Below are 82,044 nucleotides of genomic sequence, written 5' to 3'. Positions count from 1 at the left end.
TGCTCCCCAGGAGTCGGAACCGAATTCCACAGTCCAACTTCTGGGGACCAGTTCAACGGTGGGTTGGCCCCTGAGAATCTCGGGGCCAAACCCACCAGCTCAGGGGTCAACCCCGGATCAGCGGGAAGCTTCGACCATCTGCTTCATGAGCTCGACCGGGTTCTTTTCCGGTTCGGGCTGGGCCAGGCGGGTGGACGGGACTCGCGCTTGCGGGACCTCGGCTGTTTGCAGGGCTGTGGTGTAGCCCGTCAGCGGGAGGGTGAGGGACGAGCGGGACGGGTCCAGGGTGATCGTCGCGCCGGTGAACGGGATGGACGGGTTGTCGGGCTCGACCGTCAGCACCAGGCCGAGACGGTGGCCGGGGGCAAACACCACGTCATCGGCGTTGAGCTCAAACGATAGGTCGTACCAACGATCGGATCGCAGGGATTCCTTGGTGTACAGGGATTTGTAGTGACCGACGTCGGCCAGACTGCGGACGACGACCGAGGTGTCCGATACCGCGGTGTTGATTTGGGTTTGCGCGTAGCAGCCAGTGTCGAGGGCGTTGCCCCCGCCCCAGCACACGCGCGTGTTCGGTACGTTCGTGACGTTCACGTACCGGTTCGCCGTACCGTAGTCGACCAGCCGGGCTTTGATGCCTGCGGCAACTTTGTTCACCTTGACCCGGACCGAGACCTTCCCGGTACCGCTGACCCGGACCGCCTTCTCCAGCGCGTCACTGAGGAACACGGCGCGATCCGCCCGCTGAGTCGTCGGGTCGAGTACGACGGTGTCCGCGGACTCCTTGTCCGTACCGGTGAAGCTGATCGGGTCGCTCGACGCGGCCGCGATCGACAGCCCACCGGCCTTCGCACCGGCCGCCTTGCTCAGCTTCAGCGTGGTTTGCCGGGCACCGGTCGCCGGCCAGCGCGCCTCGTCGACGAACGAACCGTCCTCACGCTGGATCGTCGCCTGCGGGGTCTGCATGACGCCGTTGTTCAGACCCTGCAGCCAGTAGTCGAACCACGGGTGCAGCTTGTCGACCCACTCGTCCCGGAAGCTGAACCCGTCCAGGTGCACGCCCTGGTGCAGGAAGATCTTCCGCGGCACGTTCCGCTTCGCGAGCTCGTCCCACCATTCGCCGAACTGGCGGGTCTTCACGTTCTCGTCGCCGAGCCCGTGCACGACGTACACACTCGCCTTCACCTTCGAGGCGTCGAGGCGGTAGTTCCGCGGATCCCACCATTTGCTGTACGAACCGGTGCGGGTGTCCGAGTCCTGCTCGATCTCGTTCGTCATCGCGGCGCACCGCGGGGACGCGTCATTGCTGACGTAGTCGTGCAGGAAGCCCATGTACTCGTCGTAGAACGGTACGCCGAAGCCGCGGGTGTAGTCGTACCAGCTGGAGATCGCCGCGATCGGGACAATCGTCTGCAATCCGCGTACGCCCGTGCTGGCGACCGAATTCGCGATGGTGCCATTCCAGGACACGCCGATCATGCCTGCTTTGCCGGTCGACCAGTCCGCCTTCGCGACGCTGCCGTCCGGTTTGTGGGCGGTGGTGCGGTTGTTCAGCCAGTCGATGACGGACTTCGTCCCCAGTACCTCCAGGTCCGCGCCGACATCACTGCATCCGGTCGAGCGGAACGTACCGGGCATGTCGACGAAGGCGACGGCATAACCGCGCGGTACGAAATAGTTGTCCAGCCAGCTGCCGTACACCTGACGTACGCCGACGCCGTCGAAGTAGCCGGCCGGGTCGCTCGCGTAGTACGGCGAGGCCTGGATGATGACCGGTACGTCGATCCCGGCGTCGGCGGCTTCGCTCGGACGGATGATGTCGACGGTGACTTGATCGGTGATCCCGTTCGCGTCACCGTCGAGTTTGGGTACGTCGACCTGTACGCGTTCGTGGATCGCCTTTCCGTAGTCGTACACCGGCACCGTCGCGGTTCCTCGTACGAACGGCCGCTCCGCGCTGGTCTTTTGTACGAGCGGCTGCTCCGGTGCCGCGACCGCCTGCAACGACGCGGCCGGCACCACCACAGCCGCAACAACCAGGGCCAACCCGGCCCGAATCCGATTCCTGCGCATACGAGCATCTCCCCCTATGGGCGGTAGGTGAAGCCTCAATCTGAACACAATCCCCACCCACCCGCTCACCTCCCGTAAACAACACGGGAAAACCGTCACCCAGGAAGGACACACCTCCGGCGCGACAGCTCATCAGGCGGCGCGAACTGTGGTGGCCTGAGCTGCACTTGGCGAGCAACTGCGGTTGGGGCAGCGGCAGTGCCCCGCGCGAGCAACCGGCATTCGAGCAGGGTGCTGTGGTGGTTGTGGAGGGTGTGGTTTACGGCGGGGTTCACCTCTGAAACTGCTGGTTCACGGCCTGCATCCGGGCAGTAACCGCCCAGCTAAGAGGCGAACCTCTCGACTGCACCTTCTACTGGCGGGTTGTTTCGCCGCTGGCCTGTTGTAGGCCGTCAGCGGTGAGATAAGGCGGCAGTGGAGGGGGAGGGGGTGGTGGTGCGGAGGTTTAGCCAGGCGGCGGTGGAGGGGGTGGTGGGGGTGTAGGTGAGGACGTGCTGGTCGGGGTCGCCGGGGAGTTGGAGGGACTCGAGGGTGAAAGTCAGTTGGCCGGCGGTGGGGTGGTTGAGGGTTTTGGGGCAGTGGGAGCGGTTTTGTACGTCCTGGGAGGTCCAGAAGCGGTCGAAGTCCGGGCTGGCGGTGCGGAGTTCGGTGACCAGGGCGTGCAGTTCGGTGTCGTCGGCGTACTCGGCGGATGCGCGGCGCAGCAGAGCGACGGCGTCCTGCGCGACTGTGTTCCAGTCGGCGTAGTACGTGCGTGAGTCCTCGTCCAGGAAGTACAACCTGGCGAGGTTCCGCCGCGTCGGGTCCTCGAAGTCGGCGATGACGGCGGTGGCGGCGTCGTTCCAGGCGAGGACGTTGCTCAGGCGGTCGACGACGATCGCGGGGAGTTCGCGCATCGCGTGGATCATCGCCTGGAGTTGCGGCCGGACAGTCGGCTTCGGCGGTACGGCGGGCGGCGCGGAGCAGGCGAGCGTACGCAGATGGTCACGCTCCGCCTGGTTCAGCCGCAACGCGTCGGCGACCGCGGTCAGTACGGCAACCGACGGATTGCCGGCACGACCTTGCTCGAGCCGCACGTAGTAGTCCACGCTCACACTGGCCAGCAGCGCGACCTCCTCCCGCCGCAACCCGGCGACCCGCCGGTCATGCCCCGGCCGAAGCCCGACGTCCTCGGGGCGCACCCGGGCCCGTCGCGTCTGCAGGAACTCGCCCAACTCCGGTCGCGCACTCACCCGCCCAGTATCCCCGCCCGCCCAACCGCCTGGGTGGTACTGCCAGACCTACGGTCGAACCGGCTCTTCTGCGCCCAACATCCAATGACGACGGTTGAAGCATGAACACTTCACGCACCGCACTCATCACCGGCGCCGCCAGCGGAATCGGTGCCGCTATCGCCACCCGCCTTGCCGCCGACGGCGCTTCGGTCGCCTTGCTCGCCCGGCGCCGCGACCGCCTGGAGAAGGTCGCCGCGGAAGTCACGGCAGCGGGCGGTACAGCGCTCGTCGTACCCGCCGACGTCACCGAGCCGGACTCCGTGGCCGAGGCCGCTGCATTGGTACAGAACCGCCTTGGCGACCTCGACCTGCTGGTCAACAACGCGGGCCTGATGCGGGTGGTCCCGTTCGCCGACGGCCCGCTGGACGACTGGCGGCGCATCGTCGATGTCAACGTCACCGGCGTCATCACCGTCACACACGCCTTCCTCCCGGCCCTGCGAAGGTCGGCGGCGACGCGTACGACCGACCTGATCAACGTCTCGTCGCTCGCCGGTGAGCGCATCAATCCAGGCATGGCCGTGTACGGCGCGTCCAAGTCCGCGGTCAGCCACCTGACCCGCACGCTCCGCGCCGAACTGGCCCCCGAAGGCATCCGCGTGACCGACCTCGAACCCGGCATGATCGGCGACACCGAACTCGCCGACACCTTCCCGCCCGAACTCCAGGCGATGGTCGACGATCTCCGCAAGACCCTCCCCGCGGTCCCGGTCAGCGAGGTCGCGGACCTGGTCGCGTACGTGATCAACCGCCCGCGCCACGTCAACCTCCCACACTTGCTCATCCAGCCGTCGAAGGAGATCTAGCACTTGTTCACCCAGCCTTCGTAGCCTCGCGGGCATGATCACGACGCGACGTACGCTGTTGAAGGCCGGCGCTCTTGGAATCGGACTGGCCGCGACGCCGGGGTTGTCGCCGGCCGCGCGGCCACGGCGGACTCGGGTGCTGTTGGCAACTAACGAGCCGTGGGGGACGTACCACGCGCAGCCGTTGCTGGCGGAGGCGAAACGGCGTGGTTGGGAACTGATCCAGGTCGTACCGGACCTGACCCAGCTCAAGCCCGGTGACCCGGTGCGGGTCGCGACGCTGAATGACGTACCGCAGGCTGATCTGCTGGTTATGAATGGCGCCGAGGCCTGGCCGGCGGATGTCGCGAAAGCGCTGAAGCGGCTGCCGATGGCGGCGAGTTCGCTGGCGTACCTGAAGCCGGTGGAGGCGCCGCGGGCCAAGGAGTTCCGATCGCGCTTGGAGCTGGTCACGGCTGCTTCGCCGGCCGAGTCCGAGGTGTTCGGGGCGTACTTGGGCTGGCGCCGGCGCGTACGCATGGTGGGCTCGGCGCAGACGGACACGCTGCCGAAGTACGCCCCGCGGAAGGACCGCGTACTTGTGCTGACGAGCGTCACGCACCCGGATCAGACCGGCAACGCGGCACCCGGTACTCAGCTGTTGCTCGATGCCGCGGCGAAGTTGGAGGCGGCGGGGAAGCACATCGTCGTGGGGCTGCATCCGCGCGAGGACCGTACGCTGTGGGATCGCTACGAGCTCAGCTCGCTCGGCTCGGTGCCGGAGTCGGCGACCGTGGAGTGCGCGGTCGGTATCCCGGGCACGGTGTTCCCGATCGTCGCCGCGGTCGGCGTACCGCTGGTCGGCTGCGTCGACCCGAAGCTGCAGGTGCCGGACTACATCCTCAGCGTCTGCTCGTCGACAATCGACAGCCCCGAAGCGGCGGTTGGCGCGATCGAGAACGCCAAGCCGGCCAGTCGCGGCGCGGTGTTCAACGCGGTCGGTCCGATCGGCGGCTCGGCCCGTCGGCTGTACTCGGCGTGGCACGCGACCATTCAGAGCACCAAGTGCAACTTGACCGGCGCCACGCCGATCTTGACGCGCTGACCCCAGCCGATGCTCAAGGTGTCGGACTCCATCCCGTCGCCGAACACGACCAGATCGGACTCGGCCGTGATCGTCAGCGAGTCCGGTGCCTTGAGCAACCCTTCGGTGTGGTCGGTGCCGGTCGCGGGCGACGGCCACGCTTCGCGTACGAACCAGCACAGTACTGGCGCGGTCGGGCCGGGCAGGGCGAGTGGACTGCGCCGTTCCTGCCAGGCCGATCGGCACCAACCGGTCGCCCCGGTGCCGGTGCCGATCAGGACTCCCGATGACGACTGTCGCTCGGGCAGCCCGTCCGGGGAGCTCAGCCGGTACCGGGCGGATTGGTGCGTACGGTGCCCGAGGTACACCTCGTTCAATGCGACGAGTTGCTGACCATCATCGGTGCGTGCGGCAACCATCGTCCGCTCGGCCACATCGCGGCTGCGCAGTACGTCGGCGATCGCGGCCGGCTCATGCGGTACCAGTACGCCGGGGTTCCGGTCCGGTTCAGGGTTGATGCCGATCACCGGCTGGCCGTTCAGGTACTTGGCGACGTTCGCGACCAGACCGTCCTGGCCGACCGCGATCACCACATCCTCCGGGGCGAACCCGAACCGGTCCAGGTCGTTGCGTTCAGCAACAGCTCGGCGCCAGTCCAGCGGGATCGCCGCCGAAACCGCTGCCAGTGCGTCCTGCTGGGCCTGGTGCCGTACGTCCAGCTCGGCGAGGTCGCGGCCGCGTCCGGCCAGGAAGAACCCGGCCTGCTGCCGTGTCCCGTGCCGGGCGACGAGCTCGGTCAGCTCGGTCGCCCGGTGCACGATCACGGCCCTGGGTGGCAGCGTCATTGCGCGACCAGCTTGGCCATCAGCGGGGTGATCAGGTCGGGTGTCAGGTTGAGCGAGCCGATCTCCGGCAGGCCGGTTTGCTTGATCGCGAGGGCAAGGACGGTCGCCGCGTCGAGTTGTCCGTACGCCTCCAGGATCGCCTGTTCGGTGGCTGCTTCGGCTGCACCCAGCGCGCGCTTCGCGTCGGCCTCGGCCGCACCCAGTACGCGCTTGGCGTCCGCCTCCGCTTGGCTCAGCGCGCGCTGACGGCCGGCGGCTGCCTCGGTCTCGATCTGCCCGGCCGCGGCGGCTTCGGTCGCGCGCATCCGCTCGTTCTGGCCGCGCTGGTTGACCAGCTGCTCTTCGCGGCGGGCGAGCTCGATCTGGTTCTGCAGCTCGTTCTCCGCGATGGAGCGTTCGCGTTCGACGGCCATCGCGCGCCGTTCGTACGTCGCCTTGTCCGCGGCCTGCTGCACCGACTCGCGCGCGGGGGTCTGCAGCGCCTTCTCGACGTCGCGCTCGGCCCGGAGCGCGACCACGCGGACGTCCTCGACGCCGATGCCGAGTCCGCTCAGCCGTCCGTCCGCACGCAGCCCGGTGCCGACGGCTTGACGGACGGCGGTCAGGCCCTCGGACAACGCCTGGGTCAGGGTCATCCGAGCGAGCAGGTCGAGCGCGGTCTGCTGGGCCAGCTCGGTCAGCAGGCCGCCGATCTGTTCGAGCGGGGTCGACCGCCAGAGTCCAGTGTCCGGGTCGATGCCGAAGTCCAGCCGGGACGCGGCCAGCTCCGGGTCGGTGACGCGGTACGTGACCGACGCCTGGACCGCGACGTCCTGGAAGTCGGCGGTCCGGCCGTGGAACAGCAGCGGCTGCTCGCGGTCGTCGATCGGTACCTCGCTCAGCGACGAGTTCAGCGCCCGGAACCAGAACGCCTGGCCGGGTCCTTCGTGCGCGAGTTTGCCGTTGCGGAGGTGCCGTACGTGGGTGGTGGGGTTCGCCCGCAGGTGACTGACGAGGCGGAACCGGGTGATGTCTGCCATTGCTGCTGTCTCCTTGTCGTCACTATGACGATAAGAGGGTTCGTGGCTTTTCGTCAAGGTGACGATTAGAGTGTGGGGATGGGGTGTGACGGAGATGGGCGGCGGAGTGTTCCTGGCGCATCCGGTAGCCGCGGTGGAGTGCCGGCCCGGCCTGCCTTGGCGGCGCGCGGGCCGGCGGCCGGGGCTGATTTCGTGCCGGTGGGGGTGGCTGCGGATCTGGTCATCCTGACGGTGCGGGACGGGCGGCTGCAGGTGCTGCTGATCCGGCGGGGCATCGAGCCGTACCTGGGGCGGTGGGCGCTGCCTGGTGGTTTCGTGCGGCCGGACGAGGATCTGGAGTCGGCCGCGCGGCGTGAGCTGGCTGAGGAGACCGGGCTGTCGTCGGAGCGGATCCACCTCGAGCAGGTGGCGACGTACGGCGCGCCGGACCGCGATCCGCGCGGGCGCGTGGTCAGCGTGGCGTACTTGGCGCTGGTCCCCGATCCACCCGCGCCTGTCGCCGGCTCGGACGCCTCGTCGGCTTCATGGGTCGAGGTCGCCAGCCTCCTCCAAGACGGCGCCGCAGGGCCTGAGGCTGTAGCTGATGGTTTGGCGTTTGATCATCGCCGGATTCTGGGTGACGGGGTCGAGCGGGCGCGGGCGAAGCTCGAGTACTCGCCGCTGGCGACCGCGTTCTGCCCGGCGGAGTTCACGATCTCCGAACTGCGCGGGATCTACGAAGCGGTCTGGGGTACGCCGCTGGACCCGCGCAACTTCCACCGCAAAGTCACGAAGACAACGGGCTTCGTCGAACCATCCGGCGCGACCACGACCCGCGACGGCGGCCGCCCCGCCCAGCTCTTCCACCGCGGCACCGCCCCAACCCTGCACCCACCGATGACCCGCGGCTGAACCTGACCGCCAACCGGCTGGCACGGAGGACCTTGACCTTCGGTCAGCTGGAGTGGCCGTCTGGCGTGGATCGGCTTGACCTCCAGTCGGCTGGAGGTGTTTGCCTGGGGCCCATGACCTTCACCGGACGACACGTACTCGTCACCGGCGCCGGCCGTGACACCGGGCGGAAACTCGCCCTGGCGTTCGCCAATCGCGGCGCGCACGTTCTTGCCACCGCGCGAACCATCGCCGCCGCCGAGCAAACAGCCGAGCTCATCCGGGCCGCGGGCGGTGCCGCGACCGCCGCCGTACTCGACCTTTCCGACCCAGCCTCGATCGAACAACTCCCCGTCGACCAGCTCGATGTACTCGTGAACAGCGGCGCGCGCTACCTCGACGGCACCGCAACCGCCGCGGAGATCGGTGACACGATCGCCGGCGCGGCCACCGGTACCGTCCTGCTCACCGAGCGCCTGCTCCCGCTCCTCCGCGCCTCGGACCGTCCCGACATCGTCAACCTGATCTCCGCCGCGGGCGAGCCGGGCCACCATCGATCAGAAGCGCACCCCGCGTTCTACGCCGCCAAGCACGCGCAGGCCGGGTACGCCGAAATCCTTTCCGCACGGCTGCGGCCGGAAGGAATCCGGGTGATCTCGCTCTTCCCGCCCGACTTCGTCCAGGACGGCCCGCGAGCGGCGGAAGCCGAGCTGACCGCTGACTCGGTGGTCGACTGCGTCCTGTTCGCGGTCGGTCAGCCTCGCGACTGCTTCATCCGTGCGTTCTACTTCGAACAGCGAGCTCCTCAGCCGTGATCAGGTTCGTGTGGGTGCCCGCAGAGCCGCACGCCCAGGAACCGGCGAGCGTGCCCGCGAGGGCGGCTTCGGGCCAGGTGGCTCCGTCGAGGTAGCGCGCCAGGAACGCGGCGACGTACGCGTCGCCGGCGCCGTTGGTGTCGACGACCGGGCGGTCCTTGAACTCGATGGCGGGGAAGTGCTGGACGGATTCGCCGCGGACGTGCAGGTAGCTGCCGTCCGCGCCGGCCATCGCGATCACCACCTCGGCGCGGCCGTTCGCGAGAATCCACTCCACGCCGTCGGCCGGCAGCGAGCTCGCGGAGACGAAGACGATGTCCGAGGCGGTGGCGAAGTCCTTGTGATGGTCGTTCTGGCCGTCCCAGTCGTGCAGGTCGGTCGAGATCGAGCGGTCGGCGGCGATCGCGTCCCCGAGGGCGTCCCGGGCGAAGTCCATGATCGAGACGTGGACGTGCTCGGCGCGCCGGATCAATGGTCGCCACAAGTTCGGGTCGACGCGCAGTCCGTACGGGTGGCGGCCGTCGTACAGCGAGAGCCGGCGCCCGTCCGGCGACACCAGGTTCACCGAACGCCGGGTGCCGCTCGGGTGCAGCGCGAAGCGCAGCGGCAGCCCAAGCTCCTGGTACGTCCGCCGAATCCGCTCGCCCTCCGGATCGTCACCGATCACATCCACCAGGCCCGCCCGCAAACCCAGCAGGTGGCACCCGAGCGCGACACCGTGCCCGGTATGCGCCAGGTACGACTCGATCGGCTCGACCGAGACCGAGTCCACGTCCGCCAATGGCAGCGCAGGCACCCGCACGATCGTGTCGATCCCAACCCCACCGATCACCAACACATCCAACTCCACCCCACCCGTAATACCCGACTTCCACCTCCTAACCCAGCCCTCTTCCGGCAACTGATCTCCGATACTCCGCCTGAGCTCCCGTCGCTCACTCCAATCAACCGCTCGGCTACGAGGAGTCACCGGATTTCGAGGAGATCGCCTGGCTGGCAGTCGAGGGCGTCACAGATCGCGGTCAGGGTGGAGAAGCGGATCGCCTTGGCGCGGCCGTTCTTCAGGACCGACAGGTTCACGACGGTCACATCGATGCGCCGGGCCAGCTCCGCCAAGGTCAGGTCGCGCTCGGCCAGCAGCCGGGCGAGATTGACCTGGATGCGGTGGTCGTCCTCCGGTGGCATCACACCAGCCCTTCGGTGTCCTCGCGGAGCCGTACGCCGACGCGGAACGCCTGCGCCAGTGCGGCGACGACGGCTGCGACACCGAGCGGCAGGAAAGAGATGTGCCAGGAGAACGGCACATGCTCCTCGAGCGGTGTACCGACCACGAGGAAGTGGTTGGTGAGGGCGGTCAGCAGGCCGTCGCCGAGCGAGCCGATCACGATCAGGATCGAGATCCCGAAGATTCGGCGCGGGTTGCGGGGCTCGAACGGGTCGCCGGTGCTCAGCGTGCGCGCGACCAGGAACAGCAGGTAGAGGCCGAGCAGGATCGGCACCGCGTTGAAGAGGGCCGGCAGGTCGAGCAGGACCCGCTGACCAAGGCTCGGGTCGGCAACGGTGAGGGTCGCGGATTCGGCGGCGGACAGCGTCATGACGCCGCCTCCCGTCATGCCGCCGCTTCCGGTCAGGCCTCCGCTCGCGGCGAGCGGTTGCGCCAGGTCGGTCACGCCGACCTCCCGGGTGGCGCGGGCGCCGATCAGGCCGGCGATGTGCAGCGCCGGGATCAGCACCCCGAGCAGCCCTTCGATCGCGAAGGCGAGACCGAGCAGACCGGTCAAGGCGTTGCTGTCAGTACGGCTCCAGCCAAGTTTCATTCCAAGTACCCCCATATCGTTTCTCGATACTAACGATAAACGATATGGGGGTACACCGGATCGGCTACTGCTTGATCGGGGCTCCGGTTTTCGCCTGCAGCTCGTCGAAGGTGATGCCGTCGGCGAGCTCGACCAGGCGCAGGCCGTCGTCGGTCACGTCCAGGACGGCGAGGTCGGTGATGATCCGGTCGACCACGCCGCGGCCCGTGTACGGGAGGGTGCACTCCTCGAGGATCTTGTGCGACCCGTCCTTGGCGACATGCTCCATCAGCACGATCACCTGCTTGGCGCCATGCACCAGGTCCATCGCGCCGCCCATGCCCTTGACCATCTTGCCGGGAATCATCCAGTTCGACAGGTCGCCCTTGGCCGAGACCTGCATGGCACCGAGGATGGCCGCGTCGATCGCGCCGCCGCGGATCATCCCGAAGGACAGCGCGGAGTCGAAGAAGCTTGCCCCCGGCAACGTGGTGACGGTTTCCTTGCCGGCGTTGATCAGATCCGGGTCCTCGTCCCCGTCGACCGGGTACGGGCCGACGCCGAGGATGCCGTTCTCGGACTGCAGCACGACCGTGACGCCGTCGGGAATGTAGTTCGGCACCAGGGTCGGCAGGCCGATGCCGAGGTTCACGTACGAACCGTCCTCGAGCTCCGCCGCGGCCCGGGCGGCCATCTGCTCACGGGTGAGTGGCATCTCAGGCCTCCAGCTTCTCGCGCTGGGCCTCATAGGCTTCGCGGGGTTGCACCGTTCGCTTTTCGATCCGCTTCTCGATGTCCTTGCCGACAGCAACGACCCGCTGGACGTACACGCCGGGCAGGTGGATCTCGTCCGGGTTCAGCTCACCAGGCTGGACCAGCTCCTCGACGGTGGCGATCGTGACCCGGCCGGCCATCGCCGCGAGCGGGTTGAAGTTGCGCGCGCTGCGGTCGAAGACCAGGTTTCCGTGCGTGTCGCCCTTGAGTGCGTGCACCAGCCCGAAGTCGGTGGTGATCGACTCCTCCAGCACATACGTCGTGCCGTTGATCTCCCGGGTCTCCTTCGGCTCCGACGCCTTCGCCACCGAACCGTCCGGGTTGTACTTCTGCGGCAGCCCGCCGTCGGCGACCTGGGTGCCGACCCCGGCGAGCGTGAAGAACGCGGCGATCCCGCAACCGCCGGCCCGCAGCTTCTCGGCCAGCGTGCCCTGCGGGGTCAGCTCGACCTCCAGCTCACCGGACAGGAACTGCCGGGCGAACTCCTTGTTCTCCCCGACGTACGACGAGGTCATCTTGGCGATCCGCTTGTCCGCGAGCAGGATGCCGAGTCCCCAGTCGTCGACGCCGCAGTTGTTCGACACGACGCTGAGCCCGGTCACCCCCTTGTCGTGCAGCGCGCTGATCAGCTGCATCGGGTTGCCGCACAACCCGAACCCGCCGACGGCGAGGCTCGCCCCGTCCCCGATGTCCGCCACCGCTTCCCGCGGTGACCCGTACGTCTTGTCCATCAGCTGCTCCGTTGCAGTCGGTGCCGATTAGCTCCCGACTCTAACCAGCCGCGCCGCGCGCCGCGATGTGGCTGACCCCACAATCCGCCGGGGGATATCCCCCCGGGGTTAACCCGAGCAGGCTAGGCGGAGGCCTCGGACGCGTTCAGCACGCCGAGCTCGTGCAGCGCCTCGAAATGCGCGTCTTCTAGGTTCGGCAGTGTCAGCACCGCCGACAGGTGGGTACGGGCACTCGGCAGGTTGCCTGAGTGCCGCGCCGTACGGGCCAGACCGATCCGGGCGGCCGCCACGGTCTCCAGCAGGTCGGAGTGCTCCCCGATGGACAGGGCACGGCTGTAGTCCGCGTGCGCGTCCTCCAGCTTCCCCAGCGACCGGTAGAGGTCCGCGCGCTCGCAGAGCAGTAGTGCGGTCTGTTCGACGAGACACAGCTGCTCAGCGAGCTCCAGTGCCTCAGTAGTGACATCCAGTGGATCGTCGACAACCTGCCGCAGGGCGCTGAGTACGAGGAACAGGCCCCACGGGTCATCCAGCATGCGAAAGCGGCCCAGCGCCGTACGCAGCGACTGCGCCGCGTCATCCGGGCTAGCAGCTGTCAGACCGGGGTAACCGCGACAGAGCTCCACCGCCGCTCGTGTCCACGCGTCACCGGCCTCGTTGCGGTTCAGTACGTCCTCAACCACGTCAGCCGGCTCGAACGGGCCGAACACCAGCGACCAGAGCAGCACGGTGATGGAGTACCGGAACGGGCCGGTAGCGGTCAGTACGACCTGCTGCGCCAGCTCCACCTGCTCCTGCTCGGCTGACGCGGCTCCGTGGATCACCGCGAGCAGGTACTCCTCGTCCAGCCCTACCGGAACAGTGCGGCCGAGCATGCTCAGTACGCGCTCAGCCGCCGCGGCGGCCTCGTCCTGGAGCCCGTTCGACCACCAGTACGCCGAGTAACGCGCGACCAGCCGGAGGGCGGTCCGCAGGTCGCTCTCACAGGCGCGTTCTATCGCGCTGACGACCTGGTCCGCCTCCAGACTGTGTGCGTCGCCGGAGTCCCCCAAGTTCACGTGCCTCATTGTCTCGTGCTCGTGTTAACGCCGTGTCACGGGGGTCACTGGGCTGCCGGGCGGAGCTACCGGGCGGATCAGAACCGCAGGACGCCCCAGTGTTCCGGCAGGTGCATGTCCTCGACGCCCTGTGGCGACCAGACCCAGAACTCGCTCTCCGCACCCTTCACGTACGCCCCGTCGACCACCTCGTGCGGCCACTGGCAGCGCATCAGGTTCATCCGCCACTCGTCACCTGGGTTCGGCGGGGTCGCCCGGCCCTTGTTGTACGCGGCCAGGTCCGCCCACGGCACCGCCAGCTCCACTGACCAGCCGGTGTCCGTGTCGGACGGGTCGTTGACCGTACCGTCGATGTGGATCGCGGTCCGCAGACCCGGCAGGTTCGACGGGTCGATCGGTACGCCACCGTCGAAGTACGGCTTCGGCAGCGTCAACTCCCAGATGGTGCCGAGCGGGTTGATCTCGAACTCGTAGTAGTTCAGCTGGTCGCCGTCCGGGTCCAGGAGCAGCTCGAAGTTGTTCTCGAAGTACAGCCTGCTGTTGTGCTCGGTCATGGTCGACCAGACGTGCGGTTCCTCGAGCAGACCGCCGACATACAGGTACTGGTCGTCGTACATCAGCTTCGCCCGGGTCCGGAACCGCGGCGCCGGGCCGTCGGCGATCGGGACGAAGTCGGTGGTCCAGGGCGCGATCGCCCAGGCCGGATCGGTCAGCGTGCCGTCCAGATTCGGTGTGGTGGTGGTCCGCGGGCACTCGTAGACGGGCAGGTCAGGCATCGGCGCGCTCCAGCAGTCGGGCGATGAGATTGGCGAGCAGGAAAGTGATGGCGGTCAGCGCCGGTACGACGGCGATGATCCAGGGCGAGTCCAGGTGACCGGTCAGGAACGCGACCACCAGCGCCACCATGAACGCCACCCCGAGGAACGGGATCAGCCGCGGGTGCGGCATCGCGAGCCGGCTCAGCGCCAGCCCACCGAGCACCACCGTGACCACCACGATCAGCACCAGCAGCGGGAGCCCGAGGGCACCGCAGTTGGTGGTGTCCCGGAACCGTTCGCAGCCGCGCTCACTCAGCCACACCAGCGCGATGGTCGCGAACCCGCAGAGCAGGCCGACAACGGCCAAGATCAGCAACGGCGGCAGCGGTGGGGCGTCGTACCGTCCCTTGCGCTCCCGCTTGGCCGCTTCAGCCTCCTCGGCGGCCTCCAGAACGGCTTCCAGATCATCCGGCATCCGGTCGTCGTCGTCCTCCTGGCTCATTGCGGCAGGCTATCGGGCTCCCAGCCCGTACGGGGCGCGGTGCAGGATGTCGTACAGCACGCGGCGGTCCAGGAGGTTGCCCTCCGCCTGGAGCCAGTGGAGCAGTTCACCGGCTGCTGTCTGCGCCGGGAGGAGCGTCACGGCGGCGTCCGGGGCCGACTGGGTGGTGATGCCGCTCTGGCCGTCCACGAATGGGTGGATGATCAGGAAGCCGCGTACGTCCAGTTCTGGGTGCCGTGTACGCCACGCTGTGAGCGCACTGTCGAGCTGGGGGCCTGCTACTGGGCGGCCGTTGCACACCAGCGAGCCATACGCGTCCAGGGCGTACGAGGCGGGCGGTCCGATGACTGAACTGACCAGCGCCATGCGGTGGCCGTTGAGGAGCAGGTGGCTGACGGCCAGGTCGCCGATGCGCGCGCCGTGTACCAGCTTGGCGGCTCGCAGCATGGAGACAACCGCGTCCAGGACGTTGGCGGTGCGGCGGTGCCGGAGGACGTCGTCCGGGGCGAGCGGGGCGGTGCGGCCGTCGTCGATGAGCGGTTCGCCGGGGCGTCCCCAGAGGTTGAAGTCGTACGCGGCGGGCGGGTCGATGGTGGTGTCGAGCGCATGTACCTTCGACCAGCGCCTGGTGAGGAAGCTGACGATGATCAGGCCGGCCAGAAGGGTAGCTAGCAACGTACGGTCGAGTGCGCCGATGTTGTTCGTGAAGAACAGGGTCCAGGTGCAGCCGAGGGCGGTTACTACGCCGTACGCCTTGAAGAGGCGGTGCAGGGGGATGCGGCGGCTCCAGTGCGGTGGTGCGGCCAGGACGATCGTGGAGGCGAGTCCGATGCCGATGGCGATGTACCAACCGCCGTCCAGACCGCTGTCCAGGAAGCTGAGCCCGACACCGACGGCGTACACCGCCAACGCCCCCAACGCGACCCCCCGCCACCGCCCAAACCCCGGCCGAACCACCACCGGCCCCTGCTCTGGCTCCGCACTCCAACCCGCACCGAACGCCTCACCAGCTCCAGCCCCACCACCCGCGCTCGGTCCACCAGCACTGTCCGATCCACCACCTGCCCCGGCGCTAGCGCCCGCACCTGTCGTGCCGCCCCCACCACCAGCCGGGCCGGTCGCACCGCCAGAGCTGGTGCCCGTGAGATGGCGGTCGTAGGCGGCTCGTTTGGCTGGGTCGCCGAGGGTGGTCCACGCCTCCTGCACGACCCGGAACAGCGCCGCGCTCCCACCCTGGTCCGGATGTACCTGCCGAACCAGCTTCCGGTAAGCCGTCTTGATCTCGGCTGTCGTAGCGGTCCGCTCGACGTTCAGGACCTCGTAGTGATCGGACCCGCTCACCCCAGCACCTCCACGCCGTGCCCGGTAACGCACTCAGGGCCAGCCACCGTAGTGACTGGCCCTGAATGTTGGTCGGGCTGACAGGATTTGAACCTGCGACCTCTTCGTCCCGAACGAAGCGCGCTACCAAGCTGCGCCACAGCCCGAAGTCGCGAGTAGCTTACATGGGCTCAGCGTCCGAGCGAAATCGGGTTTACCCGCGGCACCAAAGTGAGCAACGTCGCCTCCGGCCGGCACGCGAACCGGACCGGCGCGTACGGCGACGTACCGAGCCCGGCCGACACGTGCAAAGCCGCCTGCCGGCCCGCGTACCCCCAGGTCGAGAGCCCCTTCACCCGCGACGTGTCGAGGTCGCAGTTGGTCACCAGCGCCCCGTAGAACGGCACCGCCAGCTGCCCGCCGTGCGTGTGCCCGGCAAGCACCAGCGGGTACCCGTCTCCGACGAACGCGTTCAGGATCCGCTGGTACGGCGCGTGCGTGACGCCGATCGACAGATCAGCCCCCGGATCGACCTCACCCGCCACCTCCGCGTACCGGTCGCGCCGGATGTGCGGATCATCGGTCCCGGCGAAGTCCAGTCGCAGGCCGTTCACCTTCAGCGTCGCCTTGAGATTGTTCAGGTCGATCCAGCCGGCGCCGCTGAAGGCGGAGCGCATCTCCTCGTACGGCAGGTCCGGCCCGTGCGGCTTGTGCCGCTGCTTCGTCGCGGGCAGCAGGTACTTGCCCGGGTTCTTGAAGTGCGGTTTCCAGTAGTCGTTGGAGCCGAACACGAACACGCCGGGAAGATCGAGCAGATCCCCGTACGCACGGAGCAGCGGGCGGACCGAGTCCTCGTGCGCGATGTTGTCGCCGGTGGTAACGACCAGATCCGGATCGAGCGCGGCCAACTCGCTCACCCAGCGGATCTTCCGCTCCTGCGTGGGCATCAGGTGCAGGTCGGACAGATGCAGCACCTTCAGCGGCGCCGTACCCTCCGGGAGCACCGGCACGGTGAAGCGGCGCACGGTGAACCAGCGGACCTCGATCCCGGCTGCGTACGCGACGCAGGCGGCACCGACGGCACCGGCGACGGCCGTGGTCTTCAACGTGGCACTGGCGATCCCGCGCAAGCTCATTGCTCCAGCCTGCCACAATCATGGTCATGTCCAACTCCGGAATGAAACAGCGCCTGCACGACGACATGACCGCCGCCCTGAAGGCGCGCGACGAAATCCGCAAATCGACCCTGCGGATGGCGCTGACCGCGATCACCAAAGCCGAGGTGTCCGGCAAGGAGGCCCGCGAACTCACCGACGCCGAGGTCGTCGACGTACTCAGTTCCGAGGCGAAGAAACGCCGCGAGTCCGTCACCGCCTACCGCGACGCCGGCCGCGCCGAACTCGCCGACAAGGAACAGGCCGAGGCGGACATCCTGGCCGAGTACCTGCCCGAACAACTCACCGAGGACGAAATCAAGGCCCTCGTCACCGAGGCCATCGCCACCACCGGCGCCGCCGAACTCGGCCCCCGCGGCATCGGCAAGGTCATGGGCGCCCTCCAGCCCAAGGTCAAAGGCAAAGCCGACGGCGCCATCGTCTCCGCCGAAGTAAAACGCCAACTAGGCGCCTGACCCCAGCACCACCCCACCGGCCACATTGCACAAACCTGCAATGTGGCCGGTAGTCATTTACCACCGACCATCCCGCCGGTAGCCTTCTCCGCACACTTCGTGTCCACTCAATCCGCCCAATCGTTCGCGTTACACAGCCGCGCCCGATGCGCGTTGTGCAGCGCTGCGCCGAATGGAGACGCACGGTGCGGGATCAATTCATCACTAATCTATCCAGGAGAAATCTACTCCGATTGTTCGGTGTCACCGCGGGCGCCGGAAGTGCCGCAATTCTCGTACCGGAAGCAGCCACGGCGCAGCTGGCGCCGGTACCGCCCGCACCGGGCGACGGTCCGCTGGCCGACTCGGCGATCGGTACGCCACCGACCGCGGCCCCGCTGAGCCGGCTGACCGGCGACCAGCGTCTGTTCCAGGCCAACTTCAGCAGCCGGGGCTTGCTCTCGACGCAGGTCGACGAATGGGTACTCGAGGCGCAGCGCTGGGTCAACCGTGCGTACGCCGGGCGCCCCGGTTTCGTACCGGCACCGGAATCCGGCCGGACCGGGTGGCCGACCATGTTCGCCCTCACCCGCGCGCTTCAGCTTGAGCTGGGCCTGTCCGGGAGCCAACTGTCCGACACCTTCGGCCCGACCACGCTGTCCCTGCTCGCCAGTAAGTTCGGCGAAATCAAGGCCGGTACGCCCGAAAACGTGGTCCGGATCGTGCAGTGCGGCCTGTACTGCAAGGGCTACTGGGGTGAGTCGATCAGCGGCTCGTACGGCCAGGCGACCGAGGCATCGGTGGCGGAGATGCGCTCGAACATGGGCTTCACCGACGGCCGCAGAACCGTTGCGCCCAAGGAGTTCAAGGCCCTGTTGACCATGGACGCGTACGTGGTGGTCGAGAACGGTTCCGGGCTGGTGCGATCCGTCCAGCAGTGGATGAACCGCAAGTACGTCGACCAGTCGTGGTTCTTCATCATCCCGTGTGACGGGCACTCGTCGCGGGATGTGGCCAAAGCGCTGATCTATGCGTTGCAGATGGAGCTTGGAGTGGCCGGCGCCAATGGGACGTATGGACCGGGGACCAGGTCCGCGGTGAAGGCGCGTGCCCCGATCACGGTCGGGATGTCGGACAGCGCGATGGCTTCGTACGTCCGGTTGTTCCAGGCGGCGATGATCTTCAACAAGTACGAGGTCGCGTTCGACGGACTGTACGCGCAGCCGGTAGCCGACCAGGTACGCACCTTTCAGCTGTTCGTCGGCCTTCCGCTGAACGGCACGGGTGACTACCAGACCTGGTCATCGCTGCTGGTCAGCAACGGTGATCCCGAGCGGCGCGGTGATGCGTGCGACTGCGTCACCGAAGTCACGGCGGCGCGGGCCGCGGCCCTGGCGCAGGCGGGATATCGGGTCGTCGGCCGCTATCTGTCCAACGTCCCCGGCAGCACGCTCGACAAGAAAATCAAGCCGACCGAGCTGGCAACGATCTTCGCCGCCGGGATGCGGGTCTTTCCGATCTATCAGACGTACGGCGGCGCGGCCTCGTACTTCAACGAACAGCAGGGTGCGCGCGACGCGAGCCTGGCTTTGGAAGCAGCCAGCGACTACGGTTTCGAGCGGGGTACGACGATCTATTTCGCTGTCGATTTCGATGCCCTCGACAACGACATCACCGCGGCGATCATTCCGCATTTCCGTGGTATCGGCAAGGCAATGGAGTTGTACGGCAACCCGTACCGGATCGGCGTGTACGGGGCGCGCAACGTCTGCAGCCGGCTCTTCGGTCAAGGGCTGACGGTGACCAGTTTCGTCTCCGACATGTCGACCGGGTTCAGCGGCAATCTCGGCTTCCCGATGCCGCTGAACTGGGCGTTCGACCAGATCTCGACGGTGACCGTCGGCTCGGGTGCGGCGGCGATTCAGATCGACAACAACATCTACTCGGGCCGCGACTACGGTCAGGCCAAGGTCACCACGCGGGACAAGCTCGACACGTACTTCAATCCGGCGCACCGGCCGGCGATCGACGATCGGTTCACCGAGTACATCGACCAGGTCGAGTCGAACACGGCGAACCTGGTACACACGGTGAGCGAATCGCTGGACGTGATCGTTGCCTACGACGAGCAGATCACGAACCTCAGTCGCTCGTACGGCGTACGCAAGGCGCTGGTGCAGTCCGAGATCTACTGGGAGTACTGGAAACGCGACGTACTGGATGCCGGCGTCGATGCGCTGGTGCAGTCCTGGTACGTGTACCGGCACCAGCGTGAGGCGTGGGAGCAGGTGCCGGTCGGACCCGCGCCGACTCCGCCGCTCGTAGTCCGAGAGGACTGCAGTACCGGTATCGCGCAGATCTTCGCCGCAACCGCGATCCGAGCCCGGAACTGGGCGATGCAGCGTGGACTGATCCCCGGGAACCAGCTCGACGCCGAGGACTGGCACGTGGTGGAGAATGTCTGGAACTCTTTGCACGACGACGGGACGTACAACATCGCGACGGTACCGTTGGTGCTGTTCCAAGGGGCAGACGAGGTCGGCGTCACCGGGTTGCGGCTGAACTACACCGAAACCGAACTGAAGGCGATCTTCGCCCGCTACAACGGCACCGGCGCCGGCGCCGAACTGCACGGGCGGGAGGTCTTCGGTGTCTATCAGATCTTCGAGTCGTTCAACGCCACCACGCGTTAATGTGATGACCGTTGGGGCGGGTTACCTGGCGCTGGTTGTGGTGGGTTTGTTGCTTGGCTATCCGGTGGTGATCGGGGATCTGCTTGTGCGCCAAGTCGTCGGCCGAATCCTGGACGCCCCTTGGGCACCATTCGGTGCCGACCCCGAAGGAAAAACGGGGATGAGCGTGATCATTGTGTTCGTCATCGGCCTACCGCTGGTGGTTGGCGCAGTTGCGATCGGCAAGGCGATCCGACGGCGGATCAGCGCCGGACGAGCGATTACGGTGATCCATTTACTGGCGTCGACAGCGCTTCTTCTGCTGGGTGTCTTCGCGTTTCGCCCGCTGGTCTTTTCCTGATTGCAAGAAGCTGCAATTTTCATTCCAGCCGGCGAACTGTTGGTGATTTCAAAATCTGCTTCGCTCATGAGACTTACCAGAATATTTCTCGCCGGTATGGCGATCATTACGGGAGTCTTCGCGTGGGGCGTTCCGAGCGCGTACGCGGTCGGGTGCTACGGCGAGACGTGCTACAACAAAGGCCCCGTAGCCATGGGTTGTACGAAAGATCAGCGCCTGATCTCCGATCCCGCCTGGCGGGGCAATCTGCAGGTCCTGTACTCGCCGGCTTGCCGCGCGGCCTGGGCGGACTCCAACTGGGAGCCGCTGCACAGCTGCTGGTATTTGGAGCTGGAGCGCGCCCGCAGCAACCTGATCGTCCAGTCCCGGCTCCGGGTCGAGCACTGCCCCGGCGAAGCCCGCGAATGGACCAACATGTTCCCCGGCGGCTGGTACTACCGAGCCGTCCGCAACGACACAGCCAGCGGTGGCACCGCCGACTACACCGCCTGGGTCTTCCGCTGACCCGACGACGATCCACAGCATCTCTCCCGGGTAGTCATCCAACGGCGACAAGGAGGATTTGATGAAGAAACACCTCGTTGCACTTCTGGCGATGGCCTTTGCGGCCGTCGGTCTGACAGTAGTCACAGCACCGGCAGCCAACGCAGTCGGCTGCGTCGGTGAATCGTGCTACAACAAGGGCCCGGTCTCGATGGGCTGCACCAAGGATCAGCGGGCCATCGCTATTGATCCGCAAACCAACTACACCTATGTCTACTATTCGCCGGCCTGTCAGGCGGTTTGGGCGATTTCGTTCGCTGCACCCACCATCGGCTATCCCTGCCACACCGTGTCGCTTGAGCGGGCGCGCAGCAACCTGATCGTGCAGGGAAGGCTGACGCAGCAGTTCTGTCCGGGAGAGAAGTCCGAATGGACGAACATGTTCCCGAAAGGTTGGTACTTCCGGGCGATCGATGACGAAGGGCCTGGGTACAACACCTGGTACACCCCTTGGGTCTTCCGCTGACGAAACGACAGTGGGCCTCATCCTCGTCGGATGAGGCCCACCGCGTTTAGCCGTGGCCGCGGCCACGGCCGTTGCCGTTGCCGTTACCGCCAGGGGGTTTGGTGGAGTTTTGCGGCTGACCCTGTTTGTTGCCGTTGGAGATGTAGATGGTGACGAGCGAACCGTCGGGGGCGCCGTCGCGCTGACGGGGATCGGTGTACGCGACGGTGCCGGCCGCCTCTTCGGAGTTCACTGTGCCGGAGGCGACTGTCACCTGGAAGCCGGCCTGCTTGAGCTTGTTCGACGCGTCGTCGGGGTTCATGCCGTTCACGAACGGCAGGTCCTTCACATTGCCGCGGGAGACGGTCGAGCTCGGTGCGGTGAAGCGCGTGGTCGGGTACCCCTTGAGGGCGCCCTGCATAGCGGTCTCCCAGATCGGTCCGGCGGTCCCGGAACCCGACGCGTCCCGCATCTTCTCGCCGTTCAGCGTCTGCCCGATCAGTGGCGCGTACGGCGGAGAGGCGTCGGCCACGACCGCCGCGGCAGCAAGCTTCGACGAGTAGCCGGCGTACCAGACAGCCTTGGCCTTCTGGATGGTTCCGGTCTTGCCGGCCAAATCGCTGTTACCGAACTTCAGGTGCTGGCCGGTTCCGCCCGGCTCCATCACCTGGTGCAGCACGGCGTTGACGCCATCGGCGACCTCTGGAGCCATTGCCTGCTTGCAGTCCGCGCCGCGGGTCGGCATCGACTTGCCGGCCGAGTCCTTGACGGAGGTGATCAGCCACGGCGTGCAGTACATGCCCCGCGCTGCGAAGGCTGCGTATGCCGCGCTCAACTGCACGGGGGTCACGTAGTCGATGCCGAGGGTCATCGACGCGACCTGCTGTAGCGGCTCGCCCGATTGGGCGTTGTACAGGCCGAGCTTGGCGGCGAGCTTGGCGATCGGGCACAAGCCGGTCTGCTGCGACAGCAGCAGGAAGTAGGTGTTGGTCGACTTCTGCGCCGCCTGGATCATGGTCGGCTCGGGCACGTTCTTGGTCGAGTTGCTCGGCTGGTACGACGGGTCGCGGGTCGTCCCGTTGCAGGTCTGGAACTTGGTGTCCCGCAGGTCGATGGTGTCGGGCGCTTTGATCTTGTAGTTCAGCGGGAAGCCTTTCTCGATCGCTGCTGCGATCGTGAAGGCCTTCATCGTCGAGCCGATCTGGTAGCCGCCGTAACCACCGGCGTAGCTCTTGCCCACGTTGTAGTTGTAGGCGGTCTGCCCGCGCTTGTTGCCGTACTGGCGGCTTTGTGCCATCGCCTTCACGATGCCGGTGCCCGGTTCGACGATCGTCACCGCGGCGACGGCTTGGTCGGTCGGCTTCGAGTGAGTGTCGATCGAGCGCTGGGCGGCAGCCTGGATCTTGGGATCCAGGGACGTACGGATCGTCAGGCCGGCGGTCTTCAGGTAGTTCGAGCGTTCGGTCTTGCTTTTGCCGAAGGCCGGGTTGTTCTCGAGCTCCGAAACCACGTACTCGCAGTAGAAGGGGTATGGGCCGTTGGCGCAGCCTAGTTTGTTGGGGCGGACCTTGGCTGGGTCGATGACCGGGGTCTTGAGGGCCGAGTTGGCCTGGGAGAGGGAGATGACCTTGAGTTCGAGCATGCGGCGGATGACTACGTCGCGGCGGTCCTTGGCGCGTTTGGCGTTGTTGGTGGGGTCGTAGCCGGTGGGGTTCTTCACCAGGCCGGCCAGCATCGCGGCCTGGGCGAGGGTGAGCTGGGAGGCGTTCACCGAGAAGTAGTGCTGCGCGGCCTGCTGGATGCCCCAGGCGCCGTCGCCGAAGTTGGCGAGGTTGAGGTACTTCTCCAGGATCTCGTTCTTCGAGTACTGCTTCTCGACCGCCACCGCGTACCGCAGCTCGGCGACCTTGCGCTGGTACGTGTCGGCGGTCGCCGCGGCGACTTCTTCGGGCGTCTTCGCCTTCTCGACCAGGCTGATCTTCACGTACTGCTGGGTGATGCTCGAACCACCCTGCTGCACCGACCCCGACGACTGGTTCTGCAGCAGCGCGCGGAGCGTGCCCTTCATGTCCAGCGCGCCGTGCTCGTAGAACCGGTCGTCCTCGATCGCGACGATCGCCTTCTGCATGATCGGCGCGACCTGGCTGAGCTTGACCGGGACCCGGTTCTGCTCGGCCAGCGTCGCGATCAGCGTGCCGTCGGCGGCGAAGATCTGACTCTTCTGCTTCAGCGGGACCTCGTCGAACTGCTGCGGCAGATCCTGCAGCGTCTCGGAGGTTTTCTGGGTGGTGAAGCCGGCGAGGCCGGCGAACGGGATGGCGAGACCGGCGGCCAGAGCCCCCGACAGCACGCTCACCCCAAGGAACAGAACCACCGATTGGACGACTCCCCGGTCGCCTTTCTCCCGCACGCGCATGGTTATAGAGACTACGGGATGCGCCGTTTGGGTTACGGCGACGACTATGAGTTCAGTCACACTAGCTGGACAGGATTCATCCGAAAGGACGATAAGCCCGCGCGTGTCGCGCGGGCTTGTCGTCCAGCTACCTCAGGCGGCGTACTGGTGTGCCGCGAGCTCGGCCGGTTCGAGTGCCAGATCGAGCACTTCGCGGACGTCGCTCACCGGATGCACGGTCAGCTCGGCCAGTACGGAGGCGGGTACGTCCTCCAGGTCCGGCTCGTTCCGCTTCGGGATCAGGATCGTGGTCAGGCCGGCCCGGTGCGCCGCGAGCAGCTTCTGCTTCACGCCACCGATCGGGAGCACCCGGCCGGTCAGCGACACCTCACCGGTCATCGCGACCTCCGAACGGACCGGCCGCCCGGACAGCAGCGACGCCAGCGCCGTTGTCATCGTCACACCGGCCGATGGTCCATCCTTCGGGACAGCTCCGGCCGGTACGTGGATGTGGGCGTTCCGTTCGGCCAGATCACCGACCGGCAGACCCAGCTCCGCGCCGTGCGAACGCAGGTACGACAGGGCGATCTGCGCCGACTCCTTCATCACGTCACCGAGCTGTCCGGTCAACGTGACTCCGGTCGGGCCGGTCTCCTTGTCCGCCAGCGATGCCTCGACGAAGAGCACGTCACCACCAGCACCCGTGACGGCAAGACCGGTCGCCACGCCCGGTAGCGCCGTACGCTCCGCTGACTCCGGTGTGAACTTCGGCGACCCCAGGTACTTCTTCAGCTCACCAGAGCCGACCGTCAGGGCACCCAGCTCTTCACCCAGCGCCAGCTGAGCGGTGACCTTCCGCAGTACGCGGGCGATCGAGCGCTCGAGCTGCCGGACACCGGCCTCCCGGGTGTACTCACCCGCGAGCACCCGCAGCGCCGAATCCTGGATGGTTACTTCGTCCGCCGTCAGGCCCGCCCGCTCCAGCTGACGCGGGAGCAGGTGGTCACGGGCGATGGTGACCTTCTCGTCCTCGGTGTACCCGTCCAGCTGCACCAGCTCCATCCGGTCCAGCAACGGCCCCGGGATGGAATCCAGAACGTTCGCCGTGGCCAGGAAGACCACGTCGGACAGGTCCAGCTCGACCTCCAGGTAGTGGTCCCGGAAGGTGTGGTTCTGCGCCGGGTCGAGCACCTCCAGCAGCGCCGCGGTCGGGTCGCCCCGGTAGTCCGCGCCGACCTTGTCGATCTCGTCCAGCAGCACGACCGGGTTCATCGAACCGGCCTCCGTGATGGCCCGGACGATCCGGCCCGGAAGCGCGCCGACGTACGTACGCCGGTGACCGCGGATCTCGGCCTCGTCCCGGACTCCACCGAGCGCGACCCGGACGAACTTCCGTCCCATCGCCCGCGCCACGGATTCACCCAGCGACGTCTTGCCGACCCCAGGCGGGCCGACCAGCGCGAGTACGGCCCCACTGCGGCGACCGCCGACGACCCCCAGGCCACGGGCCGCACGACGACGCCGAACGGCCAAGTACTCGGTGATGCGCTGTTTCACATCGTCCAGCCCGGCGTGATCCGCGTCCAGTACGGCCCGCGCCTCGCGGATGTCGTAGCTGTCCTCGGTGCGATCGTTCCAGGGCAGTTCGAGCACGGTGTCCAGCCAGGTCCGGATCCAGCCGACCTCGGGGGACTGCTCGGCGGTCCGCTCCAGCTTGTCGACCTCCGCCAGCGCCGCCTTCGCGACGTGCTCCGGCAGATCGGCCGCCTCGACGCGGGCCCGGTAGTCCTCTTCCTCGGACTCGGCCTTGCCGTCCAGCTCGGCCAGCTCCTTGCGGATCGCCGCCATCTGCTGGCGCAGCAGGAACTCGCGCTGCTGCTTCTCCATGCCCTCCTGGACGTCCTTCTGGATCGTCTCGGAGACCTCGAGCTCGGCGAGGTGGTCCTTCACCCAGCCGATCAGCTTCTCCAGCCGCTCGGACACATTGGCGTTCTCGGCCAGCCAGGACTTCTGCTCGTTGGTCAGGTACGACGCGTAGCCGGCCAGGTCGGACAGCTCCGCCGGGTCGTCGACCTGCTTGATCGAATCGATCACCTGGTACGCGCCGCGACGTTGCAGCACGGAGGTGGTCAGAGTCTTGTACTCACGGGCCAGCTCGGCGGAGCGGTCGTCGGTGATCTCGTGCATCACCGTCGCGCCCACCCAGAGCGCTGCCCCCGGTCCGGTGGTCCCGGCGCCGATCCGGACCCGCTGGGTACCCCGGATCACGGCCGCCTGGGCACCGCCCGGCAGCCGGCCGATCTGCTCGATCTCGCCGAGCGTTCCGGCCTTCGCATATTTTCCGTCCAGCCGCGGCACCAGGAGGACCTGGTCGTGACCCGCGGCCTGCGCGGCATCGATCGCCGCCCGGGCCTCGCTGTCAGCGAGCCGGACCGGCACGACCATCCCCGGCAGGACCACCGCGTCGTCCAACGGCAGGACAGGAAGATTCAACGTATCGGTCACGCTGTCACACCCTTTTCAAGATTGAGTCTGACAGGCTCAACCACAGGTGTAAGCAAGTAATTCCCAGGCCCCGGAGCGTTCGCTCACGGTGAACGGAACCTGAGGGATGCCTCGGCTTCAGGTCATCGCGACGGGCACATGGGAGGCTCCTGCAATGATTGACATACGAGCTGTCCGCCCAGCGGAGCTGCAGTGGGTGGCAGAGCAGCTTGAAGATTGGAAGAGCGGATTGCTTACGCGGTTAGACCGCCTCAAACCGGACAAGTACCTCGTCGCCGCGGAGGGAGAGCAGTTGCTCGGATTCCTGGAAGGGCACCACGAATTTTCTAACTGGGGGCTCATGGCTCGGTACGCCGAGTTGCCTACCGAAGCGTTGGGATCCTACGTGCCGTTCATTTACGTTGTGCCGGAGCGACGTGGAAATGGAGTTGGTGCAGCGCTACTTCGAGAGTTCGCTCGGGAGGCGGCAGCTCGTTCGAGTGCGGCAATCGTTCTTCAGCCTGATGAGGCGGACAACGGGCGTAGTAGCCGAATCGAATTCTTCAAACAGAACGGATTTACGTGGGAGGAGCCTTCGGTCGAGTACTCCGCTCATGAACCGTGGCTCATGAGTGCGGTACCCATCGCGATCACTCAATTGAGCGACGCCTGAGACTCGGCTCCGGGCTCTCAATCACACAGTGAGCAGGGCGCCGATTTCGCGGAGGCCGGTGAGGTCGTGGACGTCGTCGGCGAGGGCGGGGACCTCGACCGTCTTGATCGAGCGGTGGCCGCGGCGGAACCGTTCGGCTCGCTTGTGGTCGCCGACGACCTGCTGCATCTTGTCCGCGTGCAACCGCAGCACCGCGGCCGTCAACGGAGACTTGTCCGCTTCCTCGAGCTTCTCGGCCGCGGCGAGTGACCGCTCCGCCGACAGCTCGGGAGCCTGCGTGTTCGTCACCCGGTTCAGCACGACGCCGGCCAGCGGCATTCCCTCCGCGCGCAGCCGCTCGGCGAAGTACGACGCCTCGCGCAACGCGTCGTTCTGCGGCGCGGCCACGACGAGGAACGCGGTATGCGGTTCCCGAAGCAGCGCCACAGTCTGCTCGGCCCGCTGCCTGAACCCGCCGAAGAGCGTGTCGAACGCCGCCACAAAGGTCTGTACGTCGGTCAGTACCTGCGCGCCGAGCACCTTGTTCAGTACGGACATCGCCATGTTCACCCCGGCCGACATCAGCTTGAACGGACCGCGCGCCGGCGCCAGCAGCAACCGGAGGAAACGGCCCTCCAGCAGCGACGCGAGCCGCTCCGGCGCATCCAGGAAGTCCAGCGCGGAGCGGGACGGGGGAGTGTCGACGATGATCAGATCCCAGTCGCCGGTCTGCTCGGCCTGCTTGTGCAGTTGCCCGAGCTTCTCCATCGCCATGTACTCCTGCGTGCCCGCGAACGACGACGACAGCGCCTGGTAGAACGGATTCGCCAGGATCTGTTCGGCCTTCTCCGGCGTCGCATGCTGCAGTACGACGTCGTCGAACGTCCGCTTCATGTCGAGCATCATCGCGTCCAGCCGGCCGCCGTTCGCCGCGTTCACCTCGGCCACCGCCCGCGGGGTGTTGTCCAGCTCGGTCAGCCCCAGCGACTGCGCCAGCCGGCGCGCCGGGTCGATCGTGAGCACGACGACCTTCCGCCCCCGCTCCGCCGCCCGCAATCCCAGCGCCGCCGCCGTCGTCGTCTTACCGACGCCACCAGCACCACAGGTGATCACAATCCGGGTGGACGGGTCGTCGATCAACGCGTCCAGATCGAGCCCGCTCACCACCCGAGCTCCCCGCCTGCTCGACTCCGTCCGTTCGCCCAGTCGGTTCCACGGGGGTGCGTGCTCATGCCCGGAACTCCTCTGCCAGGTCGATCAGTGCGCCGTGGTCGATGCCTTCGGGCTGGAGTTCCAGCTCGGTGACTTTCTTGCCCAGGGCATCGATTCGGTCGCGGTTCTCGCGTTCCAGCCCGACCCGGATCGCGTGGTCGTGTGCTTCGGTGGCAAGCGTCCGTACCAGGTCGTCGCCGATCGTCAGCCCGGCCGCCTTCAGTCCCCGGGTCAGCTCCGCGGCGGGCAGTTTTTCCTTCACCGCAAGGGCGAGCGCGTCGTCGTCGAGCGGACTGTTCCGGACCATGTTCACCACGATCGACCCGATCCGCAGGTCCAGCGTCTCCAGTTGCTCGACCGCGTCCAGCGTCTCCTGCACCGGCATCTCCTCGAGCAGCGTGACCAGGTGAATCCGGGTCACGTCCGAGCGGAGCATGCCCATGATCGCGTCCGCCTGATTGCGGATCGGTCCGACCTTCGCGAGGCCGGCCACTTCGTGGTTCACGTTCAAGAACGGTGCGATCCGGCCGGTCGGCGGCGCATCGAGCACCACCGCGTCGTACGCGAGTTTGCCGTGTGCTTTGCGGCGCGTCGCCTCGTACACCTTGCCGGTGAGCAGTACGTCGCGCAGGCCCGGTGCGATCGTGGTGACGAAGTCGATCGCACCGACTTTCTCCAGTGCCTTCCCGGCGCGGCCGAGGTGGTAGTACATGTCGAGATACTCCAGCAGGGCCGCCTCGGCGTCCACCGCCAGCGCGTACACCTCGCCGCCGCCGGGGCCTTGCGCGATCCGGCGCTCGACGTACGGGAGGGGCGGAACGTCGAACAACTGGGCCAGCCCCTGGCGCCCTTCGACCTCGCAGAGCAGCACCCGCTTGCCCTGCTCCGCCAGTGCGAGCGCCATCGCCGCCGCGACAGTGGTCTTCCCGGTGCCACCCTTACCGGTGACCACGTGCAGTCGCGCCATACGTCCCAGGGTAGGACGTGGCCTGCAACACAGCGTTCCTGACCGGGGCGGTGGGGTGGGGGAGGAATCGGTACAGTCCCCTGTTATGAAGAAGTTCGAGTACTTCACCGCGCCGTTGCTGGTCCACTCGACCAAGGAGATCCTGGACAACTTCGGCCAGGACGGCTGGGAGCTGGTCCAGATCGTCCCGGGCATGAACCCGGAGAACCTGGTCGCCTACTTCAAGCGAGAGATCGAGGACAAGTGAGCCACCCGGAAGAGAAGCTGGCCGAGCTCGGCCTGAAGCTGCCCGAGGTGGCCAAGCCGGTCGCCGCGTACGTCCCGGCGGTCCGCACCGGTGACCTGGTGTACACGTCCGGTCAGCTGCCGCTGCGTGAGGGCGCGCTGATCGCCAGCGGCAAGGTCGGCGACGCCGTCACCGCCGAGGTCGCGAGCGAATGCGCCCAGCAGTGCGCGCTGAACGCACTGGCCGCGGTCAAGGCCGAAATCGGCGACCTGGCGAAGGTGAAGCGGATCGTGAAGGCGGTCGCGTTCATCGCGTCCACCGCCGACTTCACCGGTCAGCCGCAGGTCGCCAACGGTGCGTCCGAACTGTTCGGGCAGGTCTTCGGCGACGCGGGGCAGCACGCGCGCAGCGCGGTCGGCGTACCGGTGCTGCCGCTGGACGCCCCCGTAGAGATTGAACTGATCGTCGAGGTCGGCTGACCGCCCACCCGGGTGGCGGCGCGGAAGGTGTGACACGGTGCGGGATCTGACGTCCGAGCTGATGACCGGCCGCATGGCCGAAGTAGCCCTCGAGTACGCCCAAGGCTCCCGCACCCCCACACCACCCCACCCCGCCGCAACCGTCATCCTCCTCCGCAACCCGCCGACCACGCCGACCACGCCGACCACGCCGACCACGCCGACCGCGCCCACGCCACCGCCCGCGCCCACCCCACCGCCCGGGGCGGCGACCCCGCCTGCCCCGGTTGATCCGGCGGGTGTGCACTCGGGGCTGGAGGTTTATCTGCTTCGGCGCCAGCGGACGATGGCTTTTGCTGCAGGGATGACTGTCTTCCCCGGCGGCCGGGTCGACCCGACCGACTCGACGGTCGCCGACTCCTGGTCCGGCCCCTCGCCGGAGTGGTTCGCCGGCCGGCTCGGTTGCTCCGCCGCGACCGCCGCCGCGTACGTCGCTGCCGCCGTCCGCGAAACCTTCGAGGAATCCGGCGTCCTCCTGGCCGGCCCGTCGCCCGACTCGATCGTCGACGACACCACCGGCGACGACTGGGAAGCGGACCGAGTCGCCCTGGAGTCCCGCGAACTCGGCTTCTCGGAATTCCTGCACCGCCGCGGCCTGGTCCTGCGCGCCGACCTGCTCGGCCCGTGGGCGCACTGGATCACCCCGGAATTCGAGCCCAAGCGGTACGACACAGCGTTCTTCGTCGCCGCGCTCCCGGCCGGCCAGATCACCCGCGACGTGACGAGCGAATCCGACCAGGTCACCTGGATTCGCCCGGCGGAAGCAGTCGCGGCCGTCGACGCGGGCGAAGTACTCATGCTGCCGCCGACGTACATCTGCTGTCACGACCTCTCGCAGTACGCCGACGTGGCCGCCGTACTGGATGCAGTCGGCGAGCGGACGATCCGGGCGATCATGCCGACTGTGCGTGTCGACGGCGACCAGGCCTATCTGGAGACCACATGAAAGTCACCGACTACGCCACCCTGGTCCTCGCCGCCAACCCCGGCCCGATGACCCTGGACGGAACCAACACCTGGATTCTGCGCGCACCCGGTGCGGAGCAGTCGGTGGTCGTCGATCCCGGCCCGATGCTGGAGGACCACCTGCGCGCGGTCCTCGGCGAAGCCGGCCAGGTCGCGGTCGTCCTGCTGACCCACAATCACCCGGATCACTCCGAGGGCGCCGCCTGGTTCGCCAACCAGGCCGGTTGTGGCGTACGCGCCGTCGATCCTGCTTTTCGCATCCCGACCGACCACGCGCACGGCCTGTCCGAAGGTGACGTGATCACCGTCGAGGGCCTCCGGGTCGAAGTACTGCCCACGCCCGGTCACACCCTCGACTCGGTCTGCTTCTGGCTGCCCCAGGACGGTTCGCTGCTGACCGGCGACACGGTCCTCGGCCGCGGTACGTCGGTGGTCGCGTACCCAGATGGTGCCCTGGGCCCGTACCTGAATTCCCTGGAGCACCTCCGCGCCTTCGCCGACTCCCCAGCCGGTGTCGCCCGCCTACTCCCCGGCCATGGCCCCGTGATCGACGACCCCAGCGCCGTCCTCACCTACTACCTGAACCACCGCCAGGAACGCCTGACCCAGGTCCGCGACGCCCTGGCCGCCGGCCACACCACCCCCGAGGCAATCGTCGCCCACGTCTACGCCGACGTAGACAAATCCCTCTGGCCCGCCGCCGAACGCTCAGTCCGAGCCCAACTGGACCACCTGAACCACTGAACCCCGCCCGTTGGATGGCCCGTCACGACTGTGCCGCGGGCGTGGTTCGAACTGGCGTCGCCCTTCGAAACCGCGGTCGTCACCGCTGATGCCGTACTGCGTGATCATCCAGTCGACGACGCTGACCTGAGGTCCTGATGCACACCCACGGTCTGATCGGGATGCGCTCAGGCCTTCGCCGCGCCTGATTCCCAGGTGCTTGCCCCCTGAGGTGGAGGGTTGGCCCCTCAAATTCTCGGGGGGCAACCCTCCCGTTGAGGGGCTGGCCCCTGAGATGGAGGGTTTGCCCCGGGGGAGGGGTCCGGGGGAGGGGTCCGCGAGGTGGGCGGGGTCCGCTGGGTCGGCGTGCTAGGCCGGGCCGGAGCGGGGACGCCGGGGTCGGCGTGGTGCGCCGGGCGGAGCGGGTCCGCCGGGGTCGGCGTGGTACGGCGCGGTGCGGCGCGTGCTGGGTCCGCGGGGCAGCCGGCTTGGGCGGAGGGAGGGGTGCGGGTTCGCCGGGGTCGGCGCGGTGCCGCGCGTACGGCGCGGTGCGGCGTGGTGCGGCGCGTGCTGGGTCCGCGGGGTAGCCGGCTTGGGCAGAGGGGGGCGGGTGGTCAGCGGGCTCGGCGTTGGAGGCGGTCTACGTCGAGGAGGACGACCGAGCGGGGTTCGAGGCGGACCCAGCCGCGGGAGGCGAAGTCGGCGAGGGCCTTGTTGACGGTTTCGCGGGAGGCGCCGACGAGTTGGGCGAGCTCCTCCTGGGTCAGGTCGTGGTGGACGTGGACGCCGTCGTCGGCGGTGCGGCCGAAGCGGCTGGCGAGGTCCAGGAGGGCCTTGGCGACCCGGCCGGGTACGTCGGAGAAGACCAGGTCGGCGACCACGTCGGAGACCTTGCGGAGCCGGGACGCGAGCTGCAGGAGCAGGCCGCGGGCGACCGCGGGGCGGCCCTCGAGCCAGCGGAGCAGCTCGTCGTGGGTGAGCGACATCATCGACGCGTCGGTGACGGCGGTGACGGTCGCGGAGCGCGGTCCGGGGTCGAACAGGGACAGCTCGCCGAACATCTGGCCCGGGCCGAGCACGGCGATCAGGTTCTCCCGGCCGTCGGCGGAGGTGCGGCCGAGCTTGACCTTGCCCTCGGTGACGATGAACAGCCGGTCGCCCGAGTCGCCCTCGTGGAACAGCACCTGGCCGCGGCGCAGCCGGCTCTCGGTCATCGACGCGGCCAGCGCGTCGGCCGCCTCGTCGTCGAGCTGACTGAACAGCGGTGCCTGTCGGAGCACTGCGGCATCCACGTTGGGCCTCCTAGGACCTTCGACCACGACTCCGGACGTGGGATCAGCCACGTCCGTCGACCGATATGTGTACACCCGGTCGCCACAAAACCGTAGCCCCTCAGGTGTCGGCACCGCCACGTAGGCTTGCCTCCATGCCATCCCCGCGTGTCGCGGACCCCCTCCCCGTGGTCCCGCTCAAGCTCCCCCGCAAGGCCCCGGTGTACGTCGACGAGACCCACACCCAGCTGGTCCGCCGGGCCCGGAAAATGCACAAGGTGCTCACCGAGACCTACCCGGACGCGCACTGCGAGCTGGATTTCCGGACGCCGCTGGAGCTGCTGGTGGCGACCATTCTGTCCGCCCAGACCACCGATGTCACGGTCAACAAGGTCACACCGACGCTCTTCGCCAAGTACCCGACCGCGAGCGCGTACGCGGAGGCCGACCGGGACGAGATGGAGACGATCCTGAAGCCGACCGGCTTCTTCCGCGCGAAGACGAACAGCGTGATCAAGCTGGGCCAGGCGCTGGTGGACGAGTACGACGGGGTCGTGCCGAACAAGCTGGAGGCGCTGGTCAAGCTGCCTGGTACCGGGCGGAAGACGGCCAATGTCGTACTCGGGAACGCCTTCGATGTGCCCGGGATCACGGTCGACACGCACTTCGGGCGGCTGGTCCGGCGGTTCGGGTGGACCGCCGAGGAGGACCCGGTAAAGGTCGAGCACCTCATCGGCGACCTGTTCCCGAAGAAGGACTGGACGATGCTGTCGCACCGGCTGATCTTCCACGGCCGCCGCCGCTGCCACGCGAAGAAGCCGGCCTGCGGCGCCTGCCCGATCGCCCAGTGGTGCCCGTCATACGGCGCCGGCCCCACCGACCCGGAAGCAGCCGCAAAGCTGGTGAAGGCCCCCGCATGAGCCCACACCCCCGATCCGGTACGCCGAGCCGCCTGCCCTTTGCAGCAGCTGGTGTGGGCGTGCGCTCGGTCCGGGAGGTCCGGTGACCCTTCCACGCCGATCCGGTACCAGCCGCGGCCGACTGCTCTTCGCGGCAGTGGGTGTGGTGGTGTTGACGCTGTGCTTGGCGGCGTGTGGGTCGGAGGAAGCTGATGGTCGGGCCAGCGCGCACGGCCAGTCAAGCCAATCAGCCGGGCAGCCGTCGGCTGGGCAGCCGTCGTCCGGGCGGAGTGTGGTTCCCGGGGCGGACAAGTTGGCTGGCTGTCCGGCGACCCCCTCGAAGCCGCCGGTCGGGAACGGGCTGCCGGACATCTCTCTCCCGTGTCTCGGCGCCGGCCCCGACATCCGCCTCGCGGACCTCCGCGGCCCCCTCGTCATCAACGTCTGGGCGCAATGGTGCGGCCCCTGCCGCGACGAAGCGCCCTACCTGGCGACCCTCGCGAAGTCCGCCAAGGTGACCATGCTCGGCATCGACTACGACGACCCGCGCCCGGAGCTCGCCGTGAAGTTCGCCGCCGACGAGGGCCTCACGTACCCGCATGTCGCCGACCAGGACAAGGCGATCCAGAAGGCGCTCAAGGTAGGCGGCCCACCCCTGACCGCCTTCGTCGACTCCAGCGGCGCGATCGCGTACGTACACCGCGGCGTACTCACCTCCCAAAACCAGCTGAACCAACTGGTCGAGGACAAACTCGGGATCACGCCATGATCTTCGGAGACGTCGGCATCCCCGACTGGTTGCGCCCGCTGGCCAAGGCTTCGGACGATGTGGATCCGCGCGAGCTGTCCAGATTCCTCCCGCCGGACGACCCCTCCGTCCGCAAATCAGCCGTCCTGATCCTGCTTGCTGACGGCAACGACGGCCCGGAGGTACTGCTCACCGAGCGGTCCTGGACGCTGCGCAAGCACGCCGGGCAGATGGCCTTTCCCGGCGGCGGCGTGGACCCGGAGGACGGGACCGGCGACGACGGCCTGGTCCGGACCGCGCTCCGGGAGGCCGAGGAGGAGACCGGGCTGGACCCGCGCGGCGTGGTCCCGTTCGGGATCTGGCCGGCGCTCTGGGTGCCGGTGAGCAACTTCGGCGTGTCGCCGGTGCTGGCCTGGTGGCGGGAGCCGTCGCCGGTCGCGGTGGTCGACCCGGCCGAGGTCGCCTCGGTGCACGAGGTGCCGATCAGCGCGCTGGCCGACCCGGCGAACCGGATCAGCTGCCTGCACCCGTCCGGCTTCACCGGCCCGGCGTTCACCATCGGTGACCTCTACATCTGGGGGTTCACCGCCGGGCTGCTCGACAAATTGCTGCTGCTCGGCGGATGGCACCGAGACTGGAGCCCCTCGAACGTCGTACCGTTGCCCGACCGGCTGGTCGAGGCGGCCTGGCGAAGCGAGGGCCGCCGGCCGGAGGACGTGCGGCGGATGACCGCCATCGAGCACGATCTCGGCCGGTCAACAGGGATAGCGTCGGAAGGTGCCGAGTGAACTGGCTCGACTGGGTGGTGCTGAGCGCGGCAGTGCTGGTGGCGATCTCCGGGTACGTCGAGGGCTTCGTGGTCGGCGCCTGCGCCACCATCGGTCTGCTCGCCGGTGCCGCGGTCGGCGTCTGGGGTGCCCCCAAGGGGCTTGAACACTTCTCACCGAGCGTGACGGTGTCCTTCGTCGCGCTGGTGGCGGTGGTGCTGCTGGCCGCCGGCGGTCGGGCGCTGGGCGCCGTCATCGGGGCCCGCATCCGGGACAAGCTGTCCTGGCGGCCGCTGCGCTTCCTGGACGCGCTCGGTGGCGCCGCGCTGGCGGCCGCGTCGGTGCTGATCGTCGCCTGGGTGCTCGGTGTCGCGGTGAGCGGTGCCCGGATCCCGAACGTGACGGCAGCGGTCCGCGGCTCCGAGGTGCTGGCGAAGGTCGATCAGGTGCTGCCGAGCAGTGCCGACCGGGCGCTGCAGTCGTTCAACGACGTGGTCAACACCGATCTGTTCCCCCGGTTCCTGGACCCGTTCGTCCCGGAGCGCATCCGCGAGACCCAGCCGCCGGACAGTGCGATCGCGCGGCAGGCGTCGGTCCGGGAGGCGTACACCCGGATCGCGAAGGTGACCGGCATCGCCAGCTGCTCCCGCGGTCTCGAGGGCAGCGGGTTCGTGTACGCACCGCAGCGCGTGATGACGAACGCGCATGTCGTCGCCGGCGTGAGTTCGCCGCAGGTCGAGGTGAACGGGCGGAAGTACGACGCGAAGGTGGTCGTCTTCGATCCGGAAACGGACATCGCGGTGCTGTACGTGAAAAACCTGAACGAGAAGCCACTGAACTTCGACCTGACCGGTAAGGCGGACGACCCGGCGGTCGTGCTCGGCTACCCGGAGAACGGCCCGTTCGACGCCGAGGCGGCCCGGATTCGCTCCGAGGAACGTCTCCGCGGCCCCGACATCTACGGCGACAAGACGGTCACCCGCGAGGCGTTCTCGATCTGGGCGTCGGTCCGCCCCGGCAACTCCGGCGGCCCGTTGCTGTCGGCCAAGGGCGCTGTGTACGGGGTTGTCTTCGCCGCCTCTGTCGAAGACAACCGCACCGGGTACGTACTGACCGCGCAACAGGTCGCCGCCGACGCAAAGGCCGGCACGACCGCGACCCAGGACGTCTCCACCCAATCCTGCACCTGAGCGAACCACCTGAGCGAACCACCTGCGAGAAACCTGAGAAACACTGCCCGCGGATGCAGCAGATCGCGCCCGTCGCCGCATTGGAGGTACGTGGTGGTGGCGACGGAACCGGTCTCGTTCGAGGAGGTGGTGCGGGCGTACGAGCGACGCCTGATCCGCCTCGGAGTGATGCTCTCCGGGAGCCTGCACACGGCCGAGGACCTGGTGCAGAGCGTGCTGGCCCGGGCTCACCGGAAGTGGGACCGGATCGGCGCACTGGAGCACCCTGAGGCGTACCTGCGGACCATGGTGGTGAACGAGTTCCTCGGTTGGCGCCGCCTGCTGAAGAACAGCGAGGTACCCCTTGCCGAGCCGGTCGACGCCCCGGCTGACGAGGACATCGGTGCCCGCCAGGCCCAGCGCGACGCCACCTGGCGGCTGCTCGCCCGGCTCCCGAACAAGCAGCGCGCCGTCCTGGTGCTGCGCTACTACGAGGACCTGCCGGACGACGAGATCGCGAAGGTACTCGGCGTCGCGCCGGGCACGGTCCGTTCGAACGCCGCCCGCGCTCTGGCAACGCTTCGCGACAACCTGGCAGAGGAGGATTGAGATGCCCAAGCTGACCGACGAAGAGCTCGGCGAGCTGCTCCGCGAAACCTTTGCGGACAAGGAGGATCTGGCCGACAGCTTGCCAATGGCAACCAAGCGGCGGCATCGGGTGTTACCGGCCCTGCTGGCCGCGGCCGCCGTCCTCGCGGTCATCGCCGGCGTCCTGGTCGCAGCCGACGGTACGCGCCGGCACGACCCGGCCGCCCGGCCGGATACCGCCGGGCCGGACACCGCGCAAACGCCGTTCGACGAGAACGGCCTCATCTGGGGCGCGGCGATCGCGACAGTGGCCCGAAACATCCAAACCCGCCCGGGTGGCTGGGAGGCGGTGCAGGTGCTGGCCGAGGGGGCAGTGTTCAGCGCGCAGGCCACGATCCGCTACTCCAGCCCAGGCCCCGGACAACGGGTCTGGCCGCCACCCAGGACGGTTTTCAGCACGGACGACCGGGCGCTGATCGAGCGAGCCTTGCGCCCGATCGGAGCGGGGGTTCGCTGGGACGACTCACCCGCACCGCGCTGCGCCGCGGGCGAAGTCGCCACAGTGACGGTCGGTGCGGTGATCACGCGGGGTAGCCGCCGGGACGTCCGCGTCACGTTGCGCAACAACTGCGGCGTCTCCGTGTCCGGGACGTACACCCTGCAGCGGATCGACGGTACCTGGCAGGTGGTCGGTGGTATCGGGTCACTGCCCTGTCTCACGCCGCCAACGAGCGGACCCAGGCCACGAGCAAAGTGTTGAACAGGTCCGGCGCCTCCTCGTGCGGGAAGTGGCCGGCCGGCCTGATCAGCTCGTGCCGCAGCGGCGCCGCGACCAGCTCCGGGGGCGTGGTCGCGGTGGGGGAGATGGCCGGGTCCTGGGCGCCTTGCAGTTGCAGAACAGGCACGGCGACCGGCGTACGCAGTTGAGCGGTGAACTTCCGTCCGTCCGGCCGGAATCGGGACCGCGCGAACCAGCGGTGGTACTCAAGCGCGCAATGCGGCGCCGGCCAGACCTGCAACGCGGCCCGGTACCGGCGGGATGCCTCCGCATCAGGGAAGCTGCCGCCCGGCGCGGCCCAGGCCCGGAGCAGGCGCTCGATGTGGATGCCGTCGTGTGCGAGCAACCGCCGCTCCGGGAGGATCGGCAGCTGAAACCAGGCGGTCCGCGTCACCGCCTTCCGCTGACCCGACCGCGTCAGCAGCAGCGGATGCGGCGCGGACACCGCCGCCAGGGCGCGGACCTGCCGCGGCGCCAGTACGGCGGCCGACCACCCGATGAAGCCGCCCCACCCATGCCCGACCACCACCGCGTCGGAGGCGCCGAGTGACCGGATCACGCCGGATACGTCAGCGGCGGCGGTGTACGGGTCGTACCCGCGCGGGGTCTTGTCGCTCGCACCGTACCCCCGCAGATCCATCGCGACCGCGCGGTACCCGGCCGCGGCGACGACCGGCAACTGATGCCGCCAGGCCCACCAGAATTCCGGGAAACCGTGCAGGAACAGGACGAGCGGATCGTCCGCCGCACCGCACTCCGCGACGTGGAACCGGGCCCCGTTGGCCGCGACCAGCGAATGCGACCAGGGGCCGTCGACCAGCAGGTCGACGACTCCCGCCGGGCTCAGCTCCGGACGCCTGAGTCCGGCAGGGCGGCGTGCTCCTCGTTGCCCTTGCCAATCGATTTCAGCGCCTCGACGGACTCCTTCGAGGTCTCGATCGTCCGCTCCGGGCCCTTCGCGCTCTTCAGCATCCGGATCCCGATCAGGACCAGGATCGCGCCGATCAGCAGGAAGGCACCGGCCACGATCAGGAAGGCGATCGCCGGGTGCAGACCGGCCGCGACCAGGCCGTACGCCGCGGCGATGCAGAGCAGGATGACCGCGAGCAGCGCCAGGAAGGCGGCTGCCGCGAACATTCCGGCGCCGGTTCCGGCCGCGACGGCAGTCTTCTTCAGCTCGGTCTTGGCGAGTTCGACCTCGCTGCGGACCAGGCTGGACAGGTCCTTGCTGGCGTTCGCGACCAGCTGGCCGACCGTGGGCTCGTCCCCGTGCTGCCCCATCGACATCGCAACTCCTTCCCACACGTCCGTGACCCGACACTACCGTCCGTACCCGCAGGTCAATCGGCGTACGCGCGGTTTCGGCGAGCCAGGAGCAATGCGGCGATCACCGCGGCCAGGACGGACGCGATCAGAACCGCCGCTTTGGCGCGCTCGATCTGGGCCGTGTCCGACCCGAAAGCGAGCTGCGTGATCAGCAAAGCGACGGTGAACCCGATGCCGGCCAGTACGGAGACCGCGCCGACGTCCCGCCAGGCGAGATCCGAGTTCAGCTCGGCCCGGGTGAAGCGCGCGGTCAGCCACGACCCACCGAACACGCCGATCGCCTTCCCGAACAGCAGTCCGGCCGCGATCCCGATCGCGACCGGATCGGTGAGCATCTGGCGTACGGCGCCACCGCTCAACGTCACGCCCGCGGCGAACAAGGCGAACACCGGTACCGCGACGGCTGCCGACCACGGGCGCAACCGGTGCTCGATCCGCTCGGCCGGCGGGTGCTCTTCGCCAGGGTCGGCGACCACGCGCGTGACCAGACCGAGCGCGACACCGGCGATGGTCGCGTGAATCCCGGACTCGTGCATGAACCACCAGGCGCCGATGGCGATCGGGATGTACAGGAAGGGCGTGCGGATGCGGCGCCGCTGCAACACGTACCAAAGCGCGATCAACGCGACCGCGGCGAGCAACGAGAACAGGTGGAACCCGTGTGAGAAGAACACAGCGATCACCAGGATCGCGCCGAAGTCGTCGACCACCGCCAGCGTCAGCAGGAACGCCCGCAGCGCACTCGGCAGCGACGAGCCGACAATCGCGAGCACGGCGAGCGCGAACGCGATGTCGGTCGCGGTCGGCACCGCCCAGCCCTGTGATTTGCCGTTGCTCGCGGTCAGGTTGACGACCAGATAGATGATTGCCGGGAGCACCATTCCGGAGATCGCCGCGACCACCGGTACGACTGCCTCGCTGGCCTTCGACAGCGAACCGACGACCAACTCGCGCTTCAGCTCCACCCCGGCCAGGTAGAAGAACAGGGTCAACGCGCCGTCCGAGGCCCACGCCTCGACGGTCAACGGCCCGAGCTGAGCGTCCCGCACATGGTGATAGGCGTCCTGCCAGGGCGAATTCGCCCAGATCAGCGCGATCACCGCCGCGGCCATCAGCAGCAGGCCGCCGGTGGTCTCGGTGCGCAGAACTTCGGCCAGGAAGGCTCGCTCCCGGCCCAGGACTCGGGGGAACGCGCGCCGGCGCGGCCGGATTCGAGGGTGCTGGCTCATGAACGGCCCTTCGTTTTCGGGGTCGGTCGGACGGAGCCGACCAGACTTCCCGGCGCACCAGCCCCGATTCTACCGGGTCTGTTTGCCCGGGTGAGTGGTTTGCGGCAAGGTGGGGCCTGGTGTGCCGGGAAGCCTGGTCGGCGAACTCGTCCCTCGTTCCGGGGTACGAGCCTGTCGTGCTGACCTGGGAGGCCGCGTGCACCGTCAGAGTCGTGTGAGCGATGTCACCGGCCCGGCCGCGCGCGGCGTACGCTGCGACTGTGCACGGAGAGCAGATCGCCGAGGACTTCCCGGTCGTGAGCCTGGACGACGATGCGCTGGCGGCCGTCCAGTTGCTCGCCGGTCATCGGTTGCCGGGGCTGATCGTGACCCGGCCGGACGGCTCGCCGTACGCCGTGTTGCCGGCTTCGCAGGTGGTCCGGTTCCTGGTGCCGAGCTATGTGCAGGACGATCCGTCGCTGGCGCGGGTGATCGACGAACCGCTCGCGGACCGGCTGGCCGACAAGCTCAGTGGTCTGACCGTACGCAAGCTGCTTCCGGACGAGCCGCGGGAGATCCCGGTGGTTGCCCACGACGACACGCTGCTGGAGATCGCCGCCACGATGGCGCGGCTGCGGTGCCCGCTGGTCGCGGTGGTGCGCGACCGGCGGATTGTCGGTGCGATCACCGCGTCCAGACTGCTCGAGCTGGCGGTCGGAGCGCACTGACCCTCGCCGCCGCCACCAGAGCGGCGGGAGCGTTCGGAGCGGTCGGAGCGGTCGCCGGCGGGGTCGGAGCGGCCGGATGACCGTCGTCGCGGTGGTGGTGTTCGTGGCCGCGTACGTGCTGATCGCGACCGAGTGGACGCACAAGCTGCTCGCCGCGCTCGGTGGCGCCGGCATCCTGCTCGCGCTGGGCGTGACCGACGCCGAGCACGCGTTCTACTCCGCCGACACCGGAATCGACTGGGACGTCGTGTTCCTGCTGTTCGGGATGATGGTGATCGTCGGAGTGCTGCGCCGCACCGGCGTCTTCGAGTACGTCGCGATCTGGGCCGCCAAACGGGCCAAGGGATCGCCGTTGCGGGTGATGATCCTGCTCACGCTGATCACCGCGATCGCCTCGGCCTTCCTCGACAACGTCACCACCGTGCTGCTGATCGCGCCGGTCACGCTGCTGGTCTGCGACCGGCTCGGCATCAACCCGGTGCCGTTCCTGATCGCCGAGGTGATGGCGTCCAACATCGGCGGCGCCGCGACCCTGATCGGTGATCCGCCGAACATCATCATCGCCAGCCGCTCCGGCCTCACCTTCAACGACTTCCTGATCCACCTGTCGCCACTGATCGCCCTCGAACTGGTCGTGTTCACGCTGGTCCTGCCCAGGGTGTTCAAGGGTTCGTTCGCGGTGGACCCGGCGCGGGTGGACGACGTACTCCGGCTGAACGAGCGAGAGGCGATCGAGGACCGCGGCCTGCTGATCAAGAGCGGCATCGTCCTGCTGCTGGTGTTCACCGGCTTCGTCGGCCACGCGTTCTTCCAGATCGCGCCGTCGGTGGTCGCCCTGCTCGGCGCCGGTGTCCTGGTACTGATCTCGAAGGTCCCGACCCGCGACTACATGGCCGGGGTGGAGTGGCAGACGTTGCTGTTCTTCGCCGGGCTGTTCGTGATGGTCGGCGCCCTGGTCAAGACCGGGGTGATCGCGGAGCTGGCCGGCTGGGTCGGATCGGTGACCGGCGGGCACACCCTGTTCGCCACGATGCTGGTGCTGACCGTGTCCGCGGTGCTGTCCGGGGTCGTCGACAACATTCCGTACGTCGCCACGATGAGCCCGGTGGTCCACGACCTGACCCAGAGCGTCGCCGATCCCGCGCAGGCACACGCGCTCTGGTGGGCGCTCGCGATCGGCGCCGACCTGGGCGGCAACGCCACCGCGGTCGGCGCGAGCGCGAACGTCGTGGTGATCGGGCTCGCCCTCCGGGCCGGGCATCCGATCAGCTTCTGGGAGTTCACCCGCAAGGGCCTCGTGATGACCGCGATCACGATCCTGGTGGCCGCGCCGTACCTGTGGCTGCGCTACTTCGCCTTCTCCTGAAGGAGTACGGCCAGCGCCTCGAAGTCCGGCGCGATCAGGTCCGGCGGAAGAAAAGCCTTCGGGTACGGGGTGTTCCGCCGGTCGACGTAGAAACCCTGCAGACCGGCCCGCCGGGCGCCGTCGATGTCCCACGGATGCACCGCGGCCAGGCCCATCCGTTCCACCGGTACTCCGCAGACCTCGGCGGCGTAGCGGTACGCGTCCGGGTGCGGTTTCCAGCGCTGCGGCACCGAGACGTCGAGACGGTGCTCGAGCAGCGGCATGATCCCGCCGGCCGTGAAGACGCCTTCGGACATCGCCGCCCGGCCGTTGGTGAGGGTGACAATGCGCACACCGGCGTCGTGGATTTTGCCCAGACCCGGTGCCACGTCGGGGTGCAGTGGCACGCGGGTGAATCCGGACAGTACGCCGGTCACTCGTTCCTCGGTCGGCTCGAGGTCCGCGGCGATCAGTTGCGCCTCCAGGAGTTCGCGGGCCAGTGCGGGGAAGTCGGCGTACGCCCCGGCCGCGGTCAGCGCCAGCCCGTCCCGGAGGGTGGCCGCGAACCAGGCGTCGAGGGTGTGCCGGGGCAGTCCGGCCGCCGCGAAGTCGTCCCGGAGCGGTTCCAGGTCGGTGAGCGTTTCGTTCACGTCGAGCAGCAGTACGTCGAGCATCGAGGCTCCTCGGATGGGCTTATCTTGGATCGACCGTTCCAAGATATGATGCTGGGTATGCCCGATGTCAAACACTTCGACCAGGATGCGGCGCTGGCCACGGTCGAGCAGCTGTTCTGGCGGCGCGGAAGCGCGGCGACCGGAATCCAGGACGTGGTCGCGGCGACCGGGCTGAGCCGGTCCAGCCTGTACAACGCATTTGGCGGCAAGGACGACCTGTACGCAGCGGCGACCCGGCGGTACCTCGAGCACCGGTCCCGGCCGATGTTCGCCCAACTCGCCGCGGACGGTCGCGGGCTGGTCGCGGTGGCGGCGTTCTTCGACCGGTTGCTGCGGCTGCGGCTGTCGGGGGAGTACGCCGGGTGGGGCTGCATGATGTCGAACGCGAACGCGGAGAACCCGCCGGACGCGGTGCGGGCGGTTCTCGCGGAGCATCACGCCGTACTGCGGGACGCGCTGATGGGGGCGTTGACAGTTGCCGAGGGCAACGGGGAGTTGCGGGACGGTACGGAGGTGGAGGGGGCTGCCGAGATGCTGACGTTGCTGGCGTACGCGATCAATCTGCGGTCGCGGTCCGGGGCGACGCGGGCGCAGCTGCGGTCCGCGGTGAACGCTGCCTTGGCCGCTCTTGCGGCTTGATCGGTGCGCTTAGCTGAGTTTCTTTCAGCTGAGCCAGACTCGGGGGTCGGGGCCTTTGGGGACGATGCCGGTCGGGTTGATGTTGTCGTGGGTGACGTAGTAGTGCCGCTTGATCTGATCGAAGTCGACCGTGTCACCGAAGCCGGGCAGTTGATACAGGCGGCGCGCGTACGCCCAGAGGTTCGGGTACTCGGTCAGCTTCTGGCGATTGCATTTGAAGTGGCCGTGGTACACCGCGTCGAAGCGGACCAGCGTGGTGAACAATCGCACATCCACCTCGCGGAGCGTGTCGCCGAGCAGGTACTCGCGGTGGGCCAGCCGGTTCTCGAGTACGTCGAGTCGCGCGAACAGGGCGTCGTACGCGGCCTCGTACGCCTCTTGGCTGGTCGCGAAACCACAGCGGTACACGCCGTTGTTCACGTCTTGGTAGATGTCGTCGATCAGCGCATCCATCTCCGCGCGCTCCGCCGGGATCAGCCGCGGCGCGTCCTTGCGGTGGAAGTCGACCCACTCGGTGGACAGGTCGAGCGTGATCTGCGGGTAGTCGTTGGTGACCACCTCGCCCGAACGGGTGTCGACGATCGCGGGCACCGTCACCCGGCCGTCGTACGCCGGGTCGGTGCGCAGGTACGCCTCGGAGAGGTACTCGATGCCGAGCACCGGGTCACGGCCGTCGAGGTCGAGCGTGAACCGCCAGCCGCGCTCGTCGCGGATCGGGTCGACCACGGCCAGGCTGATCGCGTCCTCGAGGCCGAGCAGCCGGCGCACGATCACCGACCGGTGCGCCCACGGGCAAGCCAGGCTCACCACCAACCGGTACCGTCCCGCTTCGACCGGCCAGCGCCCCTCGCCGTCCGGCCCGTCGCCCGGCGCCGACGCCGAGTCCCTGCTGATCCGGCCGGTGAACCTGTTGCCCTGCCGCTTCCACTCGCCGGCCGACGACGTCTCCTGCGCGAACTGTGCCCGGGTCATATAGTCAAAGTTACCTCTGGTCGAGCGTTGTCGTGGGTGCCGTTCGGGGGCCTGTGGATGGTCACTGGCCGTGAGGTGGCACTGGACGTTACAGTCGGGCTGACAAGGTGGTTCGGGACGACGTGGTCACGGACAGCCTGCGCGGTACGACTTGCCGCGGCCCGCGTCCCCCGGCAACCGGTTTGCCGGGCAGATTCCCAGGGATACTGACCTCATGGCCCGCCCAAGGAACAACCCAGGCGACCTCGCCGAGCTCCCCACCGAGCTGCGGACCGATCGTCCGAAGGGTGACCAGATTCGCGAGATTCTGGAAAACCTCACCCGCTCGCTGGCCGTCGGCACCGTGCTACCGTCCGAACGCGTCCTGGCCGAACGCTTCGGCGTCGCCCGGATGACCGTCCGCCAGGAAGTCGATCGCGTAGTCGCCGAAGGCCTGGCCGCCCGCCGCCCCGGCGGCGGCACCTTCGTCGCCGAACCGCGCCCGTCCCGGATGCTCGCCTCCTCCTTCACCCAGGACATGATCAACCGCGGCATCACCCCCGGCGCCAAAGTCCTGGAACACCGGGTCGGCGCCGCCGACGAAGACCTCGCCCGCGAACTCGAGGAACCGATCGGCACCCCCGTCCTGCACCTGAACCGCCTCCGCACCGCCAACGGCAGCCCGATGGCGATCGAACGCACCGCCCTCTCCCTGCACCGCTACCCCGGCCTCGACGACATCGACTTCACCGAGAAGTCGCTGTACACCGAACTCTCCACCCGCTACGGCGTCCAGCTCGGCATGGTCTCCGCCTCCATCGTCGCCGCCCCACCGTCACCCGGCGACGCCGAACTGCTGGAGATCGACAGCACGACCCCGTGCTTGATCATCACCTCGGCACCACGCACGGCAACCGACCAGGTCATCGAGTTCGGCCGCTCGATCTACCGGTCGGACAGGTACGACATCACTGTCGCGTACCGCGCTACCTGAGGGTCTGTTTTAGGGCTGATTGTTCGAGGGGTGAGTGGTGATCCCTCGCGTGCTCCGCGGGCGCTTTCTTCGTCGCTCCGCTCCTCAGCGCACCCACTCCGCGCGCTACCCACCCACCCCCGGCTCAGCGCCGTACTTTCCTTTCCGGGCTGTCGCCTGAAGCTTCCGGCTGTCGCCGGTTGGTCGGCTGCCGCCGGCGGTTTACGAGCTGCCGCTTCACGAGTGACTGCTGAGCTGGGCGTTCGTTTGTGAGCTGATTGTTCGAGGGGTGCATGTGGTGATCCCTCGCATGCTCCGCCGGCGCTTCCTTCGTCGCTCCGCTCCTCAGCGCACCCACTCCGCGCGCTACCCTCCCACCCCTGGCTCAGCGCCGTACTTTTCTCTCCGGGCTGTCGCCGGACTCCTTCAGCTATCGCCTGACCCTGGGGCTATCGCCGAACCCTTCGGGCTGTCGCCCGGACTTCGTCAGCTGTTGCCGGAGGGTCGGCTGCCATCGACGGTTTGCGAGCTGCCGGTCGCAGGTGACCGGTGAATTAGGTGCTTGCTTGTGAGCTGATTGTCGTGAAGGCATTGGAGGTCATCGCGCGTGTGCTTTGGAACCGACCGCTGTCGTCGCCGAAGCACCAAACACTCACTCCGACGATTGCTGTCCCGGCACCGCCTCATCCGGATAAAGCTCATGCCACAGCCAGGCGAGAAACTCATCGTCGCTGTCCCAGTCGTCGTACGCAGTGGCTACGTCGATCGCATCGTCGGGCAAGCCTTCCCGATGACCCTGCAGTACTTGGGTCAACTCGGCCTTGAAGGTCGCCATCTTGGTGTCGTCCGGCCGATCGCGCTGGGAACGTCGAACCAACGCATCGTAGTTGTCGTTCCGGATTTCAGGATGATAGTAGGCATCCAGCATGTTGAGCAGCGTTGCGAACGGTGCGGTCTTATCCGTCAACCTATCTCTCCCGGTGCCAGACATTCTTTCCAGCCGCTCAAGGCGTCCGGTCTCCCCTTCCCGCCGGCGAGCTACTCGGAACTGCTCGTTTCCGGCACAGGCACCGCCTCATCTGGATAGAGCTCATGCCACAGCCAGGCGAGAAACTCTTCGTCGGTGTCCCAGTCGTCGTACGCGGTGGCGAGGTCGATCGCGTCGTCGGGCAAGCCTTCCCGATGACCCTGCAGTACTTGGGTCAACTCGGCCTTGAACGTGGCTATCTTGGCGTCGTCGGGGCGGTTCTCGCGCGCTCGCTCGATCAGTACTTCGTAGTTGTCGTTCCGGATTTCAGGATGATAGTAGGTGTTTAGCACGCTCAACAATGTTGCAAATGGTGCTGACTTGTCTTTCAGCCAATATTTACCACTACCGGACATTTCGCACCCTTCGGATGGCGATTCTGATCATTTCGAGACGGGTGGTGCAGGGTACATGGTGACGATCTCGTAGCGCTCCGCTGCGGCGTTGCCGGCGAAGTGGAACACAATCGTGCCACCCTCGAATGTTGGTATTCGCTCCACCTTCGGCTGCGGGATGTCGGTCAGGTCCTGCCCTTCGACGCGGGCGCGGGTCCAGGCTTTCCTGGCTCGCTTCGCCTGGGTCCAGTCTCCGGCCAAACGAAACCCGGAGCAGTCTTCATGGCCCCGCGGTCCCAGAAGTTCCGCGATCGGGATGGCGACTTCCTCCGGCCGGTCCGTGCGTGACCACTGCGCATCCAGGGCCCGGCGGACGTCTGGGTGTTTGACGGCGGCGGCGAAGGCGGCGACGAACGCTTCTGGGTTGTGGATTCTGGTTGCTTCCTTCGCGCAGTAGTGCTGTTTGGAGTCGTCGAGGCCGTCGATGCTGGTGGTTCGTTTGTGGGGGTCGGTTTGGGCGGGGTCTTCGAGGCGGGCGACTCGGTCGGCGTACAGCTGGTCCGTACCCATCGGGCCATGGCGGATGTGGGCGTGGCCGTTGCCCCGGTCGATGGCCGTGTAGATGCGCTGTACGGCTGGTGAGGCGTCGACGACGGGTTCGAGCCAAGGGCGGGCGTTGACTTCGGCGGCGATGTACTCGGCGGCGCCCTGGTACTCGAGCACCCGTCGTACATCAGGGTGCAAGGTCTCGATGACGTCCGGCCCGAGCAGGTCGGCGGAGGCGGGCAAACGGCCGGGCGGGACGGCGGCCGCGGTGGCGTCCCATTCCTTGTCGTGCCGGGCGACCAGTTCGGTGTAGCGAGATGTTGCTGATGCTTGGTCCGCCGGGGCATCGGTGGACGGTTCCACCTGCTCAGGTGGTGGGTCCGGGGAGTCGTCCCATTCCGTAGGTGCGACCGGATCGGTGGTCAGGGTGTGGTCTCGCGCACGAGCCCCTGTGGCGACGGGCGGAGTGCCGGGGTCGATTTCGTCGGCGGTGCTCGTCGTGTCGGCCGATGCGGAGACGGTGGTTGGCCGGAGCTCGGCGGCTGATTCGGGGGTAGCGGCCGAATGGGGTGGAGCAGGTGGCTCGGGTCTGGCGTCGGGCCTGGACGCGGAGGTTGTGTCGAGCGCTACAAATGACTCAGGCCTGCGGGTGGGTGTGAGCGTGCCGGCTGGTTCAGGTACGGCAGAGGGTTTGACTTCGGCGATCGGGCCGGGGGTGCGGACTGGCTCGGATTCGTCTGGCACCGCAACGTCATGCTCGCTCGGAGCGTTGTCCAGTCGGTTCGACGCAGGGGCTGATGCGGCGGGCCGAGCCGGGTGATCCGTTGGGCGATCGTCGTCGAGTTGCTCGGCAGAACTGTCGGCAACAGTTGGCGTGTCGAGGGGTTTGTCCGGGAGATCGCGGTCCTCCGGCAGATCGTCGGCACGCTCGTCGGTGCGGTCGGTGCGGTCGGTGCGGTCGGTGGGTACGGAGGCAGGGTCTTTGGGATGCTGGGCCGGGTGAAGTGACGAATCACCGATTGACGGTGATGCGGAGTCTCGCTTGGCCAGCTGGGCTGTGTAGCCGGGCCAGTAGAGACGGTCGAGGTACTGAGTCATCCGTTCGCGAGGATCGGGGTCCGGTGGCTTCGGATGGTCAGACCGCGCAGCCCGATCGGGCCCATCGTTCTGCTCCGGCCGCTCTCGATGAGGCGGCCGGTCCGGGCTGGCTGGGTCGGCCGTGTGGTCCGCGTTGGCAGGTGGGCTTGGCGGGCGGTCGACGGCGTCATTGCGGCCTCGGAGTTCGGACACCTGTACCCCCAGCACGGTGCGGCTCAACCTGCGCTACGAACAGTAGCAAGTCAGGTACGTGGAGGCAGATCGTTCTATACCCGCCGCCTACTAGGCACGGCCGCTGACCGCCCATCAGCAGACAGGTGGATATCCGCTCGTGTTGAGGGTTCTCTACCGGTGTGCCAGTGGAGAACCCTCAACAACGGTGGAGAACCTCGACAGGAGGTGCCCCGGGAGGACGGTTCGAGGTCATGCCGGCTGCTCTGGGGAGGGCACGCGGTTGATGGTCGGGCGCGGGCGGCAGCTCGCAGTTCGCAGCGCGCGTGGGCTGACGTACGCGTGGGGTGGGCTATACGTTCAGGCTGCGGAGGATTTTGGGTGGTTTGCCGCGGGTGGAGAGGAGGGTGACGATCTCCACTGTCAGGGCCTGGAGGAGTAGGGCGCCGATGGCTGTGGAGGTGGGTCCGGTGGGTTCGGTGGTGTTGGGGATCTGGATTAGGGCGTCGCCGGGGACGCCGCAGTTGTCTATTGCTACGTCGGCGGCTTCGAAGAGGCGTTGGCCGCCGGGGGCTCGGGACGTTACTGCTTTGGAGTGGGCCAAGGAGGTGAGGGCGATGACCTTTACGCCGCGTTCGCGGGCGCCGAGGGCGAATTCGACGGGGACGGCGTTGCGGCCGGAGTTGGATGCGATCAGTACGACGTCGCCGGCGGCCAAGGGGTTGATTTCGAGGAGGACCTCGGCCAGACCAGGGAGGCGTTCCAGCAAGGAGCTTTTCTGGAGCCCTTCGTGGAGCATCAGGCCCGGTTCGAGGATCGCGCGTACGTCGGCCAGGCCGCCGGCGCGGCCGTACAGTTCTTCGGCGAGGGCGTGGCTGTGGCCCGTACCGAAGACCCAGAACTGGTGTCCGGCGGACAACGCGTCGGCGATCAGGCCGGCCGCGGTGCGGATTGGTTCCAGTTGGGTTTCGGCGGCCTGGTGTGCGACCGCCAGCGCCTTGTTCAGGTATTCCTCGGCCCCGGCCATGCGTCGAACCTATCGTTCCGCGGCGGCCGGGGCGAGGAGGTTGGCTAGACCACTACGCCGATCGCGGTGCGATGGTGGGTGGGGTGGTCCACTTCGTCGATCAGGGCAACGGCCAGGTCGGCGTACGAGATGAGGTCCTTGGCGTTGCCGGGAGCAACTCGGTAGCTGCCCTTCCGGGTCGGGTCGGTGTGGTCGAAGTCGCCGGCCGGGGCGATCGACACCCAGTCGAGGTCCGAGGCCGCGAAGATGTCGAGTGCGCTCTGGTGGGCGAGGAAGAATTGGCGGTACTCGCGTGGGTACCCGTCGGTGTCCATCAGCAACGTACCGTCGGCGGTCGGCAGGATCGAGGCCAGCCCGACCCAGATCAGGCGGTTCACGTCGGCCTTCGTCAATCCGTCGACCAGCGCCCGCGCCGCGGCCGGGAAGAACGCGGACGGGTCGCTGCCGCCGTCGTACACCGCCGCGACGACCGCGTCCCGCCCGCGCGCCAGTTCGGCGACCCGCGCCGCATCGGTCACATCCCCCACAACCACCCCGCCACCATCCGGCCTCGCCGCGCCCGATCTGCCAACGCCCGATCTGCCAACGCCCGATCCGCCGGCGCCCGCACCGCCGGCGCCTGATCCGCCGGCCGTACGCGCGACCCCGAGTACCTCATGACCGCGTTCCGTCGCCTCGGTGATTGCCGCGCGGGCGGCGCGTCCGCGGGCTCCGATCACCAGAATCTTGCTCACCGCAACCTCCTCCGAAAATGGGTACGGCGACCGTAGAAGGCGACCTGGTTACCGATTGGATACCTTGGTGAGCGTGGAGGCGCTCCGACCGGACATGTTCGAGGAGATCTGCCCGTCGTCGCTGCTGCCGTTCCGGGTCGGCGGGGACAAATGGGCGGGGCTGGTGCTGCGCTGCCTGGCGGACGGACCCCGGCGGTACTCGGAGCTGCGGATTCCGCTGGCCCGGATCAGCCCGAAGGTACTGATCCAGTCGCTGCGCACCTTGGAGCGCGACGGATTCGTCCGCCGGACCGCGGACCCGAAACCCAGCCGCCGGGTCACGTACGAGCTGACCGACCTCGGCCGCGCCCTGCTCGAACCGCTCGACCACCTCTGCGCCTGGGCCGAGCAGCACTGGGACGAACTGCTCGACGCTCGCGAATCGTAGGTACGCCCAACGCTACGGCCCAATCAACGCGAGGGTCGGCCCAACGGTCGCGGCGAGCGGACCTGTCAGCACGTAGACTGCGCGGGTGGACGAGCAGACCCCGACAGCCCTGACCCAGTTGCCGAGCTGGTTGCTGACCCAGAACGCTGCGCATGCGCACCGGATCGTCACCGAGACGTTCGCCACCGGAGGTGCGCGGGCGTACCACTTCCGGTTGCTCGCGACGCTGGTGGAGTTCGGCCCGGCGAGTCAGGCGACGCTCGGCCGCCGGAGTTCGATCGACCGGAGCGATGTTGTTGCCGCTCTCAACGAACTGGAAGCCGACGGGTACGTCGAGCGCAGCGCCGATCCGGCGGACGGGCGGCGGAACGTCATCACGATCACCACGGCCGGCAAACGGCAGTACAAGAAGCTGGCGACGCAGATCGGGAAGGCGCAGGATGAGATCTTCGCGCCGCTGTCGGCTACCGACCGTACCCGGCTGACCACGATCCTCGGCAAACTGCTCGCCTACCACCAGCAGTAGCAGCCGACCGCCCCAAACCGGTTCGGGGCGGCGTGCACGCCCAAATCGGGCAGCGATCCACCCCGGTTCCGGTTGGCGGACGCCCCAAACCGGTTTGGGGAGCCGGCGGGACACGGTGCGAGCTCACCACAGCGGGAGCTGGGCGCGGGCATCCTTCTGCGTCCGGCGGATCCGTAGTTCGCGCGCGTGCACCCGGCGGCGGGCGGCGCGGGAGATCTTGCGCCGTTCCCCGGTCACGGGCGGCTGCGGCGGCGAAGTCGGCTGCGTCGGGTTCACATCAACTCCGATGCACGGGCGGTCCGCTTGGTTCCGTCGGACCCGAATTCTCAGCCAGCTGAGCGGCCGGGCGCCCGAACTACTCCGTCCGGCCCGGAATCAGACCTTTTCGGCGCAAAAACGAACCGCCCCGGCGATACGGCAGTTCCGCGCACGGGGTCGGCGTTGATACAACTGTAACTAGGCGCTGCCGCCGCGCCAGTAGTCAAGCGATGAGGGAGTCGTCGACGTGACGAATGCAGAGTCACCCCAAACCGAGGCATTGTCGAACCTGATGCACGAAGAGCGCCGGTTCGATCCGCCCGCCGACCTGGCCGCGCAAGCGAACCTGAAGGCCGACGCGTACGATCGGGCCGCCGCGGACTTCGAGGGGTTCTGGGCGGAGCAGGCCAAACGGCTCACCTGGGCCACCGAACCGACCGAGACGCTCGACTGGAGCAACCCGCCGTTCGCGAAGTGGTACGCCGACGGCAAGCTAAACGCCGCGTACAACTGTGTCGACCGGCACGTCGAGAACGGTCTCGGCGACAAGGTCGCGTACTACTTCGAGGGTGAGCCCGGTGACACCCGCGAAATCACCTACGCGCAGCTCAAGGACGAGGTCAGCAAGGCCGCGAACGCGCTGCTCGAGCTGAACGTCAAGGCCGGTGACATCGTCGCCATCTACATGCCGATGATTCCCGAGACCGTGGTCGCGATGCTCGCCTGCGCCCGGATCGGCGCGCCGCACACGGTGATCTTCGGCGGCTTCTCGTCGGAGGCGCTGAAGGACCGGATCCTGGACTGCGACGCCCGCGTCGTGATCACCTCCGACGGCGGGTACCGCCGCGGTGCGCCGGCCGCGCTGAAGCCGGCCGTGGACGCCGCGCTGGTGGACTGCCCGGACGTACGCAACGTGCTCGTCGTGAAGCGCACCGGCCAGGACACCGCGATGACCGACGGCCGCGACCTGTGGTGGGAGGACTTCGTCGGCAAGCAGTCGACGGACCACAAGCCGGAGGCCTTCGACGCCGAGCACCCGCTGTACGTGATGTACACGTCGGGCAGCACGGGCAAGCCGAAGGGCATCCTGCACACCACGGGTGGGTACCTGGTCGGCACCTCGTACACGCAGTGGGGTGTGTTCGACCTCAAGCCGGACACCGACGTGTACTGGACCGCGGCCGACATCGGCTGGGTGACCGGGCACAGCTACATCGTGTACGGCGCGCTCGCCAATGCGACCACCTCGGTGCTGTACGAAGGTACGCCGGACACGCCGCACCAAGGGCGCTGGTGGGAGATCGTCGCCAAGTACAAGGTGTCGATCCTGTACTGCGCGCCGACCGCGATCCGTACTTTCATGAAGTGGGGCGCGGACATCCCGGCGAAGTTCGACCTGTCCTCGCTGCGGGTGATCGGGTCGGTCGGTGAGCCGATCAACCCGGAGGCGTACGTCTGGTACCGCGAGCACATCGGCGGGAACAAGGCGCCGGTCGTCGACACCTGGTGGCAGACCGAGACCGGGATGCACATGATCTCGCCGCTGCCCGGTGTCACCGCGGGCAAGCCCGGTGCCGCGATGAAGGCGATCCCGGGCGTGAACGTCGACGTCGTGGATGACGCCGGCAAGCCGGTACCGAACGGGTCCGGCGGTTATCTGGTGATCACGAAGCCGTGGCCGGCGATGCTGCGTACGCTGTGGGGTGACGACCAGCGGTTCATCGACACGTACTGGTCGCGCTGGCCGGGCGTGTACTTCGCCGGTGACGGCGCGAAGAAGGACGAGGACGGCGACCTCTGGCTGCTCGGCCGGGTCGACGACGTGATGAACGTGTCCGGGCACCGGCTGTCCACCACCGAGATCGAATCCGCGCTCGTCTCGCACCCGAAGGTTGCCGAGGCTGCCGTGGTCGGGGCGACCGACCCGACCACCGGCCAGGCGATCGCCGCGTTCGTCATCCTCCGCTCCGAAGCCGGTGACGGCGGCCCGGACGTGGTCCAGGAACTCCGCAACCACGTCGCCAAGGAAATCGGCCCGATCGCGAAGCCGCGGCAAATCATGGTCGTCTCGGAACTCCCGAAGACCCGCTCCGGCAAAATCATGCGCCGCCTGCTCCGCGACGTCGCCGAAAACCGCGAGGTCGGCGACGTGACCACGCTCGCCGATTCGACCGTGATGGACCTGATCAAAACCAACCTCGAGGCCGGAAAGTCCGACGAAGACTAATCATCCATTGCGGTTCCTTCAGGCCCCGGGAGTCTTTCTCCTGGGGCCTGTTTTTTGGTTCAGAAGGGCGGAAGCTCAGCCAGGTACTCAACCGTCGCCGGTGGGAACGCACTGGCCGGCCCAACCGGACCTTCCTCCGCGCCCCGCAAATACCGATGCACAAACCGCTGCGTCGCGGCCAGCACTTCAGCACATTGCCCCGGCGTGACCTTCCCGTCGGCCATCGACTCCCCGAGCTCTTCCAGATCGAGAATCTGATACCGATCCACCGCCGGCGGAATCAGAAAATCGACGTACATATCGTGAACCACCAATCCACGATCAACTTCTTCGATCTCGATCAGATCCACGTACCACCACCCCTTCAACGCCCCGTCAAAGGTGACCGTCTTGATCAGCTGCACATTCTCGTCCAGCAGCAGATAACACCGATCAACCGTGGGATGCCCTGGCACCTGGTACTTCGGCAGGATCGGCAGGTCGTACGCGACCACGTTCCCGACTTGCCGCCCCGCACACCACTGCCCACTCCGATGAAAAACCTCAACCCCATCCACCGCGCGACTCTCTCACGGTTCAACGGATTCGGCCTCCTGGGCGCCTACTGTGCGAGGGGTGAGCGGAGTGATGGTGGCGGGTTTGGCAGTGGTGCATGTGGGGTTGGCTGCGGCTTGGGTGGGTGGGATGGCCTACTCGTTGTTCGTGGTGCAGCCGAAGGTGAAGAAGTTCTTCGGGGCGGATGAGGGTGGGCGGGAGGCGCTGGTTGCGGTTATTGCTTCGGGGAATCGGTGGAAGGTGATCGGGCTGATCGGGGCGATCGCGGTCACCGGGGTGGGGATGGTGCTGATCGATCATCGGGGGTGGTGGATTCATGCGGTCAAGGGATTGCTGCTGATCGCCGCCAGCGGGATCTTCTGGTACGTGTCGTGGCGGCACTGGCCGCAGCGGGTGTTCGCGACGGCGGCTGAGCTTCCGGTGCTGCAGCGCTGGCTGGTGGTACTGGCGTCCGTGATGCTCGGCCTGGCCGGACTCGCCTTCGCCCTCGGAGTGATCTCCGAACACCTCTGAGGCGACCAGTTTGAGAGATTGGTCACGGAGACGAGTGGTTGTGTCACTCACCGCGAGAAATACATTGGAATCGAATGTATCTCGGGAGAGGAGCAACCCTGATGTGTGGCATCACCGGGTGGGTGGCGTACCGGCAGGACCTCGGCGCGGAGCAGGACACCGTCGACGCGATGACCGAGACGATGTCGTGTCGCGGGCCGGACGCGCGCGGCACCTGGTACGCGCCGTACGCGGCCCTCGGTCATCGCCGGCTCGCGGTGATCGACTTGCCCGGCGGCGAGCAGCCGATGACGACCGAGGTCGGGTACGACGGGCGCACGGTCACCCTCGGGATGGTCTACAGCGGTGAGGTCTACAACTTCACCGAGTTGCGCGACGAGCTGCGCCGTCGCGGGCATCCGTTCCGGACCGATTCCGACACCGAGGTCGTGCTCCGTGCGTACGTCGAGTGGGGCACGTCCTTCACCGAACGGCTGAACGGTATGTACGCACTCGCCATCTGGGACCCGCGGATCGAGACCCTGGTGATGGTCCGCGACCGGATGGGCATCAAACCGTTCTTCTACTACCCGACCGCCGACGGCGTCCTCTTCGGCTCCGAACCGAAGGCGATCCTCGCGAACCCATCCGTACGACCCGTTGTCGAAGCCAACGGTCTCCAAGAGTTGCTAACAGCAACAAAAACTCCCCGAAAGTCCTTGTGGGCAGGGATTTCCGAAGTCGAGCCCGGTACGGTCGTCACCGTCGATCGCGCCGGCCTGCACCACCGTACGTACTGGCGACTCGAAACCCGGCAGCACACCGACGACCAGGAAACCTCGGTCGCGTACGTGCGGGAGCTCCTCGACGACATCTCCCGCCGCCAGCTCATCGCCGACGTACCACGGTGCGTACTGCTGTCCGGTGGCCTCGACTCGAGCGCGATCACCGCACTCGCAGCCGGCCAGCTCGCGGACGCCGGCCGCAAGGTACGCAGTTTCGCGGTCGATTTCGTCGGGCAGGAGGAGAACTTCCAGGCGGACGAGCTCCGCGGTACGCCGGACACGCCGTATGTGCACGATGTCGCCGACCTGGTGAAGTCGCAGCACTCCGACATCGTGCTGGAGAACGCGGTCCTCACCGATCCGGACGTCCGGCGCAAGGTGATTCGCGCCAACGACGCACCGCTGGGCGGCGACATCTTCTGCTCGCTGTACCTGCTGTTCGCGGCGATCCGCGAGCAATCGACGGTCGCGCTCTCGGGCGAATCCGCGGACGAGGTGTTCGGCGGGTACCTGTGGTTCCACGACCCCGAGGTCCGCAAGCGCCCGATGTTCCCGTGGGTCGCGTACGCGGTGTCCCGGCGGGGGAGCGGGCCGTTCAGCGTACTGCGCCCGGAGGTACTGCAGCAGCTCGATCTTCGCGGGCATCTGCACGACCGGTACACCGAAGCGATCGGCGAGGTGCAGCGGCTGGACGGCGAATCCGACGACGAGTGGACGATGCGAAAGATCTGCTACCTGCACCTGACCCGGATGGTGCGGATCCTGCTCGACCGGAAAGACCGGATGAGCATGGCGGTCGGGCTGGAGGTCCGCGTCCCGTTCTGCGATCACCGGCTGGTCGAGTACGTCTACAACACGCCGTGGTCGTTGAAGACGTTCGACGGGCACGAGAAGAGCCTGCTGCGGGCGGCGACCCAGGACGTGCTGCCGGAGTCGGTGGTGCAGCGGCGCAAGTCCCCGTACCCGCAGACACAGGACCCGGCGTACGTGGCCGCGCTGGCGGAGCAGACGCGTGGTCTAGTCGCGGATCGGCATCCGGTGTTCGAGCTGGTCGACCGGAAAATGGTGCAAGAGCAGGTGCGGCAGGCGGATGGTACGGCCCGCCGGCACCTGGAGCAGACGCTGTCGCTGGCGACCTGGATCGACCTCTATCACCCTGAGATCAGACTCGGCTGAAGCTTCCGCGATAGGTAAAATTTGGAGGCCTGTGCCACTATGGCGGCTCCCGACGGAGGTGATCGCCTTGGCGCAGGAGGCCCTGCAACTACTGGTCAGCATGCACCGCATCGTCAGGCACCTGCGCCGGAGCCGGACCACCACGGTCCTGCACCCGACGCAGTTCCTGGCCCTGATGCTGATCGCCGACGAGCAACCGATCCGGATCGGCGAAATCGCCCTCCGGGTACCGTGCTCCCAACCCACCGCCACCACCACGGTCGCGGCCCTCGAACAAGCCGGCCTGGTTCGCCGCGAACCAGACCCGGTGGACGGCCGCGCCACCGCCGTCGTCCTCACCGACACCGGCGCCGAAACCGTAGCCGCCTCCGGCCGCCAGGCCGCCGACGAACTGGCCAAACTCCTCAGCCGCCTACCCGAAGAAGACCAAACCCTGGTCCTCAAAGCCGGCGCCGCCCTCGCCCGCATCACCGACGACCTATAACCCAGGGGCAACCCGGGGCATCCAGGGGCAGATCCCAAAACCCCCTCCCCAGACGCCGAAAACTCGCTACAGTTGATCTTGCTCGTGGACAGAAGAGTCCCTTGAAGTGGGCCCGGCAGCCTACCGGACGGTGGGTGAGCCGGGTCGGCGCTTTTCACAGGTCTTTCGGCTGGCTGTACGCCTGGACCAGCCGCCGCCAGTGACCGCCGCGAGTCCACGCCGCGGCGACCGCGTCTGGTACCCATAGCAGCGGGTCCAGCTTCGGTGCCAGCAGGTCCCAGTGCAGATCGAAGCACCCAAAACGCTGACAGGCGGAGTGCAGGGTTCCCCGCTCCCTGTCGTACGTCGAGTCGTCACGCTCGATGACGAGCCGCTCAGCATCACCAGCAGTGTCGCGGACGATGGCTTCAAGGCAGCGCTTACGGCTGGTGAATGTCTCGCGCGGTGCGTGGTAGATATCGACCAAGAGGTGGAAGTCGCTGATCGTCCGCAGGATCTTCTTCCGTCGAGCATCCGTCTCGTTGTTGAAGTGAAGGCGCTCTTGACCTGGTAGCAGCAGAGCTCGCAGAGCCTTGCGATTGACTGTCACATCACCTCTTGGGCAGCGCGCAGCCGCCATCAGCAGACCTCGAGACCTTGCTCTCGTCGACAAACACGTGAATTGGCATTTCCCCGCCCTTCGGAGTGGCAAGGCTTGACACTCACATGTGGGGTGGAGGGGCGGGGTGCGTGACACCGGGGCAGGTGCGGGCAGGTTGGGGCAGATTGGTGAAAGGGCTAAAAGGCCAGGAAATAAGGGGTTATGGTTGTTTTACCTTGAGTCAGAATAGGCTCTTGGTAGTTGGCCCGGCAGTTCACCGGACGGTGGGTGAGCCGGGTCCGCGACTGGCCGTTGGGCAGGAGTCTGGCGGTAGTTGGCTGGGTAGCCCTCCGGACGGTGGACGAGCCTGGTCTGCGGGTTGGAGCCGCCGGGGCGGTGAGGTCTCCGGCGGCTTTTGCCTTGCGCACTTCCAGGTCTTATGCACCCTTCGTTGGCTCGGGGCAGGTAAGAGGGCCGGCTCGCACACTGCGAGCCGGCCCCGGTGGGCGTCAGTGTTTGGCTGCGCCTTCGGCGCCGGCGCCGGTGAGGGCGCGGACGGAGAGTTCCTTGTAGCGCTCCTCGCTGGAGCGGTCCTTGCCGAGGTACGTGCCGAGGACGCCGAACAGGAAGCCCAGCGGGATCGACACGATGCCCGGGTTCGACAGCGGGAACCAGGCGAAGTCGGCGCCGGTGATCATCGAGGTCGGCTTGCCGGAGACCACCGGCGAGAACACCACCAGGACGACGGCGGAGATCAGGCCGCCGTAGATGCTCCAGACCGCGCCGGAGGTGTTGAACCGCCGCCAGAACAGGTTGAACAGCAGCGCCGGCAGGTTCGCCGAGGCAGCGACCGCGAACGCGAGCGCGACCAGGAACGCGATGTTCAGCTTCTGCGCCGGGATCGCCAGCGCGATCGCGACCGCGCCGATCCCGATCGCCGCGAACCGGGCCACCCGCAGCTCCTGCTTCTCGGACGGCTTCTTCTTGGCGATCACATTCGCGTACAGGTCATGCGCGAACGAGGAGGCCGAGGTCAGCGTCAGCCCGGCCACCACCGCGAGGATGGTCGCGAACGCGACTGCCGCGATCAGCGCCAGCAGGATCGACCCACCGAGCGAACCGGCGCCACCACCGACGGACTCGGCCAGCAGCGGCGACGCTACGTTGCCCTTGGACTCCGCGACCGCGGACCCCTTGGCGGTGTTCAGCAGCGCCGCGGCGCCGAACCCGAGGGCCAGCGTCATCAGGTAGAACACGCCGATCAGGCCGATCGCCCACTGCACCGAGCGCCGCGCCGAGCGGGAGTCGGGCACGGTGTAGAAGCGGATCAGGATATGGGGCAGTCCGGCCGTACCCAGCACCAGCGCGAGGCCCAAGGACAGGAAGTCGATCTGGCCGGTCAGGTCCTTGCCGTACAGCAGACCGGGCTGCAGGAACGACTCGCCCTTGCCGGATTTCGCTGCCGCCGACCCGAGCAGCTCGGAGATGTTGAAGTGGAACTTCACCAGGACGAGGAAGGTGATCACGACCGTACCGGCCATCAGCAGGATCGCCTTCACGATCTGCACCCAGGTGGTGCCCTTCATGCCGCCGATGGTCACGTAGATGATCATCAGCGCGCCGACCAGGATGATCACGGCCGCCTTCAGGCCCTCGCTCTTGACGCCGAGCAGCAGCCCGACGAGCGAGCCCGCGCCGACCATCTGGGCCAGCAAGTAGAAGATCGAGACGACGATCGTCGACGTCGCGGCCGCGGTCCGTACCGGCTTCTGCTTCATCCGGAAGGCGAGCTGGTCGGCCATCGTGAAGCGGCCCGAGTTCCGCAGCAGCTCCGCGACCAGGAGCAGGGCGACGAGCCAGGCGACCAGGAAACCGATCGAGTACAGGAAGCCGTCATATCCGTACAGGGCGATCTGGCCGGAGATGCCGAGGAACGACGCCGCGGACATGTAGTCACCGGCGACTGCCAGCCCGTTCTGCGCGCCGCTGAACGAGCGGCCGCCGGCGTAGTAGTCGGCCGCGGTCTTGTTCTGCCGGGACGCCCACCAGGTGATGTACAGCGTCACGGCGACGACCGCGGTGAACAGGGAGATGGTCAGCGTACGGTTGCCGGGCTCGGCCGCCAACGGAAGCGCCAGCGGAAGGAGATGTGCGTTCACCGGCGGCGCTCCCTCTTGTACTTGGCGTTCAGCCCGTGGGCCAGCGGATCGAGCTTCCGGTTCGCGAACCGGCCGTACAGGGCAGCGATCACGAACGTGGACACGAACTGCAGCAGGCCGAAGATCAGCGCCACGTTCACATGCCCGGCCACCTTGTGGCTCATGAAGCCGCGGGCCCAGTTGTTGCAGGCGACATAGGCCAGGTACCAGGTCATGAAGGCGATCGTCCACGGCACCACGAAGTTCTTGTAGCGCCGTTTCAGCTCGGTGAAGTCGGCCGCGTCGTGCACCGCCTCGTACGCGCGGGCGTCCCGCTCGCGCACCATCTGGTCGTCCATACCAATCCCCTCGTCCGGACTCGAACCAGGTGCACGTTAGCCGCGATTCGCCCGTTTGTGACCTACCGCAACCAAAACGTTTCTAGCGGTGCGGTTCTAGAGGTGTGGTGCGACCGGTGCGTCGAGGGTGCGGCGGTAGTTCGCGAATTCGCTCGGACGGGCGCGGAAGCAGTCGGTCAGGTACGGCATCCGCAGCGGCTCCGGCGGGCGGGCGGTGTGTTCGTACAGGAGGTCGATCTGCTCGAGGACCTGGTCGCGCCGGGTCTCCTTGAGGACGGCGACCCGCGAATGTGACTGGGCGAGCTGCCGCAGGCCGTTGCGGTCCAGGTCGTGCCAGTGCCGGAACCGGGCCGTTTCGATCAGCGCGAAAAGGTTGGACTGCTCCAGGACCGGCAGCGGCTCGAAGCGGTCACTGCCTCCCCTGTGCTCGCCCAGATGGGCATCTCCTTGCATCACCTGCCAGATCCGGCGGACCCACGGAACCACGGTGTCGGCGTTGTTCCAGAGCAGGCCGAGGACGCCGTTCGGGCGCAGCACCCGGGCGATCTCCGGCAGCGCGCGGGCGTGGTCGAACCAATGAAAGGCCTGGCCGACGATCACCGCGTCCACCGAGCCGTGCGCGAGCGGGATCGACTCGGCGGTGCCGACCATGGTGTCGACGCCCGGCCGCCGGCGGCAGACGTCGAGCATCTCCGGCGACGGGTCGACCGCGATCACGTGGTGGCCGAGCCCGGCCGCGACCGCGGCCAGCTTCCCGGTGCCGGCGCCCAGGTCGAGCACCTGCAGGCCGCGGCCCGGTCCCAGGATCCAGGTCAGCGCCTCGATCGGGAAGGTCGGCCGGCCCAGCTCGTACGCCGCCGCGACCGCGCCGAACGACGTTGCCCGGGCGCCGAACGACGCGGTCCGCGCGGCGGAGGCGTTGTTGGCCGGGCCATCGGCTGGGTCATCGGTGGTCATCGGTGTAAATCATGCCGTAGCCGAAGGCTCCCGCGCCGTCACTCGCCGAGTTTCTTCTGCTCGATGTGTGCGTTCAGCGCCGCCAGCTCCGGATGCGCGTCCAGGATCGCGACCAGTTCGGCGCAACCGAGCCGCGGCGCGTCGAAGTCCTCGATCAGCACGTCCAGCAGTTTCCAGTCGTCCGCGGTGTCCAGCGTCAGCCGGTACTGGGCGCCGCCGCCGCTCCACGGCAGGTTCAGCAGGTGCATCTCACCGGAGCGGTTCTGGTGCAGGTACGAGGTGACGTGCTCGCGATCCGCCTTCAGCGTGGCGCGGGCCTCGGCGTCGTACAACCGGGCCGCGGAGAAGATCTCGAAGTCCATTCCGCGTGGATACGTACGCTCCAGGCAGTTCGAGATGTACAGGTCCGGGTCGTTCTCGGCGCGCCACCGATCGACGCCCGCGGCAACGATCTCCGGGTCGATCAGCGGGCAGTCCGAGGTGACCCGGACCAGCGCGTCCAGGTCGTGCTCGCGGGCCGCACCCGCGAACCGGCTGAGCACGTCGTCCTCGCTGCCGCGGAACACCGGGATGCCACGGTCCGCGCACATCTGCACGACCGGATCGTCCTGGTGGTTGGTGGTGGTCGCGACGATCACCGGCAGGTCGGTGCGAGCCAGCCGGGCCAGGTGGTGTTCCAGGTACGTGCGGCCCGCGACGGTCAGCAGCACCTTGGCCGGCAGCCGCGTACTGGTCACGCGGACCTGGGTGACGATGCCGATCTTCAGTTGTTCCATCGGAACATCTCCCGGATCTCGGCCGGGCCGGCGACATGGTCGACGCCCAGCTCGGTGTCGGTGAAAGCACGTGCGGCGGCGGCCGGTACGAACGGCTGGTCCAGCTCCGGCCAGAGCCGTTTGATCCGCGCCTGGCCCCCGAACGACGGGTGCTCGTTCTCCAGCACCATCGGATCACCGTACACACCGGGCTGCAGGCCGAGCGAGGCGCCGTACAGAACGGCGGAGCTGAGCCGGTTCGAGGCGACCCGTTCGTGCTTGCGCAGCTCGCGGAGCTGGTTGAGCAGGAAGTTCGCGTTCGTCCGCCGCCAGTGCAGGCCGCGGTAGCCGTGCGTGATGACCCGGAACCCGGCGTCCTTGTAGACGTTGCGGATCGCGGGCTTGTCGTACTCGTTCCAGTACAGGCAGACCGTCACCGGGCCGGTCTCGTGCTCGTTGATGGAGGCAACGATCCGGCCGTGATCGCCGAGTACGTGCTGGCCTTCCCAGCCGTGGAACGGGTAGAAAATGGTGCCCTTGGCCCGTTTCGCCGGGTTGGCCAGCTCGGGGTGCACCTTGAGCAGGTACAGCCAGACCGAGCCGATCACCGAGTAGTTGCGCAGCCCGAGCGCGTGACCGCGGCGGCGGACGCTGTCCGACCAGACGAACTTGGGCATCCCGGGCGCGAAGTTCGTGCCGTGCGCGAAACCGTCGAGGATGTTCCAGCCGTGCTGCAGGTAGCCCCAGATCCGCGGCGGTTTCGGGAGCCCGGCGTACGTGGCCATGATGTTGGCGTGGCCGTAGAAGTGGTTGGCGTGGTGCATCAGCGGCGTACTTTCCGCAGCACGCGCTTGAGCCGGCGCCGGATCACCCGGGCCGGGTTCATCACGGCGTGCCCGATGCGGTACGGCCGGGACCGGCGGATGCCGCTGACCGTACCCTCGAAGAGGATCGCGCGGGCGCTCGCGTGCGCCAGCTCGTCGGCGAGCCGCGCGACCGTGGCCAGCTGCTCGGCGCTGCCGCGCGGCCGGACCACCTCGTCCGGCGTGAAGTCCGGCTCGGGCACGGTGAGGCCGGCCATCGCGGCCAGGCGCGCGGTCAGCGCGTGCGGGTCGGCGGCGGCGGGCCATGGTTGCCGGGCGCCACTTTCCAGTGCACGCTGCGCGAAGCGGGCGAGGTGCTCGACGACGTCCAGGTTCTGCGGTTCGCCGAAGAGCCGGTACGAGGTGCCGTCGGCGATCACGTTGTCGGGGGAACCCGCACCGCCGCCGGCCAGCCACGCTACGTACGCCGGGATCGCCCGCCGTAGTGCTGCTTGATCATCTACTCGCAGCGCTGCCAGCAACTGCTCTTCCAGCAGGACACCTTCGCCGCTGGGGATGACGCCTTCGGGCAGCGCGGCGGGTGCTTCAGTGCCCAGGACGAAGTACCAGGCCGGCGCCAGCTCGATTCCCAGGCCCGCCGCGGTTGCGTCCAGCACCAGCCGGTACGGGTCCATCAACACCGGACCTTGGTTGCACGAAGCAACAGCCCGCGCGGCCACCACGCCCGCGAACCCATCCACAGCCGCCACCGCAAGGTCAGCCTGAACAAGCGAGGGGAAGACCCCGAACACCTGAACGCTGCCTGCACCGCCGCGAGTGCCGCTGGAGTCCTCCGTGCTGCCTGTGGTGTTGGTGCTTCCTGCGATTGCTTCGAGGAGTGGCTTCAAGCCTGCTGGCGGCTGGTCGCCGACGTCCCGGCCCCAGTCTTCGTCCCGAGGAAGTGCGGCGGTGATGTTCGGCTGGATCAGCCGCTGGAAGCCGAACGCGTTCTCGGCCCCCAGCAACAACCGCCCACCCGGCCGCAACCGCGCAGTCAGCCGCCGAAGCGCCTCGCTCCACGGCAACGTCGCAGTATCCGGCCCAACCAGCCGCCCAAGCCCGTCCAACGCCACAACCACGTCGTAGCCGTCGTGCGCCGACCCCTCAGGGAAGCGGTCGAGCGAGCCGCAGAAGACCTCACCCTTGGTCTCCTGAAGCTGTTCGGCCAGCTCCTCGGCGTCGGGAGCTGAGCGCACCAGAAGATCGGTGGAGGTGACCTGGGCCGCGGTCGCCAGGATGAGGTCGGCGGCGTGCGGGCCTGCGATCAGGACGGAGTCGGTGGGCTGGAGGACGGCGGCCAGCAATGCGGCGGCCGCGGCGCCGGCGGCTGCTGGGCGGGCGTCGGCCGGGTGCAGGTCCGACCAGTTCAGCATCTCTCCGCCGATCAGATTCGATCGGGTCACATCCATCAAGTTATCCAACCAGAGTCACGAGGGTGTCGATCACCCGGTCGACGTCACTGTCGGTGAGGTCCGGGTACAGCGGAAGAGACAGCTCCTCCGCATAGAACTGCTCGGCATTCGGGCACAACCCCCGCCGGTACCCCTGCCGCGCGAACACCGGATGCCAGTACACCGGAATGTAGTTCACCTGCACCCCGATCCCGGCCGCGCGCATCCGCTCGAACACCTCACGCCGGCGCCCGCCAAGTACGCGAACGGGGTAGAGATGCCACATCGGGTCGACCCCGGGCCGCTGCACCGGCGTCCGCAGCCCGTCCACCCCGGCGAACGCCGCGTTGTAACGCGCGGTGATCTCGGTCCGCCGCTGCTTGAACTCCGCCAGCCGCCGCAGCTGCGACAGCCCGAGCGCGGCACCAAGATCGGTCAGCCGGTAGTTCACCCCGTACTCGTGAACTTCCTGATGCCACGGTCCTTCGTCGGCGAGCTCGAACCGGTCCGGATCGCGGACCAGCCCGATGAAGTGGAACTCGTGCGCCCGCTGCCCGATCGCCGGGTCCTTGCAGACGACCGCGCCGCCCTCGCCGGTGGTCAGGTTCTTGGTCGGGAAGAAGGACAGTGTGGTGACATCGGCGAGGTCGCCGACCGGGCGCCCGTCCGCCGTACCGCCGACCGAATGCGCCGCGTCGGCGAGCGTCTTCGCGCCGACCCGGTCCGCGATCGGCTGCAGCGCCGCGTACTCGGCCGCCTGGCCCGCGTAGTCGACTGCTGCGATCACCTTGGTCCGCTCGGTCACCAGCGCGTCGACCGCGGCCGGGTCGAGCAGCGCGGTGTCCGCGTCGACATCCGCGAACACGACCTTCGCGCCGAGAATCGCGGCCGACGAAGCGGTCGCCACAAACGTCATCGGAGTGGTGACCACCTCGTCACCAGGGCCGACCCCAAGAGCGGCGTACGCCATGTGCAGCGCGGCGGTGCCCGACGTACAGCTGACGGCCCGGTGCCCGCCGGCCAGCTTCGAGATCGCGTCCTCGAACGCCGTGACCGCCGGCCCGGTGGTCAGCCAGTCGCCGCGCAGTACCGCGGTGACGGCCTCGATGTCCGCCTCGGAAACAGACTGACGCCCGTACGGCAGCATCAGCGCCTCGTCACGGAGTACTGATCCGGCATGTCAGGCATCGACCTCGAGGATCTTGCGGATCTCCTCGATCGAGTACCACTGGTCGTTGGTGTCGGAGGCGTAGTGGAAGCCGTCCGTCACCGGCACGCCGGCGGCCGGCGGCTGGTAGCCCCAGCTGGCAAGGTCGGGCTGCAGGACGTACCGGTTGCCGAGGGAGACCGCGCGGCGGCCTTCCTCCGGGCTGATCATCTCCTCGTGCAGCTTCTCGCCCGGGCGCAGGCCGACGTCGTGCATCGCCGCGCCGGGCGCGATCGCCTCGGCCAGATCGGTCACCTTCATCGACGGGATCCGCGGTACGTACAGCTCGCCGCCCGTCATCAGGTCGAACGAATCGACCACGAACTCGACCGCCTCCGGCAGCGTGATCAGGAACCGGGTGCAGCGCAGATCGGTGATCGGCAGCGACTGCCCGGCCGCGTGCAGCGCGCGGAACTTCGGGATGATCGAACCGCGGCTGCCCATCACGTTCCCGTACCGCACCACGCTGAAGCGGGTGTCGTACGCGGCCGCGTAGTGGTTGCCGTTGATGAACAGCTTGTCGGCGGTCAGCTTGGTCGCGCCGTACAGGTTGATCGGGCTGGACGCCTTGTCGGTGGACAGCGCGACGACGCGCTTCACCCCGCTGTCGATCGCCGCCTCGATCACGTTCTGTGAACCGACCACGTTGGTCTGGACGAACTCCCACGGGTTGTACTCGCCGCTGTCGACCTGCTTCAGCGCGGCCGCGTGGACGACGTAGTCGACCCGGTGCATCGCCCGCAGCAACCGGGACCGGTCGCGGACGTCGCCGAGGAAGAACCGCAGCCGCGGATCGTCGCCGAACGACTGGCGGACCTCCCACTGCTTCAGCTCGTCGCGGCTGAAGACGATGATGCGGCGCGGGTCCAGGGTGTTCAGCACATGCCGGACGAAGGTTCGCCCGAAGGACCCGGTGCCGCCGGTGACCAGAATGTCGGAGCCGGTGAGGATAGACACGCGAGCAGAACCCCTTCTGACGGACTGTTTCGGACCGCGCACCAGGGGTGCGGACCTCGAAACAATAGCTGCCCCGGCGACTACCTTCTCAATCCCCGTCTCAGACAGTGCGGCTTCAGGGCTGATTCAGTGCGGATTATCACCTGTTCCGGGCGGTCGGCCGGACAGCCGATACGGTCTGGGGCGTGAAGCGTGTCGGGGTGCGATGTGATGTGGGGCCGGCCCGCGGCATCGGGCACGTGATGCGCTGCCTGGCGCTGGCCGAGGAGGTGAAGCGCCGCGACGCGGAGCTGGTTTTCGTCTGCGACGCCGAGACCGTGCCGTGGGCCGCGGACCAGATCGCGGCCCGCGGATTCGCGGTGCACCCGGCGGTCTGGACGCCTGACGCCCATCTCGGGCTCTTCGGCAAGCTCGGTCTCGACGCGGTCGTCTTCGACTCGTACGACCTGGACAGCGCCGTGTACGCGGCCGTCCGCGCGAGTGGACTGCCCTCGCTGGCGATCGTCGACGGTGACTTCCGGGGCGCCGAGGCGGATGTGCTGATCGACCAGAATCTCGCCGCCGAGCTCGACCACCCGACGCTGCCGCGGGACGCGATCCGGCTGGCCGGTCTGCCGTACGTGATGATCCGCGACGAGATCCTCGGCCACCGCCCGGCCGAACCGCCGGCGGCGCGGCCCAGCGGCGTACCGGAAGTCTTCGCGTTCTTCGGTGGGACGGATGCGTTCGGCGCCGGGCCACAGGTGGCACGTGCGCTGGTGGCGACGGGTCTGCCCTTTCGGGCAACAGTGGTGGCGCCGAACCCGTCGCTGGCTGCCCAAGTCGCTGCTGTAGCCCCGCAAGCCGGACAGCACCTTGAAGTCATTGGTCCGACGGATCAGCTGGCTGTCAGGGTGCGGCAGGCGGATCTGACCATCAGTGCCTCCGGTACGTCGACGTGGGAGCTGCTCTGCCTCGGAGCCACTGCCGGACTGGTGTGCGTGGTCGACAACCAGGTGATGGGGTACGAGCGCGCTATCGGTACTGGTGCGGCAGCAGGACTCGGTCTGCTCAGTGCACTCGAGGCAGACCCGGCGTCGGCGGTTCCAGTACTCAAGCGGTTGCTTACTGACTCCATGGAGCGTGACCGACTGGCGCGTGCTGGTTGGGAGCTTGTCGACGGCAAAGGGCGGGAGCGGGTCGCGGACGCGCTCCTGCGGCTCATCTGATCTCGTACACCGTCGCGTCGAGCGTGGCGTGCCGGAGGCGGACGTAGTTCCGCAGTGCGGGTGACACTTCACCGGCGCGGTGGTCGGCGTACAGCCAGCGCACGCCGGCGTCACGCAGTCGCTGGATCGCGGTTGGCGACGGCGCCTTGAACGCGGCGTCGTTGGCGGCCAGCTGCGCGCGGTCCCAGTACGGGATCAGGCTGGGGTTGCCACCGGAGGTAAGAGCGATCCGGTTCGCCTGGTTCGAGTAAGACCAGCCTTCGATCAGTACTGGTCGCTCCGATAGTGCAGCGAGCCAGAAGTGCCGGCTGTCGCAGACACCGTCGCGTTGGATGATGCAGTGCGCGTTGGTGGCGACCAGCTCACCCGGCTTGCTGTTCCGCCGCAGCCACTGCGCCGCACCGGCCTCGGCTGCCGTCGCACCGCCCCGGAACGGGTGCGCGAAGACCAGGTTGGACTCCTTGTCCGACCCAAAGGCCTGCAGCGGTACCAGCGTCGCGCCGATCATGCAGGCAGCCACCGCGGCACTGCCCAGCGCAACCAGGAAGTTGCCGGGCCGCCGGACCAGCTTCCACGTCACCGCCACCAGCACCGCTACGACAGCCACAGCGGCCAGCGTCCACAGCCAGGGCCCCTTGATGCCCGGCAGGTCGGCAGACTGCGCCCGGGCGATCGCGAACGCCACCAGACCGAGCAGTCCGGCCGCACCGACCAACACGACCGCGCGGCGGTCACCCAGTCGGCCGACCAGGTTCGCCAGCCCAGCAGCGGCCAGCACGGCGATGACGGGGAAGGCGGTCCGCAGGAAGTAGAGCTGGCTGACACCGGACTGCGTGGTCAGCAACGTACCCAGCAGCCCTGCGACCGCCACACCGGCCAGGAAGACCGCACCGGTGTCCCGCCAACGCCGGCCGAGGAAGAACAGTCCGGACGCCGCTAGGGCCCAGCTCAGCAGCGTCGTCGCGCCGGACAGCAGCTGGGCGTGTGGGTTGGCCACCAGCAGCGAGTACGGCGCCAGTTGGACGAATGTCTCGAAGGGCTTGATCTCCGTACCCCAAGTGCTGCCGCCGAAAATGGTGATGAGCGCTGCGACGAACACCGCCAAGGACAGCAGCCCACCGAAGAACGCCGGCCGCGTGCTCCGCCGTACGAGTCCGAGCTGCAGGAACGCGAAGGCGAAGCCGGTCCCCACTACTGGCAGGATCGTCGACTTCGCCCCGGCCGCGACCAGTGCGAGCAGCACTAGTAGCACCCACCGGCTGCGGGGCTTGCCGTTGGCTCGGAGCAGGTCGATCGCCACGATGCACAGCGCCAGCACAATCAGTACGCCTAGGTTCTGCGTTGGGCTCAAGTACGCCGCGACGGCGGTGGAGATGCCGCCGAGTCCGGTGGCGGCCAGTGGTTGTACGGCTCCACCGAGGCCGGCGATGAATACAGCGAGTGGTCCGGCCCAGGTAGCGCCTGACTGACCGGCCGGTACGAGTCGCGTCGTCAGTGCGTACACCAGTCCGCAGCCGGCCAGGAACAAGGGCAGCCAGCTCAGCGCATGGATCAGGTCGGTCAGATCGATCCGCGTACCCCACTGGGTCGCCGCCGTGGCCTGGTGGAAGAACGTGTGGTACTTCATCGGCTCGCCACCGAGCCAGAACGTCGAGATCGGCACGTCGTACTTCGCACTGGCCGCCAGCGCCTGCTGGAACGCCAGATCGGGGTACGCGCGGAGCGGATCGGTGTACGCAGGCAAGAACTGCCCCGGACCACGCCGGTACACGATCAACAGCACCACTGCGGTGGACGCAGCGAGTAGCCACGCCTGCTGCGGTCGCAGCGGCTGCTCCACCCGGCGCAGTACGCGCGCCCGGGCGTCACTGTCCACGAAGGCGATCACCAGTACGACCGGCGCCCACGCCCAGGACCAGGCCTGCAGTCCGATCGAGGCACTGGCCAGGTACACCAGCACCTGAGCCGCCGTACCGACCGCGAATCCGGCGGACAGGTCCTCCACCAGGTTGCGCCCGTAGCCACCGACCAGGCGCCACAGCGCAAGACCCGGTGCGGCCACCGCCACGCCGGTGAACAGGACGAACCGGATCAGCTCGAAGAACGTCGCGTGCAGCGCGAGCAGGACGATCGCCAGCACCAGCACCGTCAGCCCGGCGACCAGCCCGGAAAGGGACGGCCCCGCGGTCCGCGGCCCCCGCCGCCTCGCTTTCGCGCGCATGTCGTAACAGTAATGTGAAGACCGGGGTGGTGGGGCGGGGAAGGTATCTGTTGAGCTGTCGGACGACCACTGCGGGTGAGGGTTCCTAGTGTGGATTAGTGGTCTCTGATAGGACGCTTGATGCCTTAAGCTCGGCGATCTATGAGTTGGTACGACGCGCTCGAGGCCGGTGAGCTCACCGTACGGCCGTCGGTGGACGCCGCGAAGCGGTTCGGGGTTTCGATCGACCGGATGTCGGTGTCGGCCTCCGCCGGTACGCCGCTGGCCGAGGTACTGGCCGCGGTCGAACGATCCACCGCCGACGTGATCGTGCTCCGCTATCCGGCCCGCGAGAACACCTGGTTCGCCGCACTGGCCCGCGGCCCGCGTACGGCGCTGCTGGCCGACACTGTGGTCTGCTGGTCGCTGCCGGCCGGTAAGGGCCGTCGGCCGGCGCCGCTAGCCGGTTTCACCGCACAGATCGAGCGGGAGGCCGACGACGAGCTGGTGGACGACCTGGTCGCGGATGTCTTCGGTGACTCCGGCAATCACTACTGCTCCAACCCCGTCTTCGACCGCACCGGCGCACTGGCCGGGCAGCAGGAGTGGGCGCGGCGGCGGATCGCCGAGGTCGGCGCGGTCGTACTGCGCGGGCCGGACCGCCGCGTGCTCGCGCTGGCGGCGCTGGACGAGCAGCGCGCCTGGACCGAGATCCAGCTGGCCGGGGTGGCACCGGCCGAGCAGGGCCGCGGGCGGTACGGTCACCTGCTGGCGGCGGTCGAAGACACTTGTAGCACCCGAAGACTGGTGATTACGGCCCAAGCACATCAGACTGGCATCCAGCGCATTTGGGCTCGGTACGGCTTCGAGCCTGTGCATAACCTCCTGACGGTGCATCTCGTTGCGGCTACGTAGGAGTGAGCTGGGGGCCCACGCACCACTGACCGCAGGAGAGGGGACACCGAAGTGACGCCGCGGTTGAGCGTGGTGGTGCCCTTCTACGGCGTCGGCGAGTACCTGGGCGACTGCCTGGAGTCGATCGCGCGCCAGTCCTGGACCGACTTCGAGGCGATCCTGGTCGACGACGGCTCCCCGGACGACAGTGCCGTCGTGGCCAAGGCCTTCTGTGACACCGACCCGCGGTTCCGGCTGATCCAGCAGGAGAACGCCGGTCCCGGACCGGCCCGCGACCGCGGCATCCAGGAGGCGCAGGGCGAGTACCTGGCGTTCGTCGACGGCGACGACCTGGTCTCCCGGTACGGGTTCGCCGCCCTGGTCCGGACGCTGGACCGGACCGGCTCGGACTTCGCCGGTGGCAACGCCCGGCGGTTCAACAACAGCTTCGGCGTACGCCCCTCCTGGCTGCACAAACAACCGTTCGCCCGGGTACGGCATGCGACGCATGTGACCGAGTTCCCCGACCTGGTCCTCGACCGGATGCTCTGGAACAAGGTGTACCGGCGCTCGTTCTGGACCGAGTACGGCTACACGTTCCCCCCGATCCGGTACGAGGACTACCCGGTCGCGCTGAAGGCGCACCTGGACGCGGTGACCGTCGACACGATCACGCAGGCCGTCTACTACTGGCGCGAGCGCGAGTCCGGCGAGTCGATCACCCAGCAGAAGTTCCAGCTCGCCAACATCCGTGACCGGGTCACGTCGGCCGGCATGGTGATCGACCTGGTCGAGGACTCCGTACCGGTGGTTCGCCGGCGCGTACACGCGCACCTGGCGCAGATCGACGTACTGACGCTGATGTCCGCGTTCGGGACCGTTCCGGCGGAGCAGGAGCAGAACCTGGTCGACCTGTCCCGGGAGCTGCTCGATCGGCTCGACGAAGAGGTCCTGGCGAAGACGCATCGGTACGACCGGATTCAGCACGCCGCACTGCGGGCCGGTGACGTCGACCTGCTCAGGCGACTGGCAGTGTTCCGCAACTCGGGTGGCCTGCGTGGTGGTGCGCGCGCGGTGTCCCGGCCGCGCCGGTCACGACAGCTCGACTACAACTACCCGGGGCGCGGCGAGTCCGTCGTACCGGCCGCGCTGTACCGACTGCGCGAACAGGACCTGACGCTGGCGACCAGTGTGCGTGCGGTCGCGTGGGTCGATGGTGGTCTGTCGGTCAAGGGCACCGCTGAGATCCGCCACCTGGCGACCAAGCGCTCCTCAAGCCTGGAGATCGCGCTGGAGGTCGGTGACACCTCGTACCCGTTGCCGGTACGCCGCTACGAGGCGCTGGACCTGCACGGGGACACCACGCTCGTTGGGTTCGAGGTAGTAGTGAGCCCGGAGCTGCTTGGGAAGTGCACTGGTGCTCCGGCGCACTTTGCCGTTCAGATGCGGTCCGGTCGCCGGGAGCGGAAGGGCATGCTCGGCGGGCAAGGACCAGGCAGTCCTGGATGGCCGCCTGGTGCATGGCTTGACGAGACCAGCTGGATTCAGCCCGGTCCGGGCAAGGCGGGGTGGTTCTCGCTGCGGCGGCTGACCGACCCGAGCCGGTTGACCTCCGTCGAGCAGACTGCTGACGAGCTGGTGCTGCGCGGGCATGCGTCCTTCGACGAGCCGTCACTCGTGCTCAGCCGGCCGATTGTCGGTGGTGACGAGGAGATCCCGCTGGAGCTCGACGGACGCGACTTCACCGCGCGGCTGCCGATCCGGGACATCCTGGCCGCGGCCAACCCCGACGACCCGTTCGGGCAGCGCACCACTCGGGTGTTCCGGATGCGTGGACCCGAGCAGGTACCGCGGGTGCTGCTGTGGACTGCCGGTGACACGGCTGTCTCCCGGACCGTCGACGGCCGCGTGGTGACGCTGACCCGATCCACCGGTGGGTACGTGAACCTGCACGAGTCACCGATCCGGACCACGGCCACGTACGCCAGTACCAGTGACAACCAGCTGGTCGTGCGCGGTACGGACGGCCGGGACGTCACCCTCAGCTGGCGGCGGTACTTGGCCGAGTCCGACGACCACCTCGACGTACCGTGCCGCCGGACCGGGTCCGCGGACGGCTGGTCGGCCGAGGTGGATGTGGACGCGCTGATCCCGGTCACCGCGGTGAAGCAGTCCGTAGACCCGTTGGCCGCGCTGGCCGACTGGATCCTGTTCGCGACCTCGCCAGATGGTGAGGCGCACGCCGTTCAGTGCGAGCCGTTCCTGTGCAGCCGGTTGCCGTTGGCGATCACGCACGGGGCGCACGCGCTCGCCGTACGACCACATGCCGGCACTCTGCACGTCGAGGTGCGCTGATGCATCACCACAACCACTACTACGGCCAGACGCACATCCTGTCGCGGTACGCCGGTTTCGACTTCGACCATCCGCCGCGACTGCGCGGGTACCTGCAGCACGGCTGGAACATCGGCTGCGGCTGGAACCCGGTGCACGAGTTCTACGACGGTGCCTGGCGGTTCACCTGGAGCGACGCCCCGAAGCGTCGCGGGCACTCGCTCGGCCGGCGGAACTACCACAGCATCGGTGCGCCGTTCCTGTACCTGACCGAGCTGGAACCAGAGCCGGAGCCCGACCCCGACTCCGAGGAGCCGCCGGTCGAGCGTGAGGGCACGCTGTGGTTCCTGTTCCACGGGTGGGAGGGTGGCAAGATCCACGGCGACCACCAGCGGCTGATCGACGAGATCCGCGAAACCGAGCCCGGTCCGGTCACGTTCAGCTTGTACTACACGGAGTTCGACCGCCCTGAGGTCCGCGGGTTCTACGAGGACGCCGGGTTCCGGGTGGTCTCGTTCGGCAAGCGTGGCTTCTCGTACGAGGGGACCGAGCGGCGGTTCTTGTTCAAGCAACTGGCCGAGCTGCGCAAGCACAAGCGGGTCGCGGCGAACCGGTTGTCGACGGCGATCTTCTACGGTGTCGCGGCCGGCTGCGAGCCCGCGGTGTACGGCGACCCGATGGAGATGGACGGCGAGAACCCACTGTTCGGCGGGCAGAGCCGGATCGAGCGGCTGTGGCCGGAGATGCTCGGCAAGACCGTCGACCTGGAGGCCGCCCGGGCCACCACTGACCTGGAGCTGGGCAGGCCGTGGATGATGCCACCGGCAGAACTGCGAAGCCTGTTCGATTGGAGAGAGCGTGTCTGAAGTCCAGGTCGTCCGCGGCGAGATGCAGCCGTGGACCGATCACACGATCGCGCGGCCGGCGCTGGCGGCTTTGCTGACCGAGGTGGTGCCGGCCAATCGGCGTACGCTCGTGCTCGGGCCGCATGCGCCGGAGCAGATCGAGTCGGTGCTTGCGCATTCGGCGGATGTGACGATGCTGGTTCGCTCGGTCTCCGACGCGCAGCGGCTGAGCGAGGACTTCGGGCCTTGTCTGCAGGTGATCGCGGGTGCGCTCGACGGGTTGAGTGTCGAGCCGTTCGACGTGGTCATCGCGACCGACGGGCTGGACCGCGTGCTCGGGTACGACAGTGCCGACCTGAACTGGAGCGAGCGGCTGGCGGCGCTGTCCGCGCTGACCGCACCGGATGCGGTCGTCGTACTTGGTCTGGAGAACGAGTTCTCGCTGCTGAACTTGCTGGACAGCCGTCCGGCCGACGAGCGGCACGGCGACGACGAGTGGCGCCCGCTGCACGACGACCCGAGCCGGCCGGTGTCGGTCGAGCAGTTCAAGGCCGCGCTGCCGTGGAGCGCCGAGGTGTACGCGGACTTCGGCGGGCGTACTTTCATCCGCGCCGATGTGGCCGCCGCGGCCCGCCCCGGAGAGCTTCCGACCCGGCTCGCGGGCACTGCCCTGGAGTCGGTCGCCGTACCCCTCCTGTCCCCACCCGCCGACGGCCTGGACACGGCCGCCCGCGCCGGCCTCCTCCCCGCCGTCCCCACCGCCTGGCTGGCCGTCACCGGCGCCACCCCCACCCAAGACATCTACGCCCAATCAGCCCACACCGCCCTAACCGCCACCCAAACCCTCACCGGCTGGGACACAAGCATCCGCACCACAGCAGCGGATGCCCCGGCGCCGGTCTCCGGCGCGGATGCCCCAGCTGAGCCCGAGCCCGCGCCCCTCACCTCCTCGCCAAGCACCCCCGCTCCGACCGGTGCGTCGGCGCCCGCCGCCTCTCCCGCCGAAAGCACCGGTTCGTCCACCAGCACGTCCGCCCCGGTGGAGCATGCAGCCTCGAGCAGCACCTCGTCGCCAAGCACACCCGCTTCGAGTGGTGCGTCGGCGCCCGCCGCCTCTTCCGCCGAAAGCACCGGTTCGTCCACCAGCACGTCCGCCCCGGTGGAGCTGTCTTTTGATGGTTCTGTGGTGCCGGCGGTGGTGCCTTCGGGGGTTTCGGTTGAGAGTGTGTTGTTGCGGCTTGCTGCAGCTGAAGACGTACCGGGTTTCCGGAAGTTTGCGGCTGAGTTGGGGGAGTGGGTGGGTGACTCCCGGGTGATCGTCCGCTGGGACGACGTGATCGTCGACGGCGGCACCTTCGCCTTCGGGGTCTCGCCGTGGGTGGCCGCGGACGTGGTAGCGAAGGAAGACCTGCTCGCCGCCGCCTGGTACCGGTTCCACGACCGGATGATCACCCGGCACCGCCGGCACCCCTGGCCGCCGTGGATGATCGGCGACGACCTGGTCTCGGCCTGGCTCGGGATGTCCGGGATCGAGCCGCCGGAACAACTCCAGGCGACCTCACCCGACACCCTCCCCGCGAGCACCGAACAAGTTGCCCGCGGCAAAGAACTCGCCGCCGCCCTGGAGACGGCGCTGGAGACGAACACCGAACTCGTAGACCTCCGCACCAGCCTGGCCGCCGCCGAGGAAGCCCGTCAGGAGCTGTTCGAGCTGAAGGGCCACGTGTACGGCCTGGAGCGCACGCTCGGTTTCCGGAACAAGGCGATGAAGACCCGCGAGAACCGCATCCGCGAACTCCGCGGCCAGCTGCAGAAGCTGAACGTCGCGCACGAGCGCATCCGCGGCTCACGGACGTACGCGGTGTCCCGGGTGATCTTCCACGCCGCGCAGGTCCGCAAGCCGAAGACGGTCGCCCGCAAACTCGCCCGCAAGATCCGGAAGAGATGACGGCGCCACGCCTGAGCGTGGTAGTTCCGTTCTACAACGTGGGGGCATACATCGGGGACTGTCTGGATTCGATCTCGCGACAGACCTTCGCCGATTTCGAGGCGATCCTGGTCGACGACGGATCGCCGGACGACAGCGCGGTGGTGGCGAAGGAGTTCTGCGACCGCGATCCACGGTTCCGCGTGGTGCAGCAGGAGAACGCGGGCCTCGGACCGGCGCGGAACACCGGCGTCGCGCACGCGGCCGGCGAGTACCTCACCTTCGTCGACAGCGACGATCTGGTCACTCGGCACGGTTTCGCGTTGCTGCTCAGGGCACTCGATCAGACCGGTTCGGATTTCGCCGGCGGTAACGCTCGCCGCTTCAACAACAGTTACGGCGTACGCCCGTCCTGGCTGCACGCGCAGGCCTTCACCGCCGACCGGCTGGCCACGCACGTCTCCGAGACCCCGCAGCTCGTGCTGGACCGGATGGTGTGGAACAAGGTGTACCGCCGCTCGTTCTGGGACGAGTTCGGCTACAAGTTCCCCGCGATCCGGTACGAGGACTACCCGGTCACGCTGAAGGCGCACCTGGAAGCCGTCACCGTCGACACGATCGCGGCGCCGGTGTACTTCTGGCGCGAGCGCGAGTCCGGCGACTCGATCACGCAGCAGAAGTTCCAGCTCGCCAACATCCGGGATCGGGTCATCTCGGCCGGGATGGTGCTGGACGAGGTCGAGGACGCGCTGCCGGTGATCCGCCGGCGCGTACACGCGCACTTCCGGCAGATCGACCTGCACTCGATCCTGTCCGCGTACGGGACGGTCCCGCCGGAGGAGGAGCAGCATCTCGTCGAGCTGACGACCGAGCTGCTCGACCGGTTGGACGACGAGGTCCTCGCGAATTCGCCGCGGGTCTCCCAGTTGCAGTTCGCGGCCGTACGCTCCGGTGACATCGAGCTGCTCCGTGAGGTAGCGCTCGATCCGGACGCGGCGCAGGACCATCTGCAGCTCGTCAAAACGGATCTGACGCTGGCGACGAGCATCCGCGAGGTGACCTGGATCGACGGTGAGCTGGCGATCCGCGGCACCGCCGAAATCCGGCACCTGCAGAGCAAACAATCATCCCTTCGAATCGGCCTGGTGATCGCCGGCCGGAACCACCGGCTGCCGGTGCGGCGGTTCACCGCGACCGATCTTCGCGGCGAGGAGAACCTGGTCGGCTTCGAGGTCCGGGTGAGTCGCCGCCTGCTCGCCAGGTGTACGGCCGGCCCGTCGCACTTCGATGTCCGGCTCCGCGCCGGCGCGGTCCGGCGGCGGGACCTGCTGCGCGGGCCCAAGGCGGGTAGCCCAGGTTGGCCGCCGGGGGCGTGGGTGGATGACGCGCAATGGATTCAGCCGGGTCCGGGGAAGGACGGTGCGTTCGCCGTACGCCGCCTGTCCAATCCGTGCCGGTTGACTTCGGTCGAGCAGACGCCGGACGCGCTCGTACTGCATGGGCGGTCGGCGTTCGACGAGCCGAAGCTGTTCGTGAGCCGGCCGTTGTCCGGTGGCGAGGAGGCACTGCCGCTGGAGGTCAGCGGGCGGGACTTCACCGCGCGGTTGCCGATTGCGCCGATTCTCAAGGAGATCAACCCGGACGATCCGTTCAGCCAGCGGACCACGCGCGCGTTCCGGATGCGTGGGCCGGAAGGGCAGGAGCAGGTACTGCTCTGGACGGCCGGTGAGCGGCTGGTTTCGCACGCCGAGGGTGGGCGAGTGGTGATGCTGACCCGGTCGACCGGCGGATACGTGAACCTGCACGAGTCACCGATCCGGATGACCGCCACCTCAGCTGTTGCTGCGGGCAACATGTTGGTGGTGCGCGGGCCGGACTGGGGCGAGGTCGACTTCAGCTGGCGCCGATACTTGCCGGACTCCGATGACCACGTGGACGTGTCTTGCCGGCGTACGGTGTCGGACGACGGCTGGGCGGCAGCGGTGGAGATGACGGAGCTGGAGCCCGCGGAGTGGATCTTGTTCGCCACTACCGCCGACGGCACCGCCTTCGCCGTCCAGTGCGAACCCTTCCTCTCCAGCCGCCTCCCCCTGACAATCCCCCACGCTGGCAGAACTCTCGCCGTCCGCCCCCTCGCCGGAACCCTGCACCTCGAAGTGAGTTAACGGCAGCTCGACAGGAGGTGTCGCTCAAATCGGCGCCCCTGCGGGCCGCGCCAGGCGTGGCGATTGCCGCGCGGAGCGGACACCTCCTGTCGAACTGCCGATTAACGGCGGGCGACCAGGAGTTGGTGGGTGGTAGGCCAGTCCAACGAAGTGCCGGTGGGGGTGCTGATGGCGGCGACGGGGGCGATCCGGTTGGTGATGACCCAGTCGTTGCGCAACGGTTTGGAGGCTGGGTCGATGGTGAAGCCGGCGCGTTCGGCGACGCCGCACCAGCCGGCGAAGTCGAGACCGCAGAACTGCTCGTGCGTCTCGCTCAACCAGTTGTCGACGTAGTCCTTTCGGGTCAGGAAGTCCATCGCGTCGGCCAGCCGGAGCACCAGACCGTCGCCGTTCTGCCGATAGCTGAAGGGGACCTTCGCGTTTCGCCGGAAGTCGCGGGCGAACTGGAAGAACCGTGCTCTCGTGGAGAGCTTGGTGATGTACGCCGCCGGGTCCTCGAGCGTTTCCAGTTCGGCGATGTGCTTCGGGTTGTCGCCGTCGCTGTCGTCCAAGTGGAGCACGACCTGGCGATCGGGTTCATCAGGACCGCACACATCGGAATTGATCCAGACACCGTGCGGGGCGGTGTGCGCGAAAAGTGCGTCGGCGAAACGTTGTACGGTCGCCGGGCGCGATCCGCTGGCGTATGACCAGATTTCGTGAGTAAGGGCGAGCGTCAACGTGGTGTCGATCGACCGCGCCGGGAAGACCGCTGAGCCAAGCATGTTCCGCTGGTAGAAGTACACATTCGGATTGGTGAAGAGCCCTTGTTCCTTCTTATGCACGCATTCCGCGTACAGGTGCCGGGCGACTTCGACACCGATCAGGTCCGACTCGTGGAACCTCGGGTCTCGATCGACGAGCTGCAAGGTCGCTCCGGTGGCGCAGCCGATGTCCAAGATCCGTCCCGGCCGGACAAAGTCCTTGATTTGCAGCCACTTCCGGTCCGCGGCGGTTTCGAACGCATCGGCGTACGTCTTGTAATCCCGCGTCGTGGTCAGTCCACCGTCATCACCCACGACCGGGTCGTTCACGCAGCGCGCGACCTGCGCATCCAGTGCGTACCGCTCGAACACGTCAACGGTCGCGGGATGCGCCAGGTCCTTCCATTGTTCGTTGCCCGCAGCAATCATCAACAGTACGTCCCACGGCCGGGCCGTACCGTCCGGCTCGACCCCGATCACCGGAAATCCCAGCTGCTCGTACAGTTTGCTGACTTCCGGGGTGGAGCACGCCACCACCGTGTTCGCGGGCGTCAGCCGGACAAGGTCATCCGTACCCGCCTCAACTGCTTTTACCGTCACCTCGGCGAACTCGTCGGTCGGCGGCGTATCCACCACCCCCACCACCAACGACCGAATCCCCTCCAGCACACTGAACCGCTCAATCGCCGCTTCCCGCCGATCAAACCCCACCGGATTCCGCTTGGTCGTCTGATGATTGGCCGAGGTCACCGCCCAAACCACCGTCCGCCCACCAAACCCCCGCAAAAACTCCCCCTGGAACCGAGTCAACACATGATGCCGCCCCGGAAACAGCAAATACTCGGCCATCAACCCCTCCAGCTACCATGCGCTCGTCAGCACATAATCCCAGGGGGAGGATCACGTGCATCAGCTGGTACGCCGCACCACGGCAGTCGCCGCCGTACTACTGCTGGCCGGCTGCAGCTCCCCGAAGCCAACACCGGCTCCGAAGCCAACACCGACGCCCTTGGGCTTCCGCTACACAGCGTCCGAGCTTGAGACCGCACTTCCCGCGACGTACGGGCGTCACCAGCTCGACCTCAGCGCGTACGTCTATCCCGTCGCCCCGAACTGGACTCTCCGCCACGATGCGCTGGCCGGGCATGGGGTCCAGCCGACGCAGTGCCGGGAGACGCTGTGGAACGGGCGGAACACTGCTCCACCGGGCGAGTTCATTCCTGGGGAGACGCCGTCTGCGCGGGCGTCGGCTGAGCTGGGCGCACGGATCGGTGACGACTGGAGTCCCAATGTCCGGGCCGAGATCGTCGAGCTGACCGGTGAGCTGGCCGGCAAGTACTTGCACCAGTTCGAGCCGACGCCGCCGGAGTGCCGGAGTGTTCAGGTGGATGGGGTTGTCCGGGCAGGGGCCGTTGAGCGTGCGCTGCCGGGGTTCGGCGTGGAGTCGCGGTACATCGCCCGGACGTTCCCGCTCACGGGCAAGTCGTGGACGGAGCGCATCCTGCTCTACCGCGCCCCGACGTACGTGATGACGATCCGGATGGACGGGTTCAGTGTCCCCGACACGGCGTTTCTGGCGTTCGCGCGGCAGACCCGCGATCACGTGACCGCGGGTCTGAAAGCCGGTTAGAGCAGGTCCCAGGTGAGGGGGGTGCCGGCTTTTACGTCGGTGCGGAAGGGGCGGCCGGCTACCTGGGTGTACAGGTCGGGGGCCAGGCCGCCGGCTGGGCGGATGGAGCGGACGTTGTCGGGGGTGATCGGGTCGCCGGCGCGGACGTCGGTGGTGACGAACAGCGAGCGGCGGAAGCGGAGTACGTTCTGCTCGGCCTGTTTCGGCCCGATCACCGGCTCGCCGAGGGCCAGTTGGGCGACGCGGGTGCTTTCGACCAGCGCCTCCAGCTCCCACGGCTCCAGCGAGAAGGCGGAGTCGACCCCGCCGTCGACGCGCTTCAGCGTCACGTGCTTCTCGATCACGGTCGCGCCGAGGGCGACGGCGGCGACCGCGGCGCCGATGCCCATCGTGTGGTCGGACAGGCCGACCTGGACGCCGAGGGCGTCGCGGAGCACCGGGATACCGCGCAGGTTGGACTGCTCGGGCGGCGCCGGGTAGCTCGCCGTACAGGACAGCACGATGATCTGCTCGTTGCCGGTCGAGCGGGCCGCGCGGACCGCCGCGTCGATGTCGGTCAGCGTCGCGGAACCGGTCGAGATGATGATCGGCTTGCCGGTCTCGGCCATCCCGCGGACCAGCGGCAGGTCACCGATCTCGTTCGACGCGACCTTGTACGCCGGCACGTTCAGCTTCTCCAGGAAGTCGATCGCGGTCGGGTCGAACGCGGACGAGAACGCGACCATCCCGAGCGACGTCGCCAGCTCGAAGATCGGCTCGTGCCAGGCCCAGGGCGTGTGCGCTTCCTTGTACAGGTCGTACAGCCGGGCGTCGCTCCACAGCTCGTGCTCGGCCGGCAGCCGGAACGCGGGCAGGTCCAGGTCGAGCGTCATCGTGTCGGCGGTGTACGTCTGCAGCTTGATCGCCTGCGCCCCGGACTCGGCGACCGCGCGGACGATGTCCTTGGCCCGCTCCAGGTCGCCGTTGTGGTTCCCGGACATCTCCGCGATCACGAACGGCTGGTGCTCCGGCCCGACGTGTACGCCGCCGATGTCGATCGTCTTCATGACTTCCCCTGCTTGCTTCTACGGTCCTGCTTGCGCAGGCTGATCGGAATCACGATGATCTCGCGGCCACCGGCGTACCGAGTCTCCGGCGTACCCTCGGTGAACCGGAACCGCCGGTTCATCTGCCGGACCACGGTGTTGTGTTCGAGCACCTCGCCGGTGAGCAGCTCCAGCCCGAGCTCGTCGAACGCGTACTCGGTCGCCTCGCGCATGACCTCGATCCAGGCCGGCAGCGTCGCACCGGTCTCGGCCAGCCCTTCGGCGTCCAGGAAGAACCCCCAGGACCCGCTGGTCCCATCCAGGTCGAAGAAGTTCACCACCCCGGCGGGCACGCCGTCGCGCAGGTAGATCAGCACCCGGCGGCCCGGATCCAGCGAGGTCTTGGCCCACCAGGCCGCATGCTCGTCGGCACTGATCTCGTGCGTGGTGAGACTCA

At 67.8% G+C, this 82,044-nt stretch carries 82 protein-coding genes and 1 tRNA gene (1 of these 83 cut by a window edge); 38 read left to right on the top strand and 45 right to left on the bottom strand.

The annotated features are described in order from the left end of the window. Nucleotides 1-117: 117 nt before the first annotated feature. On the bottom strand, nt 118-2,076 hold the full coding sequence (locus ABD260_RS26390; RefSeq protein ID WP_344237464.1) for a CocE/NonD family hydrolase: 1,959 nt from the start codon (nt 2,074-2,076) through the stop codon (nt 118-120). Nucleotides 2,077-2,468: 392 nt separating this feature from the next. Continuing rightward, nucleotides 2,469-3,308, bottom strand: coding sequence for a helix-turn-helix transcriptional regulator (locus ABD260_RS26385; protein ID WP_344237462.1), 840 nt, complete (start codon nt 3,306-3,308; stop codon nt 2,469-2,471). Between the two features lie 101 nt (nt 3,309-3,409). Here ABD260_RS26385 and ABD260_RS26380 point away from each other — a divergent pair, with 101 nt between their 5' ends. Beyond that, on the top strand, nt 3,410-4,156 hold the full coding sequence (locus tag ABD260_RS26380) for an SDR family oxidoreductase (protein WP_344237460.1): 747 nt from the start codon (nt 3,410-3,412) through the stop codon (nt 4,154-4,156). Between the two features lie 34 nt (nt 4,157-4,190). Then, complete coding sequence (locus ABD260_RS26375) at nt 4,191-5,240, top strand: hypothetical protein (protein WP_344237458.1); 1,050 nt, start codon at nt 4,191-4,193, stop codon at nt 5,238-5,240. Here the strand turns inward: ABD260_RS26375 and ABD260_RS26370 are convergent. Continuing rightward, a complete protein-coding gene (locus ABD260_RS26370; RefSeq protein ID WP_344237456.1) occupies nt 5,189-6,064 on the bottom strand; it encodes an NAD(+)/NADH kinase in 876 nt (291 codons plus the stop codon). The genes ABD260_RS26375 and ABD260_RS26370 overlap by 52 nt on opposite strands. Next, nucleotides 6,061-7,083, bottom strand: a complete 1,023-nt coding sequence (locus tag ABD260_RS26365) for an SPFH domain-containing protein (RefSeq protein ID WP_344237454.1) — start codon at nt 7,081-7,083, stop codon at nt 6,061-6,063. The genes ABD260_RS26370 and ABD260_RS26365 overlap by 4 nt, the downstream gene beginning before the upstream one ends. A 138-nt stretch (nt 7,084-7,221) precedes the next feature. Between ABD260_RS26365 and ABD260_RS26360 the strand changes: the two genes are divergently transcribed. Next, a complete protein-coding gene (locus ABD260_RS26360; protein WP_344237452.1) occupies nt 7,222-7,974 on the top strand; it encodes an NUDIX hydrolase in 753 nt (250 codons plus the stop codon). Between the two features lie 113 nt (nt 7,975-8,087). Beyond that, entirely contained in the window at nt 8,088-8,768 is a 681-nt protein-coding gene (locus tag ABD260_RS26355; protein WP_344237450.1) for an SDR family NAD(P)-dependent oxidoreductase, read from the top strand. Here the strand turns inward: ABD260_RS26355 and ABD260_RS26350 are convergent. The 11 genes from ABD260_RS26350 to ABD260_RS26300 form a co-directional block, all read right to left on the bottom strand. Further along, on the bottom strand, nt 8,725-9,618 hold the full coding sequence (locus tag ABD260_RS26350; RefSeq protein WP_344237448.1) for a carbohydrate kinase family protein: 894 nt from the start codon (nt 9,616-9,618) through the stop codon (nt 8,725-8,727). The two genes, ABD260_RS26355 and ABD260_RS26350, sit on opposite strands and share 44 nt — an antisense overlap. 116 nt (nt 9,619-9,734) lie before the next feature. Further along, nucleotides 9,735-9,953: a helix-turn-helix domain-containing protein gene (locus ABD260_RS26345; RefSeq protein ID WP_344237446.1), complete on the bottom strand. Its 219-nt coding sequence runs from the start codon at nt 9,951-9,953 to the stop codon at nt 9,735-9,737. Continuing rightward, on the bottom strand, nt 9,953-10,585 hold the full coding sequence (locus tag ABD260_RS26340; protein WP_344237444.1) for a DUF2975 domain-containing protein: 633 nt from the start codon (nt 10,583-10,585) through the stop codon (nt 9,953-9,955). The genes ABD260_RS26345 and ABD260_RS26340 overlap by 1 nt, the downstream gene beginning before the upstream one ends. A 64-nt stretch (nt 10,586-10,649) precedes the next feature. Beyond that, entirely contained in the window at nt 10,650-11,279 is a 630-nt protein-coding gene (locus tag ABD260_RS26335; RefSeq protein ID WP_344237442.1) for a CoA transferase subunit B, read from the bottom strand. A gap of 1 nt (nt 11,280) precedes the next feature. Continuing rightward, the gene (locus ABD260_RS26330) at nt 11,281-12,069 is read right to left on the bottom strand and encodes a CoA transferase subunit A (protein ID WP_344237440.1); all 789 of its coding nucleotides are present in this window, start codon (nt 12,067-12,069) and stop codon (nt 11,281-11,283) included. A gap of 122 nt (nt 12,070-12,191) precedes the next feature. After that, nucleotides 12,192-13,124: a tetratricopeptide repeat protein gene (locus ABD260_RS26325; RefSeq protein WP_344237438.1), complete on the bottom strand. Its 933-nt coding sequence runs from the start codon at nt 13,122-13,124 to the stop codon at nt 12,192-12,194. Between the two features lie 77 nt (nt 13,125-13,201). Continuing rightward, complete coding sequence (locus ABD260_RS26320; protein WP_344237436.1) at nt 13,202-13,900, bottom strand: carbohydrate-binding family 9-like protein; 699 nt, start codon at nt 13,898-13,900, stop codon at nt 13,202-13,204. Continuing rightward, nucleotides 13,893-14,384: a hypothetical protein gene (locus tag ABD260_RS26315; RefSeq protein WP_344237434.1), complete on the bottom strand. Its 492-nt coding sequence runs from the start codon at nt 14,382-14,384 to the stop codon at nt 13,893-13,895. Before ABD260_RS26315 ends, ABD260_RS26320 begins: the two co-directional genes overlap by 8 nt. A 9-nt stretch (nt 14,385-14,393) precedes the next feature. Beyond that, complete coding sequence (locus tag ABD260_RS26310) at nt 14,394-15,725, bottom strand: J domain-containing protein (RefSeq protein WP_344237432.1); 1,332 nt, start codon at nt 15,723-15,725, stop codon at nt 14,394-14,396. A 69-nt stretch (nt 15,726-15,794) separates the two neighbouring features. After that, nucleotides 15,795-15,871: transfer RNA gene (locus ABD260_RS26305), tRNA-Pro, on the bottom strand. A gap of 24 nt (nt 15,872-15,895) precedes the next feature. Then, nucleotides 15,896-16,840 (bottom strand): metallophosphoesterase, encoded by a 945-nt coding sequence (locus ABD260_RS26300; protein ID WP_344237430.1) that lies wholly within the window; start codon nt 16,838-16,840, stop codon nt 15,896-15,898. A 26-nt stretch (nt 16,841-16,866) separates the two neighbouring features. On the opposite strand from ABD260_RS26300, the gene ABD260_RS26295 reads away from it, so the two are divergent. The 5 genes from ABD260_RS26295 (at nt 16,867) to ABD260_RS26275 (ending at nt 21,355) form a co-directional block, all read left to right on the top strand. Continuing rightward, nucleotides 16,867-17,334, top strand: a complete 468-nt coding sequence (locus tag ABD260_RS26295; protein WP_344237428.1) for a GatB/YqeY domain-containing protein — start codon at nt 16,867-16,869, stop codon at nt 17,332-17,334. Between the two features lie 233 nt (nt 17,335-17,567). Further along, nucleotides 17,568-20,006 carry a glycoside hydrolase domain-containing protein gene (locus ABD260_RS26290; protein WP_344237426.1) on the top strand — a complete coding sequence of 813 codons (2,439 nt, stop codon included), beginning with the start codon at nt 17,568-17,570 and terminating at the stop codon, nt 20,004-20,006. Between the two features lie 4 nt (nt 20,007-20,010). Next, entirely contained in the window at nt 20,011-20,346 is a 336-nt protein-coding gene (locus ABD260_RS26285) for a hypothetical protein (RefSeq protein WP_344237424.1), read from the top strand. A gap of 66 nt (nt 20,347-20,412) precedes the next feature. Next, entirely contained in the window at nt 20,413-20,850 is a 438-nt protein-coding gene (locus ABD260_RS26280; protein ID WP_344237422.1) for a DUF2690 domain-containing protein, read from the top strand. 61 nt (nt 20,851-20,911) lie between these two features. Beyond that, nucleotides 20,912-21,355 carry a hypothetical protein gene (locus ABD260_RS26275; protein ID WP_344237420.1) on the top strand — a complete coding sequence of 148 codons (444 nt, stop codon included), beginning with the start codon at nt 20,912-20,914 and terminating at the stop codon, nt 21,353-21,355. 46 nt (nt 21,356-21,401) lie between these two features. On the opposite strand, the gene ABD260_RS26270 is transcribed toward ABD260_RS26275, so the two are convergent. Then, entirely contained in the window at nt 21,402-23,750 is a 2,349-nt protein-coding gene (locus tag ABD260_RS26270) for a transglycosylase domain-containing protein (RefSeq protein WP_344237418.1), read from the bottom strand. Nucleotides 23,751-23,882: 132 nt separating this feature from the next. Continuing rightward, nucleotides 23,883-26,234, bottom strand: a complete 2,352-nt coding sequence (gene lon, locus ABD260_RS26265; RefSeq protein WP_344237416.1) for an endopeptidase La — start codon at nt 26,232-26,234, stop codon at nt 23,883-23,885. Between the two features lie 196 nt (nt 26,235-26,430). Between lon and ABD260_RS26260 the strand changes: the two genes are divergently transcribed. After that, the gene (locus tag ABD260_RS26260; RefSeq protein WP_344237414.1) at nt 26,431-26,886 is read left to right on the top strand and encodes a GNAT family N-acetyltransferase; all 456 of its coding nucleotides are present in this window, start codon (nt 26,431-26,433) and stop codon (nt 26,884-26,886) included. 21 nt (nt 26,887-26,907) lie between these two features. Here the strand turns inward: ABD260_RS26260 and bagB are convergent, their stop codons facing one another. Together bagB and bagA are read right to left on the bottom strand one after the other, a co-directional pair. Further along, nucleotides 26,908-28,029 (bottom strand): ArsA family ATPase, encoded by a 1,122-nt coding sequence (gene bagB, locus ABD260_RS26255; protein WP_344237412.1) that lies wholly within the window; start codon nt 28,027-28,029, stop codon nt 26,908-26,910. 64 nt (nt 28,030-28,093) lie between these two features. Then, the gene (gene bagA / locus ABD260_RS26250) at nt 28,094-29,044 is read right to left on the bottom strand and encodes an ATPase BagA (RefSeq protein ID WP_344237410.1); all 951 of its coding nucleotides are present in this window, start codon (nt 29,042-29,044) and stop codon (nt 28,094-28,096) included. 85 nt (nt 29,045-29,129) lie between these two features. On the opposite strand from bagA, the gene sp36 reads away from it, so the two are divergent. Genes sp36 through ABD260_RS26230 form a run of 4 tightly spaced genes read left to right on the top strand, consistent with a single transcriptional unit; the run spans nt 29,130 to nt 31,498 of the window. After that, the gene (gene sp36 / locus ABD260_RS26245; RefSeq protein ID WP_344237408.1) at nt 29,130-29,291 is read left to right on the top strand and encodes a Sp36 family protein; all 162 of its coding nucleotides are present in this window, start codon (nt 29,130-29,132) and stop codon (nt 29,289-29,291) included. Beyond that, entirely contained in the window at nt 29,288-29,749 is a 462-nt protein-coding gene (locus ABD260_RS26240) for a RidA family protein (RefSeq protein WP_344237406.1), read from the top strand. The genes sp36 and ABD260_RS26240 overlap by 4 nt, the downstream gene beginning before the upstream one ends. Before the next feature lie 37 nt (nt 29,750-29,786). Next, nucleotides 29,787-30,734, top strand: a complete 948-nt coding sequence (locus tag ABD260_RS26235; RefSeq protein ID WP_344237404.1) for an NUDIX hydrolase — start codon at nt 29,787-29,789, stop codon at nt 30,732-30,734. Next, on the top strand, nt 30,731-31,498 hold the full coding sequence (locus ABD260_RS26230; RefSeq protein WP_344237402.1) for an MBL fold metallo-hydrolase: 768 nt from the start codon (nt 30,731-30,733) through the stop codon (nt 31,496-31,498). The genes ABD260_RS26235 and ABD260_RS26230 overlap by 4 nt, the downstream gene beginning before the upstream one ends. A 593-nt stretch (nt 31,499-32,091) precedes the next feature. Here the strand turns inward: ABD260_RS26230 and ABD260_RS26225 are convergent. Further along, complete coding sequence (locus ABD260_RS26225) at nt 32,092-32,769, bottom strand: Crp/Fnr family transcriptional regulator (RefSeq protein WP_184837908.1); 678 nt, start codon at nt 32,767-32,769, stop codon at nt 32,092-32,094. A 134-nt stretch (nt 32,770-32,903) separates the two neighbouring features. Here ABD260_RS26225 and nth point away from each other — a divergent pair, with 134 nt between their 5' ends. The 6 genes from nth (at nt 32,904) to ABD260_RS26195 (ending at nt 37,679) form a co-directional block, all read left to right on the top strand. Then, complete coding sequence (gene nth / locus ABD260_RS26220) at nt 32,904-33,668, top strand: endonuclease III (RefSeq protein WP_344237398.1); 765 nt, start codon at nt 32,904-32,906, stop codon at nt 33,666-33,668. Nucleotides 33,669-33,750: 82 nt separating this feature from the next. Beyond that, nucleotides 33,751-34,416 carry a TlpA family protein disulfide reductase gene (locus tag ABD260_RS26215; RefSeq protein WP_344237396.1) on the top strand — a complete coding sequence of 222 codons (666 nt, stop codon included), beginning with the start codon at nt 33,751-33,753 and terminating at the stop codon, nt 34,414-34,416. Next, nucleotides 34,413-35,183 (top strand): NUDIX hydrolase, encoded by a 771-nt coding sequence (locus ABD260_RS26210; RefSeq protein ID WP_344237394.1) that lies wholly within the window; start codon nt 34,413-34,415, stop codon nt 35,181-35,183. The genes ABD260_RS26215 and ABD260_RS26210 overlap by 4 nt, the downstream gene beginning before the upstream one ends. Next, nucleotides 35,180-36,352: a MarP family serine protease gene (locus tag ABD260_RS26205; RefSeq protein WP_344237392.1), complete on the top strand. Its 1,173-nt coding sequence runs from the start codon at nt 35,180-35,182 to the stop codon at nt 36,350-36,352. The genes ABD260_RS26210 and ABD260_RS26205 overlap by 4 nt, the downstream gene beginning before the upstream one ends. Nucleotides 36,353-36,448: 96 nt before the next feature. Next, the gene (locus ABD260_RS26200; protein WP_344237390.1) at nt 36,449-36,940 is read left to right on the top strand and encodes a SigE family RNA polymerase sigma factor; all 492 of its coding nucleotides are present in this window, start codon (nt 36,449-36,451) and stop codon (nt 36,938-36,940) included. A 1-nt stretch (nt 36,941) separates the two neighbouring features. Beyond that, nucleotides 36,942-37,679, top strand: a complete 738-nt coding sequence (locus tag ABD260_RS26195) for a hypothetical protein (RefSeq protein WP_344237388.1) — start codon at nt 36,942-36,944, stop codon at nt 37,677-37,679. On the opposite strand, the gene ABD260_RS26190 is transcribed toward ABD260_RS26195, so the two are convergent. Genes ABD260_RS26190 through nhaA form a run of 3 tightly spaced genes read right to left on the bottom strand, consistent with a single transcriptional unit; the run spans nt 37,636 to nt 40,252 of the window. Then, a complete protein-coding gene (locus ABD260_RS26190; RefSeq protein WP_344237475.1) occupies nt 37,636-38,490 on the bottom strand; it encodes an alpha/beta fold hydrolase in 855 nt (284 codons plus the stop codon). The two genes, ABD260_RS26195 and ABD260_RS26190, sit on opposite strands and share 44 nt — an antisense overlap. A 50-nt stretch (nt 38,491-38,540) precedes the next feature. Beyond that, a complete protein-coding gene (locus tag ABD260_RS26185; protein WP_344237386.1) occupies nt 38,541-38,984 on the bottom strand; it encodes a phage holin family protein in 444 nt (147 codons plus the stop codon). 53 nt (nt 38,985-39,037) lie between these two features. Further along, nucleotides 39,038-40,252 (bottom strand): Na+/H+ antiporter NhaA, encoded by a 1,215-nt coding sequence (gene nhaA, locus ABD260_RS26180; protein ID WP_344237384.1) that lies wholly within the window; start codon nt 40,250-40,252, stop codon nt 39,038-39,040. Nucleotides 40,253-40,512: 260 nt separating this feature from the next. Here nhaA and ABD260_RS26175 point away from each other — a divergent pair, with 260 nt between their 5' ends. Continuing rightward, the gene (locus ABD260_RS26175) at nt 40,513-40,959 is read left to right on the top strand and encodes a CBS domain-containing protein (RefSeq protein WP_344237382.1); all 447 of its coding nucleotides are present in this window, start codon (nt 40,513-40,515) and stop codon (nt 40,957-40,959) included. Between the two features lie 76 nt (nt 40,960-41,035). Next, nucleotides 41,036-42,325 (top strand): ArsB/NhaD family transporter, encoded by a 1,290-nt coding sequence (locus ABD260_RS26170; protein ID WP_344237380.1) that lies wholly within the window; start codon nt 41,036-41,038, stop codon nt 42,323-42,325. Here ABD260_RS26170 and ABD260_RS26165 read toward each other — a convergent pair. Next, nucleotides 42,307-42,978, bottom strand: coding sequence for a haloacid dehalogenase type II (locus tag ABD260_RS26165; protein WP_344237378.1), 672 nt, complete (start codon nt 42,976-42,978; stop codon nt 42,307-42,309). The two genes, ABD260_RS26170 and ABD260_RS26165, sit on opposite strands and share 19 nt — an antisense overlap. Before the next feature lie 57 nt (nt 42,979-43,035). Between ABD260_RS26165 and ABD260_RS26160 the strand changes: the two genes are divergently transcribed. Then, nucleotides 43,036-43,617, top strand: coding sequence for a TetR/AcrR family transcriptional regulator (locus ABD260_RS26160; RefSeq protein WP_344237376.1), 582 nt, complete (start codon nt 43,036-43,038; stop codon nt 43,615-43,617). A gap of 24 nt (nt 43,618-43,641) precedes the next feature. Here ABD260_RS26160 and ABD260_RS26155 read toward each other — a convergent pair whose 3' ends face one another. Further along, entirely contained in the window at nt 43,642-44,589 is a 948-nt protein-coding gene (locus ABD260_RS26155; RefSeq protein ID WP_344237374.1) for a glutathione S-transferase family protein, read from the bottom strand. A gap of 214 nt (nt 44,590-44,803) precedes the next feature. Between ABD260_RS26155 and ABD260_RS26150 the strand changes: the two genes are divergently transcribed. Next, nucleotides 44,804-45,562: a GntR family transcriptional regulator gene (locus ABD260_RS26150; RefSeq protein WP_344237372.1), complete on the top strand. Its 759-nt coding sequence runs from the start codon at nt 44,804-44,806 to the stop codon at nt 45,560-45,562. A gap of 631 nt (nt 45,563-46,193) precedes the next feature. On the opposite strand, the gene ABD260_RS26145 is transcribed toward ABD260_RS26150, so the two are convergent. From ABD260_RS26145 to ABD260_RS26135, 3 genes are all read right to left on the bottom strand, one after another. Then, the gene (locus tag ABD260_RS26145) at nt 46,194-46,508 is read right to left on the bottom strand and encodes a hypothetical protein (protein WP_344237370.1); all 315 of its coding nucleotides are present in this window, start codon (nt 46,506-46,508) and stop codon (nt 46,194-46,196) included. Between the two features lie 71 nt (nt 46,509-46,579). Next, nucleotides 46,580-46,861: a hypothetical protein gene (locus tag ABD260_RS26140; RefSeq protein ID WP_344237368.1), complete on the bottom strand. Its 282-nt coding sequence runs from the start codon at nt 46,859-46,861 to the stop codon at nt 46,580-46,582. A gap of 90 nt (nt 46,862-46,951) precedes the next feature. Continuing rightward, on the bottom strand, nt 46,952-47,812 hold the full coding sequence (locus ABD260_RS26135; protein ID WP_344237366.1) for a hypothetical protein: 861 nt from the start codon (nt 47,810-47,812) through the stop codon (nt 46,952-46,954). 453 nt (nt 47,813-48,265) lie between these two features. On the opposite strand from ABD260_RS26135, the gene ABD260_RS26130 reads away from it, so the two are divergent. Continuing rightward, nucleotides 48,266-48,457 (top strand): hypothetical protein, encoded by a 192-nt coding sequence (locus ABD260_RS26130; protein WP_344237364.1) that lies wholly within the window; start codon nt 48,266-48,268, stop codon nt 48,455-48,457. Nucleotides 48,458-49,070: 613 nt separating this feature from the next. Here the strand turns inward: ABD260_RS26130 and ABD260_RS26125 are convergent. Beyond that, complete coding sequence (locus ABD260_RS26125; protein ID WP_344237362.1) at nt 49,071-49,745, bottom strand: sugar isomerase domain-containing protein; 675 nt, start codon at nt 49,743-49,745, stop codon at nt 49,071-49,073. A 44-nt stretch (nt 49,746-49,789) separates the two neighbouring features. After that, entirely contained in the window at nt 49,790-50,479 is a 690-nt protein-coding gene (locus ABD260_RS26120) for an NAD(P)-dependent oxidoreductase (protein WP_344237360.1), read from the bottom strand. 73 nt (nt 50,480-50,552) lie between these two features. Here ABD260_RS26120 and ABD260_RS26115 point away from each other — a divergent pair, with 73 nt between their 5' ends. Together ABD260_RS26115 and ABD260_RS26110 are read left to right on the top strand one after the other, a co-directional pair. Further along, entirely contained in the window at nt 50,553-50,906 is a 354-nt protein-coding gene (locus ABD260_RS26115) for a winged helix-turn-helix transcriptional regulator (RefSeq protein WP_344237358.1), read from the top strand. 85 nt (nt 50,907-50,991) lie between these two features. Beyond that, nucleotides 50,992-51,432, top strand: a complete 441-nt coding sequence (locus ABD260_RS26110) for a MarR family winged helix-turn-helix transcriptional regulator (RefSeq protein ID WP_344237356.1) — start codon at nt 50,992-50,994, stop codon at nt 51,430-51,432. A gap of 123 nt (nt 51,433-51,555) precedes the next feature. Here ABD260_RS26110 and ABD260_RS26105 read toward each other — a convergent pair whose 3' ends face one another. Next, nucleotides 51,556-51,708, bottom strand: coding sequence for a hypothetical protein (locus tag ABD260_RS26105; protein WP_344237354.1), 153 nt, complete (start codon nt 51,706-51,708; stop codon nt 51,556-51,558). 274 nt (nt 51,709-51,982) lie between these two features. On the opposite strand from ABD260_RS26105, the gene acs reads away from it, so the two are divergent. Continuing rightward, on the top strand, nt 51,983-53,917 hold the full coding sequence (gene acs, locus ABD260_RS26100) for an acetate--CoA ligase (protein WP_344237473.1): 1,935 nt from the start codon (nt 51,983-51,985) through the stop codon (nt 53,915-53,917). 59 nt (nt 53,918-53,976) lie between these two features. Here the strand turns inward: acs and ABD260_RS26095 are convergent, their stop codons facing one another. Further along, nucleotides 53,977-54,474, bottom strand: a complete 498-nt coding sequence (locus ABD260_RS26095) for a DUF402 domain-containing protein (protein WP_344237352.1) — start codon at nt 54,472-54,474, stop codon at nt 53,977-53,979. A 127-nt stretch (nt 54,475-54,601) separates the two neighbouring features. Here ABD260_RS26095 and ABD260_RS26090 point away from each other — a divergent pair, with 127 nt between their 5' ends. The 3 genes from ABD260_RS26090 (at nt 54,602) to ABD260_RS26080 (ending at nt 57,409) form a co-directional block, all read left to right on the top strand. Next, nucleotides 54,602-54,985: a hypothetical protein gene (locus ABD260_RS26090; RefSeq protein ID WP_344237350.1), complete on the top strand. Its 384-nt coding sequence runs from the start codon at nt 54,602-54,604 to the stop codon at nt 54,983-54,985. Between the two features lie 101 nt (nt 54,986-55,086). Beyond that, on the top strand, nt 55,087-56,925 hold the full coding sequence (gene asnB, locus ABD260_RS26085; RefSeq protein ID WP_344237348.1) for an asparagine synthase (glutamine-hydrolyzing): 1,839 nt from the start codon (nt 55,087-55,089) through the stop codon (nt 56,923-56,925). Nucleotides 56,926-56,956: 31 nt separating this feature from the next. Continuing rightward, nucleotides 56,957-57,409, top strand: a complete 453-nt coding sequence (locus ABD260_RS26080; protein ID WP_344237346.1) for a MarR family winged helix-turn-helix transcriptional regulator — start codon at nt 56,957-56,959, stop codon at nt 57,407-57,409. 154 nt (nt 57,410-57,563) lie between these two features. On the opposite strand, the gene ABD260_RS26075 is transcribed toward ABD260_RS26080, so the two are convergent. From ABD260_RS26075 to pseB, 9 genes are all read right to left on the bottom strand, one after another. After that, nucleotides 57,564-57,998: a hypothetical protein gene (locus tag ABD260_RS26075; RefSeq protein WP_344237344.1), complete on the bottom strand. Its 435-nt coding sequence runs from the start codon at nt 57,996-57,998 to the stop codon at nt 57,564-57,566. A gap of 500 nt (nt 57,999-58,498) precedes the next feature. Further along, on the bottom strand, nt 58,499-60,148 hold the full coding sequence (locus tag ABD260_RS26070; RefSeq protein ID WP_344237342.1) for a solute symporter family protein: 1,650 nt from the start codon (nt 60,146-60,148) through the stop codon (nt 58,499-58,501). Continuing rightward, nucleotides 60,145-60,486, bottom strand: coding sequence for a DUF485 domain-containing protein (locus tag ABD260_RS26065; RefSeq protein WP_344237340.1), 342 nt, complete (start codon nt 60,484-60,486; stop codon nt 60,145-60,147). Before ABD260_RS26065 ends, ABD260_RS26070 begins: the two co-directional genes overlap by 4 nt. Before the next feature lie 96 nt (nt 60,487-60,582). Further along, nucleotides 60,583-61,443: a class I SAM-dependent methyltransferase gene (locus ABD260_RS26060; protein WP_344237338.1), complete on the bottom strand. Its 861-nt coding sequence runs from the start codon at nt 61,441-61,443 to the stop codon at nt 60,583-60,585. Between the two features lie 38 nt (nt 61,444-61,481). Further along, nucleotides 61,482-62,219, bottom strand: a complete 738-nt coding sequence (locus ABD260_RS26055; protein WP_344237336.1) for a cytidylyltransferase domain-containing protein — start codon at nt 62,217-62,219, stop codon at nt 61,482-61,484. Continuing rightward, nucleotides 62,207-63,022, bottom strand: coding sequence for a hypothetical protein (locus tag ABD260_RS26050; protein WP_344237334.1), 816 nt, complete (start codon nt 63,020-63,022; stop codon nt 62,207-62,209). The genes ABD260_RS26055 and ABD260_RS26050 overlap by 13 nt, the downstream gene beginning before the upstream one ends. After that, complete coding sequence (locus ABD260_RS26045) at nt 63,022-64,464, bottom strand: class I SAM-dependent methyltransferase (RefSeq protein ID WP_344237332.1); 1,443 nt, start codon at nt 64,462-64,464, stop codon at nt 63,022-63,024. Before ABD260_RS26045 ends, ABD260_RS26050 begins: the two co-directional genes overlap by 1 nt. A gap of 10 nt (nt 64,465-64,474) precedes the next feature. Next, complete coding sequence (locus tag ABD260_RS26040; RefSeq protein WP_344237330.1) at nt 64,475-65,599, bottom strand: DegT/DnrJ/EryC1/StrS family aminotransferase; 1,125 nt, start codon at nt 65,597-65,599, stop codon at nt 64,475-64,477. 33 nt (nt 65,600-65,632) lie between these two features. Beyond that, a complete protein-coding gene (gene pseB, locus ABD260_RS26035) occupies nt 65,633-66,616 on the bottom strand; it encodes a UDP-N-acetylglucosamine 4,6-dehydratase (inverting) (RefSeq protein WP_344237328.1) in 984 nt (327 codons plus the stop codon). Between the two features lie 185 nt (nt 66,617-66,801). Here pseB and ABD260_RS26030 point away from each other — a divergent pair, with 185 nt between their 5' ends. Next, nucleotides 66,802-67,824 (top strand): PseG/SpsG family protein, encoded by a 1,023-nt coding sequence (locus ABD260_RS26030; RefSeq protein ID WP_344237326.1) that lies wholly within the window; start codon nt 66,802-66,804, stop codon nt 67,822-67,824. Here the strand turns inward: ABD260_RS26030 and ABD260_RS26025 are convergent. Then, nucleotides 67,817-70,045, bottom strand: a complete 2,229-nt coding sequence (locus ABD260_RS26025; protein WP_344237324.1) for a hypothetical protein — start codon at nt 70,043-70,045, stop codon at nt 67,817-67,819. The two genes, ABD260_RS26030 and ABD260_RS26025, sit on opposite strands and share 8 nt — an antisense overlap. 141 nt (nt 70,046-70,186) lie before the next feature. Here ABD260_RS26025 and ABD260_RS26020 point away from each other — a divergent pair, with 141 nt between their 5' ends. Genes ABD260_RS26020 through ABD260_RS26000 form a run of 5 tightly spaced genes read left to right on the top strand, consistent with a single transcriptional unit; the run spans nt 70,187 to nt 78,189 of the window. Then, nucleotides 70,187-70,939, top strand: coding sequence for an N-acetyltransferase (locus ABD260_RS26020; RefSeq protein ID WP_344237322.1), 753 nt, complete (start codon nt 70,187-70,189; stop codon nt 70,937-70,939). A 51-nt stretch (nt 70,940-70,990) separates the two neighbouring features. Beyond that, a complete protein-coding gene (locus tag ABD260_RS26015; protein WP_344237320.1) occupies nt 70,991-73,273 on the top strand; it encodes a glycosyltransferase family 2 protein in 2,283 nt (760 codons plus the stop codon). After that, complete coding sequence (locus tag ABD260_RS26010; protein ID WP_344237318.1) at nt 73,273-74,118, top strand: DNA replication complex GINS family protein; 846 nt, start codon at nt 73,273-73,275, stop codon at nt 74,116-74,118. Before ABD260_RS26015 ends, ABD260_RS26010 begins: the two co-directional genes overlap by 1 nt. After that, on the top strand, nt 74,111-76,045 hold the full coding sequence (locus ABD260_RS26005; protein WP_344237316.1) for a hypothetical protein: 1,935 nt from the start codon (nt 74,111-74,113) through the stop codon (nt 76,043-76,045). Before ABD260_RS26010 ends, ABD260_RS26005 begins: the two co-directional genes overlap by 8 nt. Then, entirely contained in the window at nt 76,042-78,189 is a 2,148-nt protein-coding gene (locus tag ABD260_RS26000) for a glycosyltransferase family 2 protein (protein ID WP_344237314.1), read from the top strand. The genes ABD260_RS26005 and ABD260_RS26000 overlap by 4 nt, the downstream gene beginning before the upstream one ends. A gap of 101 nt (nt 78,190-78,290) precedes the next feature. Here the strand turns inward: ABD260_RS26000 and ABD260_RS25995 are convergent, their stop codons facing one another. Beyond that, on the bottom strand, nt 78,291-79,682 hold the full coding sequence (locus ABD260_RS25995) for a class I SAM-dependent methyltransferase (RefSeq protein ID WP_344237312.1): 1,392 nt from the start codon (nt 79,680-79,682) through the stop codon (nt 78,291-78,293). A gap of 154 nt (nt 79,683-79,836) precedes the next feature. Here ABD260_RS25995 and ABD260_RS25990 point away from each other — a divergent pair, with 154 nt between their 5' ends. After that, nucleotides 79,837-80,562: a hypothetical protein gene (locus tag ABD260_RS25990; RefSeq protein WP_344237310.1), complete on the top strand. Its 726-nt coding sequence runs from the start codon at nt 79,837-79,839 to the stop codon at nt 80,560-80,562. Here ABD260_RS25990 and pseI read toward each other — a convergent pair. Next, nucleotides 80,559-81,608 carry a pseudaminic acid synthase gene (pseI, locus tag ABD260_RS25985; RefSeq protein ID WP_344237308.1) on the bottom strand — a complete coding sequence of 350 codons (1,050 nt, stop codon included), beginning with the start codon at nt 81,606-81,608 and terminating at the stop codon, nt 80,559-80,561. The genes ABD260_RS25990 and pseI overlap by 4 nt on opposite strands. Next, nucleotides 81,605-82,044, bottom strand: the 3' portion of a protein-coding gene (locus ABD260_RS25980; protein WP_344237307.1) for a GNAT family N-acetyltransferase. 73 nt of this gene lie beyond the right edge of the window; 440 of the gene's 513 nt are visible here — the last part of the coding sequence; its start codon lies off the right edge, out of view; its stop codon occupies nt 81,605-81,607. The genes pseI and ABD260_RS25980 overlap by 4 nt, the downstream gene beginning before the upstream one ends.

This window comes from Kribbella hippodromi, assembly GCF_039531045.1.
Taxonomy (GTDB): Bacteria; Actinomycetota; Actinomycetes; order Propionibacteriales; family Kribbellaceae; genus Kribbella; species Kribbella hippodromi.
Note: the sequence above shows the minus strand (reverse complement) of the source record. Positions and strands in the feature narration are given on the sequence as shown.

Bases quoted from the DNA above. Each gene is read 5' to 3' on its own strand.
- ABD260_RS26390 (WP_344237464.1), bottom strand. From the start codon at position 2,076: ATGCGCAGGAATCGGATTCGGGCCGGGTTGGCCCTGGTTGTTGCGGCT.
- ABD260_RS26380 (WP_344237460.1), top strand. From the start codon at position 3,410: ATGAACACTTCACGCACCGCACTCATCACCGGCGCCGCCAGCGGAATC.
- ABD260_RS26375 (WP_344237458.1), top strand. From the start codon at position 4,191: ATGATCACGACGCGACGTACGCTGTTGAAGGCCGGCGCTCTTGGAATC.
- ABD260_RS26370 (WP_344237456.1), bottom strand. From the start codon at position 6,064: ATGACGCTGCCACCCAGGGCCGTGATCGTGCACCGGGCGACCGAGCTG.
- ABD260_RS26365 (WP_344237454.1), bottom strand. From the start codon at position 7,083: ATGGCAGACATCACCCGGTTCCGCCTCGTCAGTCACCTGCGGGCGAAC.
- ABD260_RS26355 (WP_344237450.1), top strand. From the start codon at position 8,088: ATGACCTTCACCGGACGACACGTACTCGTCACCGGCGCCGGCCGTGAC.
- ABD260_RS26345 (WP_344237446.1), bottom strand. From the start codon at position 9,953: ATGCCACCGGAGGACGACCACCGCATCCAGGTCAATCTCGCCCGGCTG.
- ABD260_RS26340 (WP_344237444.1), bottom strand. From the start codon at position 10,585: ATGAAACTTGGCTGGAGCCGTACTGACAGCAACGCCTTGACCGGTCTG.
- ABD260_RS26335 (WP_344237442.1), bottom strand. From the start codon at position 11,279: ATGCCACTCACCCGTGAGCAGATGGCCGCCCGGGCCGCGGCGGAGCTC.
- ABD260_RS26330 (WP_344237440.1), bottom strand. From the start codon at position 12,069: ATGGACAAGACGTACGGGTCACCGCGGGAAGCGGTGGCGGACATCGGG.
- ABD260_RS26320 (WP_344237436.1), bottom strand. From the start codon at position 13,900: ATGCCTGACCTGCCCGTCTACGAGTGCCCGCGGACCACCACCACACCG.
- ABD260_RS26315 (WP_344237434.1), bottom strand. From the start codon at position 14,384: ATGAGCCAGGAGGACGACGACGACCGGATGCCGGATGATCTGGAAGCC.
- ABD260_RS26300 (WP_344237430.1), bottom strand. From the start codon at position 16,840: ATGAGCTTGCGCGGGATCGCCAGTGCCACGTTGAAGACCACGGCCGTC.
- ABD260_RS26295 (WP_344237428.1), top strand. From the start codon at position 16,867: ATGTCCAACTCCGGAATGAAACAGCGCCTGCACGACGACATGACCGCC.
- ABD260_RS26285 (WP_344237424.1), top strand. From the start codon at position 20,011: ATGACCGTTGGGGCGGGTTACCTGGCGCTGGTTGTGGTGGGTTTGTTG.
- ABD260_RS26280 (WP_344237422.1), top strand. From the start codon at position 20,413: ATGAGACTTACCAGAATATTTCTCGCCGGTATGGCGATCATTACGGGA.
- ABD260_RS26275 (WP_344237420.1), top strand. From the start codon at position 20,912: ATGAAGAAACACCTCGTTGCACTTCTGGCGATGGCCTTTGCGGCCGTC.
- ABD260_RS26270 (WP_344237418.1), bottom strand. From the start codon at position 23,750: ATGCGCGTGCGGGAGAAAGGCGACCGGGGAGTCGTCCAATCGGTGGTT.
- bagA (WP_344237410.1), bottom strand. From the start codon at position 29,044: ATGGCGCGACTGCACGTGGTCACCGGTAAGGGTGGCACCGGGAAGACC.
- sp36 (WP_344237408.1), top strand. From the start codon at position 29,130: ATGAAGAAGTTCGAGTACTTCACCGCGCCGTTGCTGGTCCACTCGACC.
- ABD260_RS26230 (WP_344237402.1), top strand. From the start codon at position 30,731: ATGAAAGTCACCGACTACGCCACCCTGGTCCTCGCCGCCAACCCCGGC.
- nth (WP_344237398.1), top strand. From the start codon at position 32,904: ATGCCATCCCCGCGTGTCGCGGACCCCCTCCCCGTGGTCCCGCTCAAG.
- ABD260_RS26210 (WP_344237394.1), top strand. From the start codon at position 34,413: ATGATCTTCGGAGACGTCGGCATCCCCGACTGGTTGCGCCCGCTGGCC.
- ABD260_RS26195 (WP_344237388.1), top strand. From the start codon at position 36,942: ATGCCCAAGCTGACCGACGAAGAGCTCGGCGAGCTGCTCCGCGAAACC.
- ABD260_RS26185 (WP_344237386.1), bottom strand. From the start codon at position 38,984: ATGTCGATGGGGCAGCACGGGGACGAGCCCACGGTCGGCCAGCTGGTC.
- nhaA (WP_344237384.1), bottom strand. From the start codon at position 40,252: ATGAGCCAGCACCCTCGAATCCGGCCGCGCCGGCGCGCGTTCCCCCGA.
- ABD260_RS26170 (WP_344237380.1), top strand. From the start codon at position 41,036: ATGACCGTCGTCGCGGTGGTGGTGTTCGTGGCCGCGTACGTGCTGATC.
- ABD260_RS26165 (WP_344237378.1), bottom strand. From the start codon at position 42,978: ATGCTCGACGTACTGCTGCTCGACGTGAACGAAACGCTCACCGACCTG.
- ABD260_RS26160 (WP_344237376.1), top strand. From the start codon at position 43,036: ATGCCCGATGTCAAACACTTCGACCAGGATGCGGCGCTGGCCACGGTC.
- ABD260_RS26155 (WP_344237374.1), bottom strand. From the start codon at position 44,589: ATGACCCGGGCACAGTTCGCGCAGGAGACGTCGTCGGCCGGCGAGTGG.
- ABD260_RS26150 (WP_344237372.1), top strand. From the start codon at position 44,804: ATGGCCCGCCCAAGGAACAACCCAGGCGACCTCGCCGAGCTCCCCACC.
- ABD260_RS26125 (WP_344237362.1), bottom strand. From the start codon at position 49,745: ATGGCCGGGGCCGAGGAATACCTGAACAAGGCGCTGGCGGTCGCACAC.
- acs (WP_344237473.1), top strand. From the start codon at position 51,983: ATGCACGAAGAGCGCCGGTTCGATCCGCCCGCCGACCTGGCCGCGCAA.
- ABD260_RS26090 (WP_344237350.1), top strand. From the start codon at position 54,602: ATGGCCTACTCGTTGTTCGTGGTGCAGCCGAAGGTGAAGAAGTTCTTC.
- asnB (WP_344237348.1), top strand. From the start codon at position 55,087: ATGTGTGGCATCACCGGGTGGGTGGCGTACCGGCAGGACCTCGGCGCG.
- ABD260_RS26065 (WP_344237340.1), bottom strand. From the start codon at position 60,486: ATGGACGACCAGATGGTGCGCGAGCGGGACGCCCGCGCGTACGAGGCG.
- ABD260_RS26060 (WP_344237338.1), bottom strand. From the start codon at position 61,443: ATGACCACCGATGACCCAGCCGATGGCCCGGCCAACAACGCCTCCGCC.
- ABD260_RS26055 (WP_344237336.1), bottom strand. From the start codon at position 62,219: ATGGAACAACTGAAGATCGGCATCGTCACCCAGGTCCGCGTGACCAGT.
- ABD260_RS26050 (WP_344237334.1), bottom strand. From the start codon at position 63,022: ATGCACCACGCCAACCACTTCTACGGCCACGCCAACATCATGGCCACG.
- ABD260_RS26040 (WP_344237330.1), bottom strand. From the start codon at position 65,599: ATGCTGCCGTACGGGCGTCAGTCTGTTTCCGAGGCGGACATCGAGGCC.
- ABD260_RS26025 (WP_344237324.1), bottom strand. From the start codon at position 70,045: ATGCGCGCGAAAGCGAGGCGGCGGGGGCCGCGGACCGCGGGGCCGTCC.
- ABD260_RS26020 (WP_344237322.1), top strand. From the start codon at position 70,187: ATGAGTTGGTACGACGCGCTCGAGGCCGGTGAGCTCACCGTACGGCCG.
- ABD260_RS26010 (WP_344237318.1), top strand. From the start codon at position 73,273: ATGCATCACCACAACCACTACTACGGCCAGACGCACATCCTGTCGCGG.
- ABD260_RS26000 (WP_344237314.1), top strand. From the start codon at position 76,042: ATGACGGCGCCACGCCTGAGCGTGGTAGTTCCGTTCTACAACGTGGGG.
- pseI (WP_344237308.1), bottom strand. From the start codon at position 81,608: ATGAAGACGATCGACATCGGCGGCGTACACGTCGGGCCGGAGCACCAG.